Origin of the sequence: Rhodococcus sp. B7740 (assembly GCF_000954115.1) — a bacterium.
Classification (GTDB): domain Bacteria; phylum Actinomycetota; class Actinomycetes; order Mycobacteriales; family Mycobacteriaceae; genus Rhodococcoides.
The window spans coordinates 3,275,816-3,391,158 of sequence record NZ_CP010797.1; the positions used below are offsets into that span (position 1 = coordinate 3,275,816).

Here is a 115,343-nt window from a genome sequence, read left to right on the forward strand (position 1 = left end):
TGATGGTGTCCAAGGGCTTTCCGTTCGCCGCCATCGGTTCGGTACACGCCGAGAACGTCATCGAGCAGTACCGTGGCATCTCCGCGTCCGAGCCGCTGGACGTGCGAGTGCACGCGGAGAATCTGCGCGAGCACCGCAAGGGGTTGCTCGTCGACCTGATCAGTGAGGTCAAGGTAGGTCGCGAACTGGTCTGGAAGCAGACCTCGAGCTTCTTGAGCCTGCAGAAGACGTCACTGTCCGGTGGCCCCCGCGAGGCACCGCCGGCCGACGAGGTTCCGCCGCCCCCGACCCGCACTCTGCGCGTCGACCAGCGGATCATCAGCCGGTACGCGGCCATCTCCGGAGACCGCAACCCGATTCACGTATCCTCGCTGGGCGCAAAGGCATTCGGGTTCCCGAAGACCATCGCGCACGGAATGTGGAGCGCGGCAGCCGTGCTGCAGACCGTCGAGGGCCGAATTCCGGAGGCTGTGAACTACAGCATCCGCTTCGGCAAGCCGATCATCCTGCCCGCGACGGTGAACGCCTACGCCGAGGCCGTCGGCACCGGCTGGGACCTGTCGCTGAAGAACCCGAAGAAGGGCTACCCGCATCTCACGGGAACCCTGCGGTAACTGCCCCACCCTCGAACTCGAAGTTGTGGACGGATTTCTCCGGATTTCCGTCCACAACTTCGAGTTGGGCCCGAGGCTCAGGTGGTGGCGGTCTTCTTTCCGGCCAAGCCGCGCCAGGCCAGATTCTCCAGTAGGTCCGCGGCTGCGTCGACCTCGATTTCGCCGCCTGCCACTCTGTCGGCCACAGCCTCGCCCGCCCCGACCAACGCGACGGCCATCAGCCCGAAATTCTGGGACTGCTCCGGATCTCTCGTACTCATCGCGAGCAAGCCGGCCGTCAACTCGATCAACCGATCTCGGCTGCTCTGCACCTGTGAGGCGAACGCCTGCTGACCGATGGCCTGACGGTAGAGCACCATCCAGGACTTGCGGTTCTCGCCGACGAATCCGAGGAAACCGATCAGGGCCTTGCGCAACTGCTCGCGCGGCGTCAGCGTCGGATCTGCGGCTGGAGTCAGGGCCTCGACGAACTTGACGCCCTCGCGGTGGATGCAGGCTGCGAACAACTCGTCCTTGGACCCGTAGTACAGATAGAGCATCGGTTTGGAGATGGCCGCCTTCTTGGCGATCGAATCCATCGATGTCTCGTGAAAACCGTTGTCGGAGAACACATCCACCGCCGCGTCGAGCATCTGCTGCTCACGGACGGCGCGGGGCAATCTCTTCGTGCCACCAGCCATGGATCCTCCAATACGTACGAACTACTAGACCTTACTCCACAGTAAGGTCCAGTACCGCACAATCAGGACCCGCACGCCCCCTTGAACCGAGCAACCGTAGCAGCGGCCTCGTCCACCTGAGCCGCCGGCAGACGTCCCGTCGCCACCGCGTCCTCGAGATTGTCCAACACCGCGGGCACCTGATCGGTGGTGAGCCACAGCGCCACATCGGCTCCCGCGACCAACGCCGCCTCGACCGCGTCGACGATCCCGAGCCTGGCCGTGATCGCCGCCATGCCGCTGAGGTCGTCGGTGAAGATGGGGCCGTCGAACGGCGCGGCACCGTATCCGACGCCATCGCGCAACAACGCCATCGCCGCCGGGCTGATACTCGCCGGCACCCCCGGCTCGGTCAGTCCGGGCACATCGAGATGCCCGACCATGACACCGACGCCGGTGTTGTTCAGCGCCGCGAACGGCAACAGATCCTTGGCTTTCAACTCGTCGAGCGACGGGGTCGTCACCGCGCCGGTGTGCGAGTCGCCCGAACCCGAACCGTGCCCGGGAAAATGCTTGATGACGGGCTTCACACCCGCGTCCTCCAGACCCCGCGCGTACGCCCCCGCGTAGTCGATGACGACCTGCGGATCATCGGAGAACGACCGATCGCCGATGACGGAATCGTCGGGCTGACCGCTCACGTCGACCACCGGAGCGAAGTCGACGGTGACACCGAGATCCTTCAACCCCTGGCCACGCGTCAACGCCATCGAATACGCCTCGTCCACCGACACCGTCTGCGCCAGTTCCCGCGCCGACGGTGCGGCACCCAGCAGATCCGCGACCCGCGAGACCCGTCCACCTTCCTCGTCGATCGTGACCATCGGAGCCACCGCGGAGGCGCCCCGCACCTGCGGTACTTCCCGATTGCCGAGCATCGACTCGTCGGTCCAACTGCCGACGAAGATGCCGCCGACCTGCTCGGTGGACATGATCTGCACCGCGTCCGCAGTTCCGGTGACCCCGACGGTGAGCAACTGAGCCAGCCGCTGCCGCTCCGACAATCCGTCGACGAACGCAACGCAGCCGTCGACGGGCGGTACCGGTTGCGGCACCGTCGTGTCGACTGCAGTCGTCGTCGGAGCAGCCGGTGCAGTCTGCGTCGACGCGACCGGCGCAGACTCGGTGGAGCACGAGACCAACAAGCCGACACCGACGGTCATCACCGCAGCGGACCGAACCGAAAACCGAAGTCGCATGGAATACGACGGTAGCCCAGATCGTCGGTGTCGCTCCCGACCCGGGGTCCGGATCGATGCGCCTTCGTTGCACTCCGACCGACCGAAACCCACATCGATCCGCAGAGGGGTGAGGGTAATCTGGACGAACGCGACATGAGGAGGAGATCGACCGTGACCGCAGACCTCATACTCATTGCCTACGACGGATCCGACAACGCCAAACGCGCCATCGACTATGCCGGACGGTTTCTCACCACCTCACGCGCGATCGTCGTCACCGCATGGGAGCCGATGGTGCGTCAGGCCGCGCGCATGTCCGGCCTCTCCGGTGTGATGCAGCCCGAATGGGTGCCCGACGACGAGGCCGAGGACGTGGCGCTCACCGACGCGAAAGTGACCAACAGCGAAGGCGTCGCGCTGGCCGAGGCCGCAGGCCTGAAAGTCGAGGGTCAGTGCACCGAATGCACCACCGCCATCTGGGCCGCGATCGTGGAGAAAGCCGACGAGATGAACGTCGACATCATCGTCACCGGTACGCGAGGCACCACCGGTCTACGTGCGCTGCTCCAGAGTTCGGTGGCCGAGCACGTTCTTCGACACAGCCATCGACCCGTCCTGATCGTTCCGCCCGGCAAGTAGAGCGTCCGACGGCTGTTTTCCGTGACGCAGGTGATACCGTGATGCCCGCGTGGGGGTCCACCTCGCCCGCTACCGTTCTGAGCCGACTGACTGGAGAACCGAGATGAAGTTTGCTGTCCCGGGTGTCATTGCCGCCGTCGTCGGAGCCGTACTGGGTGCGGGCGTCGTCTTCGGAGTCACCGCAGCTGCAGCCGACAACTCTCGTCCGGATATCGATCGCTCCGGAAACGCCGACTCGTCCTTGCTGAACCAGGTTGAGTACGGCAGCCGCTGACGCTGGTCGCTCTCGTGAATCGGTGATCTCGGCCGAGCCGCTCGGCCGCAAGTGGCTTCTCGGCGTCTCGATCCTGGCGTTCCTCCTCACCTTTCTGCAGGTCCCCGGCTTCACCGTCGCCGACACCAAGTACGACCTGGCACAGAACCCTCTCGGATTTCTCGAACGCGCCTCCCATCAATGGAACAGCGCAGCCCCGCTCGGCCAGGTGCAGAACCAGGCCTACGGCTACTTCTTCCCCCACGGTGCGTTCTTCGCCGGCGGTGATCTGCTGTCGATCCCGCCGTGGATCACTCAACGCATCTGGTGGGCGCTGCTGCTCATCGCCGGGTTCTGGGGAATCGTGCGGCTCGCCGAAGCTCTCGGTGTCGGCAGCCGTAGTTCCCGTCTGATCGCAGCGACGGCCTTCGTTCTGTCTCCGCGAGTGATCACCACCCTCGCGTCGATCTCCTCCGAGACGATGCCGATGATGCTGGCACCGTGGGTGCTGGTCCCGATGGTGCGGTATCTCGCCGGCGACGATGCGAAACAGACGGTTCGGCGCTCGGCCGCGCAGTCTGCACTGGCGGTGGCCCTGATGGGCGCGGTCAACGCCGTCGCCACCGCCGCCGCCGTTCTGGTCGCCGTGATCTGGATGCTCACGCATCGGCCGAACAAACGGTGGTTCGTCTTCGGTGCCTGGTGGTCGGGCTTTCTGGTGCTTGCGACGCTGTGGTGGATCGTTCCACTGCTGTTGCTGGGCAAGGTCTCTCCGCCGTTTCTCGACTACATCGAATCCTCCGGCACCACCACGCAGTGGACGTCACTGACGGAAGTGCTGCGCGGTACCGGCAGCTGGACGCCGTTCGTCTCTCCCGAGCGAGTGGCCGGTGCCGTTCTGGTGACGCAGCCGGCGGCCGTCATCGCAACGGGCTTGATCGCGGCCGCTGGAATCGCGGGCCTGGCGATGCGGTCCATGCCCGCCCGCGGCCGGTTGACGATCATGCTGTTCGTCGGTCTGGTCGGCCTCGGTGCCGGGTTCGTCGGCGATCTGGACGGCCCGTTCGCTGCCGCCGTTCGAGTGTTTCTCGATTCTGCAGGCGCACCGCTACGCAACATCCACAAACTAGAGCCGGTCATTCGAATTCCGTTGGTGCTCGGGCTGGCTCATCTGTTGGCCCGGGTTCCGCTGCCGGGTTCCGCGCCGCGATCGCAGTGGAAAACGGCCGTTGCGCATCCCGAGAAGCACCCGATGATGGCGGTGACCGCGTTGGTGCTCGTCGCCTTGACGCTGTCCACCTCGCTGGCGTGGACGGGCAAGCTCGCGCCCCGCGGTGCGTACGAGGCCGTTCCGCAGTACTGGCACGACGCGGCGGACTGGCTCACCGAGAATGCGTCGGGATCGAGTCCGGACGGTTCCGACGCGCAGCGGGCCCTGATCGTGCCGGGCGCACCGTTCGCTCTGCAGACCTGGGGATTGACCCGAGACGAACCGCTGCAGGCTCTGGCCACCACCCCCTGGGCCGTCCGCGACGCCGTACCCCTCACCCCGCCGGGTGCCATCCGAGCATTGGACTCCGTGCAACGACTCTTCGCCGACGGTCGGCCATCGGCCGGATTGGCCGATACCCTTCTGGGCCAGGGCATCAGCTACGTCGTCGTGCGCAACGACCTCGATCCCGAGAACTCCCGGTCCACGCGTCCGGCATCGGTGCACCAGGTGCTCGACGGTTCCGCGGGACTCGAGAAGGTGGCCGAATTCGGTGAGGACGTGGCCCCCGGTCAGGTCGACGGCGTTGTGCTCGACGGTGACCTTCGACCGCCGTATCCGGCTGTGGAGATCTACTCGGTGCGTGATTCGGCGGGCATTCCCGCGTCCGGCCCCTACACCGTCGATCTCGATCGTGTCCCGGTGGTCCAGGGTGGACCGGAGTCCATTCTGCGCTCGAACGAGTTACGGAACAACGGGATTCGCAATCCGGTGCCGTCAGGCCCCACTCTGCTGGCTTCGGATGCGGCCGCGGCCGGCATTGCCGTGGACTCGGTGACGGTGACCGACACCCCGATGAACCGTGAGACCGACTTCGGCCAGGTCGACAATCACAGTTCTGCCCTGCGGGCCGCCGACGAGCCACGGCGTTCGCTCAACGAGGTCCCCGACTACCCGGTGTACGGGGCGAAGACCGTGGACGCCGAATGGGAGGGCGCGACCCTGACGGCGTCTAGCTCGGCGTCGGACGCCACCCAGATCGGCGGCAGCGCCCCCGGCAGCGGTGTCGCCGCCGCGGTGGACGGCGACCTGGCAACCAGCTGGATCAGCAACGGCATCGAACGTGCTGTGGGGCAATGGCTTCAACTCGACTTCGATACTCCGGTGCGCGGCGGGCTCTTGCACATGCGCACCAGCCCCGGGACGATAGGCGACCCGGTGAAATGGGTGGAGATCACCACCCCGAACGGCTCGACGGCGGCGCGCGTCGACGAGCCGGGTGAGCCGATGACGGTGTCACTGCCGGGCGGTGAGACGCCGTGGCTGCGCATCACCGCGAAGTCGACGGTCGACGGAACCCGAGGCAGCCAGTTCGGCATCAGCGAGGTGTCGGTGGACGACTACTCCGACCGGGACAATCCGAAGCAGGTACCGATCGTGCACCGCGCGGTGCTGCCCGAGACTCCCGCCGGGGCGAGCGTCGACGCCTGGGAACTGGGCCAGGAATTCCCAGGCCGCTCCGGGTGCCTCGACACCGAGGATCGAATCCGTTGCAGCAGTGGACTGTCCAAGTCACCCGAGGAACTCGGGCGCTTCTCACGCACGATCGACGTGCCGATGGGCACCGCGGTGATCCCCGATCTGACGGTGCGTACGCGGCAGTCCCCCGAACTCGAAGCGCTGCTCGCGCAACCGGGGCGGCCGTTGGCAAGCGGGGCGTCGGACGTCGCGGACCTGCACGGCTCGGCGTTCGCGGCGACCGACGGCGATCCGCGCACGTCCTGGACAGCGCCGGAGAAGTCGATCACCGACCGAGCGGGGACCAACCCGACCCTGACCATCGAATTGCCTACTCCCACACTGGTGGACGGGCTCGAGCTCAGCCCGAGCCTGGGTGCACTCCCGGCCCATCCCACTCGGGTCGCGGTCAACCTCGGCAACGGGCCGATGGTGCGCGACGTCGACACCGACGGCTCGACGACCCTCGAGCTGGCACCGCAGGTGACGGACAGGATCGTCCTGTCGATCGTGGACTGGGACGGGGTATTGGACCGAAACTCTCTGGGTTTCATCCAGTCTCAGCCGCCCGGCTTCGCCGAAGTGACACCACTGTCCGGTGGTGAACCGATCGGCGCACCGTACGACGGCGATCGCGAGATCACCGTCGACTGCTTCGACGGCCCCATCGTCTCCATCGCCGGGCAGACGGTGCGCACGTCGGTGACGGCCACCGCGGACCAGTTCCGATCCGGTGAACCACTGAAGGCCTCGGTGTGCGACGCCGACACTCCGGTGAACGAGAACTTCGTCAACCCGGTCTCGCTGCCCGAGGGACAACAGGACGTCGTGGTCGAGCCGGGAGCATCGTTCTTCGTCGACGGTATTCGATTGCGCACCATGCCCATTCCGGCCGACTGGCCGACGGAATCGGCCCCGCAGTCCGCAAGGACCACAGCCTGGAGCCCCGACCACCGCGAGGTGACGCTGACCTCCACGACGGAGGACCGCTTGCTGGTCATCCCGGAGAGCAACAACAGTGGTTGGCGCGCAACCACTCCCGGTGGCGTCGAACTGTCCCCGGTGGTGGTCGACGGGTGGCAGCAGGCCTGGATCGTTCCGGCCGGGGCGTCGGGCACGATTTCGCTGGATTTCGCCACCGACCGCTGGTATCGGCTCGGCATCTTCGGTGGGCTGCTCCTGCTGATCCCGCTGCTGTTCGCAGCGCTGGGTCGGCCGCGCAGTATGCCCGATCTCGGGCCCTCGCCGCGGCCGTGGCGGAGCGGTTCGGCTGCCCTGGTGGCACTGCTCGGGGCGACGATCGTGTTGGCCGGAATTGCCGGTGCGATCACGGTGGCCGTGATCGGTTTCGGCGCGGTGTTCCTGGACCGCCGTTACGGTCGCGCGCTCTCCTCGCGCGTGTTGGTCGGCGCGGCAGGCGGATTCGCGTTGCTGGGCGCGGCGCTGCTCTCGCTCGGGCCGTGGCGATCGACCGACGGGTACGTGGGCGAATCGTACGGAGTGCAGCTGGCCGCGCTGATCGGCATCGTCGCGTTGGCGATCAGTGCGATGCGGAAACCGTGATCGGCTTCTTCGGTGCGAAGCGTCGTCGGGCAGGTTCTTCGACCAGCGCGTAGCTGGCCGCGGCCACCGGAATCGACAGCGCGAGAGTCACCGTCAGTACGAACCACATCCCACCCGAGAACGGGATGATGCCGAACACCGGGAACACCACGGCCAGGACGGCCAGGTGCCAGATGAAGATTCCGTACGACCACCGTCCGAGCGTGAGCATCACCGGATGCTCGAACACTCGGTGCCGACGACCGGTGTCGGCCAACACCAGTGGCGAGAGCATCGCGAACGCGAGCACGGCACCGAACACGATCTTCAGCTCGAACTGCCACGGCTCGGGACGTACCAGTCCCTGTGGGCCCGCCAGCGGAGTCGCCGACAGCACGAAAGCCGCGACCGCGATCGACGGCATCACCCATCTGCGCCGAGCCCACCGATGCACCCATGTCTGGGGGCCCACGGACACCTCGGCCAACACCATTCCGGCGGCGAACCACGGAAAGTACCCGGGCAGCCAGTTGTCGTGATGGATGGCGTCCGCGGTCGTGATCGGGACGAAGGCCCAGGACAGCGTCACCGCAGATGCACCGAGCAGCACCGAGATCCGGTGCCGGGCCGAGGCCCCACGCAGTCGAACCATCAGCCAGGCGAACACGGGTAGCAGCAGGTAGAAGGCCACCTCCACCGACAGCGACCACATCTGCGTCATGCCCTCGGTCAACGTCAGGGGCACGAACACCTGCGTCAGAGACAGATTGGCCAACCACACCCGGTAGTCGCCACCCGCATTCGGCAGAAACAGCAGCACCAGCACGACGACGACCCAGTAGGCGGGCAGGATGCGCACTGCCCGCGACCAGAAGTAGCGAAGAGCCGGCTGAGCAGGCGCGAGTCCGCGGGCCTGCGCGGCATGGGGGCGCCACAGCAGAAACCCCGACAGCGCGAAGAAGATGGCAACGGTCAGATCGAACCTGCCCCAGATACGCCCCATGAGCGGGGAATTCGCAGCACCGGTCTGGAATGCGACGTGGGTGACGACGATGCCGATCGCGGCCAGCGCGCGCATTCCCTCGAGCGCAGGGACGAACGCGCGCAGCGGAACGACGGAGGGCGAGTGGACTCGAGTGCTCATGGTGGTCTCAAGTGTGCCGTGTCGAACCGGCGCAGACGAGACCGGTGCCACTGTCTGCTGTTACTGTCACCTGCGACGTGTCGTATCAAATCGGGCATCGGGTCGGGGCTGACGTCTTTCCCGACCGCGGTGTCTTCCATGAAGCGGTCAACTAAGGAGATTCAGCATGGCGGAGCGCTCAGGGCCGAGCCGGATACTTGCCCTCGTACTCATCGGCTTGGGCGCGTTTCTGGTGGTCGCCGCCATCCTCATTCCCACGTACACCATCTCGGCGCTCGAGAAGACGCCGTTGGACCTCGAAGTCACCACCGTCTCCACCGGTGAGGGCAGCGTCCTGAATGCGAGCTCGCTCGCGGCCGGTCGCGCAGTCGTCGACCAGAACGTTCCCCTCGTCTCGCAGCGATTCGTCACCGTCGAGGATCCCTCCGACGCCGACATCATGACGCTGCAGGCAGGCCAGACCCTGCGACGCAGCGACAAGCAGGCCGATACCGGGCTGCTGACGGCGAGCGTCGATCGCGTCACCATCGACCGCAAGACGTCGATGCCCGTCGAGAACCCGATCGGCACCATCCAGGTGGCAGGCAACGCGCCGGCCGACGAGGTGGCCCACACCGGACTGCAGTACAAGTTCCCGTTCAACGCGGAGCAGAAGAGCTACCCGTACTTCGACGTCAACGCCCGCGCATCGAAGGACATCGACTTCGTCGAGGCAACCGAGATCAACGGAACGCCGGTGTACCAGTACCAGCAGACCGTCGGCCCGGTCGACCTGTCGACCGTGGTCAACCTGCCGACCAACAAGGTGACCCTGCCCGCCGACACCTGGGGTGTCGAGGGTGGAGCCGCTCCGGTGACGATGACTCGCTGGTACGAGAACACCCGCACCCTGTGGGTCGAACCCGAGACCGGCGTCGTCGTCAAGGGCGAAGAGCAGATTCACCAGTACTACGCACGTGAAGCAGGCCGGCCCGAGGTCGACGTCCTCAATGCTCCGATCACGTTCGACGAGAACACGGTCGAATACCAGATCCAGCAGGCAAAGGACGGCCAGGACCGGATCTCGCTCTTCGGCCGCACCGTCCCGATCATCGCCGGAATTCTCGGTGTCATCTCGCTGATCGCCGGAGTGTTCCTGCTCCTGCGTGGCGGCGCAAACGGCGGACATCGTCAGCCGGCCCGTGCGGACGACACTCCGCGACCGACCCCCGGCGGCGGAACCGCGACGAACCGCGACTGGACGACCGACCGCACCGAGGAAATCCCGAGGACGAACCTGTCCAAGGAGTAAGTGCGCTACGCGCAGTGGCGTGGTTGAGTGCCCGTGAGGGCGCACAACCACGCCACTCGTCTATGTGGGGGCCGACGATGGTCTACGGTGTCGACATGCTGACAACACGCAGAAAGAATGTCTCGGCCCACTGAGTACGACGACGCACCATCGAACGGTGCGCCCGATATCGTCGCCATGACCGACCACATCGCCTCGGTGTACGCAGATGAAATCGCCGTCTATCAAGACGTGCTGCGGCACCTTGCCGTCGATCGCACTTCGCCCCACCCTCGCCGGCCGATCGACGACCACCCGGTGGAAGGGCCCTCGCTCACCGTTCCAGGTCTGCGCATACACGTGCGGCACAGCTACCAGGACGCGGCCGATCTGGGATCGTTTCCGGCCGAATCGAATCCGCTCCTTCTACGCATCCACGTCCAAGGGTTCTCCGACGAATACCAGGACCGCAAAGCTGCAGGGTCCAATCTGGTGGACTCGGTGACCGATCCGGAAAGCGAGGCCTGGACGCGTGCGCTCCTCGGCCAGCGGTGGGCCGACTATGCGTACGAATTGGTGCGCACTCCGAAACGACCGACGAATACGACGACGCGAATGTTGTTCGCACAGCGCGTCTATGCGCTGTTGCTCGATGCCCACGGCGAGCCGACACTTGCGCCCGACAATTTCGCTTTCCAGCGGGTATGGAACGCGATCGATTCGGCCCGCAAGATCATCCCGACATCATCCACTGTGGCAGCGCACCTCAGGGCCGTGGGACCGTTCTTCGAGACCGCAGACATCCGTGATCCGAACACAGAGGCCGACGGCGGGTGGCGTCTCGACATCACCGGTGACGACACAGAAAATCTCCCGACGCCGGCAGCCGCTACTGCGCGAAATCTGATTCGGAGGGTGCGGGTTCGCGGACGAGTCGACAGCAGGTTTCGCCCCATCCGCGTCCATGTCGAGCAGGACCGGGCTCGCGTCTACTTTCGTTGGGCGAAGAATCCGAATACATTTGCGATGACGTTGCGGCTTCCTCGATCCGAGGACGAGTTCTCCGGCCCTCCGCTGGATTCGCCCGATTCCATTGTCGCCATCTGCCTTTCGGACTGGCAGGAGGATCTGCGAACAGGCTTGCTGGTGTGGGGGCGACGCACACGGCGGGCCGACGGTGCCGTGCACATCTCGTGGCCGATCACCGAGATGACCGGCAGTCGACAACATCGGGTGGCAGCGGTACCGCGACACGACACCTCGGGTTCTCGGCTCGCCGGAGCAGGCTTGGACATCGGCTCCGCCCGAGAAGCGTTGGAATCCGGTGCGCTCGCGTGCTGGCTGCAGGCGTATGTCGACAATCGCGAGGCGCGACCGTCCGTAGGACATGCCGCCGCGCGATGGATCGACGACACCACCGCGCGTATCGACGTACTCGAAGTGGTGTCGGGCACTCCGCAATCGGTGGCAACGCAGCTCGTGCACTCGATCACGCACACCCTCGCCAACGCCGGCGCACGAGCAATCGAGTCGCGATTCTCGGACCGAAGTTTCGAGAAGTTCGGGTACGTGCCGAATCCGACAACTGGCCACGGCATGTACCTCGACGTCACCTCGATGCCGTGACAGTCCGCCACCGACCCCAGACCGTTGCCCGTTGTCGTCGTCCGGGTCGACTTCGAGATCCTCAGCGAGATCAGGCCCGTCGCCGACTGATGTCCTTTCCCCACAGGGCGAGTCCGCACACCACCACCATCGTCACCGCAGCAGTGGCTGCGGCGACGGTGACGAATTGCGCGAGAGTCGACGCCACGAACAGCAACAGCAACACCTCTGCGGCCAGGGCGATCCAGGCAACGACGGCGAGGTGGGTGCGCTCACCTGCGATGGCCCACAACAACGCGCTCTGCAGCACGGCCAGACACGCACCCTGCAGCACGAACAGCCAGACGTAGTTCTGCACACCGGAATACGTATCGCCCACCACCAACGGCAACAGTGGAGACGCCAGTGCCCCGCCGATCACCAGAACCGTGCCGAGCCCCGCGACGACGGCCAGCGCCGAGCGCACCGCGGCAGCAGAATGCAGAGGGTTCGCCATCCGTGGGTACAGCACCACCCCGACGGCCTGCGGCAACCAGAACGCTGCCTTGGACGCAACGGCCCCGACGGCGTACAGCCCGGCCTCGTTGGAGCTGAGCAGCGTGCGCGCCAGCACCAGATCCAACGCGGACATCGCGATCAACACCAACTGCACCTGCGACGCCTGCAGTACGGCCAGCACGGTGACCTTGGTTTCCGACACCGAGTTCACCGGCACCCCGGCCGTCCATCGCGCACCGAGGGCAACCACGCCGATGCCCGCGGCCGTGGCGAGAAGAACCGAACCAGGACCACCGCCGAGCACCAACACCAGCACGGCCGGAGCCACCTTGCCGAACCCGGCGGCGGCCAACACGATGCTCAGGGCTCCGAAACGGCCCCGTCCCTGCAGCAAACCCTGTTCGGCGGCCAACAGCACCAGAACCGGCGCAGCGATGACCGCCGACACGGTCGCCGCCATCGAGACGTCCATGGCCGCGGACAGTGCGGGTGACAGTGCCAGAGCGAGCACCCCCACCACCGCCGCGCACCGATACCCCACCGTGCGTAGTTCACGAGAACTGCGCCCGCGCACCACCTCACGCGCGACGACGGATTGCAACGCCAACGCCGGAACCGCGAGAACCAATTGCGCAGCAAGCAGACTCGCGAATTCTCCGTAACCCTCGACGCCGAGCATCCGGCTCGCCAGAACCTGCAGCAGGTACGCCGCAACGTTCGCGAACATCGAACCGGCCGTCACCATCCCCATCCCGGCGACCGACGCACCCGCGGTGTGCTCTGCCTCGGACGAGGCACGGAAAGACATGAGCCCACGGTATAGGGTGCCGATCATGGCGTGGTCGAGGTCGAGGTGGACACCGCCGCTGTACAGTCTGCTGCTCGCGATCGTGATCGTCGGCCCGCTGCTCGGCCCCGGCTATCTCCTGTTGCGCGACGCCGTCAGCACTCCCCGTTCCTACTTCACCGACTCCGCCTGGGGAATCGCCGACGCCGCCGCGAGGGCAGTACCGCAGGACGCCGTTATCGCCACGCTGTCGACGGTGTTCGACGGTGGCCTCGTCGTCAAGACCATTCTGCTGCTGGCCCTGTGGCTGACCGGGTGGGGTGCCGCGGTCATGGCCCGAACAGTTCTGCCGACAGCCCCGCTACCCGCACTGCTCGTGGCATCGACGGTGGCCGTATGGAATCCGTACGTCGCCGAGCGGCTGCTGCAGGGACACTGGAGCCTGCTCGTCGGATACGCCGCCCTTCCGTGGACCGTGGTCGCTGCGCTCTCGGTCAGAGAGGGCCGTTCCTGGTGGGCGCTCGCAGCCTGTCTCGCCGCGGCAGGGCTCACCCCCACCGGCGCGTTGCTCGCCGCAACCATCGCCCTGGTGGTCCTCGCCCTCCCCGGGGGTGTCCGACGCGGCCTGCGCGTGGTCGGCGCCGTCGGGCTGGCGGCGGTGGCGTCGGCGCCGTGGCTGGTGGCGACGGCGGTGTCCGGCGGTGGCGTCGAGCAGGCGGACCCGGCGGGTTGGGCGGCGTTCGCAGCGCGGGCCGAGCCGGGTCTGGGCACCCTCGGCAGCCTCGCCGGTCTCGGTGGAATCTGGAATTCCGATGCTGTACCCGCTTCTCGCACAGGGCTTTTCGCGTTCGTGGGTACGGCGCTACTGCTGACCGTTGTCGCGTTCGGTGTGCGTCCGTTGCTCAGGCGTCGAAGAAATCCGGTGATCGTAGGGCTCGGTGTTGTTGCCGTGCTTGTCATCGCCGCCCCTGCGCTGGCAGCGACGGGACCTGGTCTGGCAGCGGCCAGGGCGCTCGGCGAGACGGTGCCCGGTGCCGGCCTGCTCCGCGACTCCCAGAAATGGGTGGCACTGGCCGTGCCGATCTACGTGTTGGCCGCGGCGGCCGCTTTCACTCCCCGGCATCGACCGAATCCGGTGCAACCAACCGCGCTGACCGCGGTCCAGCGCACCCGATTCGGCAGCGCCGTTGCAATCTCGGCCCTGCTGATCGCACTGCCCGACCTGGGCTGGGGCGTCGGGAACTCGATGCGACCCGTGGCGTATCCGGCGTCCTGGCAGGCGGTCGCAGCCGAATTGCAGGGCAGCGACGGCGATGTCGCGGTACTACCGGCCGGGATGTTCCGCCGCTTTCCCTACAGCGGGAGCGCTCCCGTTCTCGATCCCGCGCCGCGCATGCTGCCACTGGACGTACTGCAGACCGGCGAGCTCATCGTCGCGGGCGGCACGGTGCGGGGCGAGGGGGCGCGCGCGACGGAGGTCCAGAATGCCCTGCTCGCAGGTGAACCCACGAACGTGATCGCAGAGCTGGGCGTCGGCTGGGTACTGGTGGAGAACACCACCCCCGGCGAACTCGGCCGGTCCGAGCAAACACTGGATGCGCTGGACGTCGTGTATTCCGACGACCAACTCACGCTCTATCGGGTACCCGATCCCATGCCGACCGAGAGCCGGCAGGCAGCGGCCGTCGTCGTTGCCCACCTCGCCTGGGCAGTGCTACTTCTCGGGGGTCTAGCGGTAGGACTGCTGCGCCGAATCCGAGTGCTGCGCACCCACCAGACCTGACGACCACGTGCCGCGCGTCGTCGCGTCGAGCACCGAGTAGACACCCTGCGCGCACTGCTCCCAGGAGAATTCGGCCGCGCGCACTCGGGCCTTCTCGCCCAGGCGAGTTCGGGCTTCGGTGTCCTGCAGCAGCTCCGACACGGCAGCGGTCAGGCCGGAGACGTCCCGGTCCTCCTCGGCATCGGAAAGCCCGCCCACCAGAACACCGGTGACGCCGTCGATGATGGAATCGGTGAGCCCCTTGGAACTTCGGTAGCCGACGGTCGGCACGCCGTGCTGGGCTGCCTCGACGACCGCGAGACCCCAGCCCTCCTTGCGGGAGGGCATGATGTGCACCCAGGAGCGACCGAGCAGGGCGTGCTTGCGGTCCTCGTCGACGTGTCCGTGGAAGGTGACGTACTGCTCGATGCCCAGTTCTCCGACGTAGTCGCGGAGGTTCTGTTCCCACCAGCCGCCACCGATGACGTCGAGGTGGATGTCGGGGATACGACCGCGCAGCGCGGCGACGACGTCGAGTGCGTCCTCGATCTGCTTGTGCGGAACCAGGCGGGACAGGACGGTCAGCGACGGATGTGCGGTGCGGGTGCTCTCGTCACCCTCGGGCACCGACTGCGGAATCTCGTCGGCTCCGTTGCGCACCACGGCGATGCGCTCGCGGTCGACGCCCAGTGCGACCAGTTCGTCCGCGGACGGCAACGACACCGTCAGGTACTGATTGCGGCGGTGGACCCTCGGCGACACCGTCGATTCGAGCCACCAGCCGAGCTTGGCCATCATCGGCCCCGCGACCGGCCACTGCTCGCGGTGGCAGTGGTGCACCAGCAACGTCACCGGAACGCCGAGCGCCGCCCGTGAGAAGAAGGGAATGCCGTTCTGGGTGTCGATCACCGCGTCGGGTGCGATGCCCTTGAGCGGGCCGAAACCGAGCCGTCCGGCTGCGATGGCGGCCAGTGCGCGGGGATACACCGACAGGCGTCCACCGCCGCGACTGATGCGGATGCCGTCGACGATTTCCTCTGCGGGAGCTCCGGGGTACGACGCAGTCCTCAGCGTGACGCGGACGCCGCGTCGAGCCAGACCCGCGCCCACCTGCTCGAGGTAACGCTCGCTGCCGCCGCCCTGCGGGTGCCCGGTATCGCGCCAGCACAGCAACAGAACCTCGCGCACAGCTCGCTTCACCCAATTTCCGCATGCTCGTCTCGACCGCAGTCGATTACCGCTGCCACAGTAACCGCTAGGGTTCGTTTTCGTGACTTCCGCCGTGACACGTCTGTTCGCCTCTCGCGCGACACTGCGCCGCTCGGTGAGTCTGCTGAAGGACTTCGGGCACGAGCAGAGTGCTCCCGACATCTTCTACGGCGCGCTCGCTCGCGACTCCGTGGAGCTGATCGGCGATCTGTATCGGGGCCTGACCGGCACCGACATGTCCGCGGCGACCGTACTGGACGTGGGCGGTGGACCCGGATACTTCGCCGAGGTCTTCGGTGCGAGCTGCGCGCGCTACCTGCCCGTCGAGCCCGACGCGTCCGAGATGCACGCAGCGGGACTGCAGATACCCGGCTCGGTACGCGGCTCCGGGATGGCGCTGCCGTTTCGTGACGACAGCGTCGACATCTGCTTCTCGTCCAACGTCGCCGAACACGTCCGCGAGCCGTGGACCATGGCCGAGGAAATGCTGCGAGTCACCAAGCCCGGCGGGTTGACCGTGCTCTCGTACACCATCTGGTTCGGTCCGTTCGGCGGCCACGAGACCCGACCCTGGCACTACCTCGGCGGCGAATACGCAGCCCGCCGCTATGCCCGCACCACCGGTCACGAACCGAAGAATCGATTCGGCGAATCACTGTTCGACATCAGTGCGGCAGACGGATTACGTTGGGCGCGAAGCACACCCAACGCAACACTGCTGGCCGCATTCCCGCGCTACCATCCCCGCTGGGCCTGGTGGATGATGCGAGTACCCGTACTCCGAGAGTTCCTGGGCAGCAACCTCGTCCTCGTCCTGACACCGAACACATAATCTGGACCGATGACGGCACTCGCGCTCGACATCGGCGGCACCAAGATGACAGCGGCACTCGTCGGCGACGACGGGCGGCCACAGAATCCGGTGACGGTGCCGACTCCCGAGTCCGGGGTGTGGAAGGCGTGCGTGTCGTTGCTTCGGAAAATGGCTCCCGGACAGCACATCGACCGCATCGGCGTCGCCTGCTCCGGTCCGGTGAACCTCGAGACAGGGTCGGTCGCACCGATCAACATCGACGAGTGGAAGAACGGTTTCGGTCTGCGCGATCACATCGCCGTGGTCTTCCCCGAGTCCGACATCCGCCTCGCGATGGACGGCAGCGCAGCGGCACTCGGCGAGCACCGCTACGGTGCGGCCGTAGGTGTGCCGGATGTGCTGAGTCTGGTGGTGTCGACCGGGATCGGCGGTGGGTTGGTGCTGGGCGGGAAGATCGTCGCCGGTGCCAGCGGCAACGCGGGCCACATCGGCCACATCGTCGTTCCCGGTTCGACGACGCCCTGCGCGTGCGGCGGAATCGGCTGCGTGGAAACCGTCGCGAGTGGGCCTTCGGCGGTGCGGTGGGCGCGTGAGCTGGGTTGGACCGGCAGCAGCGGAACCGAATTGGCCGCCGACGCCGCCGCCGGGGAGCCGATCGCCATCACCTCGTTGCAGCGTGCCGGGGTGGCGCTGGGCCAGGCGATCGCGTCGGCCGTCGCCCTGGTGGACGTTCGAATGGTGGTGATCGGTGGTGGCTTCGCCCAAGCCGGCCCGCCGCTGTGGAATCCGATTCAGGAGTCGATCGCGCTGCACACACGCCTGAAGTTCCTCGACGGCCTGCAGGTGGTGCCTGCTGCGTTGGGTGGCCTCGGCACCCTGGCCGGGGCGGCCGCGCTCACTGCCTGAGCGTCCATATCCACACAGCCAGAACGGGACCCACCCCTCGGTGAGTCCCGTTCTGTGTCGTGAATACTACGCGCCCAGGCGCTGCTTGAGGGCGTCGAATTCGTCCTGAATTCCGGTGGGCAGTTTCTCGCCGACGAAGTCGAACCACTCCTGGATCAGCGGGATTTCGGCCTTCCACTCGTCGGAGTTGACCGCGAGTGCCTCGGCCACGTCCTCGACGGTGGTGTCGAGTCCGTCGATGTCGAGCGCCTCGGCGGTGGGGACCACACCGATCGGCGTCTCGATGCCGGCGGCCTTGTGCTCGATGCGCTCGACGATCCACTTGAGCACACGCGAGTTCTCACCGAATCCGGGCCACAGGAAGCGCTTGTCCTCGCCGCGGCGGAACCAGTTGACGTAGAACACCTTCGGCAGCTTCGACTCGTCGGCATTCTTGCCCAGGTCGATCCAGTGCTGGAAGTAGTCGCCCACGTTGTAGCCGAGGAACGGCAGCATGGCCATCGGGTCGCGTCGGACGGTTCCGACGGTGCCCTCGGCGGCAGCGGTCTGCTCGGAGCCGACGGTGGCTCCCATGAACACGCCGTGCTGCCAGTCGCGAGCCTCGGTCACCAACGGAACGGTGGTCTTGCGACGTCCACCGAAGAGGATCGCCGAGATCGGGACACCCTTGGGGTCGTCCCACTCGGGAGCCATCGACGGGCACTGAGCCATCGGCACGCAGTAGCGCGAGTTCGGGTGCGCGGCATCGGTTCCGGACTCGGGGGTCCAGTCGTTGCCCTTCCAGTCGATCAGGTGATCGGGCTTGCCTTCGAGGCCCTCCCACCACACGTCGCCGTCGTCGGTCATGCCGACGTTGGTGAACACCGAGTTGCCCTGATCGATGGTCTTCATCGCGTTGGGGTTGGAATCCCAGTTGGTACCCGGTGCGACACCGAAGAAGCCGTATTCGGGATTGACAGCGTAGAGGCGGCCGTCCTCACCGAAACGCATCCACGCGATGTCGTCACCGATGGTCTCGGCACGCCAACCCGGGATGGTGGGCTGGATCATCGCGAGGTTGGTCTTGCCGCACGCGGACGGGAACGCCGCGGCGATGTAGTACGCCTTGTCCTCGGGGGAGATCAGCTTGAGGATCAGCATGTGCTCGGCGAGCCAGCCCTCGTCGTGGGCCATGGCCGAGGCGATGCGCAGCGAGTAGCACTTCTTGCCGAGCAGGGCGTTGCCGCCGTAGCCGGATCCGTAGCTCCAGATCTCGCGATCCTCGGGGAAATGCGTGATGTATTTGGTGTCGTTGCACGGCCACGGCACATCCGCCTGGCCCTCGGCGAGCGGAGCGCCGAGCGAGTGCAGCGCCTTGACGTAGAACCCGTCGTCACCGATCTTGTCGAGTGCGGCCTGGCCCATGCGGGTCATCACGCGCATCGAGACGACGACGTACTCCGAGTCGGTGAGCTCGACGCCCAACTTGGGGTCGGCCGCGTCGAGAGGGCCCATGCAGAACGGCACCACGTACATGGTGCGTCCGCGCATGCAGCCGCGGTAGAGATCGGACATCAGCGTCCGCATCTCGGCGGGGTCCATCCAGTTGTTGGTGGGACCGGCGTCGATCTCCTCCTTGGAACAGATGTACGTACGCGACTCGACGCGAGCGACGTCCGACGGATCGGAGTTGCCGAGGAACGAGTTGGGCTTCTTCTCGTCGTTGAGACGAGTGAAGGTGCCTGCCTCGACCAGCTTGGTGGTCAGGCGCTCCCATTCGGCGTCGGATCCGTCAGCGAACACCACGGATTCCGGTTCGGTCAGTTCGGCTACCTGGGCAACCCAGGCGAGCAGTTCTTTGTGTCGAGTCGGCACGTTGTCGGTGCCGCTCAAACCGGGAATGGTGGCTGAGGTCATCTAACTCTCCTGGGGTGAGCCGGAACCGGGAAGTACTCGCACGATCACTGTTGGGCAAACATGCGCGAGCAGATCTCGGTTTTCCCCTCTCGGCGGGGCGCTGCTCGACCGTTCGAGCCGCAGTACACCATCGTAACGGGTACAGCAAGCCGAGCGTCGAGCGCCGGGTGTCCTGGTACTCAGGTTAACGCCGAGCGACGTAAATCCGGAAACAGGGTGTTGTCCGATTAGTCACAGGACCGATTCAGATAGGGAAAGATCCGCGCAAGAAGGCGTCTACCAGCACCGACGTCCACTCGGGACGGACCGACTACAGCTCGCCCGATTCGGTCATTTCGCCCCGGCCGATACCGTTCGCTTCTCGAAAAATTTCCCAGGATCGGTACTGCCCGTCACGTCCGAACGATGTGAACTTGTCGGTCACACCATCGCCGTCCACGTCGGTCGCCACGGTCATCCCGGCGTCGGTACGGCGTACGGTGGTCTCGAAATGACCGTCTCCGTCGAGATCGAACAGGTCCGTCGAGACCGTGGGCTCACCCGAATCCCCGACGTCGTGAGGTTCGGCCTCCTCCGCGAGGAACCCACCTGCTGCGAAGCCATCCACCGCGATCATCGACGCTCCTCACCTCGCTCAACGAACCGACACTGCACCTACTGACTCCGACGCACCGGCTCGTCGAACGGTTCCACCTGCTTCGAAGAGAAATGGACGGGTTCACGGGCTACGAACACACCGCGATCGAGCCCGCGGAATCGCTCCAGCCCCCGCTCGAGTGCAGACAGATCGCGATCGCAGGCAGACAGCAGTGCCGATCGATGGTCGGCAAGCCGACGAAGCTCGGCGTCCACCTCGGCGAGTGCGACGTCGATGCGGGCCACAGCATCGCGATCCGCAGTCGCGACGGCGGACGCGAGCATCGACTCGGCATCGAGAATCCGCGAGAGCACGTGCTGCTCCACCGACGATCTCACCCGGGCCAGGCTTTCCTGTGTCCAGCCGCGCAGGCGGGCGCGATCGGCCACCAGCGCCCGTGACCGCGTGATCCACCAGGCGAGCGCACCTCCGAGGACGAGTGCGATCACGGTGTTGGCGACTGCCCAGGCCGGCACCAGCGCCATCGGCGACACCACCAGCCGCCCGAGTCCTACCCCCGCCGACGCACCGACGACGATCATGACCGCATCCTCGATCCCCCGCCGCCGGGACGGCTCCCCGATGTCGAGCGGGGAGTCCTCGACATTCGATTCCGCCTGCGCCGGCGTGAGCCCGAGATCGGTCTCCACTGCCCGCAATCGCGCTGTGAGCGCCGCGTCGGCCCGATTGCGGGCTCCGCGCGCGGACTCGGCGACATGTACGGGAAGGTGAGTGAGTTCGGCACGCCCCGACCCGTCGATCGTGCGCTTGAACTCGGCGAGCAGGGCGCGAAAATCTTCGGCGGCAGCATGGAGGGACTCCACACGCACCCGTTGAATTCGATTGTGCAGCAATGCCCGTCGGTCGCCGCCGAGATTGTCTCGTTCGCCGACGAGCTCGGCTCGCCGCGCGCGGAGTTCGGCCGTGTCACCTCCCCCGGTCACCGCGCGCGCTCTCGCCACGATCGACGATTTGGCTCCGGCTGCGCAGTCCTGCACTGCCGCAACGTATTTGCGCTGGGGTCCGAGAGCCGTGGCCTGCAGCAGCAGCGCGCCGAGCCGGTCCGCCACTGCTCCGAGACCCGACTCCGCGGACATCGCGGCGTCACCGCTGTCTCGGCCCGTCCGCGCCGACCGAACCGAGATCGGGTGGAACGTGCACTCCACCGCCCGTGGGACACACTCGGCCACGACATCGCTGTCGGCGGAGACCACCTCACGCCAGTGTCGATGCACGTCGATCTTGTTCACCAGGAACAGGACCGGCGTGGATTCGAGGGCTGCTCGCCATTGCTCGACCTCGACGCGGCCCACCGGAGCCGACGCGTCGACGACGATCATCACGACCGCGGCATCGGACATCGAGTCCGTGAAGCCGATGGTGGAACCACCGAGTCGGGACAGCTCCCGGCGGAGTTCGGACTTGCCCGATCCGGGGGTCCCGGTGAGATGAACCCCGGCGGGTCGACTGACCCTTGCCCGTTCGATCTCGTCGAGTGCACCCGAATTCCAGCGTCGGAGAACGCTTTTCATGTCTTCCGACAGGGGCGTCATCGGCGCAGCATTCGTACGTGTCCTCGGCACAGCGCGAGTGCCGCGCGACGCACGTCGGGGTCCCCGGCAGCAGCCGCACGCTGTTTCCACAGCACCGCCTGTTCCAGCGCGACCTCCTCCGAACCGGTCTCGATCGGCACCCCGAGACGTAGAGCCGCGTGGCGCATCTCGGCAGCTACCGCCTCGTCCGAGGCCAGGTACGACTCGACGGCGGCACGAGCCCGCCGGTTCCGGGCGGAGATCCGGTGCAGTCTGCGATGCAGCTCGACGTCTCGAGCCGCCGCGGCCGCCGAGACGGCGGTGGAGACCGCGGCGACGACGGCGTCGGCACCGGTGGCATCGGCGAGTATCCGTACGGCATCATCGTCGGACACAGCCGTTGGTTGCCGCAGCAGGTCGACGAGCAGGGCGAGACCTCGAAGTTCGATGCATTCGATCAGCGCTTCTCTTCGAGACGTCGACACCGCGAGGTCGGCGGCGCGAAACCGATCGACGGTCATCAGGTCGGTCGGACGCAGATCGGCCGCTGCGACGGCGCGCACGTCGGACATGTCCAGAGGTGCGCCGGGTCGGCCCACTCTCCGCAATCCCGCCGCGGTGGTTCCCATCAACGGCAGAACCGTCCGCCCCAGCTGCTCCGATGCCACTGCGGCCGCGGCTGCGGGATCGTCGAGTGTGTCCGCCTTGGTCAGCACGACGACGGTCCCGTCCAGAGGATCGCTCGGCCGAGAACTCAGCAGTGCAGTGTCGACCGGCGACACCGCACCCGCGATCACGTGGACGAGCACCTCGCCCTCGCTGCTGTCCGCTCTGCCCTCGTGCCATCGGACATCGAGGCCGTCGACATCGAGCGGCGCCGCGTCGAGAACGGCGAGAACCGCGGATTTCCCGACGCCGGAGCGGCCGGTCACCCGTGCGGTCATCGGCCGTAGGCGATCGTGGACGGCGGTGTCGACGGACTCGCGTGCGTCGCTCGACGCAACGCGGTCACGCAACAGGCCAAGACCGACCTCGGCGACATCCATGATCGATTCCCCCACCGACGACCCGCCGCCCACGTCGAGAGGCGACGCACAGCCCCCTGCTGCGGCACTGATTCTGGCACATGTGGGCGCTCACGAGCCGACCGTCGGGAATTGCATCGTTGTAATTAGCCGGGCTCGTCCCACCGCTGATCAGCGGTGGGACGGTAAGTCTCAACTTCAACTCGAGACCCACCTGTCACACGCCCCGTCGATGCGCGACAATGGACCGGTGAACGAGCCCCAGGACCCCTCTGTCGACACCGAGGACAATGCCGTGAAGACCCAGGAACGGGGCTCACGGCTGTACCCCCGCGTGACGAGTTTCCGCTCTCGGCGCGGAGCGCTGACCGAAGCGCAGCAGACCACCTGGGACAACCTGTGGCCGCGCATCGGCCGCGACGTCGCCGACGAGCAGATCGACATCGACGCCTGGTTCGGCCGCAGCGGTCCGGCGATTCTCGAGATCGGCTCGGGTACGGGCACCGCGACCACGGCGATGGCCTCGGCCGAGCCGCACGTCAACCTGATGGCCGTCGAGGTCTACCGGCCCGGCCTGGCCCAGACGCTGCAGCAGATCGAACGAGAAGGCATCGAGAACGTTCGGTTGCTGCGCGGTGACGCGATGGACGTGCTCGAGAACCTGCTGACCTCGGAATCGTTGACCGGCGTCCGCGTCTTCTTCCCCGACCCGTGGCCCAAGGTTCGACACCACAAGCGTCGCCTGCTGCAGGGTCCGACGTTCGCGATGATCGCGGATCGGTTGAAGCCCGGCGGCGTTCTGCACGTGGCAACCGATCATGCCGAATACGCTGAGTGGATTGCCGAGGCCGGGAACGCCGAGCCCGGTCTGACCGTTCTCGATTGGGAGTCGCCCATGACACACGAGCGACCGGTGACCAAGTTCGAGGGCAAGGCACAGCTGGTCGGTAGCTCGGTGACGGAATTGATCTGGGGAAAGAAGACAGCATGAGCGTCAGTACGGACATGCCCGACACCGTGGTCGACCCCTCAGAACTCGGCGCACTCGGTGAATCGCGCCACAGCAAACGCGTCCTGCTGGTGTGGGACGCCCCGAACCTGGACATGGGACTCGGCGCAATTCTCGGTGGCCGACCCACCGCTGCGTACCGTCCGCGCTTCGATGCACTGGGCCGATGGCTGCTCAGCCGCACTGCCGAGCTCTCCACCTCCGGCACCGCGACGCTCGAACCCGAGGCCACGGTGTTCACCAACATCGCCCCCGGCAGCGCAGATGTCGTCCGACCCTGGGTCGAAGCATTGCGTAACGTGGGTTTCGCGGTGTTCGCCAAGCCCAAGGTCGACGAAGACAGTGACGTCGACGCAGACATGCTCGACCACATCGACTTCCGCAACCGTGACGGCGGCCTCGCCGGTGTCATGGTCGCGTCCGCCGACGGTCAGGCGTTCAAGGGTCCACTGGAGGCCATCGCAGCAACCGGAGTGCCCGTGCAGGTGCTGGGCTTCCGGGAGCACGCAAGCTGGGCTGTCACGTCGGACATCCTGGAGTTCCTCGACCTCGAGGACATTCCGGGCGTCTTCCGTGAGCCACTGCCACGGGTGAGTCTCGATTCGCTTCCCGACGAAGGTGCGTGGCTGCAGCCCTTCCGACCGCTGTCCGCCCTGCTCGTCGGGCGCCAAGGAGTTTCTTAAGTGTTCGCCAGATGGGGAGACATCGTCTACCGCCTGCGGTACACCGTTATCGGTGTCATGGTGGCCGGACTGCTGGGCTTCGCTGCCTACGGTCTCGATCTCAACAGCCATCTCAGTCAGAGCGGTTGGGACGATCCGACGTCGGAATCGGCCCAGGCTGCCCGTCTGGCGGACACGACGTTCGGTCGCGACAAGCAGGGTGACGTCATCGTCCTCTACACCGCACCCGAGGGCTCGACGATCGACGATCCCGAGTTCCAATCCAAGATCGTGGCCAACCTCGATTCGCTCGCCGCCGACCACCCGAACGAGATCGAGAAGGTCAACGGCAGCTACTTCCGCACGGCAACTGCCCCGAACCTCGCCGCCCTCGGTACCACCGACAAGCAACACGCGATCGCCAGCATTGCGATCGCCGGTGCCAACGACACCGAACTGACCAACAACTTCCAGGCCGTCAAGGACGTCTTCTACATCGACGGTGTGAACGTGCAGGTGACCGGCTTGCAGGCCGTCGCAGGCGCGTTGCAGTCGACGATGGCCGGCGACATCCACCGCATGGAGCTACTGGCGATCCCCGCCGTCGCGGTGTTGCTGTTCTTCATCTTCGGCGGCGTCGTCGCGGCTGCTCTTCCGCTGATCATCGGCGGTCTGACGGTCGTCGGTGCCAACGGCATCGTGAAGGTGTTCACCAACTTCACCGAGGTCAACTCATTCGTCGCACCCGTGGTCTCACTCGTCGGCCTCGGGCTGGCCATCGACTACGGATTGTTCATCGTCTCGAGATTCCGAGAAGAACTGGGCGACGGCTACTCGACGCCACAGGCCGTGCGCCGCACCGTCATGACGGCCGGTCGCACCGTGGTGTTCTCCGCGACGATGATCGTCGCGTCCCTCGGTGGTCTGCTGCTGTTCCCGCAGGGCTTCCTCAAGTCGGTGGCCTACGGCTCCATCGCAACCGTGGCTCTCGCAGCTCTGACGGCCATCACGATCCTGCCCGCGATGCTCGCCATCCTGGGACCCCGCGTCGACGCCCTCGGCCTGAAGTTCATGCGCAAGACCAAGTCCAGCGAGGAGATCGAGAACGGCATGTGGGGCCGACTCACTCGCTGGGTGATGCGCAACCCCGTCAAGGTCACCGTCCCGATCGTGCTCGGCCTGGTGCTCCTGACGCTGCCGGTCGGCAACATCAAGTTCGGCGGCATCAACGAGACCTACCTACCGCCCGACAACGTCACCCGCGAAGCGCAGGGCGAGTTCGATTCGCTCTTCCCCGGCCAACGGACCGAACCCATCAAGCTGGTGATCAGCAACGCGCAGGGTGCCAACCTCGCCGCGATCACCAATCAAGCGAACAATGCTCCCGGCCTGGTCGAGCAGTTCTCTCCGGTCGGTGCCAGCAAGGACGGAATAATCGTCTTCAAGGCAGGACTGGTCGATCGCAACGACTCCAAGCCCGCCATCGACTTCCTGCGCAGCATCGACGTGCCGGACGGAGCGTCGGTTCTCGTCGGCGGCACCCCTGCCATCGAGCAGGACTCCATCAGTGCGCTCATCGACAAACTTCCGCTGATGGCCGTGCTCGTGGTGTTCATCGTGACCCTGCTGATGTTCCTGACGTTCGGATCGTTGGTGCTGCCGATCAAGGCGGTGCTCATGACCGTCCTCGGTCTCGGGGCCACCATGGGCATCCTGACGTGGATATTCATCGACGGCAACGGTGCGGGGCTGATGAACTTCACTCCCGGGCCGATCATGGCTCCGGTTCTGGTGCTGATCATCTCGATCGTGTTCGGCTTGTCCACGGACTACGAGGTGTTCCTGCTCTCTCGTATGGTCGAAGCGCGCGAAAAGGGCGCGAGCACAAGCGAAGCCATCCGTATCGGAACCTCGCATACCGGACGCATCATCACCGCAGCGGCCCTGATTCTCATCGTCGTGACCGGGGCGTTCGCGTTCTCCGATCTGGTGATGATGAAGTACATCGCCTACGGCATGATCGCGGCCCTCATCATCGACGCCACCCTCATCCGCATGTTCCTCGTGCCCGCCACGATGAAACTGCTCGGCGACGACTGCTGGTGGGCCCCGCAGTGGATGAAGCGGATTCAGCAGAAGCTCGGACTCGGCGAGACCATCCTCGAGGACGAACTGCTCCCCATGGCGGACGTGCCCGAGCTCGCTCTCGCGGGCGGTGCACCGTCGAGTACGGTCGCGCCGCCGATGCGTGCGGCACCGCGCCGCAGCGAGCCGCTCACCGAACCCATTCCCGTGGTCGCACCGCACGGCGGGGGCCCGATCCGAGCGACCCACGCGGCGAAGGAAGAATCCCGACGCAGTGTGACAGGGCGTCCGGCAACCCCACCCGAGCCGACCCGTGCGGCTCCCGCCACGCCTGCGGCACCGGCTGCTCGACCTACCCCGACTCCCCCTCGGACCCAGGCCGCTCCGCAGGAACGACCGGCTCCCAGGCCTGCCCCGAGCCGGCCGGTTGCGCCGCGGCCGACCGTCGAACCGGAACCGACCCAGGCTGCGGAGGTCGTCCGGCCCGCACCGCCGGTCAACCCGGTGGCAGCTCCCCCGTCGGCGGAGCCGCCCCGCGCACCGAGCGCACCGCGTCCACCCGCAGCGCCGCCGAGCCGAACCCGGGCCGCACGCGCGCCTCGCGCCGAGGAACCGGATTCCCGTTCCATCGAGAGCTGGCTCGCCGACCTGCGAGCACCCAGCGCATCACCACCCCCGAGCACACCGCGCAACGGTTCGACCGCCAACGGGTCCGATCACAACGGATCGAACCACAGCGGTGCGAACCACGGCGCTTCGAACCACGGCGGTCGCGACGAGACCGGCTCCCCGCAGAACGGTTCCGATCGCAACGGCCACAGCAACGGGTCCGAACGAAACGGCACCGACCGAAACGGCACCAACGGGTCCGATCGCAACGGCACCGAGCAGACCGGTACCGAACGCAACGGCAGCAACGGATCCGCGTCGAGCGAGCCACGGTCCGAGAAGCCGTCGGGCCGCCGATCCGCACCGACCACCGAGGGCGGCGACAGCGGTCGTCATCGCGGTGGCGAGAACGGACAGGTGCTCAGCGTCAGCGAATTGCTCGCACGCGAGCGCAACCGTTCACGCTGACGCTCGTGTGATCGGCTAACCTCCCTGAGCCGAGGTTCACTCACGTGGCGGCGGTAGTCGCGTGCATCCAGGGGGAGTTACACACACGTGTTCGTTCGATGGGGAAAGTTCGTCCACCGACTCCGGTACACCGTTCTCGGTGTCATGGTGGCCGGGCTGTCGATCCTGGCCGCGTACGGCTGGGATCTCACCGACCACTTGAGCCAGAGCGGCTTCGACGATCCGACGTCGCAATCCGCGGCTGCGAACAACCTTGCCGAGGCGACGTTCGGCCGAAACACCGAGGGCGATGTGATCGTCCTGTACACCGCTCCGGAGGGGTCGACCATCGACGACCCGGCGTTCGACGCTGCGGTCGTCGGCAGTCTCGATTCGCTGGTGGCCGATCACCCGGACCGCATCGCGAAGATCAACGCCAGCTACTTCCGAACTGCCGAGGCCCCGGTGCTGGCGGCGCTCGGAACCACCGACAAGCAGCACGCCATCGCGAGCATCGCCATCGTCGGTACCGACGACACCGAGCTGACCGAGAACTTCCAGGCCGTCCAGAACGCGTTCTACATCGACGGCGTCGACGTACAGGTCGCCGGCCAACAGGCCGTGGCGGCCGCCCTGCAGTCGACGATGACCGACGACATCCACCGAATGGAAATCCTTGCCATCCCGGCGGTGGCAGTGCTGCTGTTCTTCGTGTTCGGCGGCGTCGTGGCCGCTGCGCTGCCGCTCATCGTCGGCGCGCTGACCGTCGTGGGTGCCAACGGCATCGTGAAGCTGTTCACCCACGTCACCGACGTGAACACCTTCGTTGCACCGGTGGTGTCGCTGGTCGGACTCGGCTTGGCGATCGATTACGGACTGTTCATCGTGTCGCGTTTCCGAGAGGAACTGGGCGACGGCCGGTCGACGCCTGATGCCGTCCGTCGATCGGTCATGACGGCCGGTCGGACGGTGGCGTTCTCGGCGACGATCATCGTCGCCTGCCTCGGGGGTCTGTTGCTGTTTCCGCACGGGTTCCTGCGGTCGGTCGCCCTGGGTTCGATCGCGACGGTCGCTCTCGCGGCACTGAACGCGATCACCATCCTGCCGGCCATTCTGTCGATTCTCGGCCCACGCGTCGATGCCCTCGGCCTGGCGTTCATGCGCAAGACCAAGTCGTCGGAGGAAATCGAGAACGGGATGTGGGGCAAGCTCACCACCTGGGTGATGCGCAACCCCATCAAGGTGGTCGTCACCATCGTGCTCGGGCTGCTGGCGTTGACGCTTCCGATCGGGAACCTCGCGTTCGGCGGCATCAACGAGACGTATCTGCCACCGGACAATCCGACGCGGGTGGCGCAGGAACGGTTCGACGAACTGTTCCCCGGCCAGCGCACCGAGCCGATCGAATTGGTCATCCAGAACGCCCAGGGGTCGAACCTGGCCGCCATCACCACCCAGGCGAACAACGCACCGGGCCTGGTCGAGCAGTTCACCCCGGTCGGTGCCAGCAAGGACGGGATCATCGTCTTCAAGGCCGGACTGATCGATCGCAACGACGCAGCGCCCGCCATCGAGTTCCTGCGCAGCATCGACACTCCCGAGGGCACCTCGATGGAGGTGACGGGAACCCCTGCGATCGAACGGGATTCGATCGATGCGCTGGTGGATCGTCTACCCCTGATGGCGGTGCTGGTCGTCATCGTCGTGACCGTACTGATGTTCCTGACGTTCGGATCCTTGGTGTTGCCGATCAAGGCGGTGCTGATGACGACCCTCGGGCTCGGTGCCACGATGGGCATCCTGACGTGGATCTTCATCGACGGCCACGGCGCGGCGTGGCTGAATTTCACGCCCGGGCCGATCATGGCGATGATTCTGCTGTTGATCGCCGCCATCGTGTTCGGGCTGTCCACCGACTACGAGGTGTTCCTACTCTCTCGTATGGTCGAGGCACGCGAAAATGGTTCCAGCACAAGCGAAGCCATTCATATCGGCACTTCGCACACCGGCCGCATCATCACTGCGGCAGCATTGATCCTCATCGTCGTCACCGGAGCGTTCGCGTTCTCCGATCTGGTGATGATGAAGTACATCGCGTACGGCATGATCGCGGCCCTCATCATCGACGCCACCGTCATTCGCATGTTCCTGGTGCCCGCGACGATGAAGCTGCTCGGCGACGCGAGCTGGTGGGCACCGGCGGGCATGAAGCGCATGCAACGCAGACTCGGACTGGGCGAAACGGCTCCGAAAGACGACTGACGCGCCGCCGCCCCACAACGCGTCAATGGACCACTGCACTCCTCAGACGTATGCAATGGTCCATTGATGCGGTGCGGCCGGGCTCGGGTCGGACGCGTGAATGGACCACTGCACTCCTCAGACGTATGCAGTGGTCCATTCACGCGGTGTGGGGAGGTCAGGAAGACACTGCCGCACTCTCTCGGTCCGCGAACACCTTCGCGTAACGGGTGCCCGCGATCAGCAGTAGTAGTCCCACTGCGATGAAGGCGATGACTCGGAACAGTCCGTCCAGGGCGACGAGGTCGAACAGGAACAGTTTTGCGATGGCCGCCGCGGTCAAGGACAGTCCGGCCAGCAGTGCCAGATGAGCGTGGGTGACACTGCGCAGCCCGAATGCCAGGAGTGCGAAGGCTGCGATCATCCACTCGATGGTCGCCGCGGTGTGGCCTGCAGTGAATCCCGTTGTTTCGCCACCGATTCCGATGCCGAGGGTCACCGTTGCCGCCGTCAGGCCGTACAGCGCGAGTACGCCGGAGACGATGGCAAGGGTCCGCAGTCCGTCGTCGACCGGTTTCAGTTCGGCCAGCACGTATGCGAAGGCGAATGCCGTTGCAGCGAGCAGGATTCCGCCCAGGGCGATACCGACGCTACCCACTGCGTGATCGGAGTCCAGCAGCGCCTGCGGCGGACTGACCGAGACGAACATCAGTGCGCCGATCACACCGAATCCGCTGCCGATCGAGTATGCGAGTGTCGAGCGGGTGCTGTGGGCCACCGCGATCAGGGCCGACGCGACGGCGAACAGCACCACCGGGCGAATCTCGAGGGTCGTCGACTCGACTGCGGCCTGCAGCGTCGCCAGCGCTCCGATCACCGCGACGGCGATGCGAGCGTGCCCCGGCAACCACCTCACCAGAATCACGATCGCCACGGCTGCAGCAGCAAGAACCAGTTGGACAGAGACGGTCGCGGCGCGATCGAAAACGTCGGCAGAGACCAGCACCGGCACAGACGCGAGAGCGATCATGACGGTGGCGACCACATCGGAGACGTTGCGGCGCAGCAACTCCAGTGAGGTTCCGATCCCGAAGCCGGCCACCGACACGACGGCCAGGAGCAGCCAGAAGCCGCCGGTGGATCCGGACAGATCGACACTCGCGATGGCAGCCAGCACCGCACCGACGAGGGGCACGGTCCGAACGACCTGCAGGAGTGGCCAATTGCGGCCGATCTGAGCCGGAAAGCTGGCGACGTACGTGGCGATGAGGAATGCGATCAGGGTCAGGGTGAGGCCGTCGGTCAGCACCGGTCCACACACCGCGACACCGGCGAGAATCAGCACCGCCATCGGCTGCGACGTCCACTGCACTGCGAGTGCCGTTCCGGCTGCGGCGATTCCGAATGCGGTGATCAGCCCGAGTACGGGATCGAGCCAGCCGTACAGGACAGACGTCGCGAGTACATCGAGGTACAGGCCCGCGATGCCGGTGGCGGCGAGGGCAATTCCGCCGATGCGTCCGCCGGAGCGGCCGAACACTCGGACACCTGCACCGATCAGCGCGAGTGAGAACACTGCGCCCGCGGCGACCCGCAGCGGAGGGCCGAACCACCCGGCCTGTGCGGCGAGGACGAGCAGCATCACGACACCGACGAGGGTGACGCCTGCGCCTGCGACAGCCAGCAGACGACTGATGACACCGTCACGCTGCCACCACGGTTCGCGCGGCGGAGCCGGCGGGCGAGGCGCGACGACCGGTCCCCTGGGTGGTGCGGGGTAGGTCATGGCGGGCTGGGGCCGAGCCGTCTGCTGCCCCGCCGGCTGACGGACGATGTGGCCGAACGGCTGACCGTAGGGCTGCGGAGGCAGCGGTGGTGACGCCACCGGCGGCGCAACGGCAGGAGCTGCCGGTGCCGACGCCTGCCGCGTGGGAGCGGGAGCCGTTGCGGCACCGAGCTGGGACTGCAGGTTCTGCAGGTCGACGGCCACCTGGCGCATGTGGTCGCCCAAGGAATCGAAGCGGCTGGACAGTCGCGCGACGAGTTGCGGATCCAGCCCGGAGCTCTGGGGAGAAGTCATGGGTTAAATCCTGCGACCGTGGCGGCCGGAAAGCGTGAGTAGTGCTACTCGGATTGCTCGAGTAGAAGCGCCTCGCTAGCCGAACATACGACGGATCGAGCTACCGAAGGGATGCTTGGCGGTCACCGAACCCAAGCGAACCTTGCCCGAGACCACGAGATGCAGCGGCCCGTACGGAGGCCCGGTGCGGACCTTGTTGGTGGCGCTACCCGCCACCGTCTCGACGCGGTTGAGATCGACTGTCGCCTCGGTGGGCACGATCAGTGTCACGGTGCTGCAGTAGTCGTCGACGTGAATCTCGACCACCTGCGTGGACATGACCGCCTGCGTGAAGTCGAGTGTCACCGTCGACATGCGGGTGGAGACGCGCATGCTCGGCGGCACATTCCACGGTCCCTTGCGGGTGATGGTGGACATGGTGCCGCGCAGTGTGTCCGACGCGCCGCTGCCGTGTCCCCAATGCTCGTGAACGACGCGGCGCGCCGTCGGTTGCGGGGTGGGCGCGGGAAAGAGCTTCGGTGCCGGGCGATGTTCCTCGGCGATCTGCATCCCGGGCAGGTCGGCGAGTACCGAGTTCAGTTCACCGCGGGTCTTCGACGCCAATGCGGTGTCCATTCGCTCGGTGAACTCACCGAGCGACAACATGCCCTGGCCCACCGCGCGCTGCAGCAGCTGCCCGACGTGTTCGCGTTCGGCATCGGACACTCTCAGATCCCTCGCCTCCATGGGTTCAGGGTAGCGAAGATCTCAGGCTGCGCGACCGCCGAGAACGGAGAGCATTCCGGACACCGACGCCGGCCATCCGAACTGTTCGGCGCGCAACCTGGCGGCGGTGCGGCGGCCGTCGACGGGTAGTTCGAGTACTCGTTCGATCTCGGCGGCGAATCCGTCTGCGGTGTTCTCGGAGGATCCGCCGCAGTGTGGGGTGACGATCTGCGCCAACGCCGAGGTCTCGGAGACGACGACGGGGGTGCCCGCGGCGAGCGATTCCAACGCAGCGAGGCCGAACGTCTCGTGTGGTCCCGGTGCGAGAGCGATGTCCGCGGAGGCCAGCAGGGCTGCGACGGCCGCTCTGCCGTCGACGAAGCCGAGGAAGTCGACGGGTAGGCCGCGGGCACGTCGTTCGAGGCCGGCTCGGCGGGGGCCGTCGCCGGCGATGATCAGCCGCGCCCGCATTCCCGAATCGCAGAGCGCAGCAAGCGAATCGATACTTCTCTCGACGTGCTTCTCCACCGACAGCCGGCCGCAGTGCACCAGCAGGCGATCGGCGTCGCCCAACCAAGCCGACCGGTTGCCCACGTGCCGACGCCGCGGATGGAACAGGTCGAGGTCCACGCCGAGCGGCACTCGGTGCACGTTACGCACTCCGATGCGCTCGAATTCCTGCTGCGCGAACTCCGTGGTGCACACGACGGCGTCGTACTGTTCGGCCGTACGCCGATTGGCCAGGTCCGCGATGGGGCGAGCACAGCGCATCGGCATCGTCTGCGCGAGCAGACGGTCCAGACGTTCGTGAGAGATCATCACGCTGCGCACGTCTCGGCGCGCGGCCCAGGCACCCATGCCGCGCAGTGTCAGTCGGTCCGATACCTCGATCACGTCGGGCCGCAATCCGGCCGCCACCGAGGACACTCGGCGCGGGTCGGCCACCCGATACCCACCGGTGAACGGAATCCGCGGTGCCGGCACCTCGATGCGCACCACTCCCGACGGGAGCAGCGTCTCACTCCGTCGATCGCCCGGCACGATCAGAGTCACCTCGTGGCCGCCGGCCACGTACCCCGATCCGAGCTGGTCGACGGCCGTCCGCAAGCCGCCGGACCTCGGTCCGTAGAAGTTGGCCACCTGCACGATGCGCACCCGACCAGTCTCCCCAGCCGAGAGTCCGCCCGACGGCGCGGTGATGGACAGTGGCCGAACCCTCACGTAATTCTGTGTGGGGATCGCTACCAACGGGTAGGTGAGGCAGATGCGAGTGACACTGCAATCGACCGGTAACGCCCCCGCCCCCGAGGTCTGGGAACGCTACATGGAACCGACGGCCTGGAAGACCTGGGCTCCACAGATCATCGGCGTCGAGTACCGCGGTGAACGCCTGGACGCCGACACCACCGGCCGAGTGCTGGGGCCGCTCGGGCTGCCGATCGACTTCCGGGTGCATTCGGTCGACGAGCGATCGTGGACGTGGGCATGGTCGGCCTGGTTCCAGAATCAGGCTATCGGGGTCGACCTGACGCACGGCGTCGTCTCACGACCCAACGGGACCAGGGCGTGGTTGACGATCGACGGCCCGCTGCCACTGGTTCTGCCGTACGTGCCGATCGCCAAGTTCGCGCTCGGCAGGTTGTGCAGTCCGTAGCGCTACTCGGACCGTGTGACGGTCTTCTCCTCCGACTTGTCGGCCACGTCGGTCGGCTCGGGCGTCGGTAGCGAGGACTCCTCGCCCGACCCGTCCAGGTGGCCGTCGAACTCGTCGATCGCCTCGTCGCGCTCGGCACCGGTCTGATCGAGATCGGCGTCGACCCCCTTCGAGTGCTTCGCCGGGTCGACGGTGGTGTCCACTGCATTTTCGTTGTCGGTCATGGAATGCAGAGTGCCCCTCGGCTACCGACGCAAACCCTCACAGCCCTTTTTCGATGACGTATCGGGTCAGTTCGACGCGGTTGGCCAGCTGCAGTTTTCGCAAGGTCGCCTGGACGTGATTCTCGACGGTGCGATGGCTGAGCGTCAGTCGGGTCGCAATCTGCTTGGCGCTCAATCCTTTTGCGACCAGGCGTAGTACTTCGGTCTCGCGGTCGGTCAGCGTCGGGCGAGTGTCGGATGCAGGCTCGGGCGAGGACGACATCCGCCGGAACTCTCCGAGTACCAGGCCCGCGAGGCCGGGAGTGAACACCGCCTGCCCGGCCGACGTGGCACGGACCGCGTCGAACAGTTCTTCGGCCGATGCGCTCTTGACCAGGTAACCGGTCGCACCCGCCTTGATCGCGTCGAGCACGTCGCTGCGTTCGGCGGAGGCCGAGAGCACCAGGATCTTGGTCTCGGGCGAGGCGTCCAGGACGGCGACGGTGGCATCGGCTCCGTTGCCGTCGGGCAGATGCATGTCCATCAGCACCACATCGGGTGTGGTCGCTCGGGCGCGGCGCCCTGCAGCGGCGACGCCGTCCGCGGTGGCGACGACCCTGAATCCGGCGGCCTCGAGATCCCGGGCGACACCGTCGCGCCACATCGGGTGGTCGTCGACGACCATCACCGCGATGTCGGCATTCGCTTCCTCTGTCATTCCGGTCCCTTCGCTCGCGGAATGCGGATCTCCCATTCGGTTCCCTCACCCTCGTCGGTGTCGAGTATCGCAGTACCGCCGAGAGATTCGACGCGGCCGAGGATCGATTTCGAGACGCCCATCCGACCCTCGGCCTCGGCGGCGGCGAGCCGTCCGGCAGGGATTCCGCGGCCGTCGTCGCGGATACTGACGATCAATTCCCCGTCGACGTCCTCGAGCAACACGTAGGCCTTCGCATCGGCTCCTGCGTGAAGTTCGACGTTGGACAGTGCGGTGGCCACGACGGCGGCGAGTTCCTCGGCGACGTCGGATTCGACCAGCACGGGATCGGCGGGCGTCGAGACCGAGATCGATGTGCCCGCCTGAGTTCGCAGCAGCGCCCTGACGTCGACGATCGAGCCGGTGTGGTCGTCCCGAGGAGCTGCCTGTTCCGAGATCAGTACACGCAGAGCCACTTCCTGCTCGCCGGCCAGCTCGGCGAGTTCGGCTGCCGGCCCGCCTATTTCGAGACCACGCCGTCGTACCAGGGCCAATACCTGCAGCACTCCGTCGTGCACCTGCCGGGCCAGCCGCTCTCGCTCCTCGGTGATCGCGGCCGATCGTGCTGCGCGGCGCAATTCTTCGTGGGCGCGCCTGGCGGTGTTCGACGCCAATCCCAGTGCCAGTCCGGCCGAGAGCAAGACCGGGGCGGTGGCATCGGACCAGAGATCGGAGTCGAAGCGGTCGCGGACGAGTGCGCTGACCACCGACATCGCCACCCCCGATGCAATTCCGCCCCTGGGGCCCAACAGGATTGCGGCAGAGATGACGGCGTTGGTGGCCCACAGCGTGGTCGGCAGAGTTTGGCGGGTGCTGTACCACTCGTAATCGGCCACCAACCTCGTCGACGCCATCAGCGCGATGACGATGACCTGATCGGCGAGCACCACCTGCCAGCGTGGCAGTGATGCGCGTGCGAGCATCAGCGCCGATGCCCCGGACCACACGGCCATCAGAGCGACGAGGAACCAGCTCAGCCGCGGGTTGGTGTAATTGTCCACGGTCGCGGCCTGATAACTGATCGCGTAGACCAGTGTGATCAGCCGGAAAGCCTGCGAGGCCCGCCAGAGCGGGGTGTCGGGATCGGACGAGGTGAGCGTGGTCCGTACCCGGTCAGCCGTCCGCATCGGTCTTCGGACCTGCTGTCTCGGTATCGGCAGCCTCGGTATCCGGGGTCGTCAACTCTCCCTTGGCAAGCCGCTCAGGCACGTCGCTTCCGGGCGGAGTGTCCGGATTGCTCGGCTCGGCGGAATACAGCGGGTCGGGCACCTCGAGTTCCTCGTAGACCTCGTCCGGGTCGTCGGCGAGCAGCGACCGCACGGCGGTGTTGAGGACGGCGACGATCGGCACCGCCAGCAGGCCTCCGACAATGCCCGCGAGCAGAATGCCGACGGTGATGGACAGGACCACCGCCAACGGGTGCAGTCGCACGGCGCGGCCCAGCAGGAGTGGTTGCAGCACATGGCCTTCGAGCTGCATGACGGCCACCACAATGCCGAGGGTGATCACCGCGGTGATCAGGCCCTTGGTGACCAGTGCGATGAACACCGCGACGAATCCGGTCAGCACCGCACCGATGATGGGGATGAATGCTCCGATGAACACCAACGAGGCCAATGGAAGAGCCAGTGGCACACCGAGAATGGCCAGACCGGCACCGATGCCGACGGCATCGGCGGCTGCGACGGCAACCGTCGCCCTGACGTATCCCACCAGGGACCCGAAGCCCTGGATGCCGGCGGTGCGGATTCTTCTGCGGGCCGCGGTCGGCGCCAGTCGGGTGACGAACTGCCAGATCTGATCGCCGCCGTACAGGAAGAAGATGAGGGTGAACAGTGTCAGCAGTGCGCCGGTGAGAATTTCACCGATCACCGCTGCGGTCGTCAGGGCTCCGCTCGTGACGGCTTCCTGATTGTCCTGAATGACCTTGACGAGGCTGTCGGTGGCCTGCCTGATCTGATCCTCGCTGATGTGCAAGGGACCGTTGCTGAGCCATTCTTCGATGCCGTTGATGGACTGGGTGAACTGGTCACCCACCTGCGGCAGGCCTTCGATGAACTGCTCGACGATGAAGGTCATGATCCCGGCGACGACACCGATGCTGGCGATGATCACGACGATCACCGCGACGGCACGTGGCACTCCGCGTCGGTGCATCCAATCGACGACGGGAACGAGCATCGCCGACGCCAAGAGCGCCAGGCCCAACGGAATGACGACGGTGCTGAGCTTGGCCACCACCAGGCAGAACGTGATGAATCCGGCAAACAGGACAAGCAGTCGCCACGTCCATTCCGCGCCGACCCGCACCAGTGGATGCACCGAATCCGCAGCCGAAGTGGGGCCCGGGGACGCCCCCGTACCTTGCGCCCGCAACTCGTCGGTGCTCACCCGCTAAATTTAACCCGTGCTGGCATCTTTCCGAGCGGTCTCGCTCACCCTGAAGAGTCGCTGGCCGCTCTATATGCTCTCGATGCTCATCGCCAACGTCTTCGGTGCGGTCCTCGTGTTCGCCTTCGTGCGATACGGCCTGCCCATCCCCGAATCGCAATCGATCGTCGCCGACCGCGTGCGCAACGTGTACATCTTCGGGGCGTACCTACTGGTGGCCCTGGTCGTCAGCCTGATCTATGCGTACTTCCTCCTGCGGTCGGTGATCAGGTGGCAGCTCCGCGGCGGCCCACCCACCCGCAAGGAACAGATGACGACGCTGCACGCGCCGTTGCGTCAGGCGATCGTGCACCTCATCCTCTGGATCATCGGCGGCATCATCTTCGTGCTGCTGACCATCGCGGAGATGCCGTCGCTGTCCATCGCCGTCATCGTCACCGTCGGTATGGCCGCCACCGTGACGTTCGGATTCACGTACATGCTCGGCGAACGGATCCTGCGACCGGTCGCAGCACTGGCGTTGAGCGAGGGCCGATTCGACCGCACCATGACGCCCGGCGTCGGCACCCGCATGGCCATGACGTGGGGACTGGGCACCTTGATGCCCGTCATCGGCATCATCCTGCTGTGCGCCACGCAGATCACCACCGATCTGGTGTTCTCTCCCAACGCGCTCGCGGTGGCCATCATCCTGCTCAGCGTGCTGGCGATCGTGCAGGCGTTCGTGCTCTCGATGCTCACCGCGAGCCAGATCTCCGACCCGATCAGCCAGCTGCACCGCGCCATCGAGCGCGTTCAGCGCGGCGAGACCGACGTCGAGGTCGACGTGTTCGACGGCTCCGAGATCGGACGCCTACAGGTGGGCTTCAACCGAATGATGGAGGAATCGGCCGAACGACGCGTCCTGCGAGAGCTGTTCGGCCAACACGTCGGTGAGGACGTGGCGCGTCGGGCATTGCAGTTCGGAACCGAACTCGGCGGTGAGACACGATTCGTCGCAGTGCTGTTCGTCGACATGGTCGGCTCCACGGCCACCGCATCCGAGCGCCCACCGGGCGAGGTCGTGGTGCTGCTCAACGAGTTCTTCCGAGTGGTCGTCGACGTCGTGGGACGTCATCACGGCTTCGTCAACAAATTCATGGGCGACGCGGCCCTCGCGATCTTCGGTGCCCCACTCGATCGTCCCGACGCCCCGACCGCCGCGCTCGCCGCCGCGCGCGAACTCAGATTCGCGCTCGACGAGATCACCGGCCTCGACATCGGCATCGGTGTATCCGCGGGTCTGGCCGTCGCCGGAAACATCGGTGCGTCGGAGCGCTTCGAGTACACGGTCATCGGAGACCCGGTCAACGAGGCCTCGCGACTCACCGAGCTCGCCAAACTGCGTCCCGGACGCGTCCTGGCGTCGACCTCGGCCCTGTACTTCGCCGACGACGAGGAACAGGAACAGTGGGAGCTGGGAGACCAGGTGCAACTGCGTGGTCGACGACGGGCCACCCACCTGGCCTGGCCGGTGGACTATCCCGATTCCTCCTCGCGCGACAGTTAGTCTGACAGGGTGCCCGACCCCAGCTCCACCCGCGGACCCGCAGTGCGGCGTCCGCGAAACCGACTGCGGTGGGTCAAGTGGATCGCCGGAATCGCCCTGGTGGCGCTCCTGGTCGGCGAGGCGATCTATCTGTGGCCGCGGCTGCACGAATCCTGGACAGCTGTCCGCGAGATCCACTGGGGTTGGCTGGCGGCCTGCATAGTCGCTCAAGCGGTGTCGCTGAGCGCTTTCGGCAGGGTGCAGAAGCAGTTGCTCGACGCAGGCGGAGTGAAGGTGCGTCAGCGCAAGTCCGTGGCGGTCATCTACGGCAGTACCGCGATGGCGCTCACCCTGCCCGCAGGCCAGGTGTTCTCCACGGCGTTCACCTATCGCGAGACACGCCGCTGGGGAGCGAGCCCGGTCGTTGCGTCCTGGCAGTTGGCGATCTCCGGCGTGATCGCCGCGGCAGGACTGGCCGTGCTCGGCGTTGCGGGCGGACTGGTGGTCGGCAGCTTGTTCAACACGTTCACCGTGGTGCTTCCGATCGCAGGCGTCATCGCCATCGTCGCCGCCGTTCGCTACATCTCCGATCACCCCGAGTCGATCAAGACCGTCGCGCGCTGGGGACTGCGGAGATACAACGCGTTCCGCAACCACGAGCTCGACGCGGGTGCCGAGGGGATCGACAAGATCATCGGCCAGATCCAGTCCGTTCAGCTCGGCAAACGCGACGGCGCACTCACCCTGTCGTGGTCGGCCGTGCATCGACTGGGCGACGTCGCCTGCCTGGCGTTCGCATGCTTCGCCGTCGGCGCAGATCCGCGACTGTCCGGTTTGCTCATCGCTTTCGCCGCGGGCAAAGCCGTCGGATCCGTTCCCCTCGCACCCGGCGGCCTCGTCGTCGTCGACGCCACCCTCATCGCGTTCCTCACCAGTGCTGCCTCGATCAGCGCATCGCAGGCCGTCGCCTCGGCCCTGGTGTACCGCGGCGTGAGTTTCATCCTCGTCGCCATCGTCGGGTGGATCGTGTTTCTCGTGCTGTTCCGCAAGCACCAGCACGCCGATCTCGAGTTCGACATCGCGCTCGAGCAGCAGGAGACCGCCGAGCTGCGACGTACCGAGGACATCCGCGACGCCAAGGGCGATCCGGAGCCCGCGTAGTGTCACGAGCTGTGTTGTCCGTCACCTTCTGTTCACTCGGAATATATACGGACCCCGGTCCGCTTATGTACTATCAGCATTGAAACTTCAACCCTTAGGAGTCCCCATGACCACCGCGATCGCACTTCCCGAGCTCACCGCAGGCACCTGGGTCATCGACCCGGCGCACTCCACCGTCGGATTCACCGTCCGCCACCTGGTGGTCAGCAAGGTCCGTGGCCGTTTCCAGAACTTCAGCGGCACCATCACCGTTGCCGAGGACGGCACGCCGTCGGTCGACGCCGAAATCGACGTCGCGTCCATCACCACCGACAACGAGCAGCGCGACGGCCACCTCAAGACCGCCGACTTCTTCGAGGTCGAGAAGTTCCCCACCGCGACGTTCAAGTCCACCTCGGTCAAGGCCGACGGCGGAGACTTCGTCGTCACGGGCGACTTCACCCTCCACGGCGTCACCAACTCCATCGATCTCAAGCTCGAGTTCAACGGCGTCAACGCAGGCATGGGCAACGGACCGGTCGCCGGCTTCGAGGCCAGCACCGTCATCAACCGCAAGGACTTCGGCATCAGCATCGACATGCCCCTCGAAGGCGGTGGCGCTGTCGTCGGCGACAAGATCACGCTGAACCTCGAAATCGAGGCCGGACTGCAGGCGTAAGTCCGCCTCGCTTCGCCCCCCCTCTTCCGGATCAATGCGACTTCGTTGCAGTCCACGCGACTGACACCCACATCGATCCGCACCAAGTGGTCCCCGAACGGCCCGCACCGCATTCGTCGGTGCGGGCCGTTCGCTGTCGGTGTCTACAGTGGTGCGCGTGAAGTTTCGTTCCCCAGTAGTTGCTGCCGTCATCGACCTGCTCATGGTCGTGCTGTTCGCCGCGATCGGTCGGCGCAGTCACGCCGAAGCCACCGCACTGTCCGGCCTGTTCCACACCGCCTGGCCGTTCGTCGTCGGTGCCGCCATCGGCTGGATCATCGCGTTCGCCTTGTACCGCAACAAGTTCGACGCTTTCCTCATCGTCCCGACGGGCATCGTCGTGTGGGTGATGACGGTCGCGGTGGGCATGGTGTTACGTGCGGTGACCGGGCAGGGAACAGCCGGATCGTTCATCGTCGTCGCAACGCTGTCCACCGCAGTTCTGCTGCTGGGTTGGCGAGCGCTGGCGAAGTTCGTGCCGAGCGTTCGTTGACTGCAGAGTTCGTCGAGAACGGCCTCGGCGCGATAGGATGATCCACGGTGCGCCGGGAAGTCTGGTCGGCAACAACTCTGTGCTGCGCACCCACTGCCTGACATTCGGTCGGTTCGCAGCTCGACGAAGCTACCGAAAGGCGTTCTCACCGTGACAGATTCATCGACTCCACCCACACGATTGCCGCTGTTCTCCCGCGGCTCCTGGTCCGAGGCCGACCGCGTCGCGCAGATCCTTCGCAAGGAGACCGTCGGCGGAGCACTGCTTCTCGTCGCCACCCTCGTCGCACTGATCTGGGCCAACTCACCCTGGTCCGCGGCATACGACTCGCTGATGAGCACCCGGGTCGGCCCCTCGGCGCTCCATCTCGATCTGACGCTCTCGACGTGGGCCGCCGACGGTCTGCTGGCCATCTTCTTCTTCGTCGTCGGACTCGAGCTCAAGCGAGAATTCGTCGCAGGCGACCTGCGCGATCCGGCACGCGCCGCGTTACCGGTGGCCGCGGCGGTCGGCGGAATGGCAGTTCCTGCAGTCATTTTCGTCCTGATCAACCTCGGCACCGGAGACGGAGCTCTGCTCGGCTGGGCCATCCCGACGGCAACCGACATCGCGTTCGCCGTCGCCGTTCTCGCCGTGATCAGCACCCACCTGCCGACTGCATTGCGAACCTTTCTGCTGACTCTGGCCGTGGTCGACGACCTGCTGGCCGTCAGCGTCATCGCAATCTTCTACACCGACGACATCAACTTCGTCGCGCTCGGCCTGACGCTGATTCCGCTCGCGCTGTTCGCCGTGGCCGTACAGATGCGCGTTCGCTCCTGGTGGATCCTGATCCCACTGGCTGTCGTGACCTGGGTTCTCATGCACGAGTCCGGTGTCCACGCCACCGTCGCGGGTGTCCTCCTCGGCTTCGCCGTTCCGGTCATGCGCAGCAAGGCCAACGGCGGCCCCGAGGCAGGCCCCGGACTCGCCGAACACTTCGAGCACAAGATCCGGCCCATCTCCGCGGGCATCGCGGTTCCCCTGTTCGCATTCTGTGCGGCCGGTGTGACCGTCGGCGGATTCTCCGGCCTGCGAAGCGCTCTCACCGATCCGATCGCCATCGGCATCATCGCCGGCCTCGTCATCGGCAAGGCCGTCGGCATCTTCGGCACCACCTACCTCGTCTCGCGGTTCACTCGGGCCACACTGGATGCCGGACTGAAATGGCTCGACGTCCTGGGCGTCTCCATGCTCGCGGGTATCGGATTCACCGTCTCGCTGCTGATCGGCGACCTTGCCTTCGGCGAAGGAACCGAGCGCGACGACCACGTCAAGGTCGGCGTCCTGACCGGTTCGATCATCGCAGCATCGTTGGCCGCCATCATCCTGCGCAGCCGCAACAAGGCCTACCGGGACTTCCACATCGAAGAAACCCGCGACGACGACCACGACGGCATCCCGGACGTGTACCAGAACCGGAAGTAGCGACCGTTGGAATCCCGACCGCTCCGGTGACACGATGAGTTCCGTGAGCGGAACCGTGCGAGAGCTGTTGACCCGGCACATCGAGGACGGGCTGATGCCGGGGGCAACAGCGTTACTGGGTGGCCCTGATGCAGAACCCGTCGCGGTCGGGTCATCGGCGGTCGGCGGCCCACCGATGGCAGTCGACGCCATCGTCCGGATTCAGTCGATGACCAAGATCGTCACCAGTGTGGCCGCCCTGCGCCTCGTGGAGGCGGGCCGACTGACGCTGGACGACGATGTCGTGCCCTGGCTTCCCGAACTCGCCGGCCTGCCGGTGCTCACCCGCCCCGACGCTGCACTCGACGACACCGTCGCTCGAGAGGGACCGATCACGTTGCGGCACTTGCTGACCAACACCAGTGGGTACGGAATTCAGATGGGAGACACCCCGCTGGCCCGGGCCATGAGGGACAACGGCACCGAAGCAGGCCCCGCGCCGTCTCCGCTCGGCGCGGACGAGTGGTTGGCACGCATGACCGAACTTCCTCTGGCGTTCCAGCCCGGTACCGGGTGGCGCTACCACCACGGCTTCGCGATCCTCGGCATCCTCGTCTCTCGCATCGTCGGCCGGTCTCTGCAGGACCACCTCCGCGACGACCTGTTCACGCCACTCGAGATGCCCGACACCGGGCTGTGGGTACCGACCGACCGATGCCACCGCCTGACGGCGGCCTACCGGTTGGAGAACGGGTCGTTGATCGAAACCGAACCCATCGCAGGCGGGCCCTACGCGGGACCGCGCCCTGTCGACGTCAGTCACGGCGAGCTGGTGTCGACGGTGACCGATTTTCACCGCTTCCTTCGTGCGATCGAGACGTCGGTGTCGACCGAGCACCTGGAGCTGATGACACACGACCAGGTGCCTGCGTCGATCAAGACCGACGAGAGTTTCTACCCCGGCTTCTGGCCGGGAACGGGGTGGGGATTCGGCGTCTCGGTCGTCACCGACGGTGACCATCTCGGTCGGTACGGCTGGCCCGGCGGGCAGGGCACCGACTTCTTCGTCGACCCGGACGGGACCATCGGCATCCTGCTGACGCAGACCGAATTGTGCGAGTCCTCCTTCGCGCTGCTGTCGGAGTTCCAGGAACTGCGCTGAGTCGATTCGCAGCGCCTACAGTTGTCGCCGTGAGCGAGAACCGGCTTCGGGCGTGACACAGCCGCTGGCCCGTCGCCTCGGTCTCGTCGACGCCGTCGTCATCGGTGTCGGTTCGATGGTCGGGGCCGGGGTGTTCGCGTCGTTCGCTCCCGCATCGGCCGTCGCAGGGGCGGGCCTGCTCATCGGTTTGGCCGTCGCTGCGGTCGTCGCATTCTGCAACGCCACCTCCTCGGCCCAGCTGGCCGCGCAGTATCCGACGTCGGGTGGCACGTACGTCTACGGCCGTGAGCGGCTCGGCGAGTGGCCGGGCTTTGCGGCCGGGTGGACGTTCGTGATCGGTAAGACCGCGAGTTCGGCGGCCATGGCTTTGGTGTTCGCAGCCTATGTCGCACCTGCCGGTTACACCGAACTCGTTGCGATACTTGCCATCACAGCGCTCACCACGGTGAACTACTTCGGCATCACCCGCACGGCCGTGCTGACGAAGATCTTGGTCACCGCCGTGCTCACCGTCCTCGTCATCGCAGTGGTCCTCGGCCTCACCGGCTCGTCCGTTCCCGCCGTCGACGGACTCGGCTCGTTCACCGAGAACGGGTGGTACGGCATTCTGCAGTCGGCGGGACTGCTGTTCTTCGCCTTCGCGGGCTATGCGCGCATCGCGACCCTCGGCGAGGAGGTCGTCCGACCCGAACGGACCATCCCACGCGCCATCGTCTCCGCGCTCGGTATCGCATTGCTGGTCTACACGCTCGTTGCGGTGACGTTGTTGACGGTTCTCGGCCCCGAACTCCTGGCCTCGTCGTCTGCCCCATTGGTCGATCTCGCGGTGGCGTCGGGACATTCGTGGGCGTCGCCGGTGATGCGGATCGGTGCCGGCCTGGCTGCGCTGGGGGCGTTGCTCGCGTTGATCGCCGGCATCGGCCGCACCTCCCTGGCGATGGCCCGCCACCGCGACCTGCCGTCGTATCTGGCCGCAGTCCACCCGCGGTACTCGGTGCCGCATCGCGCCGAGATCACCCTGGCTGTGATCGTCTGCGTGCTGGTCCTGACAGTGGATCTGCGTGACGCCATCGGCTTCTCGTCGTTCGGGGTCTTGCTCTACTACCTGGTGGCCAATCTGAGCGCGTTCACCCAGGATGCCGAGCATCGCCGCTACCCACGCGCCCTCCAGGTCATCGGCAGCATCGGATGCGTGGTGCTGATCGCAACGTTGCCGGTGCCGTCCATCGTCGTCGGAACCGGCGTGGTCGCGCTCGGTGTCGGGTACCGCCTCCTTCGGGTTCGGCAACTGTTCACTTGACGTCTGATTCGGTAGACGTCAATATAGACGAATGTCGAATCAAGACCTTCCCGTCGACGGTGAATGCTGCTCGCCGCTGATCCGTGAGCCCCTCACCGTGGACTGGGCCGGAGATCTCGCCCGCATGTTCAAAGCACTGGGAGATCCCGTGCGGCTTCGCCTTCTCAGCCTCGTCGCCAGCCATGCAGGCGGCGAAGCATGTGTCTGCGACATCTCCCCCGCATTCGACCTCTCCCAACCCACCATCTCGCACCACCTCAAGGTGTTGCGCGAAGCCGGGCTGCTCGACTGCGAACGCCGCGGCACCTGGGTCTACTACTCGGTGATTCCCGCTGCGCTGCAGCAACTTTCCGCCGTACTGAACGCTGCAGAGTCCACGGAGGTCATGGCATGAGTACGAAAACCGATACTGCCGTGGTCGGCAAGCTCTCCACCCTCGACCGGTTCCTGCCCGTGTGGATCGGCGTGGCCATGGTCGTGGGTCTGCTCCTGGGACGGATGATCCCCGGGCTGAACGACACGCTGTCGGCCATCTCGATCGACGGGGTGTCACTTCCGATCGCCATCGGACTGCTGATCATGATGTACCCGGTACTGGCCAAGGTTCGCTACGACCGCCTCGATACCGTCACCGGAGACAAGCGCCTGCTGATCGGCTCGTTGGTGCTCAACTGGGTCCTCGGTCCGGCCCTGATGTTCGCTCTCGCATGGCTTTTCCTTCCCGACCTGCCCGAATACCGAACCGGCCTGATCATCGTCGGCCTCGCTCGATGCATCGCGATGGTCATCATCTGGAACGACCTCGCCTGCGGCGACCGAGAAGCCGCCGCGGTTCTGGTCGCGATCAACTCGGTGTTCCAGGTGTTCATGTTCGCGGTCCTCGGATGGTTCTACCTCTCGGTTCTGCCCGGCTGGCTGGGCCTGGACCAGACGACCATCGAGGCGTCGCCGTGGCAGATCGCCAAGTCGGTCCTCATCTTCCTCGGAATCCCGTTGATAGCGGGATTCGCGTCTCGCTTCTTCGGCGAACGCGCCAAGGGCCGCGAATGGTACGAGGAGAAGTTCATCCCCAGGATCGCCCCGTGGGCGCTCTACGGCCTGCTGTTCACCATCGTCGTTCTCTTTGCGCTGCAGGGTGATCAGATCACGTCACAGCCGTTCGACGTGGTGCGTATCGCGCTGCCACTGCTTGTGTACTTCGCGGTGATGTGGGGCGGCGGCTACGCTCTCGGTGCCGCGATGGGTCTGGGCTACGAACGCACGACCACCCTCGCGTTCACCGCAGCAGGCAACAACTTCGAGCTGGCGATCGCCGTCGCCATCGCGACCTACGGTGCGACATCCGGGCAAGCCCTCGCCGGAGTCGTCGGACCACTCATCGAGGTACCCGTACTGGTCGGCCTCGTCTACGTCTCCCTCGCACTGCGCAAGCGCTTCTCCCCCGCCGTGTCCACGACCACGTCCCCGAAGGAATTCTGATGTCCGCCACCCCCAGCGTTCTGTTCGTCTGTGTTCACAACGCCGGCCGATCTCAGATGGCCGCCGGATTCCTGACTCATCTCGCCGGCGACACCGTCGAGGTGCGTTCTGCCGGTAGCGCTCCCGCGGACATCATCAACTCCGCGGCAGTCGAAGCCATGGCCGAAGTCGGCATCGACATCTCGTCCCAGTCCCCGAAGATTCTGACCCCGGAAGCCGTCGAGACATCCGACGTCGTGATCACCATGGGCTGCGGTGACGCGTGCCCGGTGTTCCCCGGAGTGAGCTACCGCGATTGGGCACTGGCCGACCCGGCAGGCAAAGGCGTCGAGGCGGTCCGGCCGATTCGCGACGAGATCAGGAGCCGCATCGAAGACCTGATCGCCGAACTGGTTCCGGCCAAGCAGAGTTCGGTGTCATGACGACACCGAGCGTGCTGTTCGTCTGCGTCAAGAACGGCGGCAAGTCTCAGATGGCGGCCGGTCTGATGCGCAAGGCCGTCGGCGATGCAGTGGAGGTGCACTCGGCGGGAACGAAGCCGAGCGGAACGGTCAATGCACTCTCGGCCGAAGCGCTCCTCGAAGTCGGCGTCGACCTGGCCGGTGAACAGCCGAAGCCGATCGACCCGAAGTTGTTGTCTCGCATCGACTACGTGATCACCCTCGGGAGTGAGGCGAAGGTCGATCCCGTCGACGGTCCGACGTTCGAGAACTGGAACACCGACGAGCCGTCCGAACGCGGTATCGACGGAATCGAACGGATGCGTCTGGTGCGCGACGACATCGCCGCTCGAGTCGAGGAACTCGCGTCCCGATTGCGCGGCACCGACGGTTGACTCGAATGAATTCGGAGGTGGTGGTGATCGGCGGCGGTCAGGCAGGACTGGCCGCCGGTTACTACCTGCGACGAGCCGGGCTGGACTTCGTCATCCTCGACGACCAGACGCATGCGGGAGGCTCCTGGCAGGACTACTGGCCGTCGCTGCACCTGTTCTCGCCTGCCGAGTACTCGCGACTCCCCGGTTGGCCGATGCCTCGGTGGACGAGCGGGTTCCCTCCGGCATCGCACGTCGTGGACTACCTGCGGGCATACGAGAAGAAGTACGAGTTGCCGGTGCGCAGGCCCGTCGAGGTGAAGTCGGTGCATCGTACGACCGACGGCTATCGAGTCGATACCGACGGTGACTCCTTCTGCGCCACAACGATCGTCAATGCCACCGGGACGTGGTCACGACCGTTCTGGCCGAGCTACCCGGGCATGCGCGAGTTCGGCGGGACCCAGCTGCATGCCGCTGACTACCGTGTGCCCGATTCCTTCGCAGGCAAGCGCGTGGGCATCGTCGGTGGAGGGAACTCGGCTGCGCAGATTCTGGCCGAGATCTCCACTGTCGCCGACACCACGTGGTTCACCAACCGCGAGCCGAGGTTTCTCCCCGACGATGTGGACGGCCGAGTGTTGTTCGATGTCGCCAGCGATCGAGCTCGCGCTCTTGCTGCGGGCGAGGCGGATTCCGGCGGGGTCGCCGGTCTGGGAGACATCGTGATGGTCCCGCCGGTGCGAGAGGCTCGCGATCGTGGAGTTCTGCATGCCAGGCCGATGTTCACCGCGCTCACCTCCGACGGTGTCACCGACGGGCACACCACAGAGCGGCTGGATGCGATCGTCTGGTGCACCGGGTTCCGCCCTGCTCTCCGTCACCTGCGGCCACTGCACCTGCACGCCGACGGGTCAGGAATCGTGTTGGACGGCAACCATGTTCGAGGTGAACCGAGCCTGATTCTTCCCGGCTACGGCGACTGGACCGGCCCGGCGTCGGCAACGCTCATCGGTGTCGGCCGCACAGCGCGTGCAGCCGTGGACACCATCGTCAACAGCAGAAAGGTGGATCAGTCATGAACACGTACCCCGTAGTGGTGGTCGGCGCAGGGCCCATCGGTCTCGCCGCCGCGGCGCATCTGACCGAAACCGGTTCCCGGGTAGTCGTTCTCGAACGCGGAAAGTTTGCCGGATCGGCAGTGTCCGAGTGGAATCACGTTCGACTGTTCTCCCCGTGGTCCGAGGTCGTCGACCCCGCGGCCGTCCGGCTGCTCGAATCCACCGGCTGGACCGCGCCGGACGGTGACACCTACGCCACCGGACGCGAATGGGTGGAGCGGTATCTCGCGCCCCTGGCCGCCGTTCTCGGCGATGTGGTCCGAACCGACTCCGAGGTGGTCGGCGTAGCTCGCCGCGGACGCGACCGGGTGGTCGACGCCGGCCGCGACACCGAGCCGCTGTCGGTGCACATCCGCCACTCCGACGGTAGCGAGGAACGCATCCTCGCCCGCGCGGTCGTCGACGCGTCCGGCACCTGGGGATCACCCAATCCACTGGGCAGCGAGGGACTTCCGGCCATCGGCGAGAAGACCGCCGCAGACCGGATCGACTACCGTGTTCCCGACCTGACCGACCCGGCCACTCGATCCACGTTCGCAGGCAAGCACATCGTCATCGCCGGCAGCGGCCATTCCGCGCTGACCGCGATCATCACCCTCGGCGAACTCGCGGCAGAGGAACCGGGAACGACGCTCACCTGGGCCGTGCGCCGAGGCGTCACCGCAGACGTGTTCGGCGGCGGCGAAGCCGACGAACTCGCTGCTCGCGGCGCTCTGGGGCAACGCGCCAAGAAGGCGGTCGACGACGGATTCCTCACCGTGGTCTCGGGCTTCCGCACCGAAACGGTTGCAGTGGAGGGTGATCGGCTCGCCCTGATCGGTGACACCGAGTCGCGCATCGAGAACGTCGACCGCGTCGTCGCGCTGACCGGGTTCCGCCCGGATCTGTCCTGGCTGTCCGAGGTTCGTCTCGACCTCGACCCCACCCTGCAGGCACCGAAGTTCGTCGCCGAGTTGGTGGATCCGAACCTGCATTCGTGTGGATCGGTGTCACCGCACGGAGTCGAAGAACTCACCCAACCCGAGCCCGGCTTCTACCTGGTGGGCATGAAGAGCTACGGCCGTGCACCGACATTCCTGGCGATGACCGGATACGAGCAGGTTCGCAGCATCGCGGCCGAACTCGCCGGCGACCACGAGGGCGCACGAAAGGTCGAGCTGACGCTTCCCGACACCGGAGTCTGCGGCGGCGCGGGCCTGTTCGACGAGCCCGACGCCCCGTCGAGCGGCGGTTGCTGCGGTGCCCCTGCTGCGCCGGAGTTGATCACTCTCGGCGCACCGTCGCGTGACTGACTCTGCGGCGGTGGATTCGGCGTTGCCCCTGGAAATTTCGCACCCGGGGCGACGCCGAATCCTGTCGGTTCTGTGCGTCACGGAGATCACCAGCTGGGGAATTCTGTACTACGCCTTCCCCGTTCTGTCGCCTGCGATCTCCGCGGATACCGGATGGTCGACGACGTCGATCGTGGCCGCGTTCTCGATCGGCCAGTTCGTTGCAGCATTGGTCGGAGTTCCCGTCGGTCGCATCCTGGACCGCCGCGGACCGCGCTGGGTGATGAGCGCAGGGTCGATTCTCGCGATACCCGCGCTGGTTCTCATCGCGACGTCCCCGACACTTCCGCTGTTCTTTCTCGGATGGTTCGTGGCCGGTATCGCCATGGGGGCGGTGCTGTATCCCCCTGCGTTCGCTGCACTGACACGGTGGTGGGGCACCGACCGCGTCCGAGCCCTGATGATCCTCACTCTGGCCGCGGGACTGGCCAGTACGGTCTTCGCTCCGCTGACGGCGATCCTGTCGAGCCACTCCGATTGGCGTCGAACGTATCTCGTACTCGCAGTCGTCCTTCTGATCGTCACCGTTCCCGCGCACTCGATCGGGTTGCGCGGACAGTGGCCGTCGACGGGTGAGTCCGGGCACGCGCGAGCAGTACCTGCTGCACAGACCGTCCGTAGTCGTCCGTTCGTCATGCTCACCGCAGCGATGAGCGTCACCGGCTTCGTCGCGTTCGCCGGAATCTTCAATCTGGTTCCGCTGCTGATCGAACACGGTGCCGATACCGCTCTCGCGGCAACGGCTCTCGGTCTCGGCGGAGCCGGGCAGGTGCTCGGCCGCATCGGTTACCTTCCGTTGCAACGCTTCGCCGGTACCCGAACCAGGACCGTAGGGATCATCGCCGCAACTGCCCTGTCGACCATCCTGCTCGGCGTCGCCACCTCGGTCGTGGCGCTGATCGCCGTCGCGATCGGTGCCGGACTCGCGCGCGGACTGTTCACACTCGTCCAGGCCACCGCCATCACCGATCGCTGGGGTCCGAGCCAGTACGGGCATCTGAGCGGCATCATGTCTGCGCCGATCGTCATCGCGATGGCCTCGGCCCCCTGGGCCGGTGCCGTGCTCGCCGAATGGACCGGAAGCTACTCGGGTGCGTACGTGATTCTCGGCCTTCTGGCGCTGACCGCCGTCGGGCTGGCTGCGCTGAGCATGCCGAACACCGACCGTCAGCCGAAGGCCTGATACCCCAGCCACCCGGCGAGACCGAGCCCCAGAATCCCGACCGCAATACGCAGAATGATCGGCGAGATCACCTTGACCGTCGGTGGCCCGCAGGCACCGCCGGCGAAGCAACCGATCGCCAGCGCGAGCGCAGCCCACCAATTCACCTGACCGGAGAACGAAAAGATGATCGCGGCAATCAGGTTCGCGATACCGAGGAAGAAGCTCTTCAGAACGCTTGCGCGCCAGAACGTATCCGCCGTGCAGATCAATGCCAGCGCGAGGAAGATGACCCCGGCCCCGGCCCCGAAGTAGCCGCCGTAGATCGCGACCGCGAACAGCGCCAGCGGATAGAGCGTCGGAAACTGCCTACCTCCGGACAACTTTCGGATACTCGGCTGCAGCAGTAGCGCGATGGCTGCCATAGCGACCAGGAACGGCACGACCACCTCGAACGAACCGTCCGGCGTGTTGAGCAGCAGAATCGCACCCGTGGTGCCGCCCAGCGCCGAGTAGATCGCGTAGCGAACCAACTGCTTACCGTCCTTGGCCAGCTCGGCCGAGGAGCTCACCGTCGCTCCGACACCGGCCGCGACCAACGCAACAGTGTTCGTCACGTTCGCCGATACCGCAGGCAAACCCACTGCGAGCAGAGCAGGGTAGGACACGAGCGATGCGAGCCCGGTGACGAACCCGATGAGCCCGGCGAAGAACCCGGCCACCACCAGAAGTCCGAAATCGAGCACAGTCACCGAATGAAACTACCGCGCCTAACTATCTGGCCTGAACCTCAGGCTCATTCGACGGGGTTCGCCATCTCCTGCAGCAACCGGCTCGTCATCCGCACTGCCTGGTCTCCACCGTCCGCGTCCTCGATGTACACCGCGAATGCGACGTCACCACTGGTGGCGAGGACGAAGCGATCGTCGCCACTGTCCCCGGCGAATCCCTGCACACCGTCGAACGTGTCGAGACCGCTACTGCTCGACGAGTCGGCGAGTATGCCGCGCAACCGGTTTACCGCATCCGATCCCATTGCCTTGGACTCTCGATCGGCGACTGCGGTCTGCCCGGCGACGATCGCCGGAGTCGGAGCGCTGCCCCGAGAGATCGCGGCTGCCATCTGCGCGAGTCCGAACGGAGTCACGGTCGCCTCGTCACCGGAGGCAGTCGACACGGTCCTGATGCCGTCGATCGCACTGCGGCTGGCGGCGGGAGATCCTGTGTGGGCGTCGAGTCCCGGCATCGAGTAGTTGATACCGAGACCCAAGCCGGCAGCTGCGTCTTCGGCACTGTCGTCGCCGCGATCGGACTGCACGGCCCGCACGAGCTCCGACGCGGTGCCTGCCGGGTAGGAGCCCCCGAACACCACGTCGCCCTGCTCGTTGGCGTAACTGTTCTGTGCCGCAGCGAGAATCGCGCCGGTCGAGGTGGACACGGCGACGATCGACGCCGACGATCCCGCCATGACGACTGCATTCTCGGCTGCCAACTGGATGCGCGGATCGAGTGTCGCGTGCAGGTCCGGCCCGCCCGGTCCTTGGAATCCGACGCGGCGTTCGCCCGTTCCGTCGACGGTGTAGGTGTCGACGGCCCAGCCTGCGGTGGCGTCGCGTCCTTCCTGCCATGCGGCGCGCAGCGAATCCAGCACGGGAGAGGTGATCCGACGATCGTCGACGATCAGTTTGGGTTGCGGCGAGACCACGACGCCCGGCACGGCGCGCAGGTCGTCTTCGAGGACGGCGAAGTCGTCGTCACGCAAGGTCACGGCGGTGATCGGTGCGCCGCCCGCCGAATTCAGTTCGGCCAGCATCGATTCGGAGGTGATGAGCGGGGCGACGACGTCGATGACGTCCGCTAGTTGCGCCGTGGACGTGGCCGGATCGCTCATCTGCGCCGGGTCGAGGGAGATGGCGTTGATGGTGCGCTCGCTCATCAGCACGTTGTTCGCGGCGTCGAAGATCAGCGGCGGGGCGGCGTCGGTCCGGGTGTAGCGGACCGATCCGCCCGAGGTGAGGTCGGGGACGAGGGTGGCCGGATCCCACGCGATGCGCCAACCCACGCTGAGCTTCTTGGTCGAGCCCTGTGCGCTGTACTTCCAGTCCTTGCCCTCACCGAAGTTCCAGGCGGACGCAAGGGTGAAGAATCCACTCTCGTCCGAGAGGTCCATGTACTGGGTCAGGTCGAAGTCACCGGTGGACGTGCCACCGGCCGACAAGCCGTCGAACATCTGGTTCAGCGCGGCCGTCGCGGCGTTCGGGTAGGTCGTCATCGCGGCAGCGGCCGCGACATCGCGGTTGTCCAGGGCGTCGACGAACTTCGAGACCAGCACCTCGGCCTCGCTCGGCGGGCGATCGACCATCCAGAACACTGCCGAGACCGTCAACGTCGCCGATGCTGCGACGGCGACGAGGTAGCGACCGCGGGCCTTGCGCGGGCCACGACGGGCACGACTCATAGAACTCATGAGTCACAATATTCACTGTAGTCACACGAGTAACAAGCACGGGATTCAAACGAGCCGGTCACGATTGAGACTCGGCCGCAGCCGATTCACCGCAGAAAACGACCCGCAGCCTCGATGGCCGGGCTCGAACTGCCCGCGTCGTTCACGAACACCGCGAACGCGAGATCGCCCGAGATCCCGACGAACCAACCGTGGGCGCCTTCGTTGTTGGCACCGAACTCCGCGGTGCCGGTCTTGCCGAGCAACCCGGGGATGTCATTGAGCGCCGTCGCGGTGCCGCCGGTGATCGTCTCGCGCATCATGGTCTTGATCTGCTCGGTGACCTGCGGGTTCACCGCTGCCGGCTGCATGTCACCCACGCCCGGCTCTCCGACGACGACCGTCGGCGGCAGCAATCCGTTGTTCGCGATCGACGACGCGACCAGCGCCATTCCGAACGGCGACGCGGTCACCTGCCCCTGACCGATGGCGGACTCGACGCGCTGCGCCGGGGTGTCGGCCGACGGGACCGAGCCGGTGACGGTCGTCAGACCGGGGGTGACGTAGTCGACGCCGAGGCCGTACTGCGCGGCCGCGTCGGTCAGTCCGTTCGGCGGGAGTGCCACACCGAGGCGGCCCATCGTCGTGTTGCAGGACTTGGCGAAGGCGGTGTGGAGTGGCACGTCGCCGAGATCGAAGTTGTCGTCGTTCGGGATCTGCCTGCCTTCGATGTTCTCCGTCGCCGGGCACGGCAGCACGGTATCGGGGGTGACGGCACCGGACTGCAGTGCAGCCGAGGTGGTCACCGTCTTGAACGTCGACCCCGGCGGGTACAGGCCGGTCAGCGCGATCGGGCCCTCGGCATCGGCGGCGGCATTCTGCGCCACTGCCAGAACCGCCCCCGTCGACGGCCGAAGCGCGACGATGGCCGCCTGCTGCGGCAGCGAAGCAAGGGCATTCTCGGCTTTGAGTTGCAGTGCCGAATCCAGGGTGGTCGCAATATCGTCGCCGGTTCCGGCATCGCGTCCCGCCAGCGGAGTGACGGTGCCGTCCGCTGCAACAGCCTGTACAGCCCATCCACGATTGGCCACCTGCTCCTGCTCCCACAGCGTCGTGAGGTCGTTGAGGACCGGCGACACGAGGTTGCGGTCGGTGGCGAGCAACCGCGTCTGCGGGGCCAGGGTGACTCCGGGGATCGTAGCGAGCTGAGCACCGATGGGGTCGATGTCCGCCTGACGAAGCAACACGATGGTGGCCGAATTACCCTGCGCTGCAGCCACAGTCGAGGTGACGTACTCGGCGGTGATACCCGGGACGACGGATCCGACGAGGTTCGCGACAGCCACGGGATCGGCCGTCGCATCGACGTTGACCAGGGTGACCACCTGCTGCGACATCAGCTCGACGCCGTTGCCGTCGAAGATGCGCGGCGCGACGAGCGCGTCGGTCGGAGTGAAGCGCACCGACGAGTCGGCCGTCAGGCCCGGCACCAACATCGCTGGGTCCCAGGTGATCTTCCAACCCTGCTCGGTCTCCGCCGCGGTCGCAGAGGTCGTGTAGTTCCATTCCTTCGGCTCGCCGTCGGGTTCGGCGGTGCCGTCGGTGGTCGTCGAAAAGCGCCAACCGGCATTCAACGTGAACGTGCCGGTATCGGCGTTGGCGTCGGTGGCCTCGAAATCGGGAGTTGCCGTCACCGTTCCGCCTGCCGAAAGCCCGTCGTACAGCTCGGTGAGGGCTGCCGTCGCGCCGGCCGGATCGGTGGTCAACGCAGCCGCTTGGTCGATGTTCGCACTGTTGACCGCGGCGGCGAACTGCTCGGCGACAGTCTGCGGCTGATCGGGCCCACTCTGACCGCAGGCGGCGAGCACCAATGCCAGTACGGACACGATCGCGGCCAGAGTCGTGGGTCTTCTCGAAGTGCGCACGGGGTCGATCATGCCTCGAGCGAGTCCTGGCGGAGTCCAAGAGTTGACCAAGACCTTCCGCGCACCGTGATCGAGCACTGTTCCTTCGACTCACCAGGACCCTTCATGTTCGCAACACCGAAAAGTGCGGCTGTCCGCCGCGCCACCCTGGCCGTCGTCTGTGTGACGACGGCAATGCTCATGCTCGACATCGCGGTGGTCAACACCGCCCTACCCTCCATCGCAGCCGACCTGAATTCCGGCGTCAGCGCCCTGAAATGGGTCGTCGACGCCTACACCCTCGCCTTGGCGACCGTGGTTCTCAGCGCCGGCTCGTGGGCCGATCGCCGCGGGCGGAAACGGGTCTTCCTCATCGGCATCGTCACGTTCACCGTCACATCGTTGTCGTGCGCGCTCGCGCCGAACATCGTGATTCTCGATATCGCTCGCGCCGTGCAAGGAATCGGCGGTGCGTTGCTCTTCGCCTGCTCGCTCGCGCTGCTCGCCGACGTGTTCGAGAAGGGACCGGCCCGGGCGTCTGCGCTGGCCGCCTACGGTGCCACGATCGGTGGGTCCTTCGCTGTCGGTCCCCTCGTCGGCGGCGTACTGACCGAGGTGTTCCATTGGCGCGCAGTCTTCTTGATCAACATCCCCATCGGACTACTGACACTCGCCGCGACCCTGCGGTGGGTCCCCGAATCCCGCGATCCCCGGCCCCGCGGAGCAGACCTGCCCGGGCAAGTACTGGTGTCGCTCGGCCTCGCAGGCCTGGTCTACGGTCTGCTGCACGGCAACGAAGCAGGCTGGACCGAGCCGTCCACTCTGCTCGCGCTCGGCGTCGCTGCAGTCTCGCTCGTCGCGTTCTGCCTGCACGAGGTGAACACACCCGACCCGATGTTGCCACCACACCTGCTCGCCAACCGTGCGTTCGCCGGGGCCCAGATCGCCGCATTCGCCATCTCTGCATCCCTGTTCGCGGTGTTCGTCTACACCACCGTCTACCTGCAGAACGTGCAGCATCTATCCCCGATCGAGGCCGGTCTGGTGTACCTGCCCGCGACGGTGGCGATGTTCGTCGTAGCAGGACTGACCGCAAAACTGGACGGTCGCATTCCGGTAACACTCTCGTTGACCGTCTCGCTGATCCTCGTCTCCGTCGGCCTGCTGATGATGACCGTCGTGGACATCGACGGTTCGCCGCTGGCGTTGATCCCGGGATTCGTGGTCGCGTGCATCGGTGCCGGGGTGTTCAACCCCGTCATGAGCGGACTCGTTCTGGGCGAAGGCACAGCCCACCACTCCGGCTTGGCCGCAGGCATCAACGACGCGTTCCGGCAGAGCGGAATCGCCGTCGGAGTCGCCGGACTCGGCGCGTTTCTCCCCGCTGAGTCGATGCTGCCCGGCGGTTCACCGATCGAGCTGGTGCACGGGCTGCACGCGGCATTGTTCGTCGCCGCACTGATCGCCGCGGTCGGTGCACTCGTCTGCGTGACGACGTTGCAGCACACCACCCGGCCGGACGCCATGACGTCCACTTCGAGTCCGGCAGAGGTGGCGGCATGACCGTTCTTGCTGACGCGATCGAGCATCGGTACTTACACTGACGCCGAACAGCACGTGGGGAGGGGGCTCGCGCATGATCTACCGATTGCTCGGCCCCCTGGAGGTGACGCGGCCCGACGGCCGTCCGATCGATCTCGGACCGCGTAAGCAGCGAGCCGTACTTGCTGCACTCCTGGCCGACAACGGGCGGGTGGTGTCCACCGATCGGCTGATCGACGTGCTGTGGCAGGGCAATGCCCCGTCCGGCGCCATGGCGAGTCTGCAGGCGTACATCTCGAATCTGCGACGAGCTCTGCGCGTCGACCCTGCCGCGGCGTCGGTCATCGTCCGGCAACCACCGGGCTACGTGCTCGACCTCGATGATCAATACATCGACCGGGCCGTATTCCTCACGGAGGCGGAATCGGCGAGGCAGCACGTTCGGGCAGCGCAGTGGGAGCAAGCCCTGACCAACGCAGATCGTGCGCTGGCCAGGGTTCGCGGGCCGTTCCTCGAAGATCTTCGCGACGAACACTGGGTGGAAGTGGAGGCGGCTGCATTCGAGGAAGTCCGCACGGAGTGCCGCGAAACCCGCATCACTGCTCTGTTGGCCGCAGGACGTGTGGCACCGGCTCTGGTCGACGCCGCCGCGCTGTGCCACGAATACCCGCTGCGTGATCGCACGTGCTGGCTCCGCATGCTCGCGTTGCACCGAGCCGGACGCTCCACCGAAGCACTTCAGGCATACCGCGATCACTCCGCGCGGTTGGACGACGAACTCGGATTGGACGTAGGCACCGAACTCGCGTCCCTCCACACCGCGATTCTGCGTCACGATCCGGGTCTGGCGGCGTGGCCGCGACAGCCGGGATGGTCGGGGGCCGAGCGGCTGTCGATCCCGGCATCGCCGGCGGGGCCGCCGGAGTCCGCCGCGATGGAGCCGGAATCCACGCTGATCGGACGGACTTCGGAGTCCGAACTGATCGCCGGGATGCTCGACCGGGTTCGCGGCGGCGAGAGTCGCTGGCTCGTGCTGACCGGTCCCGCCGGAATCGGCAAGACACGCCTCGCCGAGGAGTGCGACAGCCGCACCCTCGCCGCCGCCGGCCGGTCACTGTGGGCCAGATGTCTGGAGGACGACGGCACCCCAGCCTGGTGGCCGATTCGACAACTGTTGCGCCAGTTGGGGGTCGACGCCGAGAGTGTCCTCCTCCCACCCGCCCACGTGGAACCGGACGAGGCGAGATTCGCCGTCTACGAGCGAGTCACCGCAGCCATCGAGGACTCGGTGGCGGGATTCGGGTCGGGTGTGACGACGTTGGTCGTCGATGACGTCCAGTGGGCAGACACGACCTCTCTGAGATGTCTGATGCATCTGGTCGCAGCGCTGCACCGGCACCCGGTGTGGTTCGTTCTGACGTTGCGCGAGAACGAGACCGGACCCGAGGTACGCAAGCTGGTCGAGACGGTGCTCCACGCAGCGGGGAACCGCCACCTCACGGTCACCCCGCTCGGCCCCATGGAGGTCGACGCACTGGCCCGGCGCGTCGCGGGCGAAGATCTCGATGCCGACGAAATTCACCGCCTCGCCGAGCGCACCGGCGGAAACCCACTGTTCGTGTCCGAGTACGCGAGACTACCCCGAGACGATCGCCGGGACGGTGAGATTCCCTCTGCCGTGCGGTCGGTACTCGACCGCCGCCTCCACGCAGTGGAACCAGCCGTACTGCAGGTACTTCGGGTTGCAGCGGTGATCGGAGACGCCCTCGACGTCGGCCTGCTCGCTGCGGCGACCGGGCTGACCGTCGATACCCTGGTCGACTACCTAGACGACGCCGCAGACGAGCGCATCATCGTCGCCGATCCCGCCGGAGGTGGCTGCGTCTTTGCCCACGGTCTGTTGAGAGACGCAGTGCTGGCGGCTATTCCGGCATTGCGTAGGCAACGTATCCATGCGTCGGTTGCCGAGGCACTGATCGATTCCCACGATGCCGACCGATCGAGCAAGCGCGCGCAACATCTGATGGCCGCACTGCCGATCGTCGACCCTCGAAGCGCACTCTCCGCCTGTACCGATGCCGCCCGTGAAGCGACCGAACGGTGGAGTTCGGAAACAGCAGCACGATGGTGGGATGGTGCGGTCCAGGCATTCGATCTCCTCCCTGCCTCGGAACAGGTGCCCGACGACCGCGACGACCTACTGGTCGCACGCGTCGAAGCACTCGCTCGGGCCGGGCGCGGTCAAACCGTCCTCGACGTCGTCGACGAATGCCTGCTCGACGCCGTGCGTCAGGGTCGAACATCGACTGTCGGACGGTTGGCCGCAGCCCTCCTGCGCGCCGCCGGCGCATGGCCGTGGGTGTCCTACGGCCGCGACCCTGCGCCGTTGCTCGGCAGACTGGCCGGCATGGAGCAGTTCGTCGAATCGGACACGGCCGCTCATGCGCGTGTACTGGCGGCAACCGCCGTCGGATTCTGCTACCACCCGGACTCGTCCGTTCCCGACGCGCTGAGCCGTCGAGCACTCGATATTGCCTCGGCAACAGGCGACTTCGAGGTTGTCGCCGATGCTCTGCTTGCTCGGATCCTGCTGTTCTCCGGTGTGGCTCAGCGCAGCGAGGAGTCCCTCGGGCTGATTCGCGAGTTGTTCACGCTGCCGCATCGCCATTCTCCTTTCGACAACGTCATCGCCCATGCGGTTGCGAGCATGACCGAGATGAATCTGGGCGATGTCGAGAACGCCACCGATCACCTGCGACGCGGAATCGCCGGGTGCGATCTACTGCGCCTACCGGTTGTTCGCGTTCAATTGCGCTGGATGGAAGCAACATTGGCAGCCTGGCACGGAAACTTCGACGAGTGCCGTCGCCAGTACGACACCGCCCGTCAGATCCATCTGCAGACCGAGTTGTACACCGCAGGCAGTGCCGGGCTGGCGATGAACGCACTGGAGTGGGAGTGCGGCAATCTGGCCACCGCCGAACCGGGGATCGTCGAACCGCAATCGTGGAAGATAGCGATCGACGCAGCCAACAGCAGGAAAGCAGAAGCGACACAATCCATATCGAACTGGTTGACGGAGTCTCGGCCACCGACGTGGACGACACTCGGCCACACGACCCTCTTGGCTCGCGTCGTCGCGGATCTCGAATTGGTCCAGTACGCCGAACAATTCGTGGAGTTGCTCCAGCCCTTCACCGACCGCATCGCGACGGTGGGTCATGTCGGCTCCATCGGTTCGGTCGCAGAGGCGTCGGCCAGGCTCCACGCAGTGCTGGGCCGCAGCGACCGCGCCGCCGAGTTGCTCGATCGAGCCGAGGCACTGGCCAGCCGAACCTCGAGCCGCCCGACCCTGCTCCGGTGTCGGTTGCTCAGAGCCCAACTGCAACCACCGTCGAGGGCCCGCGAGCAGACCCTGACCGAGGTGCTCGCCGAGGCACGACGGACCGGCATGCTCGGGCTGGCTGCACAGTTCAAGAATTCTCCAAGCGCGGTGGGTAATTCTCGTCCTCGTTGAAACACTCGACGAGAAATGGATTCCATCATGGCTTTTCACTCCCCTACGATCCACGCCGATCTGAACTCGCTGCGCAGCGAACTGACCGGCTCGCTCGCGCTACCCGGCGAGCCGGGCTACGAACTCGCGACGCCCTGGAACGTCGCCGTACCCGTGCGACCGCTCGCGGTGGTCGAGGTACACGACGCACGCGATGTGGTGAGCACGGTTCGGTATGCCGCCCGCACCGGCATGCGCGTCGCTGTCGGCAGAACCGGACACGGCGCAGTCCCGATCGAGGGCGACGTCCTGTTCGTCCACACCGGGCACCTGAACAGCTGCGTCGTGGACGCAGACACCCGGACAGCTCAGCTCGGTGCCGGTGTGATCTGGCAGGACGTCGTCGACGCCGCCGCGCCACACGGCCTGGCTCCATTGTGCGGATCGTCCACCGCCGTCGGGGTGGTCGGCTTCCTCACCGGTGCCGGCATCGGCCCGCTGGTGCGCACGTTCGGTCTGTCCTCGGATCACGTCCGAGCGTTCGAGCTCGTCACCGGAGAGGGTGACATCCTGCGTGTCACGGCCGATCAGCATGCAGAACTCTTCTGGGGACTGCGCGGCGGAAAGTCCACGCTCGGCATCGTCACCTCGGTCGAGATCGACCTGATGCAGCTCTCGCACTTCTACGGCGGTGCACTGTATTTCGCCGGTTCCGATGCCGCCGCTGTCGCCCACGCCTGGCTGGATCTGTGCACCGACCTCCCCGAGCACACGTCGACCTCGATGGCCCTACTGCAGCTGCCGTCGCTGCCGCAGGTTCCACCACCTCTTGCCGGTCGCTTCACCGTGGCGATTCGGTTCGCCAGTGTCGCGGGCCCGAAGGAGGCAGAAGCGCTCCTGACCCCGGTTCGAGGCGTCGCCACGCCCGTCATCGATGCGGTGGGCATGCTGCCGTACGCGGCGATCGGGGCCGTGCACGCCGATCCGGTCGATCCTATGCCGAGCCACGAATTCAGCTGTTTGACCGAGCAATTGACTCATGACGCGATCGACGAGTTGCTCGCCGTCGCAGGCCCGGAGTCGGGGTCACCGCAGACGGTCGTGGAAGCTCGCCTGCTCGGCGGTGTGCTCGCCCGCGAACCCCGGCACCGCAGCGCGTTCTGCCATCGGAATGCGGCATTCACCCTCTTCACGACCGGCGTGCCGGCGCACGGGGCAGAAGTCGAGCCCGTTCTTTCGCATGCGGAGCTCGTCGCTCAGGCGATGTCGCCATGGTCGACCGGAGGATCGCTGCCCAATTTCGCGTCCAGTGGCGATCCGGAGCGCATCTCGAGGATGTACGACGAGGACACCGCACACTGGCTGGGCGCCCTCGCCGAAGAGCACGATCCTGCGGGTGTGTTGCGCGTCGGACCAGTCGTACGCGACATCGGTGGCGCACCTGCCGAAGGAGGTGTAATCATGTAATTACGATTACTTCGCACATAGGAGTCCTCATGAAACCCAACGGACGCTCGTTCGGCCGCCCCGGCGGCTGGCAGCACGCAGACATTCCGGACGCCACCGACGCCGCCGACTGGTTCGGTGGCCGACTCCCGGACACTTGGTTCGACGGCGCCGCCTCGGTCGAGGTCGACCGAGAGGAGATCGTCGTCGTAGGAAAATTGCCTGCAGAGCCGGACAGTTCACCGGCCACCAACGAGGGTCGCATCGCACGGTTCCGAGAAACGACCCGCGGCGACCGCATGCAGATCGCCGCCGAGGCCGAGAAGCGATACGGACGCAAGGTCGCCTGGGGTGTGAGAACCGGATCCGACGTGGTCCTGTTCACCCACCTCGCGGTACCGGTCATGACCCGCCTGCGTCAGCCCGAGCGTCGCGTCCTGGACACCCTCGTCGACGCCGGCGTCGCTCGCTCCCGCGCGGACGCCCTCGCGTGGGCCGTCAAGCTGGTCGGAGAACACACCCAGGAGTGGTTGGACGAGCTCCGCGGCGCCATGGAGACGGTCGACGATCTGCGCAAGAAGGGCCCGACGATCTAATTCGATTGCGCGCTCGCGGGGTTCGGGGTTAGCGTGGGTCCTGCCCTGTTGCCCACAGATTCGGAGAGGCCATTGCTCTTCCAAAGGTACTAGACGCCTGCAGATCGTCCGCATGCACACCTTTGGAGCGCCCATGCCTCATTCATCCTCCCTTTCTGTCTCGAACCTGACGTTCTCCTGGCCCGACGGCGACCCCGTGTTCGACGCCTTGTCGGCCATCTTTACCAGCGGCACAACAGGTCTCGTCGGTTCCAACGGTGCGGGGAAGTCGACCTTACTGAGGTTGCTCGCCGGGGAATTGGTACCGCAACGAGGTTCCATCACGATGCCGGGCGTCTTGGGCTACCTGCGACAGGACATCACACTGGACCCCGATCTACCCGTGGATCGGGTACTGGCCATCGATTCGGTGCGAGAAGCATTGCATCGCATCGAATCCGGTTCCGCCGACGAGGAAGACTTCGCAATCGTCGGGTCGGCCTGGGACATCGAGGAGCGCGCTCTGGCGTTGCTGGACAAGCTCGGCCTCGGCAGCGTCGTCGGGTCCCTCGACGACCTGGATCGCCGAATCGGCACCCTGTCGGGCGGCGAGGCCACGCTGCTCGCTCTCACCGCGGAGCTACTGGCCGAGCCCGACGTACTACTGCTGGACGAACCGACCAACAACCTCGATCGGGTTGCGCGACAACGGTTGCACACAGCGGTCGACGGGTATTCGGGTGTGCTGATCGTGTGCACTCACGACCTCGAACTGCTCGAACGCGTCGACTCCATCGCCGAGGTGCGGGCAGAGCGCAGTGGAGTCTCGCGGCTGCGCATGTTCGGCGGCAACTACCGGCACTATCGCTCGGTGATCGACGCCGAACAGGAGGCGGCGCGGGCAACGGTCCGCGACGCGAAGAACGACGTCCGCAAGCAGGAACGCGAATTGATCGACACCCGAATCAAACTTGACCGCCGTCTGCGGTACGGCAAGAAGATGGAAGAGCAGAAGCGCGAACCCAAGATCATCATGGGTGCGCGAAAACGCGCCGCTCAGGAATCGGCCGGAAAGCTACGCGGTACCCACACCGATCGCGTCGACGACGCCAGATCGTCGCTCTCGGCCGCCGAGGACCTCGTGCGCGACGACCGCGAGATACGCGTCGACCTCCCGGCAACGAGAGTTCATCCCGGACAGGTCGTTCTGACCCACGAGGAGCTCACTGTCGTCGGTCCCGAACGCATCGCTCTGGTCGGGCCGAACGGCAGCGGCAAGACCACACTGCTACGGGCTCTGGACGCCACCGGAGCCGAGGTGCCGTGGAAGTACCTACCGCAGCGACTCGACATCTTCGACGAGGCTCGCACCGTCGCCGACAACGTCGCAGACGTCGCGCCACAGGCCACCGCCGAACGGATTCGAGGCCAACTCGCGCGCTTCCTGTTCCGCGGATCCGACGCCGACGCCGTCGTCGCGACCCTCTCCGGAGGAGAGCGACTGCGCGCCGCACTGGCACGAATTCTGCTGGCAGAGCCGGCTCCGAAACTACTGATGCTCGACGAGCCGACCAACAACCTCGACATCACCAGCCGACAACACCTCATCGACGCACTCGAGACATTCGAAGGTGCACTGATCGTCGCAAGCCACGACCGACCGTTCCTCGACGCCATCGGCCCGACCCGCACCATCGACCTCACCCCGACCGCAGAGTCACCCGAAGAAGCGCCCACCCGTGAGGAGTCAATGTGACGTTCAGTGGCCTTTTCGGGGGTCAATGTCACATTGAGTGGACTCGAGAGGCAAGAATCGCGGGGTGGAGTACGCCTCGAATGCAGACGATGGGACACGGATTGCGTACACGGTGGTGGGGTCGGGCCCACCCCTGTTGATGGTGCACGGCAGTTTTCTGACGCATACGATCTGGCGGACGTTCGGGTATGTGAAGGCGCTGCGCGGGAGTCGGCGGTTGATTCTGATCGACAGTCGCGGGCACGGTCGCAGCGACAAGCCCCATACTCCCGACGCGTATGCGATGAGCATCATCGTCGGCGATCTGACTGCGGTGCTCGACGCAGTGGGTGTCGACACCGTCGACTATCTCGGCTATTCGTTCGGGGCCCGGGCGGGCTTGGCGTTGACCGGGGCGAGGCCCGAACGAGTGCGATCACTGGCCGTGGGCGGCGGTAGTCACGGCGCTCAGGCCGGAGCGTTCGATCGCCTGTTCTTCCCGGGATGCGCGGATGTGTTGGAGCACAGTGGCATGGACGGGTTCCTCGAGGCGTGGAACGACCACCGCATGTTTCCGATCGATCCCGGTACGCGAGCGGTGTTCTCCGCCAACGACGCTCAGGCCATGGCTGCGTACATCCGAGCCAATGATGCCGATCCCGGCCTACCCGACGAGACGTTGCAGCACTTCGCCCAGCCGTCGCTGTTCTACGTCGGCTCGCAGGACGGCACCCGGCTCGACGACACGCGCGCTGCCGCAGCGTTGGTACCGAACTCCGAATTGCATGTCATCCGCGGATTCGATCATGCGACGACGATGGCGGCCTCCGCAGAAGTGCTCGGCGTCCTCGAACGGTTCTGGGGCAGGTGACCTGAGCGTCCACAATTCGCCTCGAGAATCGGGATCCCGTCTCCGCAGGCAAATTGTGGACAGTCACATCACCTCTTCAGCGCAGGAAACTGGTCGTCGCGCCACTCGGTCTCCAGCGGACCCACGGCCGCATCCTCACGAGCGCGCAATTCCACACGGCGAATCTTGCCGGAGATCGTTTTCGGTAGCTCGAAGAATTCGATGCGGCGCACGCGCAGGAACGGAGCCAGGTGCTCGCGTGCGTATTTCAAGATCTCGAATGCGGTGTCCTCGTTGGGTTCCCAGCCCGACGCCAATGCCACGTATGCCTTGGGAACGGCCAGTCGCGTCTCGTCCGGGGCCGGCACCACCGCGGCCTCGGCAACGGCGGGGTGTTCGATGAGCACGCTTTCGAGCTCGAACGGGGAGATCTTGTAATCCGAGGCCTTGAACACGTCATCGGTGCGGCCGACGTAGGTGATGTAGCCCTCGGAGTCCCGTGATGCGACGTCGCCGGTGTGGTAGTAACCGTCGGCCATGACGGCGGCATTGCGTTCGGGGTCACCGAGGTAGCCGGTCATCAGGTTGAACGGGTGCTGGGCCAGGTCGAGGCAGATTTCGCCCTCGTCGGCGAGTTCGCCGGTGGTGGGGTCGACGATCACCACCGGAACGCCCGGCAACGGCCTACCCATGGAGCCGGACTTGAGTACCGCACCGGGCGTGTTGGCCACCAGTGCAGTGGTTTCCGTCTGCCCGAACCCGTCGCGGATACTCAGGCCCCACTCCTGCTGGACCCGCGAGATCACCTCGGGATTGAGCGGTTCACCGGCTCCGATCGCCTCGCGGAGCGCGCCGCCGCCGCCGGCGAGATCGGCCTGAATCAGCATGCGCCACACGGTCGGTGGTGCGCAGAACGTCGTCACCTCGGCGCGCCGGATCTGCTCGAGCAGTGCTTTCGCGTCGAACTTGCCGTAGTTGTAGATGAAGATGGTCGCCTCGGCGATCCACGGGGCGAAGAAGCAACTCCACGCGTGCTTGGCCCACCCCGGGGAGCTGATGTTCAGGTGCACATCTCCCGGGCGCAGCCCGAGGAAGTACATGGTGCTCAGATGCCCTACGGGGTAGGAGATCTGAGTATGCTCGACGAGTTTGGGCTTGCTGGTGGTGCCGGAGGTGAAGTACATCAGCAGTCGGTCGGTGGGAGCGGTCATCGACTCGAACGATCGAGCTTCGACATCACGGGCCCCGGAATAGTCGACCCAACCGTCGGAGGCGGAGGTGGCGATACGCAGGTAGTCACCGGGGACGTCGTCGAATTTGCCGGTGTCCGAGGGGTTCACGATCACTGCTCGCGCATTGCCGCGTACCACGCGGTCGGTCAGGTCCGAGGATCCGATGGCCGTGGTGGTCGGCATCAACACAGCGCCCAGCTTCATGACCGCGAGCATCGCTTCCCACAACTCCACCTGATTGCCGAGCATCAGGATCACCGAGTCACCGCGGCCGATTCCCTGCTGTTCGAGCCACCGGGCAACCTGGTCGGAGCGACGAGCGATGTCGTCGAAGCTGTACTTGGCCTCGCTGCCGTCCTCCTCGACTATCCACAGCGCGGTGCCGTCGTTGCCTCGTGCGATCGCGTCGAACCAATCGATCGCCCAGTTGAACGTCTCACCGAACGACGGCCACTCGAAAGTGTCGACGGCGCGGTCGTACTCGCCGTAGGCGTCGAGGAGTAGATCGCGAGCGTTCCTGAATGCCGTGTATGCCGATTCGGCCATGTTTCCTCCTACGCCTGTGATGCCCATCACCGCAACGCTAGGGGAAGCGAAAGTCCGGACGCTACCCCTGAACGGGGGTGACCCGCACTGCCCGAACGAATTCGGCGACGCCCCCGGGATCGGTGATCTTGGTCGACGTGGGCCGCGGGTTCTCTCGGCGCGCCATCGAGGACAGCGCACCGGCCGGGGGCAACTCGATGCGGTGGTCGGCACCGATCTGCTGCAGCGTCTGCACGCACAGGTCCCACCGAACCGGTGCGGTGACGGCCGAGACGACGATGTCGGCAAACCCTGACGCCGTCACACGACCGTTCGTACTCGAGATCATCGTGGCTACCGGCTCGGCGAACCGCACCTGCTCGACAGCCTCGGCAAGCTGCTCCTGCGCCTCGCTCATGAGGTCGGTATGGAACGCACCTGCCACCTTCATCTCGACAACCTTGACGTCGGTGGGCGGCTGGGCGGCCAGGGCAGCGACTCGGTCCCGTCGACCTCCGACCACAACCTGCCCGCCGCCGTTGTGGTTCGCCACCCGCACACCCGCTCCTGCGGCGATCTCCTCGGCCGCTGCCGCGTCGACTCCCAACAGAGCAGCCATGGACCCGTCGGTAGCGGCGCAGCATTTCGCCATCGCAATTCCACGCGCCCGCGCCAGTGCCACCGCATCGAAAGGCGTCAGCACCCCGCACCCCGCCAGCGCCGTGAGCTCTCCGACCGAATGTCCGACGAACACCGTCTCGTCGGCGGGAAGTTCGGCCCCGCCGAGCGAGGCGAGACCGATCAGCGAGAATGCGACGATCAGCGGCTGAGCCACGGCGGTGTCGACGATTTCCTCCGCCGCCGCCTCGGTGCCGAAGTAGCGAAGGTCGAGCCCTGCCGCTTCGGAGAGTTCGTCGATCAATGCCGAGACGTCGCGCGCCTCGGGTATCGCGGGGTCACACCACGGTGCCAACATGCCCGGCTTCTGACTGCCCTGACCGGGCGCGACGATTGCAATCATCGTTCTTCTCCCGTTCCTTCAGACGATACCGATACGCGACGCGGCGACGCCGGCCTGAAATCTGCTCTTGGCGTCGAGATTGGACATCGTCTTAGCGATGTCACTGCGCACGGTGCGAATACTGACTTCGAGTTTACTGGCGATGGACTCGTCGGTAAGCCCCTCGGCGAGATATCCCAGGATTACCTCGTGGCGCGCCAACGCATTACGTGGAGTGTCGGCGTAGACGGCGCGACGTACCGGTTGAGCGGAATTCCAGTGATCGGCCGATCGTGAAGCGAGATCGGTGACGCGGTCTTCATGGGAATACAAGTGCACCGAGTCGGGATCCGAGAGATTGATGGCGACACTTCGGTCCACGATGACTGCGCGGTCCATCAGTGTCTTCGAGATTCTGATCTCGCAACCCATATCCATCAGTTCCTGAACAACCGATGTGAGCGCGGGAAGACTTCCGAGGGCTGATGTCCACAACATCTTCACCTTCATTCCCTTGCGCCGAGCCAGCTCCGCAATGTATGGAGCGTGCTCGAACGAGTGCGGTACATACACCGGGGTTGTGAATATCAACTCGCGCCGACCGGTTGCCACCAGCCGCTCCACCAATACCGCAGCTCGGTCGAGACCACCGACGTGCCAACCCGGGGCTATCGAGGTGAATCCCTCGTGTTGCTCGATGACGTTCTGTATCACGCTCGGTGCGGCGACCAACTCCGATGCGTCACCCGTTTTGAACTGTCGCGCAACAAGAGTCGGAAGGGCAAGCCGTGGCTCGATGGCTCGGACGAACCCGGGTTCGTCGGCCGACGGGGCGACCATCCGCGAATTCTGCAGTGCACAGATATCGTCAACGACAGCGGAATCGTCCCGGGGCGACTGCGCTACCAGATCCGGCGGATTCCAGCGCGCACGCTTGAGCAGCGCACGATAGACCTCCTCGGTCTGCTGGTTGAAGATACGAATCCCCATCTGCCACTCCTAGTGTCTCGGACATCTCGTGTACCTAACACAATGTGCGTCGAACTTCTGGCGCATCGGTCGTGCGCCTGGAGCGAGGAAGAAATATGCATCTATTCGGTGAACGAGCCTGCCGAATTCCCCGATCCTTCTTCGTAAAACTGGCACAACTTCATGAAGAACGCGTGAACACCGAGTATCCCCCGGCTCGCGATCGGCGGCCACTCACCCAGCAGGTACGATCGGCGAACCATCAACAATATAGCCATCCAAACGACTTGCGGCAATGCAAGGAAGAGGTGCACAAGGGCCCTGGAACGAGGTTGTCGATGCAACATTCGATAATCAATTCTTCCACTATTTTCAGTACTCGAACAGATCGCGATACATCGTCGAAAGGCTGCAATTCCAGTGAAGACCGATACCACCCGCTATTTCGCCGCCGCATGCATCATCGGACTGATCCACGCAGCGTTCTCCGGATACTGGGCTGCGGGCGGGCGGTGGATGCTCGGAACCGTCGGATCATGGGCCACCGAATGGGTCGACACCGACCCCACCACCGCACGCGCGGTGCTCGGCGGGCTCACGGTGTTCAAATTGGCCGCGGCCGTACTACCCTTGCTCGCGCTGCTGAACCGAGTTCCGCTGCGGCGCGCAATCTTCGCCATATCCTGGGTGGGATCGGTCGTGTTGATCGCATGGGGCGGGCTCTCGTTCGTCGGTGCCGCCGTCGGCCTGATCGCGACCGCGGAGAATCGTGGGGTCAAGATCGGGCACCTGTTCTTCGACGGTGCGTTCTTTCTTTGGGGCACAGCGCTACTGGCCGGACTGATCCTGTCACGCCGAGCCGAACGACCCGCTCTCGCGCACTGAACCACCTGTCATCGCATCGCCTCGTCGCCGGCCCTCTCACCGACCATCGACTCTGCCACCGACGCGATCGCAGCCAGAAGATCGCGTCTGATCAACGCACTCCCCGGGCGGATCAACGCCCAGTACGCAGCGAAGCGAAGCGATGTGCGGGTGTCGGTGGTGCAGACCCGCGTGCGCGTACAGAGCAGCGTTCCACTTCGATGCGGCTCGACGGTGAAGTTCATGACCACCTTCGTCCACCCGGGCTCGTCGAAACTCTCGAATGCCGCCCGATCGGTTCGGGAGATGCCCGGCCGACCATTGCCGGAGAAGTCGTACCGGGCGATATCGGCGAGCACCAACTCCGTTCCCTCGACGCGATCGATCTCGCGCGGAGCGAAGGCCTCCACGGCTGGCTTGTTCGATTGTGCAGCAACATTCTTGGACCAATCAGGGTCGATCCACGCCTTCGGACCCGACCGGAGCCGCACGAGCGCCATCGACATCGACAGGGCGTCCACCGGTGTCGCGTGCAGGGCATCCCACACAGTCGATTCCGGTGCCGAGACCACCCGCCGGTGTGTCTCCTGCTGGGAAAAACGCGGCATGATCTGATCGATGAGAGTCATCGACTCGCCCCTTCCATTTCGGGTATGTCCGCCTTCGCCGCGACGGGTAGGTGCGGTACATCGAATTTCATCTGGACGTGGTGCAGATTGTCGAGCAATGCAGACGAGGACATCGCCGCGGTGACTCCGGTAGGCACCGGTAGTGGCATCGCTCCGATGGACGACCACTGCAGCCGTCCTCCGCCGTCGATCACTGCGCGGGCACGTCCGCTGTTGTCCGGATGCAAGCAGTAGGGAACGTCGATGATGCCGCGGTTCAATGCACGAACCAGGGCCACGTCGATGTCGCGGTGGCAGTCGAGAGCCCCCTCGACCAGGGCCAGCGCCTCGTCCTCGATACCCGAATCCAGTTGCGAGATATCAGCATCGGCAGCTCGAAGCCGTCCGGCAGCAGTCGCACTCGCATGCTCGAGCGCAGCGACATTCTGCTCGATCGTGGGGATCCGCTTCGACTCGGCGACGGTCTTCACGATCAGCCGTTCGGCCGATCCGTCCACTGCGAGTCGCGCGGCTGCGCCGAGCAGATCGGTGGCTCCCCCGATCGTCGTGGGATAGACACCCATGTAGGCGTACACAACCACATGCCATCGGATGTTCGGCAAGTATCGGGCCGCCAGACGACGCAGAACCGTGAGTGCCTCGCGATCCTGCCTCTCGTCGGTCTGCTGGGCGTAGCTCAGCGAGACACTCGTCAGCCCGTGTCCGGCGAAGAACATGCCCTCGAGGATCGACACCGCGATCAGCAAGCTCGGAGGGCACAACTGCCCCATCAGACACCCCCCGAAGGTCTCCAGATGAGGGGTGCGCGTGGGCGTTCGGGCCGCGGCGAGGGTTTCACACGTTCGCGCCCAATCGGTGACTGCCTCGGCGATGGGTGTGCGGCCGTACGGCAGGCAGTAGGAGATAGGGCCGCCTTCGGTCGCAGTGAGCCCCACCTGCACCAGCCGTTCGACGATCGAGTGCGCCAGGGCCGATCCGTGCCGAATCTGGACGGGAAAACCAGCAGCCAGACTGTCCGCCAGCACCCGCTCGGTCACCGACGAATCGTGCGTCAGAATGGGGTACCCGTTCAAGTCGGATCCCGCTCGTACCGCCCGTGCGGCGGTATCGAGATCGCCTACTCGCGTGAAGCTGTCGAGAGTGATCGTCCCCACCGTGGCGGCGTGGGCAGCGGCAGTCGCCGCCAGCCCGGTCCTCATGGTCTCCGGATCCGAAAATCCCATCCTCGGCTGCACCACAAGGGAATCGGACGAAGCCACGTACCCACCGAAGTCGTCCATCACGCACCCACCGAGGTGAGTGCGTCGGCTGAATCCAGGAATCGTGTCAGACCGTCCAGATCGGACGCGTCGAGAAAAACGGAGTCGAACCCGGCGTCCAAGAGTTGGGCAGTGCGTTCGTGCCCGCTCTCACCCATGGTCGTCAACTTCCCACCGATGACCGCCGGCACGCCGCCGATCTCTGCCCTGATGCGTTCGATCAACCGCACACCATCGATGCAGCCGTGACCGTTGACCGTGCTGACCACCAGTACATCGGGTTCGATGCGCCGGCACGCCTGCACCACCACCTCGTCCGGTACGCACGGGCCGAGGTTGACTACCGTGTGACCGTGCTCCTCGAGAAGCAACGCCAGGAACACCAGGTTCCACGTGTGTGCGTCGGAGGACACCGTCGTCAGAACCACCCGCCGACCGACAGCCGGCACGGAAGTCCCCCGCAGGCTCCACTCCCGCCGCCCACGACGCGGCTATCCGCAGCCACCGGCAGAGTCCGTGTCGTAAGCAACAGCTCCCAGCAACCGGTCGATCCGGTCGTCCTCGATTGCCGCGATACCGTCCGAGGACACGTCCACACCGGCAACCGAAAGATCGGTGAGGAACCACTCCAACCGGTCGAGGCCCCAGAATCGCTGACGCTTGTTCAGGAAGTAGGGCACCCCGAAGATGTCGGAGTGGTAACCGTCGTACAGAGCGTCTGCGCCGGCGTCGCGCACGGTGTCGTCGTCGACCGCGGACGCGATCGCCGCGGGATCGAGCCCGGCGATCTCCGCTGCTCTACTGATCACGGCCGGATCACTGATGTCCTCGCCGCGTTCCCAGCGGGCCGCGACGACGGCGTCGTAGAACTCCCATTGCCTGCCCGCTGCACGCGCCTGCAGCCAGCCCAGGTGCGACGGTTCCCACCACGGCGACATGTCCACCGGCCAGGTCATGGACAGTCCGTACCGTTCGGCGAGCCGTTTCGTATCCTGCAGGATGTACAGGTGCTTGGCCTTGCTCATGGGGGTGTAGATGATCTCGCCACCGCGTGCGGCCAACCGGCTCGCGGTGTTGGCGTCGGGCTCCCAGAACGGTACGAAGTCGAATGTCGAACGCGCAGAGGGGACTCGGCGATCGAGCTCGTGCATTGCGATCCAGCTGAACGGACTGCGAAACGAGAACCACACCTTCGGTGGCTTGGGCGCGCGTGCCATCAGCGGCCCCCGAGTAGCTTGGTGCGCGTCTCGTCGTCGAACGTCGCCAGCGTGCCCGCCTCGGTGCCCCGGCTGACGGCGTAGCCGTGCACCACCGATGCGGTGGCGGTGTGGAACAGCGTGCCCCCGCGCTCGACGTACATGTCGATCTTGGCGGGGTACATCACGTCCTTGATCACCTCGTCGACTCGCATGACGGTGTGCAGCGTCTCACCCATCAGGGCGTCTTCGAGAAGCGTTATGCGAGAGCGTGATACCACGGGAATCCAGCCTCGTTCGGCCAGTACCTCCTCGATGGCGAGGCCCCGGTCGAACAGAAAGCGGTCCACCACTTCCTCGACCGCGCGCACGTAACCGGAGTGCTGCAGGCGCAGTGAGTAGTGGCAGTAGAAGTACGGGATCCGCCACGACCACAGGAAGGTATTCGGGTCCTCGGACTTCAGCTGCGCCAACGTCTGGGGTCCGGTGGTGTCGAGCGAGGTGATCTCCGAGACCGCCTCGGCGACGGTCTCCGGGACGGAGGACCGCGGGGTGGTGTCCACCTCGTGAATCAGTTGCACCCGGGTCTTGCCGTTGAGCACGGTTATCGGGCCGTCACCTCGATCGACCGTCATGCGGACCGAGAAGGCCCAGCCGAGCTTGCGTTCGTCCCGCGTGACCTGGACCTTCACCTCGTCGTCGAGGTCGATGGTGTTGGGCAGCTGGATGGACGAGTCGACGAACTCGACCCCGAGGCCGAAATCACGGTACAGCTTGGTGGGACCCAGATCTCGATCACGAAGATACTGCAGCACGCCCTCTTCCATGAGATAGGTGAAGTGCTTGAATCCGATCCAGGTCCTGATGTTCGCGCCCTCGAAGCGGGGCCGCCCGACATACGTCGTCGTCTCGGTGGGCAAGTGTGTTTCGGTGGTCATGTGCACGTCCTTCTCTTGTCGTTGCGGTGCAGTCAGGCGGCTCGCGCCAGCCACAATCGGGTTCTTCCGTCTTCGGAGTTCTCGCATACCATCGATGCCGAGGACACCGGGTGTTGCCACATCCAGTTGGCCGCGACCGCGACCTGCAGTACACCGAGGGTCCCGTAGGTGTTTCCCACTGCGCTGACGAGATCGACTCCGCCGGCGCCGAATTCGAGGTGGCCCGCCTGGGGCGCGGGATCGTCCAGTTCCACGGTCACTGTGCCGGGCGGCGGTGAGTCCACCAGCCGAAGAACCACACACGCCGATGCGGCCACCAGCGGAGCGCCGTTGACGACCTCTGCGACCGGGTCGGACGGTTCGACACCGACGACCACCACGCGGGTGGCTCTGCGGTTGTGCAGCATCGCTGCGGCAACCCGAACGGCGCTGTGGCCGCCGGTGATTCCCGAGCTGATCAGTAGGTTCGGACCCTGCAGCCCGAACCTGATCGCCAGGGACGAGGCCACCGCGTTGGGTGAGGCATTGGGCACCTGCATGGAACTGACATCGGATAATTTTCCTGCCAGAACCAACTCGTCCATCTGCGCGACGGTGTCGACGTTGTTCAGATTGGAACTCACGATCACCGCGGTGTCCGCGTCGGCACCGGACGCTGCCTCCGGTACCGTGCCGATGTCGAGTCCGAGTGCCCGGTGCACCGCACAGGCGGCCAGGCGCGTAGCAGTCTCTTTGTAGAGCAGTCGCTTTCGACCGATGATCGTCTTGGCCGAGTCTGCGCCGATGGTCGAGTACTCGTCGGCCGCAGCGGCCAGATGAGCTTGTCCACCCAGGTCGAGGCCCGGGAGTTGCACCGCGAGTCCCTCGACCACCACCGCGCTCATGCCGGAACCTGCACTAGCGTAACGGCATTGACGCCACCGAAACCGAAGGCATCTATTTGCACGATGCTGCCGCCGGTGCGACGAGGCGATCCGACGACCAGGTCGATGTCGCCGGCTTCGTCGATGGGATCGCTGAGTCCCACGATCGCAGGCACGCGGCGTTCGCGCAGGGCTTGGATTCCGACGGCGACGCTCATCAGCGGTGACGGTCCGGTGGTGTGCCCGAGGGCACCCTTGAGCGCTGTGACGATGGGGGCACTGCCGGTGAAGACGTCCACCAGTACCGCTGCCTCGGTCGGGTCGTTCAGTGCGGTTCCGGTGCCGTGCGCAACCACGAGATCGACGTCGGCGGCGGTGATGCCCGCCCGCCGATGAGCGCCCCTCATGGTACGTGCGATACCTGCCGAGTCCGGTGCGGTCTCGTGTGCTGCGTCGCACGCCATTTCGGTGCCGAGCACTCGCGCGGCCGAACGGTCGATCGACGATGCATGCTCGGCGGACACCAAGACCAGCGCAGCAGCGCCCTCACCGAGAAGCACTCCTTTGCGCCGACGATCGAAGGGCCGAACCCCGTCCGATGGGTCCTCGTGCACGCGGCCGATCGAGGCGATCATGGACTCGCTGGTGCCGTCGCAGGCGGCGACGATCACCACGTCCGCGCGGCCGGTCGCCAGATAGTCCTCGCCGATCGCCAGCGCGTGTCCCCCTGCCGAGCAGGCGTTGGTGACGGTGATGACCTCGATCGCGTCGGGGACGACCGCTCGCACGGCGCGGGTGAAGTGGAGATCGGGAAGGTCGAACGTCAGCGGCCGGATCGACGACGCCAATGCTCTTTCCACACCTCGCAATTCGCGCATGCTGGTGCCGACCACCACGACAACGCGGGCCGCCGACAGATCCAATTTCGCGTCCGCCACCGCGTCGGCGATCACCGACGTGAGCCAGCCGGCCGGTCTCAGGTCGCCCTCGGGACCGTCGCCGATCTGATACCCGAGGTGTACGTTCACCCGATCGCGGTCGTAGAACTCGAGCGGACGCAGAGCGGACTCCCCGGCGATCAATGCGTCGAACGTTTCCGCCTGGCCGCCCAGGGGACTGATCACCGCGCTTCCGGCGATGACATCAGCCATGATGGAAACCTCGGATCACAGCGGCGGCGACGGCGCCATCGGGCGAGACAGCGGTCAGAACGGCGGCCCGGCCGTGCAGTTCGGGGTCACGACGGTGGTGAGCGAGAATTGCGGACAGCGCGAGAGCGCCGGTGGCAGCGTGAGTTTCGCCATTGAGCAATTTGATCCTCAGACGCTCGACTCCAGGCAGGGCTGTGTCGACGCCGTCGGACTCGACCTCATCGTGCGCGGCTGTTCCGGTCTCGCCGGTGGCCACGATCCACACGTCCGAGCGGTCGATTCCCGCGCGTTCGACGGCGCGATCGATGACGCCGGCGAGTCCGGCCGAACGGATCCGCGCGTCGGGTCCGTAGTGGCCCACCTCGGCGGAAAGCAGTTCCGCGATAGGACCGTTCGATTTCGCGGCGGTCTCACTGTCGTCGCCGGCCAGCAGGAACGTCGCCGCACCCTCGCCTGCCACCAAGGGGTGCTCGCGATCCAATCCGAATGCGCCCCAAGCACGTTGCGGACTGAATTCTTCGACAGCTCCGGCCACCATCACGTCGCTGTATCCGCGAGTGATCGAGTTCCTTGCGTAGCGTAGCGCCTGGATGCCGGCCAGCTGACCGCCGGCGACGGTCGCATTGACCCCCGTCAACCCGTGCCAGATGGCGGCTTGGCCTGCGGCGCAGTTCATCACCGCATTGGGGAAGGTTGCCGGGTTGACGAGATACGGCTTGGGTTGGGTCAGGGTGTCCCGGGAATAGTCGCTGGTGGACTTCTCGCTCCCGGTGGTGGTGCCGAGCACCAGCCCTACACGGTCCACCTCGGTTCCCGCCGAGGCCTGCAGTGCCTGCCCGCTCGCGATGATGCCGAAGCACGTCGGTCGGTCGAAGAAGCGGATGCCCTTGCGGTCGACGTGTTCCTTCATCTTGAAGTCGACGATGGCGAACCCACGCTCGGTGGGCAGTTCGTCTGCGAACATGGTCGATACGTCGGCCTCGGCCGACATCGACCGGGCCAGTGACTCTCCGAATGCGTCGATGCCGATTCCGAGCGGGGAGACCACACCGGACCCGTAGATGCCGATCCGGTCGGTGGCGGTAGTAGGAGTTCGACTGTGTACGTCGATGGACATGAGCGATTCACCCGACTTTCGCGAGCATGACTATGGCGTTGTTTCCACCGAAGGCGAAACCGTTGTTCTGCACCAACCGCACGTCCGCGGAGCGCGCGTTGTTCGGTATCGGATCGATACCGTCCAGAGCCGGGTCCAGTTCGGTGAAATTGATTGTGGGAGGCATGAAGCCGTTATCGATTCCCAGGCAGGACGCGATCACTCCGAAGCCACTGGCTGCACCCATCGTGTGTCCGAGCATCGACTTGATCGAACTCATCGGCGGTGGCGTGGAACCGAAGACACTCTTCATCGCTGCGGTCTCGGCTGCGTCGTTGGCCGGGGTCCCGGTACCGTGCGCACAGATGTAGTCCACGTCGGCGGCATCGATACCCGCGTTCTCGTGCGCCACCCTGGCACACGCGGCGATGCTTGCAGAATCCGGAGCCACCATGTGGATTGCGTCGCAGTTGACGCCGTACCCGAGGACCTCGGCGTAGATGTGCGCGCCTCGTTCGGTCGCCGAATCCAAGGTCTCGAGAAAGAGTGCCGCACCGCCCTCGCCGGTGATGATGCCGGACCGGTCGACGTCGAACGGTGAGCATGCCTTCTCGGTCAACGCACCCAGACGATAGAACCCGGCGTGGGCCCAGCGCAGTACCGAATCGGCACCGCCGGCGATCATGTAGTCCGCCTCCCCCGAAGCGAGTTGGTCGTAGGCGTAGCCCACTGCGTAGTTGCTGGCCGAGCACGCGGTGGCGATGGTGAGCGCTTCGCCCGTCATACCGAGTTCGGTGTTGACAGCTTCCGAGATGCGGGCGCTCGGCACATTTCTGATCAGTGCCGGATCGATGTCGGCAGGTCCGTCGGCCAGGGCGGACTCGGCGATAAGTTCGATGGACCGAGTCTCACCGCCGGTGGTGCCCATGACCGATCCGGCCCTGTGAGTGGAGAGGAGTTCGGGCGCGATCCCCGCGTCCGCCACCGCCAGTCGCGCGGCGGCCGCAGCGAACAGACTCGCTCGGCCCCACTCGTTCTCGTCGAGGGTCGACAGGTACGAGGCCGGCACGAAATCGTTGACCTCGCCGGCCATGGTCGCCGGAAATCCCGTGGTATCGAACGCATCGATGGCCGAGATTCCACTGCGGCCGCCTCTGATGCCCTGACAGAAATCTTCGACTCCGATGCCGATGCTGGACACCGGGCCGAGACCGGTGATGACGACGCGGGTAGTCATCGCCTTACCAGCCTGCGCGCTCGGCGACGACGGCGTACACCGCGGACAGGTTCTCCATTCGCGGCAGTTCGGTCTGTGGGATGTCGATCTTGAACTTCTTCTCGAGCTGCGAGAGAATCTCGATGGCACGCAGCGAATCGGCGTCGAGCTCCTCGGCGAAATGTGTTGTCTCGCCGACCTCGTCGGTCTCGACCTCGAGGATGTCGGCGACGATCTCGCGAATGTCTTCCAGGTACTCGGGTACGTAGGTGATGCTGTCGTTGCTCATGATGTCTCCATTCCTGTTGTGGGTACTGCTGTTGTGGTGGGTTCTTCCGAGGGGTTCTGTCTGTCGGCCAGCGGTCGCAGGGCGACCAACATCGATTCGACCTCGGCTACGACCTGGCCTGCGACCTCGGTGTGACCGGAGAGAATTCCGAAGTCGCCCTTGAGGGCATCGATCCGAACCCGATGCTGCAGAACATCTCCCGGGTACACGTGGGCGTGGAAGCTGCAGTTGCGGATACCACCGAAGACGAGGGTTCCGTCCCCGGCCGGTACCGATGTGCGCCACAGGATCGCTGCGGCCTGTCCGAGTGATTCGATGATCAGAGCGGCCGGGTAGGCGAAACGCTCGTCCCCGAACGCGTCGGCATCTCGCGGGTCTCGCGCGGTGTCGACGTAGTCGGCGATGTCCACGTAGCACGGCTCACTGGCGTTGACCGCCTTCTCCGCGACGATGGACTCACCGACGGTCAGGTGTGGTACTCGATCGACCAACAGAATCGGTGGCCGGTGCGGCAGGGTGTCGAGAATCTGACGGTAGGTCAGCGATCGGTCGGGCACTTCGGTCCCGTTGGGACGCAACGGCTCCGCAGAGAGGTCCTCATGATCGAGTGCGTCGAGCGTTGTGGTCATCGGTCGATTCCTCCCATCAGCAGTGTCATTCGGCCGGCGGTGATGCCGTCGCCACGGATGCACTGCGCTTTGATGCGACGAGTCCCCTCGGGGTCGACGGCCTTGGGGTCGAGCACGTGCACGGCAACCTCGAATCGGTCACCCGGTTGCAGTGGCGCGGTGAACTGAGCGGACACCAGCACCTGCAATCGCGGTGACGACCCCGGCTCGCGGTCGATCAGCAATGCCCGCGCGGTCTGGACCACGGAGTCGATGGTGAACACCCCGGGGAAGATCGGTACGTCGGGGTAGTGGCCGGAGAGGTAGGGATCCTGGGCCGACACCAGCTTGCGGGCCCTGGCCCGATCGTCGGACATGTCGACCACGTCCAGGCCGATCACCGGCTCCGCGCGCGGTACTCGCACTCCGACATCGGGACGCGAAAGTGCCAGCGTCACAGGACCATCCCTCCGTCGACCTGAAGAACCTGGCCGGTGACGTAGGACGCGCGGTCCGAGGCGAGGAACGAGACCACCTCGGCGATGTCCTCTGCAGTTCCGAAGCGACGCAACGGGATCGAGTCCTGCGCCTTCTTCCGAGCCTTCTCGCTCAGATCACCGGTCATGTCCGTCTCGACGAACCCGGGTGCGACGACGTTGACACGCACCCCGTAGCGAGCGACTTCCTTGGCGAGCGACCGACTGAATCCGTGGATCCCGGCCTTGGACGCTGCGTAGTTCGTCTGACCCACATTGCCGTACACACCGGCGATGGACGACACGTTGACGATCGATCCCGATCGGTTCTTCATGAATCGGTAGGACAACGGCCGACAGAAGTTGAACGTGCCGGTCAGATTGGTGTCGATGACGTCGTGCCACTCCGCGGACGTCATCAGCGCCAACGGACGGTCCTTGACGATGCCTGCGCAGTTGACCAGTACGTCGATCTCACCGAGCGCATCGACGGATGCGTCGACGAACGCCTCGGCGGCGGCCCCGTCGGAGACGTCGCACGGGGCGTGATGGACTGCTACCTCGAATTTTTCGAGCTGACGCAGAGTCTCGGTGACGGCATCCGATTCGGTGCGGTAGCACAGTGCGATGTCGTGATCCTGCGCGGCGAGCTCTACCGCAATTGCCCGTCCGATTCCACGAGAAGCTCCGGTTACCAATGCCTTTCGCTTGGAAAGCATTGCAAGTCCTTTCGTTGGTTCCTCCTCTGCGACGCTACTGGGGCGGTGGCCGTGAAATCCCCTGCGATGCAGCTTCCTGTAAGACCTTCATCGCGTGCCTCAACTGTGTGCAGGCGCCGCCGGACGGTCCACCGGTTTCGGACGCATGTCGGTCCAGTTCTCTTCGACGTAGTCCAAGCATTCGGTGCGGCTCGCCGGCCCGAATGCGACGTCCCAACCGCCGGGGACGGCTGCGAACTGCGGCCACAGCGAGTGCTGGCCTGCCGCATTGACGAGCACAGAGAAGGTGAGGTCGTCGTTATCGAACGGGTTGGTGGTCATGGCTGGTTTCTCCTCCTAGTAGGTGGGTCAGGTGTGCACCGATCCGGGCGATCGGTTCGGGTCGAGTCATGTCGTTGTGAGCAGCGTCGATCTCGACGAACTCGATGTTCGACAGAGCGCCGTTCCATCGACGGCGTTCGGGAGCGGACGGCCCGTGATCGCGGGCGGCGGCGAATACCGTCGTCGGGCCGTCGTACCGCTGCGGCCGGTGCTGCGCAGAGAGCCGAGTGTTGTTCTCGAACACCGCTTCCAGTGCCCGCACACGATCGGCCGTCATGGTTCCCAACACCGAGTCCTGCTCGTTCAGACGTGCGGCGATGGCCTCGGGATCACCCACGGCACTGCCGACATCGTCCGGTTGGACGCCAGCGACGGCAAGCAACGCCGCCCACAGCTCATCCGAGTCCACCGCAGCGGCGTCGGGGTCGGAATCGACCTTGGGGAAGGCGTCGAGCAACCCGAGAAGGCCGACCTCGTCGCCGGTTCGATGCAACTGCGCCGCCATCTCCTGCGCTACCAATCCGCCGAAGGACCATCCCACGATGTGGAACGGGCCGGTGGGTTGCACCTCGCGCATCCGGGCGATGTAGTCCGCTGCGACGTCCGACAACGTCTGCGGGAGCGTCCCGAAGCCGTCGAGCCCGGACGACTGCAGGCCGTAGATCGGTACCTCGGCAGGCACGGCCCGGAGCAATCCGGAATAGGACCAGGCGAACCCACTCGCCGGGTGGATGCAGAACAGCGGGGGCCGCGATCCTCCTGCGCGTAGCGGCAACACACAGTCGACCCCGTCCGTGCGACCTGGTTCTCCGAGCTCACCGGAGCCGCCGAACAGGGCGGCCAACTGCCCCGGTGTGGGCGCGGCGAACAGCGCACGCAGGCCGATCTCCATGCCCAGTCGTTCCCGGACCGCCTTCGTCAACTTCACCGCCAACAGCGAATGCCCGCCGAGGTCGAAGAAGTCGCCGTTCAGACCGACCCGGTCGGAGCCGAGGATCTGCTCGAAGATCTCCACCAGAACACGCTCCGTGTCGGTTCTCGGTGCCGCGTACTGCGTTCCGCTCGACCACGTAGGTTCCGGCAGTAGGTCACGAACTACTTTTCCGTTGGGAGAGAGGGGAATCGAGCGAAGGTTCACGACCGCCGACGGCACCATGTACTCCGGCAGTACCCTCGCCACGGCCGCGCGCATTCGGGCCTCGGACATCCGGTCGGTGTGACCGGCCCGATCCGCGGTGTCGTCCTGCTGCACCACGTACGCCACCAGTCGTCGATCGCCGGGTCGATCCTCGCGAATCACGGCAGTGGCGGTGGCCACGGAAGGCAGTGCCGTCAAAGCAGACTCGACCTCACCGAGTTCGATTCGGTAGCCACGCAGCTTGACCTGATCGTCGACGCGATGCAGGAACGTGACCGTGCCGTCGGCGTTCCAGTGTCCGACGTCGCCGCTTCGATACATCCTGGTGCCGTCGGCAAAGGGGTCCGCCACGAACTTCGAGGAGGTCAGGGCCTCACGGCCGAGATATCCACGGGCCAGGCACGGGCCGGCGATGTAGATCTCTCCCGGCACACCGACCGGAACGACGCCGAGTGCCGAGTCGAGGACGTAGAACCGCGCGTTGTCCATCGGCGCACCGATCGGCAGGGGACCGTCGGGTACGACATCGCCTGGTGCGAGCATGAATTGAGAGCAGTTCACGGTCGTCTCGGTGGGGCCGTACATGTTGTACAGCGCCGTGCCGGGGTGCTCTGCTCGCCAGTCGGCCACGGCGGCACCGGTGAGAACCTCTCCGCCGAGAAGCAACTGCCGACTCGGTGAGAGTGACGGCGGCAGCGTCTTCAGCAACGGCAGGTGACTCGGCGTGGCTTTGAAGAACGTGCACTCCTGCTCCGCGAGCACCCGGACGTCGAACTCGTCGAGGCAATCGAGATCCACCGCCAGCACCGCGCCGCCACTCACCAGCGGAGTGAGCATTGCGGTGACACTGAGATCGAACGAGATCGACGAGTGCAGAACCGCCAGACCGCCGATCCCGTCGTAACTCGTTCGGGCGAAGCGCAGGTAATCGGCGAGCGAATAGTGCTCGATCACCACACCTTTCGGCGTTCCGGTCGAGCCACTGGTGAAGATGACGTAGGCGGCGTCGTGCAACTGCAGCGGAGCCGCACGATCGGCGTCGGTGATCTCACGGTGATCCGCTGATGCTGTGAAATCGCTTACGTAGGAGCCGATGTCGACGATTCTCGCGTTTCCGTAGCCCGCTGATTCGGATTCGGTGGTGACGATCGTGTGCGGATCGGTCTGTTCGAGGATGCGGGCGACTCGATCCAGTGGCGTCGACGCATCGATCGGGACGTACGCGGCACCCGCCTTCGCAATTCCGAGCACCGCGACGAACAGCTCCAACGAGCGACCGAGGCAGACCGCCACGTGGTCGCCTGCACCGACCCCGTCTGCGAGCAGCAGCCGTCCGAAACCGTTCGAAAGGTCGTCGAGCGTGCGGTAATCGATCTCGCGGCCGAGGTGGTACACGGCGGGTGCATTCGGGGTCCGCCGTACCTGATCGGCGAACAACTGCACCAACCCACGCACCGGCATGCTCGATCCGGTGGCGTTGAATCCGCGGAGCACCAACTCTCGCTCCTGCTCGGTCACCAGTTCCACACCGTCGACGATCCGGTCCGGGTCCGATGCCACTGCCGTCAGCAGTTGCACCAGCCGCGTCGCGATTGCGTCGATACTCTCGCGGTCGAACAGGTCGCATGCATAGTCGATGCGACCGGCCAGCCCCGACAGGCTCGGGCCCTCGGCGAGGTTGACCGAGAGGTCGTACTTCGCGACTCCCGTCCCGGTGGGGACTCCTTCCACTCGGACTCCCGGCAGCTCGAATGCGATCTCACGGTGGTTCTGGAACGCCAGCATCGTCTGGAACAGCGGGTGCCGAGCGACCGAACGCGCCGGGTTCAGTACCTCGACGAGACGCTCGAAGGGAAGATCCTGGTGCGAGAACGCCGAGAGTGCAGTTTCACGGGCCCGCTCCACCAGCTCGCGGAATGTCGGCGCCCCGGAGAGGTCGTTGCGCAGCACGAGAGTATTGACGAAGAACCCCACGAGCGGTTCCAGTTCACGGTCCGTGCGGCCGTCGACGACGGTTCCGATGGGGATGTCGTCCCCGCCTCCCATGCGGCCGAGCAGCGCGGAGAGTGCTGCGATGATCACGACGAACAGACTCGTATCCGACTGTGTCGCAATATCGGTCAGTGCACGGTGTAGGTCGGCAGAGACGAAGAAGTACACGCTGCCCGCCTCGAAGGTGGGTTCCTTACGACGTCGTCGATCGGTCGGCAGTGTCAGCTCCTCCGGCAGATCGGACAACGCTGCGCGCCAGTAGGCCATGTGCGGATCCGGGACATCCTCGCCCCCTTGGTTCGCCCCGTTCACCGCGCGCTGCCACACAGCGAAGTCGGCGTACTGCACGGTCAGTGGAGTCCATTCGGGTGCCCGGCCCGCGCACCTCGCGGTGTATGCCTCGGCCAGGTCCGCGGCCAACGTGGTCGCGGATCCACCGTCGGTTGCGATGTGGTGCAACGTGATTGCCAGATGGTACTCGCGTGCACCGGAACCATCGGCATCTCCGACCGTCACAGTGGTGCGCATCGGCAGGTCCACCGTCAGATCGAACGGCACGCTCGCCGCGTCCCCCACCTGCGCCAGCGGGTCCGGGCCTGCATCCACGACGTCGAGGATCGGGGTGCGGTCGGTGCAGATCACCTGCGCCGGCTCACCATCGATCTCGGGGAACACGGTACGGAGGATCTCGTGCCGCGCGCTGACATCCTCGAGTGCACACCGCAGGGCGTCGATGTCGAGCGCTCCGGTCAATTTCAGGATCGTCGGCACGTTGTAGGCACCCGGCCTGGCGTCGAATCGCGCCAGGAACCACAACCGACGCTGGGCGTACGAGAGCGGCAGCACCGCTGGGCGCACCACCGAGGTGAGCGATGCCCGGACCGCGGTGGCCGGACCCAGTGCCGCAGCCAGCGCGACCACGGTCGAATTGTCGAAGACCTCACGAATGCTCATCTCGATGCCGAGTTCGGATCGAATCCGGTTGATCAGGCGCACTGCCAGCAAGGAGTGCCCTCCGAGCGCGAAGAAGTCGTCGTCGATACCGACGTTCTCGGTGCCGAGCAGTTCGGCGAAGATCGAGGCGACCGATGCCTCCGCTGCAGTTCGCGGCGGAATGGTGGTCCGGCGTTCGGCACTCGGGTCCGCCGCCGGGAGAGCCGCTCGATCGACCTTGCCGTTGGCGGTGAGTGGCAGACGGTCCATGATCACGAACGCAGCCGGAATCATGGCGGCGGGAAGCAATGCGGTCAGATGTGCTCGGAGAGAACCGGAATCGATGCTCCCGGCACCCTGCGCGACGACATGCGCGACGAGCATCGGCTGGCCGGACGGTCCGGTCGGGACAGTGGCGACGCAATCACCCACCTGTTCGTGCGATGCCAGTGCGGATTCGATCTCGCCCAGTTCGATCCGTTGGCCGCGAATCTTGACCTGGTGATCGATTCGGCCGATGAACTCGAGCTGTTCGTCGGGTCGGTAACGCACCGTGTCGCCGGTGCGGTAGAGCCTGCTGCCCGGTTCACCGAACGGGTCGGCCACGAACGTCGTCGCCGTGCGGCGGGGGTCGCCCAGATAGCCCAATCCCACTCCTGCTCCGCCGACGTACATCTCCCCCCCGGTTCCGGGCGGTGTCGATTGCAGGCCACCGTCCAGTACGTAGAGGGCAGTGTTGCGGATCGGACGACCGATGGGAACCATTGCGTCGGAGTCGATTCGGTCGATCACCGCATGGGTGACGTCGTCACTGCACTCGGTGGGACCGTAGGCGTTGACCAGTGCAATACCGGTGCGGTCGAGCCATCGATTGCACAGTTGTCTCGGCAGCGCCTCACCGGTGACGACGAGCCGTCGCAATCGCGGCAGCGCAGGCACTGCACTGCCGTCGTCCCAGTCGTCGAGAGCCGCCCGCAACAGTGACGGCACCACTTCGAGAATCGATACCTCCTCTGCGGCAACAACACCGAATAGCTGCGTCGGATCACGGGCGATGTCGGCGTCGACGATGCGAACCTGCGCACCCACCAAAAGCGGTGCCAACATCTGCCAGATCGATATGTCGAAGCTCAACGGTGCGTTGGCGACGACGACGTCCTCGGGTTGCAGGTGCAGTTCCTCGACCTTGGAGAGCAGGTGGTTGATCATCCCGCCGCGGTGCACCAAGGCACCTTTGGGGCGTCCTGTGGAACCGGAGGTGAACAGCACGTACGCCGGGCGCTCGGATTCCCACTGTGGCCACGCAATCGACTGCGGGTCGATCTCCGATTCCGTGTCGACGAGGATCGGTAGGCCACCGGTCGCCCCGGCGAGCGCTGCCGCATGCAGACGGTCCTCCTCGGTCGTGAGGACGAGCGCCGTTGCAGCGTCGCTCAATTGACCGGCCAATCGCTGTACCGGCGCACCGGGATCGGCCGGGGTGTAGACGCCGCCCACTGCGCTGATGGCGAGCAGTGCGACGACTACCGAGGTCCGGCGGCGGCTGCAGACGGCAACGACGTCACCGGCTCCGATTCCAGCGGCCCGCAACCGCTGGGTCAGTCCGGCCACTCGCGCCGCCAGTGTGCCGTACCCGATCACTGCATCGGCGTCGCGAACCGCCGGCGAGTCCGGGTTCTCGCGCCCGATCGTGCGCACCTGCTCGAGTACATCGTGAACCGAGGACGCTCTCGCGGTGTTGTTCAGTCCCACTTCGAGGTAGTGCCGTTCGTCTGCCGTGAGCAAGTCGATGGCTCCGATCCTGACCTCGGGATCGGCGACCACACCGGTCAGCACCGCCACGAAACGTTGCACCAGCGCATGCGCGGAGGCGTCGGTGAGCAGGTCCGCCCGGTAGTCGAATCGAATGGACAACCCGTGCGGGGTCCCGTCGACGACGCGTTCGGTGACGTCGAACGACAGGTCGAACTGTGCTGCGTGGGCATCGACCGCATCGATGGCCACCGACAGGCCGTGCAGATCGAGGTCCGCTGCAGTGTTGTTCTGCAGCACCAAAAGAACCTGGAAGAGCGGGTGGTGACTGTTCGACCGGACCGGGTTGAGTTCGGCCACCAGCTTCTCGAACGGCATGTCCTGGTAGGCGAAGGCACTCAGATCCCAATTGCGCACGCGGGCAACCAGTTCCACGAATTTTGGATTGCCGGACGTATCGGCGCGCAACACCAGGGTGTTGACGAAGAAACCGACAAGATCGCTCAGTGCTTCCTCGCCACGTCCGGCGACCGGCGAGCCGATGACGATGTCCTCACCGGAACCGAGCCGAGTCAGCAGCGCCGACAAGGCCGAATGCAGCACCATGAACAGGCTCGCTCCGCTGCCTGCCGCGATGTCGACCAAGCCGGCATGCACGGTGTCCGAGACTGCCAGAGTGATGGAACCGGCGTTGTGCGACTCTTCGGTGGCGATCACGTCGCTCCGTTGCCGGTCGAGCGGGAGATCGAGCGGGTCGGGGATTCCGGCGAGCGCGTTCCGCCAGAACGACGCGGCAGCGGAGAAGCGGGAGGCCGGATCGGTTTCCGATCCCATCGAACGACGAAGCCACACAGCATAATCGGCGTATTGAACGGCGAGCGGTGGCAGTTCCGGTGCATGTCCTGCCACTCGCGCGTCGTACGCTGCCGACAGGTCGGCGGCCAGCGGGGCCATCGACCACCCGTCACCCGCGATGTGGTGCAACACCACTACCAGCAGGTGATCCTCGGGTGCGCACTCGATCAGTGCGGTGCGCAGTGGCGGGTCGAGAGCCAGATCGAATCCCTTCGCAACGATGGCCCGTGCGTCGTGGTGCGCTCCCGCGCTCGACACTCGCGCCGTGTGCAGAACGGGCGCTCCGGTCCCGGCGGGCAGGATCACCTGGTACGGCTCGCCGTCCACCTCCTCGAATACGGTGCGGAGTACCTCGTGTCGTGCCACGACGTCGCCGAATGCACGCTCCAGTGCCCCGACATTGATGGGGCCGCGGATTCGCAGACCGATGGGAATCTTGTACGGCGAGGCATCCCCGTCGAGTCGGTCCAGGAACCACATGCGACTCTGCCCGTACGACGTCGGAATGTGCTTTGGACGCTGCACCGGGGTGAGTATCGACGCCGGATCCACGTCGTCGCCGAGCACCTCGACAAGTTGTGCCACGGTGGGGTTCTCGAACAGATCACGAATCGTCGCTGCTCGACCGACCGTGGTGCGAATGCGTCCGATCAGCCTCGTCGCGGTCAGGGAATGACCACCGAGGGCGAAGAAGTTGTCGTCGATGCTCACGTCCTCGACGCCGAGGACGTCACCGAACAGTGCGCACAGCGTCGCCTCGTCCTCGGTCCGAGCCGCCCGGCCGTCGGCGGCACCGCGGTAGGTGGGCACGGGAAGTGCTCTGCGGTCCACCTTTCCGTTGGTCGTGATGGGCAATGCGTCGATCTCGACGAATGCGGCGGGCACCATGTAATCGGGCAGTCGAGCGGCCGCGTTCCGAGCGAGGTCCTCGTGGTCGATCGCATCGGGGCACGTTGCCACGACGTAGGCGACGACTCGTTTGTCTCCCGGCCGATCCTCCCGAACGACGACGGTGGCGTGCTCCACCCCGGATTGAGCCGCGACGACGGACTCGATCTCGCCGAGTTCGATGCGGAATCCGCGAACCTTGACCTGATCGTCGGCGCGCCCGACGAACTCGAGGTCGCCGCTCTCCCGCCACGCCACCAGATCGCCGGTGCGATACATCCGCGCACCTGCGGGTCCGAAAGGGTCCGCCACGAACGATCCTGCGCTGCGTGCCGGTCGAGCGAAGTATCCGGACGCCACGCCGTGGCCGGCGATGTACAGTTCGCCGGCGACACCGACCCCGCGTCGGTCGAGGTCGGGGCCCAGCACGTAGAGGCGCATGTTGTCCATCGGCGAACCGATCGACAGCACATCGGGAATGGGGTCCTCGGGACCGATACGACCACGGGTGGCGAAGGTGGTGGTTTCGGTCGGACCGTATCCGTCGGTGAAGACCAACGCCGGGTTCAGTGCCCGAACCGCGCGAACCGTGTCGGCGGGAACGACGTCTCCACCGGACCAGACCTCCTCGAGCACGGTGAAGCACTCGGGGTGGGTCTCGACGAGCACGCGGAACAGTCCGGCCGTCAGCCACGCTGCGGTCACCCGGTGTCGGACGATGGCGTCCGACACGACGTCGGTCGTCTGTCCGGGTAGCGGTGCATCGGGGGCGATCACGATCTGCTTGCCTCGCAGCAGCGGCACCCACATCTCGAAGGTCGAGGCGTCGAACGCGTGTGGGGAGTGTACGAGTACGCGATCGAACCGTGGACTGTCGAAGATGGTGTCGGCGACGAGAGCCAGAATGTCGCCGTGCCCGATCTCGACGCCCTTCGGGGTTCCTGTGGAGCCCGACGTGTACATGATGTACGCACCGTCGTTCGGTCCGACCGTCACCACCGAACGCGGACGTCCCACGGACTCCGAATGTGCCTCGGGCACCGGTACGACGGTCGCACGGAAGTCGATGCCGCGGCCGGTGACGGAGTCGTCGGCGATCACCACCCGCGCCTGCACGTCGTCGACGATGGCCTGGAGCCTGGAGTCGGGACTGCGCGGATCGAGCGGTACGTATCGCCCGCCTGCACCGACAACCGCGACAGTGGCGATCAGCAGTTCGACACCGCGGCGCATGCCGAGAAGCACCGGGTCGCCTCGTCGTATTCCGTTGCTGTACAACGTATCGGCCAACTCACCCGCCGCTGCCGCAATCTCTGCCCTGGTGTAGACGTCGGTATCGGTTACCACGGCAACGGCATCGGGATCCTCGGCCACCCGATCCGCGAACACGGCACCCAGGCTCGGGCCGTCCACGGGACTCGGTCGGCCGGTCCCCCACGCGACGACGCGTTCGAGCTCGGCCGAGTCGAGTTCGGTGAGCACACCGAGATCGGTGTCGAATGCCCGGGAGTCGGCAGGGTCGGACAGAGCCGCCACGATGGTCGTCAGACGCCGCTCGACGGCGTCGACCACATCCATCGGGATCCGATCGACACGGTGGTCGAGCCGAATCGACAGGTTCTCCCCCGGTTGCACGATCAGGGTCAACGGGTAGTGGGTGGCATCGTGCCCGACCACCGACTCCACCGTGAGATCACATGGGAGCGATGTCGATTCGGCGTCGATGGGATAGTTCTCGAATACCACGAGAGTGTCGAACAGATCACCGATACCGACTGCGGCACCGATGGCACCCAGACCCACGTGGCTGTACTCCATGACCCGAGACTGTTGCTCGGACAATGCCCGAGCCAGCGACTCGAAGGTGCGCTCGCGCTCGATCGCACTGCGCAGCGGGACGGTCCCGATGAACAACCCGACCATCTCCTCCACACCGTCGAGATCGTGTGGACGACCGGAGACGGTGGCACCGAAGACGATGTCGCTGCGGCCGGTCACCGCGGACAGGACCAGCGACCAGATCGCTTGCACAGTCGAGTTCACCGTGACACCGGCGCGTCGGGAACGCTCGGTCAACACCGCTGTCGTATCGGCAGGTATGTCGATCACCCGGCTCGACACCACCGGGTACTTCGACACGGCAGCGGTGTCGGGGCCTGCGAGCAGAGTCGGTTCGGACAGTCCTTCCAGCTCGGCCGCCCAGACGCCGGCAGCACGGGCGCTGTCGGTCTCGGTTGTCCACCGCAGATAGTCGACGAACGCGGGCGGCACGGGCAGCGACTCGGGCGATCCGCCGTTGCCGTAGAGCCGGAACAGGTCTCGGATCAACAGCGGTGCAGACCAGCCGTCGAGCAAGAGATGATGATGTGTGAGAACGAGCCGGTGTGTGCTACCTGCTCGAACGAGAGTCCAGCGCAGCAGCGGCATCGACAGATCGAACGGGTGCGCGCGGATCTGCGCCAGAGTGGGTTCGAGTGCGGTCGTGTCCGCACCCAGGTCGATGAACTCCCACGGCACCGTCGCCCCGACCGGATAGACCTGAACCGGGCTCGACATACCCTCGTACCAGAATCGAGCCGTCAGATTGGGGTAACGCAACGCCATCGCGGCGGCGCTGACCCGTAGCAGCTCGGGATCGAGCGTGCCGCCGAGTTCGAGAACGAGCTGCACGCTGTAGAGGTCGCTGGTCGTATCGAAGGCTGCATGGAACAGCAGTCCCTGCTGCAATCCGGACAGCGGCAGAATTCCACCGCCCCGGACGTCGACGGTCTCCGTGACCAGATCCACTTCCTGCTGAGACAGCGTCACCAACGGGAAATCACTGGGAGTTGCGCCGCCTGCACCGGGCACCCTCGAGTGCGCGACCTGAGCCTCGAGCGCGGCGACGAACGCGTCGGCCAACGCGTCGACCTCGGTGGCGGAGAGCACCCGTGACGCCCAGGAGAACGACGCACTCAGATGGGGACCGTCGAGCTTGTCCTCGGTCACCAGCGTCACCTCGAGCACGTGCGGCAGCGGTGCGGAGTCGTCGATTCCGCCGCCGATCACACCCGAGCGCGAATCGACCGACCAGTCCGAGACGTCCTCGCCGACGGTGAACCGCCCGAGGTAGTTGAACCCGATCTGCGGACGCTGCAGACGCGCGAGCGGCAGGACGGTCTGCGGGTTGAGATACCGAAGTAGCCCGAAGGTCTGCGGCGGAGGCAGCTGTCGCAGTTGCTCTTTCACCGATTTGAGGACCGCCGAGATCGACGGGGATGCGGCCTCGGGGTTGGAATCGAGCCAGTCCTGCGCTGCGTCCTTCGGCACGGAGACTGCGGCGGGCGAGATCGCAGTGAACCATCCGACGGTCTCGGAGAGGTCCGTGGTGTCGGTGTCGTCATCGGCCGATCGGCCGTGCGCCTCGATATCGAACAGCGGGGTGGAGGAGTCGGTGGTGGCACAGATGGCAACGGCCAGTGCAGCTATCAGGTTCTCCGAGATCGTCGTGCCGTACAGCGTCGGCACATCGGTGAGAAGTCGGGCCGTCGTGGCAGTGGGCAGGGTCACCGTGCGAGTACGGACGGTGTCCACGGTGTCGAGGATCGGATCGAGTGCCGGTCTCGGAGCGGTGACGGGTACCAACTGGTCACCGGCCGAGGCCAGTACGTCGAACCATCGACCGAAGTGACCGGTGGCTCCGGCCGCACGCTCGGCCAGTGTGCCTGCCCACTGGCGGAAGCCCGTGGACACCGGAGGAGGTGGAGCGGACTCGGAGGCGGCGGTGGCTCGGTAGGAGGCGGCGATGTCATCGAGCAGGATGCGCCACGAGACTCCGTCGACCGCAAGGTGATTGATGCACACGATGAGACGACCGGGACGGTGGCCGTCGGACACCACGACGAACTGCGCCATGACGCCTTCGGCCGGACGCAACCGAGCCCGCGCCGCCATGGCCTCGCGGGCTATCACGGAGTCGAGGTCGTCGCCCGCATCGGCACGGCAGATCAGATCGACGGCCTGCACCTCTCCCCTCGGTCGGACCTCGAGGCTCCACAGGCTCTCGGAGCCGCGATCGGCCTGCTCCACCGTCAGACGCAGTCGCAGACTGTCGTGCCGGTCGAGCACCATCTGCACTGCACTCGCCAGCCGGTCCGCGTCCAGGTCGGCCGGGACTGCAATGGTGACGGCCTGGCAGAAGTCGTCGACCTCGGCACCGGTTTCGCGGAACCAGTGCATCGTGGGGGTGAGAGGAAACGGTCCGGCATCCTCGAACCGAGCCGGTGTGTCGGTGGCGGTCGCCGAAACGGACCCGTCCGTGGTCGAGCGCGCCACGGTGAGCGCCGCAAGAGATCGCGGCGTCCGGTTGTTGAACACGTCGCGCGGACCGAAGATCACGTCGGCCGCCTTGGCCCGCGAGACCAGTTGCATCGAGACGATGCTGTCACCGCCGAGATCGAAGAAATTGTCGTCCGGGCCCACCTCGTCGACCCCGAGGACCTCGGCGAAGACACCGCAGATCACTGCTTCGACGCCGACGGCACCGACCGCAGCGGGGGGACTCGGCTCGGTGGCGGTTCGCCGTGCGAGTAGTTCGGGGAGGTTGTCCGACAACTGCTGTCGATCCACCTTGCTCCCGTTGCGGGTCAACGGATATCTCGACACCGCCACGATGTGTGCGGGCACCAGGTAGTCCGGCACTCGTCGAGCAAGTAGAGATTTGAGCTCGGCCTCGCATGCGGTTCCGGAGTCGGTTCGGATCACCGCAGCCAATCGAGCCGGCCTGCCGGGCTCACGCACCACCAGGACCACGGCATCGACGACGCCGGGGAGCGCGCCGATCGCGTTCTCCACCTCGCCGACCTCGATGCGATGGCCGCGGATCTTGACCTGATCGTCCGCACGGCCCACATAGTGGGCGAGACCGCCGTCCCAACGAGCGAGATCTCCAGTGCGGTAGAGGCGTTCACCGTCGTTCGAGAACGGGTTTGCGACGAACCGCCCCGCCGTCGTGGCACGCCGTCGCAGATAGCCGCGGGCCAGGCCGAGACCACCGACGTACACCTCACCCACATCTCCCTGGCTGACCGGTGCGAGCATCGGGTCGAGGATGTGCACGGCCGAGTTGCGCACCGGTCGACCCAGCGGCACCGCTTCGCCACCGGCCAGTCGGTCGCTGATCGTTGCTGCGACGGTGATCTCGGTGGGGCCGTAGGCGTTGATCAGACGTACTCGACCGGCCCACGCGCTCACCAGCTCCGTAGACGTGGCGTCGCCGCCGACGATGATCGTCGTCGAGGCGGGCAAGGCCGTGTCGGTCGGGACGGTGGCCAACACGGCCGGGGGAATCAACGTGTGAGTGATGCCGCCGTCGACGAGCAGTTCGGCGAGCTCGTCACCGATGTGCGGTCCCGGCGGCGGAATCACCAGGGTGCCGCCCGATCCGACAGCGAGCAGTATTTCCAGTACGGACGCATCGAAACTCGGTGATGCGAACTGCAATACACGGCTCGTCGAGTCGGCACCGAATCGGTCCACGATCGACGCCGTGAACGAGGCCAGCCCGAGCGAGGACACCGCCACTCCCTTCGGGACGCCGGTGGATCCGGAGGTGTAGATCACGTAGGCGAGATCGGCCGGATCGCCGCAGACAGAACCCGTGCCGTCCGGCGAGCTCGAACCACCGGATCCCCGCTGTCCGGTAGCGCGAATACCGGATTCGGAGACGACCGCGACCGGCACGGCGTCGGACATCATGAACTCGATGCGATCGGCCGGATACGACGGATCGATGGGGAGGTACGCGGCTCCGGCGGCGGCCACGGCCAGGATCGCGACGATCAGGTCCGCCGAGCGCGGCAGGACCAGCGCCACTACGTCCTCGGTTCCCACCCCGAGTTCGGTGAGGGTGTGTGCCAGCTCGGTCGCGCGGGCGTCGAGCTCACCGTAGGTCAAATCCACCGCCGATCGGTCCGCGGAGAGAGACTGCACGGCAACTGAATTCGCATTTTGCGCGGCGGTCCGCGCGAACAGCTGCGCCAGCGTCGGTCGATCCTGCGCAGTGGCAGTGTCCTGCGTGTCGTTCCACGCAGACCACAGACCGCGCTCGACATCCGATCGAAGGTCGAGACCGGCTACCGAGATCTCCGGGTCTTCGCACAGCACCTCGAGAATCCGCCGGAAGCGATCCGCGACCAGCGCACCGTCCAATCCCGCAGACTGCGCGACGTCGATGCGAATCCGCAGCGTGTCCGAGGGAAAGGCGACGACCGTCAGCGGATAGTGGGTGGACTCGACTGTCTCGACTTCGCCGAGGGTCAATCCGTCGGCCACCGCGGTATCGGATTCCAGGGGGTAGTTCTCCACGACCGTCAGGGTGTCGAACAGTTGACCTACGCCGGCGATGCGGTGCAGGTCTGCAAGTTTCACATGGTGGTGCGGCATGAGTTCGGTCTGCTCGGCCTGGATGCGGCACAGCAGTTCCGACACCGTCTCGGTCGGGTCGAGGTGCACTCGCACAGCGATGGTGTTGATGAACAGTCCGACCATCGACTCCATGCCGCGTACCTCGGGTGGACGCCCCGATACCGTCGAGCCGAAGACGACGTCGCCGCGGCCGGTCATCCTGGCCAGTAACAGCGCCCAGGCCCCCGAGACGACGGTGTTCACTGTCAGGCCTCGGTCGCGTACGACACCGCGCAGTTTCGCGAACGATCGGGAATCCAACTCGAGCCAGTGCTGATGCACCGGACCGGTGCCTACGGTGTCGGAGGATGCCGTATCCGAGGATCTCGTTCCGGTGATCAGGGTCGGTTCGATGGGCTCGGCGAGTGCCTGCTGCCACGCGGCGGTGGCCGCTTCGGCATCTCGCCCGGCCAACCACTGCGCGTAGCCGCGTGCGGGTGGCGGATCTGCAAGCCCAGAGGCCTCGATCCCTTTGTCGTACAACGTGAAAAGCTCGCGAGCCAGTAGCGGCATGGACCATCCGTCGAGGATGAGGTGGTGATTGGTGATCTGCAGGATGTGCTGGTCCTCGCCGAGCCGGATCAGTCGCAGTGCGATCAGCGGCGGTGACCCGAGTGCGAAGTCCTTGTCCGCCAGTGCTGCCGCCTCCAGTGCTCGTTCGCGCTCGTCAGCGCCGAGCGCAGTCAGGTCCTCGGCGACCCAACGGGTCGGCGCGTCGCGGGTGACGACCTGTACGTAGCCGCCGGACTTACGGGCCACGAACGCACTCCGCAGGGCGTCGTGCCTGCGGTGAAGTTCGTCGGCGGCGCAGCGGAGCCGGTCCTCGTCGAGGAGTCCTCGCAGCGGGAGCCGGACCGAGACCACATAGGACTGCGAATCGCCGGACAGCGAATGGAAGAGCAGTCCCTCCTGGAGCGGACTGAGATTCAGGATGTCTTGTACGCGTGGCTTGTTCACAGTGATCCTTACTCGAATACGAGGTCGTCTTCGATGTCGTCGATGTCGGCCTGGGTGAGACCGGAGATGCTCAAGTCCGAGGGTGTGGCTACGCCGACGCTCGCGTCGGTGCACAGGGTGGCCATCGCTGTGACGGCCTCCTGCCACAGGCGTGCGATCTCGTCCACGTCGTGTCGATCCAGCACCGTTGCGTCCCAGATCATGTCGAGGCGGAGATGGCCGGCCGTCACAGCACCGTTGATCTCGACGGTGTGCCGCAGGCCCGCGTCGGGGTGGGCACCGCCGGCAATCACGGTCGGCTTCCACAGGGTGTCAAGGGAATCCGATCCCGTGCGGCCCAGGTAGTTGAAACACACTGCAGGCAAGGGGTATCGGCTCAGTTCCTGTTCGCCCACCGGATCGAGATACCGCAGTGCGCCGAACCCGATTCCGTTGTCGGGTGTGGCCCGCACCTGCTCCTTGACCGCCTTGATCGACGCCGCAAGGTGATCCTCCGAACGCAACAGTTCCGTCCACGGCTGCATCGGCGTCCGAAGGCGTACCGGATACAGCGTGGTGAACCATCCCACGGTGCGCGAGAGATCGGTCCGCGGCATGGACCGTCCGTGGCCCTCGAGATCGATGGGTATCGAGTCCGACCCACTCCACTCTTGCAGTGCCGCAGTCAGTCCGGCAAGCAGCACGTCCTGTGCGGTGCAGCGGAACATCTCGGGTATCTCCGAGGTCGATGCGGCGCTGACGTCCTCCGGGAATTCCAGGGTGAGGCTGCGCGCCTGTGCGACGGTACCCATCGGGCCCGCGATCGCGTACGAATCAGGTGACCCATCGAGTGCCAGCACACTCCGCCAGTGATCGAGTTCGACTCGGCGCGAGCCAGGATCATCGGTGATCGACCGCGCCCAATGGCGGTACGTGGTGCCGTCCTCGGTTGCGCAGAACTGTTCGAGCTCGGCCGCGGTGGTCGAAGAATCGCCGACGAGTCGGTACGCCTGCTCCAGATCCGCCGTCAACGGTTCCCACGAGAGTCCGTCGACCACCAGATGGTGCGCGATCAGCGTCAGTTCCGATCGGGTCGCGTCCCACCGGGCCAGCAGCATGCGGCCCGTCTCGGGGTCGAGTTCGTCTCCGTCGGAGCGCGGATCGAGACTGCGTCCCGGCTCGCACACACTCACCTCGACGAGATCGGCGGATCCACGCGGAAGTATCTCGACACCACCGTCCGGCCTTTGTCTCATCCGCAGCACGGCGTGCCGCTCGACCACCGATTGCAATGCTCGCGTGAGCAACTGCGGCGTGGCGTCGGCCGGAACACGGATGCGGATCGACTGATGCAGTCCACGCAGTGCTCCGAGTTCGGTGAAGGCGGCCACGATCGGGGTCACCGGTACCGGACCGGTGGCCGGCCCGGTTTCGATGTCCATCTCTGCGAGAGGCGTTGCCAGCATGGCTATTCCGCGCGGAGTTCGGCCGGTGAACACATCCGCGGGAGACAACCGGAATCCGGCCGTCGCCGCGCGCCCGACGAGTGAGATCGAACTGATCGAGTCGCCGCCGAGGGCGAAGAAGTTGTCCGTGGCTCCGACGTCCGTTCGACCCAGGACTCGCGCGAACAGGTCGACGACAAGTTGCTCGAGGTCTCCGACCGCTTCCTCGTGCGCGGACTGCGGTGCCACCGGCTGCGGTAGTGCCCGGCGATCGAGCTTCCCGTTGGGGCTCGACGGCAGGGACTGCAGCACCACGAAGATCGGGGGGACCATGTACTCCGGCAGAGTCTTCGCCGCGAATTCCGCAACCGCGGCCGTGTCGAGGTCGGCTACTGCAACGTCGTCCTCGGGTGCCAGGTAGCCGACGAGATGGGTGGCCGAGCCGACCGTGCGAGCGAGCACAGCGGCGGCCCGGACCGATCGATGTCCGGTGAGCACGTTCTCGATCTCACCGAGCTCGATACGCAACCCGCGCAGTTTGATCTGATTGTCGATGCGCCCGAGGTACTCCACGGCACCGTCACGGCCCCAGCGGCACAGATCCCCGGTGTCGTACATCCGTGCGCCGGGGGGCCCGAACGGATCGGCCACGAATCGGGTGGCCGTCAGGCCCGACCGCTCGACGTAGCCGTCGGCGAGCTGATCGCCGGCGAGGTAGAGCACTCCGGCGGCACCGGCCGGCACCGGGCGAAGGCGTGAATCGAGTATCGCCAGTCTGGTGTTCCACACCGGTCGACCGATCGGCACCACACCGCGCGTGACATCGGCCCGCGTGCACTCCCAGTACGTGACGTCCACGGCCGCCTCGGTGGGACCGTACAGATTGTGCAATGCCGGTGGCGTCGCCCCCTCGACGTACTCGAAGAAGTCGAAGTACCGGGCGACCGACTCGGCCGGCAATGCCTCGCCGCTGCAGAACACCCGAAGCACCGACGCCGACTGCACCGGATCGGTGGCGGCGAGAAACGCCGTGAGCATCGACGGCACGAAGTGCAGGGTGGTGATGCCGGTCCGCTCGATCAATCCGGCCAGGTAGTAGGGATCGGTGTGCCCGCCCGGCTCGGCGACCACGATGGTCGCGCCGACCGCCAAGGGCCAGAACAGTTCCCATACCGAGACGTCGAAACTGGTCGGAGTCTTCTGCAGGACCCGATCCTTCGGGCTCAGGCCGTACTCGTGCTGCATCCACGTCAACCGATTGACGATGGCACCGTGCGAGACCCGTACGCCCTTGGGCCGCCCGGTGGAGCCGGACGTGTAGATCACGTACGCGGTGTCGCTCGACGACGACTCGGGCAGCTCCCGCGGTGTGCACACCGCCGCGCGTGCCAGCAGCTCTCCCAGATCGAGGTACACGAATTCGCCTGCAGTGAAGCCCTTCTCGACGGCACCGATCACGACCGCCGGCTCGGCATCGCTCAGCACGAAGTCTCGACGCTCCTGCGGGAGCTCCGGGTCGATCGGGAGGTACGCAGCTCCGGCGGCGACGATGGCATGCAGCACCACCACCATGTCCGGTGATCGCGGCACCATCACCGCGACGATCCTTCCCCTGACCCCGAGGCCGTCGAGTTCGGTCGCCGTCCGTGCCACGCGCTCGGCGAACTCGGCGTAGCTGTATCCGGTGTCCTCCGACACCACTGCCGGCCACGACGGGTCGACGGCGATTGCTCGATCGGATCCGATGCGCACCAGCTCGGTCAGGGTGGAGACGGTGACCTCGTGGTCGGTGTCGTTCCATGCAGTCACGATGCGATGCCGCTCCGCCGGCGTGAGCAGGTCGATCTCGCCGCAGTCGACCTCGCCGCCATCATCGGAGATGGTGCTCAGCACCAATGCAATTCGGTCCACGAGACCACGGACGAACGACGCGTCGACGGCGGCGGGCCGGTAGTCCGCCCGGATGGCGAGCCCGTCGCGTGGGTCGACCACGATCGTCACCGGGTAGTGAGTGGCGTCCACCGCGGTCATCGACTCGATCGGCAGGACCGACGCCGAACTCGACAGGTCGTTCGGGTAGTTCTCGAAGACCATCAACACGTCGAACAGCTGCCCGAGCCCAGCAGCACGCTGGATCTCCCCGAGTCCGAGGAAGTGGGCGCTCTGTCCGGCAAGATGCTCGCGGTGTGCGATCGACAGTAGTTGGGACACCGAGTCTGCCGGATCGAGTGCGATCCGGACCGGGACGGTGTCGATCAGGCACCCGACTATTTCGTCCACCCCTGGCAGGTCGATGGATCGGCCGGAGACGGTCTTGCCGAACACCACGTCCTCGCGGTTGCACGAGTATCCCAGCGCCAATGCAGTGGCGACCTCGGCGACCGTGCTGACAGTCACCTTCGCACGCGCTGCCGCGTCCGTCAGACCCTGCACCTGGTGGGCGGGCAACACGAACGCCACCTGCTCGGTGGTGACGGGATCGGAAGTGGCTCCGGGCCGGGCCAGGTCGGCCACACACAGTGGCTCGGCACCGCGCAGGCGCTCGGCCCAGTATGCCGCTGCCGCATCCAGATCCTGCCGAGCGCGCCACTGCAGGAACTCCCGCGGTGATGGATGGGTACGGCGCCCCCGCTCCGACGGGTCGGTTCCGTAGGCCCCGAACAGTTGCTCCACGAGCAACGGCACCGACCAGCCGTCGAGGATCGTGTGATGGCACGTCAACGCCAATGTGGTTCGGCCGGTTGCAGAGTGGATCAGCAAAAACCGCACCAGCGGGGGTGTATCGAGGCGAAACGGCCGGTCACGCTCGGCGACGAGTAGCCGCTCCACCACACCGGTGCCGGCAACATTCGCAGGCCCAGCAGTCTCCGGGCCGTTCGGAACGGTCACCGAGTCGAAGGACGCGTCGACGACGGTCGGCACAACGGCCACCGGCGTCCGCAGTCCGCTCCACAGGAAACCTGTTCGCAGGCCGGGGTTGTCGGCCAGTACGGTCGACACGGCCCGGCGCATGCGCTCGTCGTCGACGCGCGCGTCCAATTCGAACACGAACTGTGCCGTGTAGACGTCGGCCGAGTCGGCGATCGAGTGAAAGATGATTCCCTGCTGCAGCGGCGTGGCCGGCAGCACATCGGTGAGTCCGCGCTCGACCAGAGCTGAATTAAGGACCGTCTCGAGCTCTTCGGTGTCCAGCTCCACCACATCGAAGTCGCTCGGGGCAAGAGCGAGCCGTGGGTCGAGGGCGGCAGCACGGACGAGCTCGCTGCAGGCCTGCTGCCATCGGTTCAGCACATCGGTGATCCACGCAGGATCGACGATGCGCGAGCACGAGCTCACGTGCAGCGTGAGCACGCCTGTGCTCGACGCGTATGCGGTGATCTCCACCGGGTGTACCGCCGAGACGTCGGCCTCGGTCGCCGGAACCGGCGCGAGCGCGTCGACGCTCCAGTCGCCCCCCTGCATCAGCCGTCCCAGATAGTTGAATCCGATCTGCGATGCAGGCGCGGATGCGAGGATCGGTGCGGCAACGGGATCGAGGTACCGCAGCAGCCCGAAACCCCTGCCGTCGTGCGGAATTGCGGCCAGTGCAGTCTTGACCGCACTGGTGGTGGCGATCACGGAATCGGCCGGGGCCAGAGCGATGGGATGCACGGTGGTGAACCAACCGACGGTCCGTGAGAGGTCGAGATCGCCACCGCGGCCGTGCCCTTCCAGATCGAGCACGATGTCCTGACCGAGCGCAAAGACCAACGCCGACAACAGAAGATCACCGGTGCTGCTGTGGGTCGCGGTCGCCGTCTCGACCAGCAGGGCCCGGGACAGATCGACCGGTAGATCGACACTGTCCACCCGGGTACGAGCGGCCGTGTCCACCCGCGGGTCGAACGCGTCGCTGACGATGCTGGGCGACGGCGCCGATGCGATGCTCTGCCACTTCTCGATTTCGGCAGTGCCCGGAAGCGGCTGCCGAGTGAGATCGGTGGCCCAGGTCGAGTAGGAGGTCGGGGCCGGCCGCACGATCGGTGTCGTTGCTGCGCTGATGCTTTCGTAGGCCGAACGAAGATCGTCGAGCAGCACGTGCCACGACACTCCGTCGACGGCCAGGTGATGCACGATCAGGATCAGCTCCGTCGGGCTGCGCCGAACACCGACGATCATGCGTCCGGTCGGCGGTGACAGCAGGAACCGGGCGGCTGCGCATTCCTCGTCGGTATCCGCGGTGATCAGCAACTCGAACTGGGGACCTGCTCCGACCGGGTCGATCTCCGCCACCGGTGCTGCAGAGACGGTCACCCGCATCCTGAGCGTGTCGTGGTTGTCCACCAGTATCCGCAGTGCTGCGCGGAGGTCATCGTTCGTCACATCAGCCGGAAGCGACACCGACACACTCTGATTGAACGTCGAGGTCGTGCCGTGTCGTTCGGCCCACCACTGCATCATCGGCACCGTCGGCACCGTGCCGGTTCGGTTGTCGTCGACCACACTCCCCGCAATCGTCGACGCGGCGGCCAGACGTCGCGGAGTTCGCAGGTCGAAGAAGTGGCGAAAGGTGACGGCGCGGCCGTACTTGGAGATCTTGTCGATCGCGCTGATGGCCAGGATGCTGTCGCCGCCGAGTCCGAAGAAATCGTCGTCCACGCCCACTTCCCGGCCGAGTACTTCGCCGATGGCTGCGCAGATCGCTTCCTCCGCCTCGGTACCGGGCGCCGACCGTACATCCGTGGTCGAGATGTACACCGGGGCAGGCAATGCGGCGATGTCGAGCTTGCCGTTGACGTTGGTGGGAAATGCGCCGAGTGGCACCACTGCCGAGGGGACCATGTACTCGGGTAGCGCCGACCTGCAGCGGTCGAGTACCTCGTCGACGAGGGTCTCGGACTCCGTGGCCAGCACGTAGGCAACCAGACGTGGAGCTCCGCCCGGTCCGTCGGTTCGCGCCGTCACCACCGCGTCGGACACCGACGGGTGCGCACGCACCACCGTTGCGATGTCGCCGGTCTCGATGCGGTATCCCCGAATCTTGACCTGGTTGTCGGCGCGGCCGAGGTAGCGCACGTCCCCCGACTCGGACCACACGGCGAGGTCGCCGGTGTAGTACATCCGTTCTCCGGCAACCACATCGACTCCGGTCGATGCGGGCAGCGCCACGAAGCGCGAGGCGGTCAAGGCCGGTCGACGATGATAGCGATCGGCCAGTCCGGCTCCCGAGAGGTACAGGTCACCCATGGTGCCGATCGGCACAGGTCGCAGCGCCCGGTCGAGGATGTGTGCCCGTACCCCGCTCAGCGGCCGTCCGATCGGCGGGTCGGCGGAGTGCATCGCATCCGCGGACCGGTATTCGGCCTCGTCGGAGAACCAGGCGGTGGCGTACACCGTCGACTCCGTGGGTCCGTAGATGTTCGCGATGCGAGCGCCGGGAACAGCGCGCGAGATTCGTTCTGCCACATGATCGGTCAAGGCCTCACCGGCCAGTACCACGGTGTCCACCTCGATCACCGCGTCGCCGCCGAGAACGGCTACCATCGCCGATGGCACCCCGGACACGAGTGAACCACGGAAACCGTTCTGCGCCAGCTCTATCAGATTCTCACCCATCGTGACGGTACCGCCGACCGCGAGCGCGGGGAAGATCTCGAACACCGAGACGTCGAAGCACAGTGACGTGGCGCAGTACACCCGCGAGAGTCCCTGTGAACCGAAGGTATCGACTGCCCAGCCCACCAGGTTGCGCAGTGAACCGTGCGAGATCACCACGCCCTTGGGAACGCCCGTCGAGCCCGAGGTGTAGATGACGTATGCGGTATCGGAGTCCTTCGGGCGCTCGACGAGTACCGGACCGGTACCGACAGAGCTCGGGTCGTCGACACGCAGGGTCCTCGTCACGGCGTCCGAATGCTGCGCAGCTGCCTGTACCGACGCCCGCACCACTGCATCGGTACTCGAATGTGTCAGCACCACAGGCGGTTGCGCGTCCCGCAGGATGTGCGCGATGCGCTCGGCGGGATGCGCGGGATCGATGGGGACGTACCCTGCGCCCGCTTTCCAGGCTGCGAGCACGCCGACGATCATCTCGTCCGATCTCGGCAGGGCGACACCGACGACGGAACCGGGGGTCACCCCTGCTGCGATCAGAGTCCGGGCCAACTCGTCCGATCGTTCGACCAGTGCGGCATAGGTGGTGCTGCGCGGTCCGGACGGAGAACCGATGTCGATCGCCGGGTCGAGGGGATGCGTCCGGGCATGCTCGGCGATGAGCGCCAGCGGATGATCGATGTCCGACCTCGACGCCGTGCCGGCACCCTCGGCTCGGCCGACCGCGAACTCCGCGAGTCGGTGACGCTCGGCGGCGGGGAGGATGTCCAGAGCCGACACCGGGTCCGAGAGCTCGGTGGAGATCAGACTGCGCACCACCGTGTGGTAGCGCGCCGCGATCGCCTGCGCCTCGGAGCGGTCGTACCCGGCCGAGTCGAAGTCGAGGACGATCTCGACCCCGCCGTTGCGGCAGTCGAGCACGAGGGCCATGTCCTCGAACGGTCCACCGGCGAGGTTACGCACCTCTGCGCGCTGCGTCCCGAATCGTAGATCACTCTCTCCCAGAACGAGATTGACCTGCACGCCGGTAACCGACGTTTCGGTGCCCGCACGCCGGCGCAGGTCCTCGTACCGGTAGCGCTGGCGCTTGGCGGACGTACGCAGGCCTGCATTCACATCACCGAGCGCGAGAGCGATCGACTCGCCGGTATCGAGTCCGACCGGCAGGGGGACGATGTTGGACACCATCCCGGGAGTACTGCGCATCGACATCGAGCGATTGGAGGTGAGGAGAGCGAGTACGGTCTCGTTCTCACCGGTCGTGCGGGTCGACAGCACCGCCAGCGCAGTGACCAGAACGGTGGGCCAGGACACCGAGGCCTCGCGTGCGGTGCGGTGCACCCCGCTCAGCACTGCCTCGTCGAGCATCGAACGCAACCGGATTCGACCTGCCGCCACCCGATGCGTCGGCGTACCGATCGCCACCGGTCCGCCGTGGCCGGCCAATCGCTCGGTCCAGTACCTGCCGTCCTCGGCGGCCGCATCGCTGTCGCACCGCGCCGCCTCGAGTTCGACGAGGTCCTCGATCGGACCGAAACTCGACGGGGAGATCGCCGAGCCCGACGCCAGGTCCCGGTAGATCGCAGCGACGCGATCCTGCACCAGGGTGACGCCCACTCCGTCGAGGATGCTGTGGTGATAGCGCTGGTACCAGAGGGTTCTGTTCTCGCCGAGGGTCAAGATGGCCGAGAACACCAGGGGCGTCCGTCCGGGTTGCATCGGGACGGCCATGTCGGCCTCGATCCACTGCCGCGCCCTCGTATCGGAATCCGTGGTGTCAGAATCGGCCATATCGATCACGGGTACCGCGATTTCCGGGGCCGTCTCACGGTGCAGGACGTCCGCCTCGGCGACTGCAGTCACGATGGCTCGAGAGAGAAGGTCGACATCGATGGGCCCAGGGATGTCCACGACCTCCGCCAGAGCGAAGACTGGATTGTCTGGATCGAGCTGCTGGGCGTACACGATGCCGGACTGTGCCCTGGTCATCACGGAGGTCGGCTGCGTTGCATCCGAGGCATCTTCGGCATCGGCGGTGACGGTTGCGGGCGATGCGTTCATCTCGAGTGATCAGTCCCCCCGGCCACGGGTCGGTGAAAGGTCGTGTGGCCTCGAGAGCCATGTTTGCGACGAGCGGGGTACCGGTGCAATGCGGTTGCAGCAACCGGTAATTGGCAACACGCGTCGCGGTCAGTCCGTGCAAAGCCCTGGCGAGTGGCCCCGCAGCGACGCTTCACTGTTCGTGTGACACCAATGATCGAGGCCGTAGGTCTCTGCAAACGATTCCCCGGATCCGCAGGCGTGATGGCGCTGGATTCGCTGAGCATCAGCGCCCGTGAGGGCACAGTGCTCGGCGTCCTCGGTCCCAACGGTGCCGGAAAAACTACTACTGCTCGTATCCTCACAACGCTGCTCGACGCCGACTCCGGGTCCGCCTCGGTTGCCGGATTCGATGTGCGGACGCAGGCCCACGAAGTGCGACGCGCCATAGGCGTCGCCGGCCAGTCCGCGAGCATCGACAACCGGCTCACCGGGCGGGAGAATCTCACCCTCGTCGGGGTACTCCGCGGGCTCGGCCGCAAGGGGGCCAAAGCGAGGGCAATGGAGATCCTCGACACGTTCGGTCTTGCCGATCGCGCGAACGACGTGGCCAAGCACTACTCCGGCGGCATGCGGCGGCGGCTCGATCTGGCGGCCGCGCTCGTCGGACATCCACGGGTGCTGTTTCTGGACGAGCCCACCACCGGCCTCGACCCCACCAGCCGCGCCATGCTGTGGGAGTCGGTCGAACGCGAGGTCGCCAACGGCGTGACCGTACTGCTCACTACCCAGTACCTGGAAGAGGCCGATCACCTGGCCGACAACATCGCCGTCATCTCGGCGGGCACGGTGGTGGCCGAGGGCTCGCCCGCAGAACTCAAACGACAGGTCGGCGGGGAGGTACTCCGAGTCGTCCCCAAGGACCCGAACCGCACCGCTGACATGGCCGCCATCATGGCAACCGTGTGCGGCCGAGAACCGACGAACGGAAAGCAGGGTCTCACAGTGCCTCTCACTTCCTCCATCGCGCAGGTCGCGCACGTTGCCGATCGGATGGTCGCCGACGACATCGAGGCCGCCGAGTTCGGCATCGACCGGCCCTCGCTCGACGATGTCTTCCATCAGCTCACCGCCGACCCGGAGTCGAAGGGTGCCCGAGAGCCGGTGGCAGCGCGATGACCACCATGGTGAGCGACACCGGAGCTCTGGTCGGAAGGCAGATGCTGCATCTGGTTCGAGTTCCCGAGAAACTGCTGGCCATCGCCATCATGCCGGTGTCCTATCTCGTCATTTTCGGATATCTCTTCGGAGCGGCGATGTCGGTACCCGGCGGCAACTATCGCGAATATCTCATGGCCGGAATCCTGGCGCAGACCATGCTCTCCGGAATCACCTCCACCGGACTCGGGGTCGCCGACGATCTCAACGGTGGCCTCATCGACCGACTCCGCGCACTCCCCATCACCCAGACGTCGGTGCTGCTCTCGCGCACCGTGGCCAATGTGATGACCTCCGCGGTGTCGGTCGCCGTCATGGCTGCCGTCGGGCTGTTGATCGGCTGGAAGATCAACACCGACTTCTGGCATGCTGCAGCCGGTTTCGGCGTCCTACTGCTGTTCGGATTCGCCATGTCCTGGTTGGGAGTGGTGATCGGATTGATGCTCCGCACCGCGGAGGCAATCACCTCCGTAGCCTTCGTGATCGTGCTGCCGGTGACGTTCCTGTCCAACGCGTTCATTCCGCTCGAGGGGTTACCCGGATGGTTGCGCGTGGTCTGCAGTCTCAATCCGATGAGCTGGGTGGTTCAGGCGACCCGCGAGTTGTTCGGAAACCCCAGCGGCGCAGGCGCATCCGCCGTGGCCCCGACGCATCCCGTGGCGTGGGCGGTAGGACTCTCCGCGGCATTGACGGTGGTGTTCGCCGCACTGGCCGTGGCTGCGTACCGTCGGGAATCGAAGTGAACGCCGCCCGCGGACACGGAGGTGCCACCAGCACCCAGACCGGACCGCGGACCGTGAACCTCGGGACCCGAACCTCGCTCGGGGACACGATCAACGAGCTACGGCCCGCCTACAGCGGATCCTCGGTGGTCCAACTGGCCCACGACAGCGTCGACCTGTTCGCCAAACTCGAATTCACCAATCCCACCGGCAGTTCCAAGGATCGTTCGGCGTTCTGGATGATGCGTCGTGCGATCGCCCGCGGCGAGATATCCCCGGGCCGGCCGATCATCGAGTCGTCCTCGGGCAACTTCGCAGTGGCTCTCGCATCACTCTGCCGCGCACTGGGATTGGAATTCATTCCGGTCATCGATGCCAACACGAACACCAGCACCGAGAACTTTCTCCGAGGTGCCTGCGACAGAGTGGAGAAGATCAGCGAACCCGACGCAGGCGGCGGCTTTCTTCAGAATCGGTTGCGTCGCCTCGATCACCTGCTGGCCGATCTCGCCGGATTCTGGCCCAACCAATACGCCAATCACGATGCGCTGGACGCGCATTACACCCTCACCGCAGGCGAGATCGTCGACCGATTCGACACGTTGGACTACGTGTTCGTCGGTGTCGGCACCGGCGGCACCATCTCGGGGGTGTCGAACCGTCTCAAGGAGGACTTCCCCGGAGTCACCGTCGTTGCGGTCGATTCGGTGGGCTCGGTCATCTTCGGCGGCCAGCCTCGCCGACGTCACATCCCCGGTCTCGGCTCGTCCATAGTGCCGGATCTGGTGCGGCAAGCGATCATCGACGACGTGGTGATGGTTGAGGAGGCCGACGCCGTTCTGGCCTGTCACGAACTCGTCCGCAGGCACGGGGTCTTCGGTGGCGGATCGACCGGAACGGTGTATCACGCTGTGAACCAGTACTTTCGGCATCATCGGCCGATGCGTCGCCCCCGTGTGTTGTTCCTGTGCGCCGATCGCGGCACCGCGTACACCGATACCGTGTACGACTCCGGCTGGGTGCGCGATCATTTCGACCGACCTACATCGAACCAGGAGTTCTCGTGACCCATACGTTCTCCGTGCCCTCTGTGCACACTGCTCCGTCGATCCACACTGCGCCGTCGATGAGTGTGATCACCAAAGCCGAGGTGGACCGCGTCGTCTCCGAGGACCGTCCCGGTGTTCTCGATACCATCGCCGCCACGTATCGCGCCGTGGCAGCGGGCGATGTGGTGGTGCCGCACTCTTCCTTCCTTCGGTTTCCCGATCGGCCGAGCGACCGCATCATCGCCCTCCCCGCTTTCCTCGGATCCAGCTCACCTGCTGCGGGAATCAAGTGGATCTCGTCGTGGCCGGGCAATACCGCCGAGGGTCGACCACGAGCATCGGCAGTGCTGATACTCAACGACATGCAGACCGGATTCCCCTACGCGATGCTCGAGTCGTCGACGATCTCCGCCAACCGAACGGCAGCCGGGGCGGTTCTGGCCGCCGAACGGGTGGTGGGTGAACGACGGGCCGCGAAGGTCGCGATCATCGGTGCCGGCCTCATCTCGCGCACCTGCTGGTCGATCCTGACGGACCTCGGTTGGTCGATCGACGAGTTGTCCGTGTTCGATACCGATCTCGGTTCTGCGCGTCGGTTTCGGTCCGAAATCGACGATCCCGATCTGATCGTCACTGTCGCCGATTCCGCGGTAGATGCCTGCCGCGACGCCGATCTCGTCATCATTGCAACCGTGGCGGCGCAGCCTCACCTGCATGATCCGGCACTGCTCGACTCCAACCCGGTCGTGTTGCATCTGTCCCTCCGCGACCTGGCACCGGAACTGATCGCGGCGAGCGTGAACATCACCGACGACGTCGATCACGCCATTCGCGAACGCACGTCCTTGCACCTGGCCGAACTCGCATACGGTCACCGCGATTTCGTACGCGGCACCCTCGGTGAACTACTGGACGACCCGGTCACCTTCGACCGGTCCGCACCGATCGTGTTCTCGCCGTTCGGGCTCGGGGTCCTCGACATCGCGCTCGGCAGGTGGGTGCACGACCGGGTGACAGCGAACGGCGGCGGTCACACGGTCTCCGACTTCTTCGGGTGACCCCTTCTGTCGCGTGGGCGACGTCCGTCCTGGGCGTCAGGGGTGGCCGGAGTCGAAGAACGATCGAACGACCACCCGCAGCCCGAGCACGAACGAGACGAACAGGAGCGCGGTGCCCAGCACCGGATACAGCGGCACCGTCGACGTCAGCTGCGGCCCATCGGTACTGAGCAACAGCAGAATCGACCCGATAGAACCGGTTCCGGCGAGCACCGAGAGCATGAACTCCTGCGCCAACCTGGCGATGAACTGCCGGTCGGATCGATCCTCGAAGATTCGGACCCCGACGGTGAACCGGCCTTCTTCGACCTGATCGACGATCTTGCCGAGCTTGCGGGGCATCCGGCGCAGGAGTGGCAGATTGGCGGCCATCTGGCTCTCGAGTTGCGATCGGACGAAACTTCGGTCGAAGAGTCGACCCACCATCACCGCTCGTCCCCGCTCTCGCGCAACCGCGATCAGATCCAGATCGGGTGCGATGAGGGTCAGGGTGCCTTCCACCGTGGCAAGCGCCCGAAACGCTGCAGCGATCTGTGGTGGGATCGTGAATTTCTGACGGATCACCAGCGAGATCAGGTCGCCGAACAGGCCGCTGTTACTGCGGCTCCCTCCGACCGATCCGCGGTAACGCACCATCAGTTCGCCCAGGCTGCGTTCGAGCCTGCGTTCTTCGAGTCCGTCCGGACGTCCGAGTAACTCGATCAGGGCGTCTGCCGCGATGAGGGAGTCCTCGGAGTCGACTGCGTGCAGGAACAGTCCGAGCGACATCCGCGAAACGTCGTCGAGTCGGCCCACCGACCCGAAGTCGAGCAGCACCACGGTGCCGTCCTCGCGCATGAGAACGTTTCCGCCGTGCAGGTCCGCATGGAAGACCCCGGACACGATCATCTGCCGCAGCATCTGTTCGAGGAGGTCGGATGCCAGATCGGCTCGATGCTCATCGGACATTCGAGCCAGGATCGACCCTGCGCGAGTGAGCGGAACACCGTCGATCTTCTCCATGACCAACACCATCGGACTGCTGAAGTCGGAATACATGCGCGGAATGGAGTACGGGCTGGATTCGTCGAGCGTGGAACCGATCGCCAATGCGTTGTCCAGTTCGACGTCGTAATCCAATTCCTCCTGCAACGACGCCGCGAATCCGGACACCAGGGAGTCGATACCGATCGCTCTGGCCCAGGGTGCGACACGCTGTAGCCGGGCGGACAGGCCGGCCAGAATGTCCAGATCGATGGCGATCTGTCGACGGGCCGTCGGCCGTTGAATCTTGACCACCACCTCGGTGCCGTCCATCAGCGTTGCCGCGTGCACCTGCCCCACCGATGCAGCGGCGAGTGGCTCGTGGTCGATGCGTGAGAACACCTCCTCGATCGGCCTGTCCAACCCGTCGAGCAGGGTCCCTTCGAGAGACTCGAAGCCGACCGCCTGAGCGTCGGACTGCAGGCGGGACAGTTCCTCGATGTAGACACGCGACAGCAGTTCCGATCGCGTGGACAGTGTTTGCCCCAGCTTGACGAAGGTCACCCCGCCCTCTTCGAGCGCGCGGCGCAGCGAGCGCGCCGTGCGGCGCTGGTCGGCGTCGGTACCTCGCGCACCGAGGCGTAGGAACCGAGACAGACCGTGTCGGACGAGGATCGTCATGATCTGCCCGTACCGCCGTGCCTTGCGACGGCGGGCTCGCCAACCGAAGATCAACGACATCGGGCCAGGAAGCGAGCCACTGGGTGCCACGGCTTCGAGAACCACCACCGCCAACAGGCCGAACAGGAATATCCAGGCCACCGTCAACACGGCCAGCAACGTCGCCGCGGCCGGATCGAAAAGCCTGCTGCCGTTCTCGGAATCGACCAGGTGCAGTCGGTCGGCCACGAAACTCAGGATCGGCGCACCGAACCCGACCACTCCGATACCCACCACGATCGCGCGGACCCAACCGACCGGCACTCCGAGCGTCCGACGAGCCAGTAGCGCCAGCGCCGCAACCGATACGACGACCAGCGCTACCGACGCCAATGCGGTGAACACGATGGAGATACCCCCGGTAATCACAGGTACCAGGATGTACTACACCCGCTGCTGGGCCAACCCGGCTCGCACCCCTGTGTCGAAGACTTCACATCTCGGTCACACGCGATGAATCAGATCCGATCGCCCGTCTCCGGGTGGAAGAGGTGGATCGCACCGTCGAGTCGAGTCAGACCGATGCTTTCGCCGATCTTGGCCGGGGCTCGCACTGCCGAACGCGCAACCAAGGACACCGGTCCCCCGTCGAGTCCCTTGACCTTCGGATCGTCGAGGTGTGCGTAGACGTAGGACTCGCTGCCCAACTCCTCGATGAGATCGACCTTTCCTTCGAATCCTTCACCGCCACCGTGCACGATGCCGAGATTCTCGGGCCGCATTCCGATGGTGACCTCGTCGATTCCCAGGCTCGCGAGCTTGGTCAGTTCGTCGCGCTCGAGCGGGAGCAGGAACTTGCCGATCTGCACGCCGCCCGAGCCGATGGGTACCGTCATCAGGTTCATTGCCGGGGAGCCGATGAATCCTGCGACGAACGCATTGACGGGGTTGTCGTACAGGTCTGTGGGAGAGGCGAACTGCTGCAGTTTGCCGCCGCGCAGGACGGCGACGCGATCGCCCATCGTCATGGCCTCGACCTGATCGTGGGTGACGTAGACCGTCGTGGTGCCGAGTCTGCGCTGCAGCGCCGCGATCTGCGTACGCGTCTGCACCCGTAGCTTGGCGTCGAGGTTGGACAGCGGCTCGTCCATGCAGAACACCTGCGGTTCGCGAACGATGGCGCGGCCCATGGCAACTCGCTGACGCTGGCCGCCCGAGAGTTTGCCGGGCTTGCGGTCGAGGTACTCGGTGAGATCGAGCAGACGGGCCGCTTCCGCGACGCGTGCCTGACGCTTCTCGAGGCTCACTCCGCGCATCTTGAGCGCGAAGCCCATGTTCTCCCCGACGGTCTTGTTGGGGTAGAGCGCGTAGTTCTGGAAGACCATGGCGATGTCGCGGTCCTTGGACGGAACACCCACCATGTTCTTGCCGCCGATTTCGATTGCGCCACCGTCGATCTCCTCGAGACCGGCGAGCATGCGCAGGGCGGTGGACTTGCCGGAGCCGGACGGTCCGACCAGGACGACGAACTCGCCGTCCTCGATCTCGAGGTCGAGGGAATCGACGGCGAGCGAATCGGCACCTTCGTAGACGCAGGATGCCTTCTTGTACTTGATTGCAGCCATGAGACTTTCTCCTATTTGATGGCGCCGAAGGACAGACCGCGCACGAGCTTGTTCTGCGCGAACCATCCGGCAAGGACGACGGGGAGTGCTGCGAACGTCGCAGCGGCGGACAGCTGGGCCCAGTACAGGCCCTGGCCGGTGATGAATCCGACGAGGTACACCGGAATCGTCTGGGCCTGAACGGCAGTGAGGTTGACGGCGAAGAAGAACTCGTTCCACGAGAAGATCACGCAGATCAACGACGTCGCCGCGATACCGGGAGAGACGAGCGGCAGGATCACCTCGCGTACCGAGGTCCACAGCGACGCACCGTCCATGCTGGCGGCCTCGAGCAGTTCGGCCGGCACCTCCATGAAGAACGAACGCATCATCCATACGGCGATCGGAAGATTCATCGCGGTGTAGAGGACCACCAGGGCCCAGATGTTGTCGAGCATGCCGATGTCACCGACGATGACGTACAGCGGAACGATGACGGCCACGACGGGCAGCATCTTGGTGGAGATGAAGAAGAACAGCACGTCCTGGGTCTTCTTGACCGGCCGCAGCGACAGCGCGAACGCCGCTGGAACACCCAGCAGCAGAACCAGAATCGTCGACACGATCGTCGCGAACGCCGAGTTCAGCAGGGTGGTGCCGATGCCGCTCTCGAGGACACCTCGGTACTGATCGAGGGTGGGGGTGAAGATCAGCTTCGGCGGGTTGGAGTAGGCGTCGGCCTCCTGCTTGAAGCCGGTGATGACCATCCAGAGCACCGGGAAGAAGAAGGCGATGCCTGCCACCCAGGCAACGAACGACCAGACCGTGCCCGGGCCCCACTTGCTCTTCTTGCGGATCTCCTGGCCGTCGGAGGTCTGTGCGACGGCCTTGTTCTTGCTCGTGGTTGCCGTGCTCATCACGCCGCCTCCTCGTTTGCGCTGAAGCTCTTGAAGATCAGTCTCAGCGCCAGAGTGCTGAGGATGATGGTCGCCACCACGGTGACGACACCCATGGCCGCGGCCTGACCGATGTCGAATCCGAGGAAGGCCCGTTGGTAGATGTAGAACGGCAGGTTGGCCGACGCGACTCCCGGTCCACCGGAGGTCATCATGTAGACGGCGTCGAAGGTGTTGACGAGGTAGATGGCACCGAGAACCGTGCCCAGTTCGATGAACCGGCGCAGGTGCGGCAACGTCAACTCGCGGAAGAGTTTGAACGGGCCCGCCCCGTCGACGCGTGCGGCCTCGGCGATGTCCTTGGGCATGGACTGCAGCCCGGCGAGGATGAGCAGCATCATGAACGGCGTCCACTGCCACACCAGGTTCGTCATGACCGCGGCCAGCGGGAACCGCGAGACCCAGTCGATCTCGCCGACCCCGAACGGGCTCAGCGCGAAATTGATCAGACCGAAGACGGGATCGAACATCGTCGTCTTCCAGATCAGCGCACCGGCGACCGGGGTGACGAGGAACGGGGTGATCAGCAGCGTGCGAATGAGGCTGCGCCCGATGAACTTTCGATCGAGCAGCAACGCCAGGGCCAGACCGAGCACCACCGAGATGATCACCGTTCCGACGATCATGATCACGGTGTTCATCGCGACCTCGCGGAACTGACTGTCGCGGAAGACGTCGATGTAGTTGTTCAGACCGTTGAACTCACGCGAACCGGGACGAACGAGGTTCCAGGACTGCGTCGAGTAGTACAGCGTGAACAGGAACGGAATCTGGGTGACGATGATGGCGAACACCAAGGCGGGCAACAGCGGTCCGCGCCGACGCCACCCCTCGGCCTTGGAGATCGTCCTCGGTCTCGGTACGAACTTCTCCGGTCCGGCCGGAGCCGTCCGTTCTTCGGTGGTGGTCATCCCTGGTCCTCCTGGTAGGTCCTGCCGACCACTTCGGCGTATTGCTGCGCTTGATCGAGAGCGTCGTCGACACTGATCTGCCCGGCGACTGCGGCACTGATCTGTTGACTGACCCGGGTACCGAGGTCCTGGAACTCCGGAATGGTCAGGAATTGGACTCCGGTGTACGGAACCGGATCCACGGTGGGGTTGTTCGGGTCGGCACTGTCGATGGAGTCGAGGGTCAGCTGACCGTAGGCCGCCGACGCCTCCGCGTACTCGGGAATCTCGTAGGTCGACAGGCGACTACCGGGAGGCACCCGCTCCCAACCGAGTTCGTTACCGACCTTGTTCAGGTACTCCTTGCTGGTCATCCACGAGACGAACTTCCACGCGTCGTCGGGAGCCTCGCTGGTCTTGGGGATTCCGAGGGCCCAGGAGTACAACCAACCGTTGTCGCCCTTGGCCGCCGACGGGGCCTTGGCGTAACCGATCTGCCCGACGACATTGCTCGACGACGGGTCCTCGAGTACCGAGACGGCCGAGGTGGCGTCGTACCACATTGCGGTGTTGCCCTGCGAGAGTTGCGTTCCGCACTCGCTGAAGCCACTGGTGGCCGCGCCGGCCTGACCGTGCTCACGCACGGTGTCGACGTAGAACTGCACGGCTTCTCGTACCTCGGGACTGTTCAACTGAGCGTTCCAGTTCTCGTCGTACCAGCGGCCGCCGAACGCGTTGATGACGGTGTTGAGCGGCGCGAGCACCTCACCCCAACCGGGCTTGCCGCGCAGGCAGATTCCGGAGAGGCCGGGGCTGTCGAGTGCCGCGGCGGCATCGGCCACCTGCTGCCACGTCGGCTCCTCCGGCATCGTGATGCCTGCGGCCTCCATGAGATCCTTGCGGTACATCAGGAACGACGACTCACCGTAGAACGGCACGGAGTACATGCTGCCCTCGTACGACAGCGACTCCTTCAACGTCGGGATGAAGTCGTCCTCGTCGTACCCCGGCGTGGCGTCCGCGTACTCCGAAAGGTTGGTCAGCCAACCGTTCTCGGCCCACTGCGGGGTCTCGAAGTTGCTGATCATCACCACGTCGAACTCGCCGCCACCGGTCGCGACCGAGGCCGTGATCTTGGCACGGGCCTCGTTCTCCGACAGCGACACGAACTTCAGGTTGATGCCAGGGTTTTCCGCCTCGAACTCCGGAGCCAGCGAGATGGCGTCGGACATCTGCGAATTCGAGACGATCGCAACGGTGATCGTCGTACCGTCACCGTCACCACCGAACGAGCCGGCACCGGCACATCCGGACAGAACCAAGGTCGTCGCGAGCGAGCCCGCGACAACCACTTTCGGTAATACCCTCACTGAAATACCTTTCCATTGGAGGTCGCCGTTGCTGGAGCTTGCGCAACGAGCCAACGTGCACTTTCGATATCGGTGACCAGGATCGAGGCCAGGCCACCCCGCAGAGCACCGAGCAACGCTTCGTGTTTGCGCTGTCCGCCGGTGACGAGCACAGCCCGATCGCAGGCCCTGATGGCGTCGAGTCCCACCGAGACG

General features: G+C 65.7%; 83 protein-coding genes (2 of these 83 running past the window's edge). 39 read left to right on the forward strand and 44 right to left on the reverse strand.

What is annotated here, in order from left to right; translation table 11 throughout:
* Positions 1–614, forward strand: partial view of a MaoC/PaaZ C-terminal domain-containing protein gene (locus NY08_RS15160; RefSeq protein WP_032396645.1) — the 3' portion only. The gene continues 244 nt to the left of window position 1, outside the view; only the last 614 of its 858 coding nucleotides appear in the window; its start codon lies beyond the left edge, outside the window; its stop codon occupies positions 612–614.
* Positions 615–691: 77 nt separating this feature from the next.
* Here NY08_RS15160 and NY08_RS15165 read toward each other — a convergent pair whose 3' ends face one another.
* Together NY08_RS15165 and NY08_RS15170 are read right to left on the reverse strand one after the other, a co-directional pair.
* Positions 692–1,294, reverse strand: a complete 603-nt coding sequence (locus tag NY08_RS15165) for a TetR/AcrR family transcriptional regulator (RefSeq protein ID WP_032396646.1) — start codon at positions 1,292–1,294, stop codon at positions 692–694.
* A 62-nt stretch (positions 1,295–1,356) separates the two neighbouring features.
* Complete coding sequence (locus NY08_RS15170) at positions 1,357–2,532, reverse strand: glycoside hydrolase family 3 N-terminal domain-containing protein (protein WP_045197260.1); 1,176 nt, start codon at positions 2,530–2,532, stop codon at positions 1,357–1,359.
* A 135-nt stretch (positions 2,533–2,667) separates the two neighbouring features.
* Between NY08_RS15170 and NY08_RS15175 the strand changes: the two genes are divergently transcribed.
* The 3 genes from NY08_RS15175 (at position 2,668) to NY08_RS15180 (ending at position 7,697) form a co-directional block, all read left to right on the forward strand.
* Positions 2,668–3,153 (forward strand): universal stress protein, encoded by a 486-nt coding sequence (locus tag NY08_RS15175; protein WP_373453549.1) that lies wholly within the window; start codon positions 2,668–2,670, stop codon positions 3,151–3,153.
* 103 nt (positions 3,154–3,256) lie between these two features.
* Entirely contained in the window at positions 3,257–3,427 is a 171-nt protein-coding gene (locus NY08_RS25615) for a DUF2613 domain-containing protein (RefSeq protein ID WP_082073827.1), read from the forward strand.
* Between the two features lie 22 nt (positions 3,428–3,449).
* Positions 3,450–7,697, forward strand: coding sequence for an alpha-(1->3)-arabinofuranosyltransferase domain-containing protein (locus NY08_RS15180; protein WP_045197261.1), 4,248 nt, complete (start codon positions 3,450–3,452; stop codon positions 7,695–7,697).
* Here the strand turns inward: NY08_RS15180 and NY08_RS15185 are convergent.
* A complete protein-coding gene (locus NY08_RS15185) occupies positions 7,675–8,820 on the reverse strand; it encodes an acyltransferase family protein (RefSeq protein WP_045197263.1) in 1,146 nt (381 codons plus the stop codon). The genes NY08_RS15180 and NY08_RS15185 overlap by 23 nt on opposite strands.
* Before the next feature lie 166 nt (positions 8,821–8,986).
* On the opposite strand from NY08_RS15185, the gene NY08_RS15190 reads away from it, so the two are divergent.
* Entirely contained in the window at positions 8,987–10,111 is a 1,125-nt protein-coding gene (locus NY08_RS15190) for a DUF3068 domain-containing protein (protein ID WP_045197266.1), read from the forward strand.
* Between the two features lie 117 nt (positions 10,112–10,228).
* Positions 10,229–11,716, forward strand: a complete 1,488-nt coding sequence (locus NY08_RS15195; RefSeq protein ID WP_045197268.1) for a hypothetical protein — start codon at positions 10,229–10,231, stop codon at positions 11,714–11,716.
* Between the two features lie 70 nt (positions 11,717–11,786).
* On the opposite strand, the gene NY08_RS15200 is transcribed toward NY08_RS15195, so the two are convergent.
* Positions 11,787–13,001, reverse strand: a complete 1,215-nt coding sequence (locus NY08_RS15200; protein WP_179272786.1) for a polysaccharide biosynthesis protein — start codon at positions 12,999–13,001, stop codon at positions 11,787–11,789.
* Between the two features lie 25 nt (positions 13,002–13,026).
* On the opposite strand from NY08_RS15200, the gene NY08_RS15205 reads away from it, so the two are divergent.
* On the forward strand, positions 13,027–14,763 hold the full coding sequence (locus NY08_RS15205; protein WP_442970756.1) for a hypothetical protein: 1,737 nt from the start codon (positions 13,027–13,029) through the stop codon (positions 14,761–14,763).
* On the opposite strand, the gene NY08_RS15210 is transcribed toward NY08_RS15205, so the two are convergent.
* Positions 14,710–15,930, reverse strand: coding sequence for a glycosyltransferase family 4 protein (locus NY08_RS15210; protein WP_045200522.1), 1,221 nt, complete (start codon positions 15,928–15,930; stop codon positions 14,710–14,712). The genes NY08_RS15205 and NY08_RS15210 overlap by 54 nt on opposite strands.
* 82 nt (positions 15,931–16,012) lie before the next feature.
* Here NY08_RS15210 and NY08_RS15215 point away from each other — a divergent pair, with 82 nt between their 5' ends.
* Both NY08_RS15215 and NY08_RS15220 read left to right on the forward strand, forming a co-directional pair.
* Positions 16,013–16,783 (forward strand): class I SAM-dependent methyltransferase, encoded by a 771-nt coding sequence (locus NY08_RS15215; RefSeq protein WP_230596926.1) that lies wholly within the window; start codon positions 16,013–16,015, stop codon positions 16,781–16,783.
* Positions 16,784–16,792: 9 nt separating this feature from the next.
* Positions 16,793–17,671 carry an ROK family protein gene (locus NY08_RS15220; RefSeq protein WP_045197271.1) on the forward strand — a complete coding sequence of 293 codons (879 nt, stop codon included), beginning with the start codon at positions 16,793–16,795 and terminating at the stop codon, positions 17,669–17,671.
* Positions 17,672–17,737: 66 nt separating this feature from the next.
* Here the strand turns inward: NY08_RS15220 and NY08_RS15225 are convergent, their stop codons facing one another.
* From NY08_RS15225 to NY08_RS15240, 4 genes are all read right to left on the reverse strand, one after another.
* Positions 17,738–19,567, reverse strand: a complete 1,830-nt coding sequence (locus NY08_RS15225) for a phosphoenolpyruvate carboxykinase (GTP) (protein WP_032396654.1) — start codon at positions 19,565–19,567, stop codon at positions 17,738–17,740.
* A gap of 310 nt (positions 19,568–19,877) precedes the next feature.
* On the reverse strand, positions 19,878–20,183 hold the full coding sequence (locus tag NY08_RS15230; protein WP_045197272.1) for a DUF6802 family protein: 306 nt from the start codon (positions 20,181–20,183) through the stop codon (positions 19,878–19,880).
* Positions 20,184–20,221: 38 nt separating this feature from the next.
* On the reverse strand, positions 20,222–21,757 hold the full coding sequence (locus NY08_RS15235; protein ID WP_045197273.1) for a hypothetical protein: 1,536 nt from the start codon (positions 21,755–21,757) through the stop codon (positions 20,222–20,224).
* Positions 21,754–22,815 (reverse strand): hypothetical protein, encoded by a 1,062-nt coding sequence (locus NY08_RS15240; protein ID WP_158462570.1) that lies wholly within the window; start codon positions 22,813–22,815, stop codon positions 21,754–21,756. Before NY08_RS15240 ends, NY08_RS15235 begins: the two co-directional genes overlap by 4 nt.
* Before the next feature lie 178 nt (positions 22,816–22,993).
* Here NY08_RS15240 and trmB point away from each other — a divergent pair, with 178 nt between their 5' ends.
* The 4 genes from trmB (at position 22,994) to NY08_RS15260 (ending at position 29,835) form a co-directional block, all read left to right on the forward strand.
* Positions 22,994–23,752, forward strand: a complete 759-nt coding sequence (trmB, locus tag NY08_RS15245; RefSeq protein ID WP_045197277.1) for a tRNA (guanosine(46)-N7)-methyltransferase TrmB — start codon at positions 22,994–22,996, stop codon at positions 23,750–23,752.
* A 14-nt stretch (positions 23,753–23,766) separates the two neighbouring features.
* Entirely contained in the window at positions 23,767–24,453 is a 687-nt protein-coding gene (locus tag NY08_RS15250) for an NYN domain-containing protein (RefSeq protein WP_230596976.1), read from the forward strand.
* A complete protein-coding gene (locus NY08_RS15255) occupies positions 24,454–27,594 on the forward strand; it encodes an MMPL family transporter (protein WP_045197279.1) in 3,141 nt (1,046 codons plus the stop codon).
* An 87-nt stretch (positions 27,595–27,681) separates the two neighbouring features.
* A complete protein-coding gene (locus NY08_RS15260; protein ID WP_045197281.1) occupies positions 27,682–29,835 on the forward strand; it encodes an MMPL family transporter in 2,154 nt (717 codons plus the stop codon).
* Between the two features lie 157 nt (positions 29,836–29,992).
* Here the strand turns inward: NY08_RS15260 and NY08_RS15265 are convergent, their stop codons facing one another.
* From NY08_RS15265 to NY08_RS15275, 3 genes are all read right to left on the reverse strand, one after another.
* Complete coding sequence (locus NY08_RS15265) at positions 29,993–31,894, reverse strand: DUF2339 domain-containing protein (RefSeq protein ID WP_200893115.1); 1,902 nt, start codon at positions 31,892–31,894, stop codon at positions 29,993–29,995.
* 75 nt (positions 31,895–31,969) lie between these two features.
* Entirely contained in the window at positions 31,970–32,620 is a 651-nt protein-coding gene (locus tag NY08_RS15270) for a DUF1707 SHOCT-like domain-containing protein (RefSeq protein WP_045197283.1), read from the reverse strand.
* Positions 32,621–32,641: 21 nt separating this feature from the next.
* Positions 32,642–33,754, reverse strand: a complete 1,113-nt coding sequence (locus NY08_RS15275) for a glycosyltransferase (RefSeq protein ID WP_045197285.1) — start codon at positions 33,752–33,754, stop codon at positions 32,642–32,644.
* A 109-nt stretch (positions 33,755–33,863) separates the two neighbouring features.
* On the opposite strand from NY08_RS15275, the gene NY08_RS15280 reads away from it, so the two are divergent.
* Positions 33,864–34,253: a hypothetical protein gene (locus tag NY08_RS15280; RefSeq protein WP_032396662.1), complete on the forward strand. Its 390-nt coding sequence runs from the start codon at positions 33,864–33,866 to the stop codon at positions 34,251–34,253.
* A gap of 2 nt (positions 34,254–34,255) precedes the next feature.
* On the opposite strand, the gene NY08_RS15285 is transcribed toward NY08_RS15280, so the two are convergent.
* The 4 genes from NY08_RS15285 to NY08_RS15300 are packed head-to-tail and all read right to left on the reverse strand — an operon-like array spanning position 34,256 to position 37,535.
* Entirely contained in the window at positions 34,256–34,477 is a 222-nt protein-coding gene (locus NY08_RS15285) for a hypothetical protein (protein ID WP_032396663.1), read from the reverse strand.
* A gap of 37 nt (positions 34,478–34,514) precedes the next feature.
* Positions 34,515–35,174 (reverse strand): response regulator, encoded by a 660-nt coding sequence (locus NY08_RS15290; RefSeq protein WP_032397249.1) that lies wholly within the window; start codon positions 35,172–35,174, stop codon positions 34,515–34,517.
* Positions 35,171–36,340 (reverse strand): MacS family sensor histidine kinase, encoded by a 1,170-nt coding sequence (gene macS, locus NY08_RS15295; protein ID WP_045197287.1) that lies wholly within the window; start codon positions 36,338–36,340, stop codon positions 35,171–35,173. Before macS ends, NY08_RS15290 begins: the two co-directional genes overlap by 4 nt.
* Complete coding sequence (locus NY08_RS15300) at positions 36,327–37,535, reverse strand: AI-2E family transporter (RefSeq protein ID WP_052683830.1); 1,209 nt, start codon at positions 37,533–37,535, stop codon at positions 36,327–36,329. Before NY08_RS15300 ends, macS begins: the two co-directional genes overlap by 14 nt.
* A 142-nt stretch (positions 37,536–37,677) precedes the next feature.
* On the opposite strand from NY08_RS15300, the gene NY08_RS15305 reads away from it, so the two are divergent.
* The 14 genes from NY08_RS15305 (at position 37,678) to NY08_RS15370 (ending at position 51,319) form a co-directional block, all read left to right on the forward strand.
* The gene (locus NY08_RS15305) at positions 37,678–39,153 is read left to right on the forward strand and encodes an adenylate/guanylate cyclase domain-containing protein (RefSeq protein WP_045200526.1); all 1,476 of its coding nucleotides are present in this window, start codon (positions 37,678–37,680) and stop codon (positions 39,151–39,153) included.
* Positions 39,154–39,162: 9 nt separating this feature from the next.
* Positions 39,163–40,293 (forward strand): lysylphosphatidylglycerol synthase transmembrane domain-containing protein, encoded by a 1,131-nt coding sequence (locus NY08_RS15310; protein WP_045197291.1) that lies wholly within the window; start codon positions 39,163–39,165, stop codon positions 40,291–40,293.
* A 106-nt stretch (positions 40,294–40,399) separates the two neighbouring features.
* The gene (locus tag NY08_RS15315; protein WP_045197294.1) at positions 40,400–40,951 is read left to right on the forward strand and encodes a YceI family protein; all 552 of its coding nucleotides are present in this window, start codon (positions 40,400–40,402) and stop codon (positions 40,949–40,951) included.
* 148 nt (positions 40,952–41,099) lie between these two features.
* On the forward strand, positions 41,100–41,483 hold the full coding sequence (locus NY08_RS15320) for a DUF3054 domain-containing protein (RefSeq protein WP_176459091.1): 384 nt from the start codon (positions 41,100–41,102) through the stop codon (positions 41,481–41,483).
* A 150-nt stretch (positions 41,484–41,633) separates the two neighbouring features.
* The gene (nhaA, locus tag NY08_RS15325; RefSeq protein ID WP_045197296.1) at positions 41,634–42,950 is read left to right on the forward strand and encodes a Na+/H+ antiporter NhaA; all 1,317 of its coding nucleotides are present in this window, start codon (positions 41,634–41,636) and stop codon (positions 42,948–42,950) included.
* Positions 42,951–42,993: 43 nt separating this feature from the next.
* Complete coding sequence (locus NY08_RS15330) at positions 42,994–44,091, forward strand: serine hydrolase domain-containing protein (RefSeq protein WP_200893116.1); 1,098 nt, start codon at positions 42,994–42,996, stop codon at positions 44,089–44,091.
* Positions 44,092–44,206: 115 nt separating this feature from the next.
* Entirely contained in the window at positions 44,207–45,391 is a 1,185-nt protein-coding gene (locus tag NY08_RS15335; protein WP_144407467.1) for an APC family permease, read from the forward strand.
* Between the two features lie 31 nt (positions 45,392–45,422).
* Entirely contained in the window at positions 45,423–45,785 is a 363-nt protein-coding gene (locus NY08_RS15340) for an ArsR/SmtB family transcription factor (RefSeq protein WP_045197300.1), read from the forward strand.
* Positions 45,782–46,870, forward strand: a complete 1,089-nt coding sequence (gene arsB, locus NY08_RS15345; RefSeq protein WP_032396672.1) for an ACR3 family arsenite efflux transporter — start codon at positions 45,782–45,784, stop codon at positions 46,868–46,870. The genes NY08_RS15340 and arsB overlap by 4 nt, the downstream gene beginning before the upstream one ends.
* Positions 46,870–47,292, forward strand: a complete 423-nt coding sequence (locus NY08_RS15350) for an arsenate reductase ArsC (protein WP_045197301.1) — start codon at positions 46,870–46,872, stop codon at positions 47,290–47,292. Before arsB ends, NY08_RS15350 begins: the two co-directional genes overlap by 1 nt.
* On the forward strand, positions 47,289–47,705 hold the full coding sequence (locus tag NY08_RS15355) for an arsenate-mycothiol transferase ArsC (RefSeq protein WP_045197302.1): 417 nt from the start codon (positions 47,289–47,291) through the stop codon (positions 47,703–47,705). The genes NY08_RS15350 and NY08_RS15355 overlap by 4 nt, the downstream gene beginning before the upstream one ends.
* Before the next feature lie 5 nt (positions 47,706–47,710).
* Complete coding sequence (locus NY08_RS15360; protein ID WP_082073830.1) at positions 47,711–48,766, forward strand: ArsO family NAD(P)H-dependent flavin-containing monooxygenase; 1,056 nt, start codon at positions 47,711–47,713, stop codon at positions 48,764–48,766.
* Positions 48,763–50,097 carry an FAD-dependent oxidoreductase gene (locus NY08_RS15365; protein WP_045197305.1) on the forward strand — a complete coding sequence of 445 codons (1,335 nt, stop codon included), beginning with the start codon at positions 48,763–48,765 and terminating at the stop codon, positions 50,095–50,097. The genes NY08_RS15360 and NY08_RS15365 overlap by 4 nt, the downstream gene beginning before the upstream one ends.
* On the forward strand, positions 50,090–51,319 hold the full coding sequence (locus NY08_RS15370) for an MFS transporter (protein ID WP_082073831.1): 1,230 nt from the start codon (positions 50,090–50,092) through the stop codon (positions 51,317–51,319). Before NY08_RS15365 ends, NY08_RS15370 begins: the two co-directional genes overlap by 8 nt.
* On the opposite strand, the gene NY08_RS15375 is transcribed toward NY08_RS15370, so the two are convergent.
* The 3 genes from NY08_RS15375 to NY08_RS15385 all read right to left on the reverse strand — a co-directional run bounded on the left by NY08_RS15375 (position 51,304) and on the right by NY08_RS15385 (position 55,681).
* Entirely contained in the window at positions 51,304–52,050 is a 747-nt protein-coding gene (locus NY08_RS15375) for a sulfite exporter TauE/SafE family protein (protein WP_032396677.1), read from the reverse strand. The genes NY08_RS15370 and NY08_RS15375 overlap by 16 nt on opposite strands.
* Before the next feature lie 44 nt (positions 52,051–52,094).
* Positions 52,095–53,756 carry an NTF2-like N-terminal transpeptidase domain-containing protein gene (locus NY08_RS15380; RefSeq protein WP_200893222.1) on the reverse strand — a complete coding sequence of 554 codons (1,662 nt, stop codon included), beginning with the start codon at positions 53,754–53,756 and terminating at the stop codon, positions 52,095–52,097.
* A 95-nt stretch (positions 53,757–53,851) separates the two neighbouring features.
* Positions 53,852–55,681 carry a penicillin-binding transpeptidase domain-containing protein gene (locus tag NY08_RS15385; RefSeq protein WP_045200533.1) on the reverse strand — a complete coding sequence of 610 codons (1,830 nt, stop codon included), beginning with the start codon at positions 55,679–55,681 and terminating at the stop codon, positions 53,852–53,854.
* Between the two features lie 93 nt (positions 55,682–55,774).
* On the opposite strand from NY08_RS15385, the gene NY08_RS15390 reads away from it, so the two are divergent.
* From NY08_RS15390 to NY08_RS15415, 6 genes are all read left to right on the forward strand, one after another.
* A complete protein-coding gene (locus NY08_RS15390) occupies positions 55,775–57,211 on the forward strand; it encodes an MFS transporter (RefSeq protein ID WP_045197307.1) in 1,437 nt (478 codons plus the stop codon).
* 73 nt (positions 57,212–57,284) lie between these two features.
* Positions 57,285–60,707 (forward strand): BTAD domain-containing putative transcriptional regulator, encoded by a 3,423-nt coding sequence (locus tag NY08_RS15395; protein ID WP_144407378.1) that lies wholly within the window; start codon positions 57,285–57,287, stop codon positions 60,705–60,707.
* A gap of 27 nt (positions 60,708–60,734) precedes the next feature.
* On the forward strand, positions 60,735–62,153 hold the full coding sequence (locus NY08_RS15400) for an FAD-binding oxidoreductase (RefSeq protein WP_045200537.1): 1,419 nt from the start codon (positions 60,735–60,737) through the stop codon (positions 62,151–62,153).
* A gap of 29 nt (positions 62,154–62,182) precedes the next feature.
* Positions 62,183–62,728, forward strand: a complete 546-nt coding sequence (locus NY08_RS15405) for a hypothetical protein (protein ID WP_045197309.1) — start codon at positions 62,183–62,185, stop codon at positions 62,726–62,728.
* 133 nt (positions 62,729–62,861) lie between these two features.
* Positions 62,862–64,463, forward strand: a complete 1,602-nt coding sequence (locus NY08_RS15410; RefSeq protein ID WP_045197310.1) for an ABC-F family ATP-binding cassette domain-containing protein — start codon at positions 62,862–62,864, stop codon at positions 64,461–64,463.
* Positions 64,464–64,500: 37 nt separating this feature from the next.
* A complete protein-coding gene (locus NY08_RS15415; protein ID WP_442970757.1) occupies positions 64,501–65,313 on the forward strand; it encodes an alpha/beta fold hydrolase in 813 nt (270 codons plus the stop codon).
* Positions 65,314–65,381: 68 nt separating this feature from the next.
* Here NY08_RS15415 and NY08_RS15420 read toward each other — a convergent pair whose 3' ends face one another.
* The 3 genes from NY08_RS15420 to NY08_RS15430 form a co-directional block, all read right to left on the reverse strand.
* A complete protein-coding gene (locus tag NY08_RS15420) occupies positions 65,382–67,070 on the reverse strand; it encodes an AMP-binding protein (protein ID WP_045200539.1) in 1,689 nt (562 codons plus the stop codon).
* A gap of 61 nt (positions 67,071–67,131) precedes the next feature.
* Positions 67,132–68,070, reverse strand: coding sequence for an ACP S-malonyltransferase (locus tag NY08_RS15425; protein ID WP_045197314.1), 939 nt, complete (start codon positions 68,068–68,070; stop codon positions 67,132–67,134).
* 18 nt (positions 68,071–68,088) lie between these two features.
* Positions 68,089–69,039, reverse strand: coding sequence for a helix-turn-helix transcriptional regulator (locus tag NY08_RS15430; protein WP_045197316.1), 951 nt, complete (start codon positions 69,037–69,039; stop codon positions 68,089–68,091).
* Between the two features lie 399 nt (positions 69,040–69,438).
* Here NY08_RS15430 and NY08_RS15440 point away from each other — a divergent pair, with 399 nt between their 5' ends.
* Positions 69,439–69,903, forward strand: a complete 465-nt coding sequence (locus NY08_RS15440; RefSeq protein ID WP_052683831.1) for a DUF3995 domain-containing protein — start codon at positions 69,439–69,441, stop codon at positions 69,901–69,903.
* An 8-nt stretch (positions 69,904–69,911) separates the two neighbouring features.
* Here the strand turns inward: NY08_RS15440 and NY08_RS25245 are convergent, their stop codons facing one another.
* The 16 genes from NY08_RS25245 to NY08_RS15520 form a co-directional block, all read right to left on the reverse strand.
* Positions 69,912–70,511, reverse strand: coding sequence for a hypothetical protein (locus NY08_RS25245; protein WP_052683832.1), 600 nt, complete (start codon positions 70,509–70,511; stop codon positions 69,912–69,914).
* Positions 70,508–71,791 carry a methylaspartate mutase gene (locus NY08_RS15450; protein ID WP_045197321.1) on the reverse strand — a complete coding sequence of 428 codons (1,284 nt, stop codon included), beginning with the start codon at positions 71,789–71,791 and terminating at the stop codon, positions 70,508–70,510. The genes NY08_RS25245 and NY08_RS15450 overlap by 4 nt, the downstream gene beginning before the upstream one ends.
* Positions 71,791–72,219 (reverse strand): cobalamin B12-binding domain-containing protein, encoded by a 429-nt coding sequence (locus NY08_RS15455; protein ID WP_235386925.1) that lies wholly within the window; start codon positions 72,217–72,219, stop codon positions 71,791–71,793. Before NY08_RS15455 ends, NY08_RS15450 begins: the two co-directional genes overlap by 1 nt.
* A 42-nt stretch (positions 72,220–72,261) precedes the next feature.
* The gene (locus NY08_RS15460) at positions 72,262–72,987 is read right to left on the reverse strand and encodes a 2-hydroxychromene-2-carboxylate isomerase (RefSeq protein WP_045197323.1); all 726 of its coding nucleotides are present in this window, start codon (positions 72,985–72,987) and stop codon (positions 72,262–72,264) included.
* On the reverse strand, positions 72,987–73,904 hold the full coding sequence (locus NY08_RS15465; protein WP_045200543.1) for a hypothetical protein: 918 nt from the start codon (positions 73,902–73,904) through the stop codon (positions 72,987–72,989). The genes NY08_RS15460 and NY08_RS15465 overlap by 1 nt, the downstream gene beginning before the upstream one ends.
* A gap of 32 nt (positions 73,905–73,936) precedes the next feature.
* Positions 73,937–74,788 carry a beta-ketoacyl synthase N-terminal-like domain-containing protein gene (locus tag NY08_RS15470; protein WP_052683833.1) on the reverse strand — a complete coding sequence of 284 codons (852 nt, stop codon included), beginning with the start codon at positions 74,786–74,788 and terminating at the stop codon, positions 73,937–73,939.
* Entirely contained in the window at positions 74,785–75,918 is a 1,134-nt protein-coding gene (locus NY08_RS15475) for a beta-ketoacyl synthase N-terminal-like domain-containing protein (protein ID WP_045197324.1), read from the reverse strand. The genes NY08_RS15470 and NY08_RS15475 overlap by 4 nt, the downstream gene beginning before the upstream one ends.
* Complete coding sequence (locus NY08_RS15480) at positions 75,911–77,035, reverse strand: beta-ketoacyl synthase N-terminal-like domain-containing protein (RefSeq protein WP_052683834.1); 1,125 nt, start codon at positions 77,033–77,035, stop codon at positions 75,911–75,913. Before NY08_RS15480 ends, NY08_RS15475 begins: the two co-directional genes overlap by 8 nt.
* A gap of 7 nt (positions 77,036–77,042) precedes the next feature.
* Positions 77,043–78,251 (reverse strand): beta-ketoacyl-[acyl-carrier-protein] synthase family protein, encoded by a 1,209-nt coding sequence (locus tag NY08_RS15485; protein ID WP_045197325.1) that lies wholly within the window; start codon positions 78,249–78,251, stop codon positions 77,043–77,045.
* A 4-nt stretch (positions 78,252–78,255) separates the two neighbouring features.
* Entirely contained in the window at positions 78,256–78,519 is a 264-nt protein-coding gene (locus tag NY08_RS15490) for an acyl carrier protein (RefSeq protein WP_045197326.1), read from the reverse strand.
* Positions 78,516–79,148, reverse strand: a complete 633-nt coding sequence (locus NY08_RS15495; protein WP_052683835.1) for a 3-hydroxyacyl-ACP dehydratase FabZ family protein — start codon at positions 79,146–79,148, stop codon at positions 78,516–78,518. Before NY08_RS15495 ends, NY08_RS15490 begins: the two co-directional genes overlap by 4 nt.
* A complete protein-coding gene (locus NY08_RS15500) occupies positions 79,145–79,585 on the reverse strand; it encodes a 3-hydroxyacyl-ACP dehydratase FabZ family protein (protein ID WP_052683836.1) in 441 nt (146 codons plus the stop codon). Before NY08_RS15500 ends, NY08_RS15495 begins: the two co-directional genes overlap by 4 nt.
* The gene (gene fabG / locus NY08_RS15505) at positions 79,582–80,322 is read right to left on the reverse strand and encodes a 3-oxoacyl-[acyl-carrier-protein] reductase (protein ID WP_045197327.1); all 741 of its coding nucleotides are present in this window, start codon (positions 80,320–80,322) and stop codon (positions 79,582–79,584) included. The genes NY08_RS15500 and fabG overlap by 4 nt, the downstream gene beginning before the upstream one ends.
* A gap of 99 nt (positions 80,323–80,421) precedes the next feature.
* On the reverse strand, positions 80,422–80,643 hold the full coding sequence (locus NY08_RS15510; protein ID WP_045197328.1) for an MbtH family protein: 222 nt from the start codon (positions 80,641–80,643) through the stop codon (positions 80,422–80,424).
* On the reverse strand, positions 80,621–95,602 hold the full coding sequence (locus NY08_RS15515; protein ID WP_045197329.1) for a non-ribosomal peptide synthetase: 14,982 nt from the start codon (positions 95,600–95,602) through the stop codon (positions 80,621–80,623). The genes NY08_RS15510 and NY08_RS15515 overlap by 23 nt, the downstream gene beginning before the upstream one ends.
* 8 nt (positions 95,603–95,610) lie before the next feature.
* Complete coding sequence (locus NY08_RS15520; protein WP_045197330.1) at positions 95,611–104,679, reverse strand: non-ribosomal peptide synthetase; 9,069 nt, start codon at positions 104,677–104,679, stop codon at positions 95,611–95,613.
* Between the two features lie 192 nt (positions 104,680–104,871).
* Here NY08_RS15520 and NY08_RS15525 point away from each other — a divergent pair, with 192 nt between their 5' ends.
* The 4 genes from NY08_RS15525 to sbnB are packed head-to-tail and all read left to right on the forward strand — an operon-like array spanning position 104,872 to position 108,705.
* Positions 104,872–105,837, forward strand: a complete 966-nt coding sequence (locus NY08_RS15525) for a daunorubicin resistance protein DrrA family ABC transporter ATP-binding protein (protein WP_045197332.1) — start codon at positions 104,872–104,874, stop codon at positions 105,835–105,837.
* On the forward strand, positions 105,834–106,619 hold the full coding sequence (locus NY08_RS15530) for an ABC transporter permease (RefSeq protein WP_045197335.1): 786 nt from the start codon (positions 105,834–105,836) through the stop codon (positions 106,617–106,619). Before NY08_RS15525 ends, NY08_RS15530 begins: the two co-directional genes overlap by 4 nt.
* Positions 106,616–107,665: a 2,3-diaminopropionate biosynthesis protein SbnA gene (sbnA, locus tag NY08_RS15535; protein WP_200893118.1), complete on the forward strand. Its 1,050-nt coding sequence runs from the start codon at positions 106,616–106,618 to the stop codon at positions 107,663–107,665. The genes NY08_RS15530 and sbnA overlap by 4 nt, the downstream gene beginning before the upstream one ends.
* Positions 107,662–108,705, forward strand: coding sequence for a 2,3-diaminopropionate biosynthesis protein SbnB (gene sbnB, locus NY08_RS15540; RefSeq protein ID WP_200893119.1), 1,044 nt, complete (start codon positions 107,662–107,664; stop codon positions 108,703–108,705). The genes sbnA and sbnB overlap by 4 nt, the downstream gene beginning before the upstream one ends.
* A gap of 36 nt (positions 108,706–108,741) precedes the next feature.
* Here the strand turns inward: sbnB and NY08_RS15545 are convergent, their stop codons facing one another.
* The 6 genes from NY08_RS15545 to NY08_RS15570 form a co-directional block, all read right to left on the reverse strand.
* Entirely contained in the window at positions 108,742–110,757 is a 2,016-nt protein-coding gene (locus tag NY08_RS15545; RefSeq protein ID WP_143546700.1) for an ABC1 kinase family protein, read from the reverse strand.
* Positions 110,758–110,846: 89 nt separating this feature from the next.
* Positions 110,847–111,953, reverse strand: a complete 1,107-nt coding sequence (locus NY08_RS15550) for an ABC transporter ATP-binding protein (RefSeq protein WP_045197337.1) — start codon at positions 111,951–111,953, stop codon at positions 110,847–110,849.
* Positions 111,954–111,964: 11 nt separating this feature from the next.
* Positions 111,965–112,849, reverse strand: coding sequence for a carbohydrate ABC transporter permease (locus tag NY08_RS15555; RefSeq protein ID WP_032396683.1), 885 nt, complete (start codon positions 112,847–112,849; stop codon positions 111,965–111,967).
* The gene (locus tag NY08_RS15560) at positions 112,849–113,799 is read right to left on the reverse strand and encodes a carbohydrate ABC transporter permease (RefSeq protein WP_045197339.1); all 951 of its coding nucleotides are present in this window, start codon (positions 113,797–113,799) and stop codon (positions 112,849–112,851) included. The genes NY08_RS15555 and NY08_RS15560 overlap by 1 nt, the downstream gene beginning before the upstream one ends.
* On the reverse strand, positions 113,796–115,148 hold the full coding sequence (locus NY08_RS15565; protein WP_441344292.1) for an ABC transporter substrate-binding protein: 1,353 nt from the start codon (positions 115,146–115,148) through the stop codon (positions 113,796–113,798). Before NY08_RS15565 ends, NY08_RS15560 begins: the two co-directional genes overlap by 4 nt.
* Positions 115,145–115,343, reverse strand: the final stretch of a protein-coding gene (locus NY08_RS15570) for a sugar-binding transcriptional regulator (protein WP_045197341.1). It continues 833 nt past the right edge of the window; 199 of the gene's 1,032 nt are visible here — the last part of the coding sequence; its start codon lies off the right edge, out of view — the gene reads right to left on this strand; its stop codon occupies positions 115,145–115,147. The genes NY08_RS15565 and NY08_RS15570 overlap by 4 nt, the downstream gene beginning before the upstream one ends.

Excerpts from the sequence above, each read along its gene's own strand:
- NY08_RS15490 (WP_045197326.1), bottom strand. The coding sequence starts at position 78,519 with ATGAGCAACGACAGCATCACCTACGTACCCGAGTACCTGGAAGACATT.
- NY08_RS15420 (WP_045200539.1), bottom strand. The coding sequence starts at position 67,070 with ATGGCCGAATCGGCATACACGGCATTCAGGAACGCTCGCGATCTACTC.
- NY08_RS25245 (WP_052683832.1), bottom strand. The coding sequence starts at position 70,511 with ATGACTCTCATCGATCAGATCATGCCGCGTTTTTCCCAGCAGGAGACA.
- NY08_RS15470 (WP_052683833.1), bottom strand. The coding sequence starts at position 74,788 with ATGAGCGCGGTGGTGGTCGAGGGACTCGCGGTGCAACTCCCGGGCCTC.
- NY08_RS15220 (WP_045197271.1), top strand. The coding sequence starts at position 16,793 with ATGACGGCACTCGCGCTCGACATCGGCGGCACCAAGATGACAGCGGCA.
- NY08_RS15270 (WP_045197283.1), bottom strand. The coding sequence starts at position 32,620 with ATGGAGGCGAGGGATCTGAGAGTGTCCGATGCCGAACGCGAACACGTC.
- NY08_RS15510 (WP_045197328.1), bottom strand. The coding sequence starts at position 80,643 with ATGACCACCAACCCGTTCGATAACGACGACCTCACCTTCTCTGTGCTC.
- NY08_RS15390 (WP_045197307.1), top strand. The coding sequence starts at position 55,775 with ATGTTCGCAACACCGAAAAGTGCGGCTGTCCGCCGCGCCACCCTGGCC.
- NY08_RS15185 (WP_045197263.1), bottom strand. The coding sequence starts at position 8,820 with ATGAGCACTCGAGTCCACTCGCCCTCCGTCGTTCCGCTGCGCGCGTTC.
- NY08_RS15205 (WP_442970756.1), top strand. The coding sequence starts at position 13,027 with ATGGCGTGGTCGAGGTCGAGGTGGACACCGCCGCTGTACAGTCTGCTG.
- NY08_RS15480 (WP_052683834.1), bottom strand. The coding sequence starts at position 77,035 with ATGTCCATCGACGTACACAGTCGAACTCCTACTACCGCCACCGACCGG.
- NY08_RS15495 (WP_052683835.1), bottom strand. The coding sequence starts at position 79,148 with ATGACCACAACGCTCGACGCACTCGATCATGAGGACCTCTCTGCGGAG.
- NY08_RS15405 (WP_045197309.1), top strand. The coding sequence starts at position 62,183 with ATGAAACCCAACGGACGCTCGTTCGGCCGCCCCGGCGGCTGGCAGCAC.
- macS (WP_045197287.1), bottom strand. The coding sequence starts at position 36,340 with ATGCGGACGGCTGACCGGGTACGGACCACGCTCACCTCGTCCGATCCC.
- NY08_RS15450 (WP_045197321.1), bottom strand. The coding sequence starts at position 71,791 with ATGGACGACTTCGGTGGGTACGTGGCTTCGTCCGATTCCCTTGTGGTG.
- NY08_RS15425 (WP_045197314.1), bottom strand. The coding sequence starts at position 68,070 with ATGATTGCAATCGTCGCGCCCGGTCAGGGCAGTCAGAAGCCGGGCATG.
- NY08_RS15190 (WP_045197266.1), top strand. The coding sequence starts at position 8,987 with ATGGCGGAGCGCTCAGGGCCGAGCCGGATACTTGCCCTCGTACTCATC.
- NY08_RS15395 (WP_144407378.1), top strand. The coding sequence starts at position 57,285 with ATGATCTACCGATTGCTCGGCCCCCTGGAGGTGACGCGGCCCGACGGC.
- NY08_RS15225 (WP_032396654.1), bottom strand. The coding sequence starts at position 19,567 with ATGACCTCAGCCACCATTCCCGGTTTGAGCGGCACCGACAACGTGCCG.
- NY08_RS15340 (WP_045197300.1), top strand. The coding sequence starts at position 45,423 with ATGTCGAATCAAGACCTTCCCGTCGACGGTGAATGCTGCTCGCCGCTG.
- NY08_RS25615 (WP_082073827.1), top strand. The coding sequence starts at position 3,257 with ATGAAGTTTGCTGTCCCGGGTGTCATTGCCGCCGTCGTCGGAGCCGTA.
- NY08_RS15555 (WP_032396683.1), bottom strand. The coding sequence starts at position 112,849 with ATGAGCACGGCAACCACGAGCAAGAACAAGGCCGTCGCACAGACCTCC.
- NY08_RS15385 (WP_045200533.1), bottom strand. The coding sequence starts at position 55,681 with ATGATCGACCCCGTGCGCACTTCGAGAAGACCCACGACTCTGGCCGCG.
- NY08_RS15305 (WP_045200526.1), top strand. The coding sequence starts at position 37,678 with ATGCTCTCGATGCTCATCGCCAACGTCTTCGGTGCGGTCCTCGTGTTC.
- NY08_RS15430 (WP_045197316.1), bottom strand. The coding sequence starts at position 69,039 with ATGGGGATTCGTATCTTCAACCAGCAGACCGAGGAGGTCTATCGTGCG.
- NY08_RS15380 (WP_200893222.1), bottom strand. The coding sequence starts at position 53,756 with ATGAGTCGTGCCCGTCGTGGCCCGCGCAAGGCCCGCGGTCGCTACCTC.
- NY08_RS15410 (WP_045197310.1), top strand. The coding sequence starts at position 62,862 with ATGCCTCATTCATCCTCCCTTTCTGTCTCGAACCTGACGTTCTCCTGG.
- NY08_RS15475 (WP_045197324.1), bottom strand. The coding sequence starts at position 75,918 with ATGGCTGATGTCATCGCCGGAAGCGCGGTGATCAGTCCCCTGGGCGGC.
- NY08_RS15195 (WP_045197268.1), top strand. The coding sequence starts at position 10,229 with ATGTCTCGGCCCACTGAGTACGACGACGCACCATCGAACGGTGCGCCC.
- fabG (WP_045197327.1), bottom strand. The coding sequence starts at position 80,322 with ATGCTTTCCAAGCGAAAGGCATTGGTAACCGGAGCTTCTCGTGGAATC.
- NY08_RS15525 (WP_045197332.1), top strand. The coding sequence starts at position 104,872 with ATGATCGAGGCCGTAGGTCTCTGCAAACGATTCCCCGGATCCGCAGGC.
- NY08_RS15175 (WP_373453549.1), top strand. The coding sequence starts at position 2,668 with ATGAGGAGGAGATCGACCGTGACCGCAGACCTCATACTCATTGCCTAC.
- trmB (WP_045197277.1), top strand. The coding sequence starts at position 22,994 with ATGCGCGACAATGGACCGGTGAACGAGCCCCAGGACCCCTCTGTCGAC.
- NY08_RS15165 (WP_032396646.1), bottom strand. The coding sequence starts at position 1,294 with ATGGCTGGTGGCACGAAGAGATTGCCCCGCGCCGTCCGTGAGCAGCAG.
- NY08_RS15560 (WP_045197339.1), bottom strand. The coding sequence starts at position 113,799 with ATGACCACCACCGAAGAACGGACGGCTCCGGCCGGACCGGAGAAGTTC.
- NY08_RS15355 (WP_045197302.1), top strand. The coding sequence starts at position 47,289 with ATGACGACACCGAGCGTGCTGTTCGTCTGCGTCAAGAACGGCGGCAAG.
- NY08_RS15465 (WP_045200543.1), bottom strand. The coding sequence starts at position 73,904 with ATGACCACCGAAACACACTTGCCCACCGAGACGACGACGTATGTCGGG.
- NY08_RS15530 (WP_045197335.1), top strand. The coding sequence starts at position 105,834 with ATGACCACCATGGTGAGCGACACCGGAGCTCTGGTCGGAAGGCAGATG.
- NY08_RS15265 (WP_200893115.1), bottom strand. The coding sequence starts at position 31,894 with ATGACTTCTCCCCAGAGCTCCGGGCTGGATCCGCAACTCGTCGCGCGA.
- NY08_RS15400 (WP_045200537.1), top strand. The coding sequence starts at position 60,735 with ATGGCTTTTCACTCCCCTACGATCCACGCCGATCTGAACTCGCTGCGC.
- NY08_RS15290 (WP_032397249.1), bottom strand. The coding sequence starts at position 35,174 with ATGACAGAGGAAGCGAATGCCGACATCGCGGTGATGGTCGTCGACGAC.
- NY08_RS15250 (WP_230596976.1), top strand. The coding sequence starts at position 23,767 with ATGCCCGACACCGTGGTCGACCCCTCAGAACTCGGCGCACTCGGTGAA.
- NY08_RS15285 (WP_032396663.1), bottom strand. The coding sequence starts at position 34,477 with ATGACCGACAACGAAAATGCAGTGGACACCACCGTCGACCCGGCGAAG.
- NY08_RS15200 (WP_179272786.1), bottom strand. The coding sequence starts at position 13,001 with ATGTCTTTCCGTGCCTCGTCCGAGGCAGAGCACACCGCGGGTGCGTCG.
- NY08_RS15460 (WP_045197323.1), bottom strand. The coding sequence starts at position 72,987 with ATGGCACGCGCGCCCAAGCCACCGAAGGTGTGGTTCTCGTTTCGCAGT.
- NY08_RS15235 (WP_045197273.1), bottom strand. The coding sequence starts at position 21,757 with ATGACGCCCCTGTCGGAAGACATGAAAAGCGTTCTCCGACGCTGGAAT.
- NY08_RS15170 (WP_045197260.1), bottom strand. The coding sequence starts at position 2,532 with ATGCGACTTCGGTTTTCGGTTCGGTCCGCTGCGGTGATGACCGTCGGT.
- NY08_RS15360 (WP_082073830.1), top strand. The coding sequence starts at position 47,711 with ATGAATTCGGAGGTGGTGGTGATCGGCGGCGGTCAGGCAGGACTGGCC.
- NY08_RS15520 (WP_045197330.1), bottom strand. The coding sequence starts at position 104,679 with ATGAACGCATCGCCCGCAACCGTCACCGCCGATGCCGAAGATGCCTCG.
- NY08_RS15230 (WP_045197272.1), bottom strand. The coding sequence starts at position 20,183 with ATGATCGCGGTGGATGGCTTCGCAGCAGGTGGGTTCCTCGCGGAGGAG.
- arsB (WP_032396672.1), top strand. The coding sequence starts at position 45,782 with ATGAGTACGAAAACCGATACTGCCGTGGTCGGCAAGCTCTCCACCCTC.
- NY08_RS15280 (WP_032396662.1), top strand. The coding sequence starts at position 33,864 with ATGCGAGTGACACTGCAATCGACCGGTAACGCCCCCGCCCCCGAGGTC.
- NY08_RS15315 (WP_045197294.1), top strand. The coding sequence starts at position 40,400 with ATGACCACCGCGATCGCACTTCCCGAGCTCACCGCAGGCACCTGGGTC.
- NY08_RS15365 (WP_045197305.1), top strand. The coding sequence starts at position 48,763 with ATGAACACGTACCCCGTAGTGGTGGTCGGCGCAGGGCCCATCGGTCTC.
- NY08_RS15350 (WP_045197301.1), top strand. The coding sequence starts at position 46,870 with ATGTCCGCCACCCCCAGCGTTCTGTTCGTCTGTGTTCACAACGCCGGC.
- NY08_RS15335 (WP_144407467.1), top strand. The coding sequence starts at position 44,207 with ATGGTCGGGGCCGGGGTGTTCGCGTCGTTCGCTCCCGCATCGGCCGTC.
- NY08_RS15485 (WP_045197325.1), bottom strand. The coding sequence starts at position 78,251 with ATGACTACCCGCGTCGTCATCACCGGTCTCGGCCCGGTGTCCAGCATC.
- NY08_RS15550 (WP_045197337.1), bottom strand. The coding sequence starts at position 111,953 with ATGGCTGCAATCAAGTACAAGAAGGCATCCTGCGTCTACGAAGGTGCC.